The sequence below is a fragment of the Sulfitobacter sp. SH22 genome (assembly GCF_965641905.1).
Taxonomy (GTDB): Bacteria; Pseudomonadota; Alphaproteobacteria; order Rhodobacterales; family Rhodobacteraceae; genus Sulfitobacter.
Window position 1 is genome coordinate 1,144,154 of the sequence record NZ_OZ282573.1, and the last position, 112,322, is coordinate 1,256,475.

At 58.1% G+C, this 112,322-nt stretch carries 116 protein-coding genes, 1 tRNA gene and 3 pseudogenes (2 of these 120 running past the window's edge); 50 read left to right on the forward strand and 70 right to left on the reverse strand.

Going from position 1 to position 112,322, the window contains the following annotated elements:
• Positions 1-379 carry the 5' end (the start) of a 3-hydroxybutyrate dehydrogenase gene (locus ACSQ13_RS07590; protein ID WP_295509088.1) on the reverse strand. 407 nt of this gene lie to the left of the window's left edge, so 379 of the gene's 786 nt are visible here — the first part of the coding sequence; its start codon is at positions 377-379; its stop codon lies off the left edge, out of view.
• Between the two features lie 418 nt (positions 380-797).
• Here ACSQ13_RS07590 and ACSQ13_RS07595 point away from each other — a divergent pair, with 418 nt between their 5' ends.
• On the forward strand, positions 798-2,516 hold the full coding sequence (locus ACSQ13_RS07595) for an extracellular solute-binding protein (RefSeq protein WP_295509091.1): 1,719 nt from the start codon (positions 798-800) through the stop codon (positions 2,514-2,516).
• 98 nt (positions 2,517-2,614) lie between these two features.
• Here ACSQ13_RS07595 and ACSQ13_RS07600 read toward each other — a convergent pair whose 3' ends face one another.
• Positions 2,615-3,238 carry a helix-turn-helix domain-containing protein gene (locus ACSQ13_RS07600; protein ID WP_176249182.1) on the reverse strand — a complete coding sequence of 208 codons (624 nt, stop codon included), beginning with the start codon at positions 3,236-3,238 and terminating at the stop codon, positions 2,615-2,617.
• 64 nt (positions 3,239-3,302) lie between these two features.
• Here ACSQ13_RS07600 and ACSQ13_RS07605 point away from each other — a divergent pair, with 64 nt between their 5' ends.
• The 4 genes from ACSQ13_RS07605 (at position 3,303) to ACSQ13_RS07620 (ending at position 7,374) form a co-directional block, all read left to right on the forward strand.
• Complete coding sequence (locus ACSQ13_RS07605) at positions 3,303-4,820, forward strand: class I adenylate-forming enzyme family protein (protein WP_176249183.1); 1,518 nt, start codon at positions 3,303-3,305, stop codon at positions 4,818-4,820.
• Positions 4,813-5,454 (forward strand): DsbA family oxidoreductase, encoded by a 642-nt coding sequence (locus ACSQ13_RS07610; RefSeq protein WP_176249184.1) that lies wholly within the window; start codon positions 4,813-4,815, stop codon positions 5,452-5,454. The genes ACSQ13_RS07605 and ACSQ13_RS07610 overlap by 8 nt, the downstream gene beginning before the upstream one ends.
• Before the next feature lie 114 nt (positions 5,455-5,568).
• Positions 5,569-6,042: an adenylyltransferase/cytidyltransferase family protein gene (locus ACSQ13_RS07615; RefSeq protein WP_295509097.1), complete on the forward strand. Its 474-nt coding sequence runs from the start codon at positions 5,569-5,571 to the stop codon at positions 6,040-6,042.
• A gap of 90 nt (positions 6,043-6,132) precedes the next feature.
• The gene (locus ACSQ13_RS07620) at positions 6,133-7,374 is read left to right on the forward strand and encodes an MFS transporter (RefSeq protein WP_176249186.1); all 1,242 of its coding nucleotides are present in this window, start codon (positions 6,133-6,135) and stop codon (positions 7,372-7,374) included.
• Between the two features lie 65 nt (positions 7,375-7,439).
• Here the strand turns inward: ACSQ13_RS07620 and ACSQ13_RS07625 are convergent, their stop codons facing one another.
• Both ACSQ13_RS07625 and ACSQ13_RS07630 read right to left on the reverse strand, forming a co-directional pair.
• On the reverse strand, positions 7,440-7,673 hold the full coding sequence (locus ACSQ13_RS07625) for a hypothetical protein (protein ID WP_176249187.1): 234 nt from the start codon (positions 7,671-7,673) through the stop codon (positions 7,440-7,442).
• Complete coding sequence (locus ACSQ13_RS07630; RefSeq protein ID WP_176249188.1) at positions 7,670-8,992, reverse strand: DEAD/DEAH box helicase; 1,323 nt, start codon at positions 8,990-8,992, stop codon at positions 7,670-7,672. Before ACSQ13_RS07630 ends, ACSQ13_RS07625 begins: the two co-directional genes overlap by 4 nt.
• Before the next feature lie 380 nt (positions 8,993-9,372).
• Here ACSQ13_RS07630 and ACSQ13_RS07635 point away from each other — a divergent pair, with 380 nt between their 5' ends.
• The 3 genes from ACSQ13_RS07635 to eno all read left to right on the forward strand — a co-directional run bounded on the left by ACSQ13_RS07635 (position 9,373) and on the right by eno (position 12,477).
• Positions 9,373-10,188 (forward strand): hypothetical protein, encoded by an 816-nt coding sequence (locus tag ACSQ13_RS07635; protein ID WP_176249189.1) that lies wholly within the window; start codon positions 9,373-9,375, stop codon positions 10,186-10,188.
• A 72-nt stretch (positions 10,189-10,260) separates the two neighbouring features.
• Entirely contained in the window at positions 10,261-11,130 is an 870-nt protein-coding gene (locus ACSQ13_RS07640; protein ID WP_295509103.1) for a DMT family transporter, read from the forward strand.
• 69 nt (positions 11,131-11,199) lie between these two features.
• Positions 11,200-12,477: a phosphopyruvate hydratase gene (gene eno / locus ACSQ13_RS07645; protein WP_176249191.1), complete on the forward strand. Its 1,278-nt coding sequence runs from the start codon at positions 11,200-11,202 to the stop codon at positions 12,475-12,477.
• Positions 12,478-12,594: 117 nt separating this feature from the next.
• Here the strand turns inward: eno and ACSQ13_RS07650 are convergent, their stop codons facing one another.
• Positions 12,595-13,722: an anhydro-N-acetylmuramic acid kinase gene (locus ACSQ13_RS07650; protein ID WP_295509106.1), complete on the reverse strand. Its 1,128-nt coding sequence runs from the start codon at positions 13,720-13,722 to the stop codon at positions 12,595-12,597.
• Positions 13,723-13,787: 65 nt separating this feature from the next.
• Here ACSQ13_RS07650 and tyrS point away from each other — a divergent pair, with 65 nt between their 5' ends.
• Positions 13,788-15,071 carry a tyrosine--tRNA ligase gene (tyrS, locus tag ACSQ13_RS07655; protein WP_176249193.1) on the forward strand — a complete coding sequence of 428 codons (1,284 nt, stop codon included), beginning with the start codon at positions 13,788-13,790 and terminating at the stop codon, positions 15,069-15,071.
• Between the two features lie 38 nt (positions 15,072-15,109).
• Here tyrS and ACSQ13_RS07660 read toward each other — a convergent pair whose 3' ends face one another.
• From ACSQ13_RS07660 to ACSQ13_RS07675, 4 genes are all read right to left on the reverse strand, one after another.
• Positions 15,110-16,921 carry an ABC-F family ATP-binding cassette domain-containing protein gene (locus ACSQ13_RS07660; protein WP_176249194.1) on the reverse strand — a complete coding sequence of 604 codons (1,812 nt, stop codon included), beginning with the start codon at positions 16,919-16,921 and terminating at the stop codon, positions 15,110-15,112.
• A gap of 73 nt (positions 16,922-16,994) precedes the next feature.
• Positions 16,995-18,124 (reverse strand): IS3 family transposase gene (locus ACSQ13_RS07665; RefSeq protein WP_295513100.1). Its coding sequence is split into 2 segments (ribosomal slippage): positions 16,995-17,878 and positions 17,878-18,124, totalling 1,131 coding nucleotides; the frame shifts between segments, so codons are not numbered across the junction.
• 12 nt (positions 18,125-18,136) lie between these two features.
• Positions 18,137-18,853 (reverse strand): GNAT family N-acetyltransferase, encoded by a 717-nt coding sequence (locus ACSQ13_RS07670; protein WP_295512318.1) that lies wholly within the window; start codon positions 18,851-18,853, stop codon positions 18,137-18,139.
• Positions 18,854-18,888: 35 nt separating this feature from the next.
• The gene (locus ACSQ13_RS07675) at positions 18,889-19,353 is read right to left on the reverse strand and encodes an outer membrane protein assembly factor BamE (RefSeq protein ID WP_176249195.1); all 465 of its coding nucleotides are present in this window, start codon (positions 19,351-19,353) and stop codon (positions 18,889-18,891) included.
• 90 nt (positions 19,354-19,443) lie between these two features.
• Here ACSQ13_RS07675 and ACSQ13_RS07680 point away from each other — a divergent pair, with 90 nt between their 5' ends.
• From ACSQ13_RS07680 to ACSQ13_RS07715, 8 genes are all read left to right on the forward strand, one after another.
• Positions 19,444-19,995 (forward strand): YceD family protein, encoded by a 552-nt coding sequence (locus tag ACSQ13_RS07680; protein ID WP_295512315.1) that lies wholly within the window; start codon positions 19,444-19,446, stop codon positions 19,993-19,995.
• A 198-nt stretch (positions 19,996-20,193) separates the two neighbouring features.
• Positions 20,194-20,400 (forward strand): 50S ribosomal protein L32, encoded by a 207-nt coding sequence (rpmF, locus tag ACSQ13_RS07685; protein ID WP_176249197.1) that lies wholly within the window; start codon positions 20,194-20,196, stop codon positions 20,398-20,400.
• Positions 20,401-20,442: 42 nt separating this feature from the next.
• A complete protein-coding gene (gene plsX, locus ACSQ13_RS07690) occupies positions 20,443-21,519 on the forward strand; it encodes a phosphate acyltransferase PlsX (RefSeq protein WP_295512313.1) in 1,077 nt (358 codons plus the stop codon).
• A complete protein-coding gene (locus tag ACSQ13_RS07695; protein WP_176249199.1) occupies positions 21,516-22,487 on the forward strand; it encodes a beta-ketoacyl-ACP synthase III in 972 nt (323 codons plus the stop codon). The genes plsX and ACSQ13_RS07695 overlap by 4 nt, the downstream gene beginning before the upstream one ends.
• A gap of 98 nt (positions 22,488-22,585) precedes the next feature.
• Positions 22,586-22,888, forward strand: coding sequence for an integration host factor subunit alpha (ihfA, locus tag ACSQ13_RS07700; protein WP_219578341.1), 303 nt, complete (start codon positions 22,586-22,588; stop codon positions 22,886-22,888).
• 4 nt (positions 22,889-22,892) lie between these two features.
• The gene (locus tag ACSQ13_RS07705; RefSeq protein WP_295512311.1) at positions 22,893-23,786 is read left to right on the forward strand and encodes a MerR family transcriptional regulator; all 894 of its coding nucleotides are present in this window, start codon (positions 22,893-22,895) and stop codon (positions 23,784-23,786) included.
• Between the two features lie 68 nt (positions 23,787-23,854).
• A tRNA-Pro gene (locus ACSQ13_RS07710) sits at positions 23,855-23,931 on the forward strand.
• A 64-nt stretch (positions 23,932-23,995) separates the two neighbouring features.
• The gene (locus ACSQ13_RS07715; protein WP_295512309.1) at positions 23,996-25,075 is read left to right on the forward strand and encodes a 2'-deoxycytidine 5'-triphosphate deaminase; all 1,080 of its coding nucleotides are present in this window, start codon (positions 23,996-23,998) and stop codon (positions 25,073-25,075) included.
• Between the two features lie 71 nt (positions 25,076-25,146).
• Here ACSQ13_RS07715 and ACSQ13_RS07720 read toward each other — a convergent pair whose 3' ends face one another.
• From ACSQ13_RS07720 to ACSQ13_RS07750, 7 genes are all read right to left on the reverse strand, one after another.
• Positions 25,147-25,377: a hypothetical protein gene (locus tag ACSQ13_RS07720; RefSeq protein WP_176249203.1), complete on the reverse strand. Its 231-nt coding sequence runs from the start codon at positions 25,375-25,377 to the stop codon at positions 25,147-25,149.
• Between the two features lie 84 nt (positions 25,378-25,461).
• Positions 25,462-26,049, reverse strand: coding sequence for an SMC-Scp complex subunit ScpB (gene scpB / locus ACSQ13_RS07725; protein WP_373029642.1), 588 nt, complete (start codon positions 26,047-26,049; stop codon positions 25,462-25,464).
• Positions 26,050-26,110: 61 nt separating this feature from the next.
• The gene (locus tag ACSQ13_RS07730) at positions 26,111-26,905 is read right to left on the reverse strand and encodes a segregation and condensation protein A (protein WP_176249205.1); all 795 of its coding nucleotides are present in this window, start codon (positions 26,903-26,905) and stop codon (positions 26,111-26,113) included.
• Positions 26,898-27,902 carry a beta-N-acetylhexosaminidase gene (gene nagZ / locus ACSQ13_RS07735; protein ID WP_176249206.1) on the reverse strand — a complete coding sequence of 335 codons (1,005 nt, stop codon included), beginning with the start codon at positions 27,900-27,902 and terminating at the stop codon, positions 26,898-26,900. The genes ACSQ13_RS07730 and nagZ overlap by 8 nt, the downstream gene beginning before the upstream one ends.
• Positions 27,902-28,885 (reverse strand): SPOR domain-containing protein, encoded by a 984-nt coding sequence (locus ACSQ13_RS07740; RefSeq protein WP_295512306.1) that lies wholly within the window; start codon positions 28,883-28,885, stop codon positions 27,902-27,904. The genes nagZ and ACSQ13_RS07740 overlap by 1 nt, the downstream gene beginning before the upstream one ends.
• A 76-nt stretch (positions 28,886-28,961) precedes the next feature.
• Positions 28,962-30,704: an arginine--tRNA ligase gene (gene argS / locus ACSQ13_RS07745; RefSeq protein WP_295512304.1), complete on the reverse strand. Its 1,743-nt coding sequence runs from the start codon at positions 30,702-30,704 to the stop codon at positions 28,962-28,964.
• A 63-nt stretch (positions 30,705-30,767) separates the two neighbouring features.
• Complete coding sequence (locus ACSQ13_RS07750) at positions 30,768-31,907, reverse strand: deoxyguanosinetriphosphate triphosphohydrolase (protein WP_295512302.1); 1,140 nt, start codon at positions 31,905-31,907, stop codon at positions 30,768-30,770.
• Positions 31,908-31,991: 84 nt separating this feature from the next.
• Here ACSQ13_RS07750 and ACSQ13_RS07755 point away from each other — a divergent pair, with 84 nt between their 5' ends.
• Positions 31,992-32,315 carry a HesB/IscA family protein gene (locus ACSQ13_RS07755; protein WP_176249209.1) on the forward strand — a complete coding sequence of 108 codons (324 nt, stop codon included), beginning with the start codon at positions 31,992-31,994 and terminating at the stop codon, positions 32,313-32,315.
• 53 nt (positions 32,316-32,368) lie between these two features.
• Here the strand turns inward: ACSQ13_RS07755 and ACSQ13_RS07760 are convergent, their stop codons facing one another.
• Together ACSQ13_RS07760 and ACSQ13_RS07765 are read right to left on the reverse strand one after the other, a co-directional pair.
• On the reverse strand, positions 32,369-33,445 hold the full coding sequence (locus ACSQ13_RS07760; RefSeq protein WP_176249210.1) for a DUF6902 family protein: 1,077 nt from the start codon (positions 33,443-33,445) through the stop codon (positions 32,369-32,371).
• A gap of 59 nt (positions 33,446-33,504) precedes the next feature.
• A complete protein-coding gene (locus tag ACSQ13_RS07765; RefSeq protein WP_176249211.1) occupies positions 33,505-33,732 on the reverse strand; it encodes a DUF6749 family protein in 228 nt (75 codons plus the stop codon).
• 366 nt (positions 33,733-34,098) lie between these two features.
• Here ACSQ13_RS07765 and xth point away from each other — a divergent pair, with 366 nt between their 5' ends.
• Positions 34,099-34,908, forward strand: coding sequence for an exodeoxyribonuclease III (xth, locus tag ACSQ13_RS07770; protein ID WP_295512300.1), 810 nt, complete (start codon positions 34,099-34,101; stop codon positions 34,906-34,908).
• 130 nt (positions 34,909-35,038) lie between these two features.
• On the forward strand, positions 35,039-35,209 hold the full coding sequence (locus ACSQ13_RS07775; protein WP_176249213.1) for a hypothetical protein: 171 nt from the start codon (positions 35,039-35,041) through the stop codon (positions 35,207-35,209).
• Between the two features lie 50 nt (positions 35,210-35,259).
• Here ACSQ13_RS07775 and ACSQ13_RS07780 read toward each other — a convergent pair whose 3' ends face one another.
• Complete coding sequence (locus ACSQ13_RS07780; RefSeq protein WP_176249214.1) at positions 35,260-35,844, reverse strand: HNH endonuclease; 585 nt, start codon at positions 35,842-35,844, stop codon at positions 35,260-35,262.
• 184 nt (positions 35,845-36,028) lie between these two features.
• Between ACSQ13_RS07780 and ACSQ13_RS07785 the strand changes: the two genes are divergently transcribed.
• Positions 36,029-36,154, forward strand: a complete 126-nt coding sequence (locus tag ACSQ13_RS07785; RefSeq protein WP_367268369.1) for a DUF6434 domain-containing protein — start codon at positions 36,029-36,031, stop codon at positions 36,152-36,154.
• Here ACSQ13_RS07785 and ACSQ13_RS07790 read toward each other — a convergent pair.
• Genes ACSQ13_RS07790 through ACSQ13_RS07800 form a run of 3 tightly spaced genes read right to left on the reverse strand, consistent with a single transcriptional unit; the run spans position 36,151 to position 38,227 of the window.
• Positions 36,151-36,816: an alpha/beta hydrolase gene (locus ACSQ13_RS07790; RefSeq protein ID WP_295512298.1), complete on the reverse strand. Its 666-nt coding sequence runs from the start codon at positions 36,814-36,816 to the stop codon at positions 36,151-36,153. The genes ACSQ13_RS07785 and ACSQ13_RS07790 overlap by 4 nt on opposite strands.
• Positions 36,813-37,445, reverse strand: coding sequence for a DNA-3-methyladenine glycosylase family protein (locus tag ACSQ13_RS07795; RefSeq protein WP_295512296.1), 633 nt, complete (start codon positions 37,443-37,445; stop codon positions 36,813-36,815). Before ACSQ13_RS07795 ends, ACSQ13_RS07790 begins: the two co-directional genes overlap by 4 nt.
• Entirely contained in the window at positions 37,442-38,227 is a 786-nt protein-coding gene (locus tag ACSQ13_RS07800; RefSeq protein ID WP_295512294.1) for a precorrin-6A/cobalt-precorrin-6A reductase, read from the reverse strand. Before ACSQ13_RS07800 ends, ACSQ13_RS07795 begins: the two co-directional genes overlap by 4 nt.
• Positions 38,228-38,254: 27 nt before the next feature.
• Here ACSQ13_RS07800 and ACSQ13_RS07805 point away from each other — a divergent pair, with 27 nt between their 5' ends.
• Entirely contained in the window at positions 38,255-39,478 is a 1,224-nt protein-coding gene (locus ACSQ13_RS07805) for an MFS transporter (protein WP_176249217.1), read from the forward strand.
• A gap of 2 nt (positions 39,479-39,480) precedes the next feature.
• Here ACSQ13_RS07805 and ACSQ13_RS07810 read toward each other — a convergent pair whose 3' ends face one another.
• The 4 genes from ACSQ13_RS07810 to cysS form a co-directional block, all read right to left on the reverse strand.
• Positions 39,481-40,248, reverse strand: a complete 768-nt coding sequence (locus tag ACSQ13_RS07810) for a squalene/phytoene synthase family protein (RefSeq protein ID WP_295512291.1) — start codon at positions 40,246-40,248, stop codon at positions 39,481-39,483.
• Entirely contained in the window at positions 40,238-41,224 is a 987-nt protein-coding gene (locus ACSQ13_RS07815; protein ID WP_217902977.1) for an alpha/beta hydrolase, read from the reverse strand. Before ACSQ13_RS07815 ends, ACSQ13_RS07810 begins: the two co-directional genes overlap by 11 nt.
• An 18-nt stretch (positions 41,225-41,242) precedes the next feature.
• Positions 41,243-42,859: a citramalate synthase gene (gene cimA / locus ACSQ13_RS07820; RefSeq protein ID WP_295512288.1), complete on the reverse strand. Its 1,617-nt coding sequence runs from the start codon at positions 42,857-42,859 to the stop codon at positions 41,243-41,245.
• A 106-nt stretch (positions 42,860-42,965) separates the two neighbouring features.
• Positions 42,966-44,417: a cysteine--tRNA ligase gene (gene cysS, locus ACSQ13_RS07825; protein ID WP_295512286.1), complete on the reverse strand. Its 1,452-nt coding sequence runs from the start codon at positions 44,415-44,417 to the stop codon at positions 42,966-42,968.
• Between the two features lie 229 nt (positions 44,418-44,646).
• Between cysS and ACSQ13_RS07830 the strand changes: the two genes are divergently transcribed.
• Entirely contained in the window at positions 44,647-45,819 is a 1,173-nt protein-coding gene (locus ACSQ13_RS07830; protein ID WP_295512285.1) for a pyridoxal phosphate-dependent aminotransferase, read from the forward strand.
• A gap of 137 nt (positions 45,820-45,956) precedes the next feature.
• Here the strand turns inward: ACSQ13_RS07830 and ACSQ13_RS07835 are convergent, their stop codons facing one another.
• Complete coding sequence (locus ACSQ13_RS07835; protein ID WP_176249222.1) at positions 45,957-46,553, reverse strand: outer membrane protein; 597 nt, start codon at positions 46,551-46,553, stop codon at positions 45,957-45,959.
• 411 nt (positions 46,554-46,964) lie between these two features.
• On the opposite strand from ACSQ13_RS07835, the gene ACSQ13_RS07840 reads away from it, so the two are divergent.
• From ACSQ13_RS07840 to ACSQ13_RS07850, 3 genes are all read left to right on the forward strand, one after another.
• Entirely contained in the window at positions 46,965-48,503 is a 1,539-nt protein-coding gene (locus ACSQ13_RS07840; protein WP_295512282.1) for a trimethylamine methyltransferase family protein, read from the forward strand.
• A gap of 98 nt (positions 48,504-48,601) precedes the next feature.
• Positions 48,602-49,963 carry a phospholipase D-like domain-containing protein gene (locus ACSQ13_RS07845; protein ID WP_295512280.1) on the forward strand — a complete coding sequence of 454 codons (1,362 nt, stop codon included), beginning with the start codon at positions 48,602-48,604 and terminating at the stop codon, positions 49,961-49,963.
• On the forward strand, positions 49,960-50,700 hold the full coding sequence (locus ACSQ13_RS07850) for an endonuclease/exonuclease/phosphatase family protein (RefSeq protein ID WP_295512278.1): 741 nt from the start codon (positions 49,960-49,962) through the stop codon (positions 50,698-50,700). Before ACSQ13_RS07845 ends, ACSQ13_RS07850 begins: the two co-directional genes overlap by 4 nt.
• On the opposite strand, the pseudogene ACSQ13_RS07855 reads toward ACSQ13_RS07850, so the two are convergent.
• The 8 genes and pseudogenes from ACSQ13_RS07855 to ACSQ13_RS07890 form a co-directional block, all read right to left on the reverse strand.
• Positions 50,692-51,183 (reverse strand): annotated as a pseudogene (locus tag ACSQ13_RS07855) (amidohydrolase family protein); the annotation flags it as partial. The gene ACSQ13_RS07850 and the pseudogene ACSQ13_RS07855 sit on opposite strands and share 9 nt — an antisense overlap.
• A gap of 11 nt (positions 51,184-51,194) precedes the next feature.
• Positions 51,195-52,004 (reverse strand): annotated as a pseudogene (locus tag ACSQ13_RS07860) (ATP-binding cassette domain-containing protein).
• 3 nt (positions 52,005-52,007) lie between these two features.
• Positions 52,008-52,280, reverse strand: a pseudogene (locus ACSQ13_RS07865) (BMP family ABC transporter substrate-binding protein); the annotation flags it as partial.
• A 171-nt stretch (positions 52,281-52,451) separates the two neighbouring features.
• Positions 52,452-53,252: a 2-oxo-hept-4-ene-1,7-dioate hydratase gene (gene hpaH / locus ACSQ13_RS07870; protein WP_295512274.1), complete on the reverse strand. Its 801-nt coding sequence runs from the start codon at positions 53,250-53,252 to the stop codon at positions 52,452-52,454.
• Positions 53,249-54,103, reverse strand: a complete 855-nt coding sequence (locus tag ACSQ13_RS07875) for a fumarylacetoacetate hydrolase family protein (protein WP_295512273.1) — start codon at positions 54,101-54,103, stop codon at positions 53,249-53,251. The genes hpaH and ACSQ13_RS07875 overlap by 4 nt, the downstream gene beginning before the upstream one ends.
• Before the next feature lie 12 nt (positions 54,104-54,115).
• The gene (gene hpaD / locus ACSQ13_RS07880) at positions 54,116-55,096 is read right to left on the reverse strand and encodes a 3,4-dihydroxyphenylacetate 2,3-dioxygenase (protein ID WP_176249228.1); all 981 of its coding nucleotides are present in this window, start codon (positions 55,094-55,096) and stop codon (positions 54,116-54,118) included.
• Positions 55,097-55,111: 15 nt separating this feature from the next.
• Entirely contained in the window at positions 55,112-56,617 is a 1,506-nt protein-coding gene (gene hpaE, locus ACSQ13_RS07885) for a 5-carboxymethyl-2-hydroxymuconate semialdehyde dehydrogenase (protein WP_295512271.1), read from the reverse strand.
• Positions 56,614-57,006 (reverse strand): 5-carboxymethyl-2-hydroxymuconate Delta-isomerase, encoded by a 393-nt coding sequence (locus ACSQ13_RS07890; protein ID WP_295512269.1) that lies wholly within the window; start codon positions 57,004-57,006, stop codon positions 56,614-56,616. The genes hpaE and ACSQ13_RS07890 overlap by 4 nt, the downstream gene beginning before the upstream one ends.
• Positions 57,007-57,097: 91 nt before the next feature.
• Between ACSQ13_RS07890 and hpaR the strand changes: the two genes are divergently transcribed.
• Both hpaR and ACSQ13_RS07900 read left to right on the forward strand, forming a co-directional pair.
• The gene (gene hpaR, locus ACSQ13_RS07895; protein WP_295512267.1) at positions 57,098-57,580 is read left to right on the forward strand and encodes a homoprotocatechuate degradation operon regulator HpaR; all 483 of its coding nucleotides are present in this window, start codon (positions 57,098-57,100) and stop codon (positions 57,578-57,580) included.
• Positions 57,577-59,196, forward strand: coding sequence for a thiamine pyrophosphate-dependent enzyme (locus ACSQ13_RS07900; protein ID WP_295512266.1), 1,620 nt, complete (start codon positions 57,577-57,579; stop codon positions 59,194-59,196). Before hpaR ends, ACSQ13_RS07900 begins: the two co-directional genes overlap by 4 nt.
• Before the next feature lie 42 nt (positions 59,197-59,238).
• Here the strand turns inward: ACSQ13_RS07900 and ACSQ13_RS07905 are convergent, their stop codons facing one another.
• From ACSQ13_RS07905 to ACSQ13_RS07990, 18 genes are all read right to left on the reverse strand, one after another.
• Entirely contained in the window at positions 59,239-60,708 is a 1,470-nt protein-coding gene (locus ACSQ13_RS07905) for a mannitol dehydrogenase family protein (protein ID WP_176249232.1), read from the reverse strand.
• A 39-nt stretch (positions 60,709-60,747) separates the two neighbouring features.
• A complete protein-coding gene (locus ACSQ13_RS07910) occupies positions 60,748-61,521 on the reverse strand; it encodes an L-iditol 2-dehydrogenase (protein WP_295512264.1) in 774 nt (257 codons plus the stop codon).
• Complete coding sequence (locus tag ACSQ13_RS07915) at positions 61,518-62,522, reverse strand: ABC transporter ATP-binding protein (RefSeq protein WP_295512263.1); 1,005 nt, start codon at positions 62,520-62,522, stop codon at positions 61,518-61,520. The genes ACSQ13_RS07910 and ACSQ13_RS07915 overlap by 4 nt, the downstream gene beginning before the upstream one ends.
• 13 nt (positions 62,523-62,535) lie before the next feature.
• The gene (locus tag ACSQ13_RS07920) at positions 62,536-63,366 is read right to left on the reverse strand and encodes a carbohydrate ABC transporter permease (RefSeq protein ID WP_176249235.1); all 831 of its coding nucleotides are present in this window, start codon (positions 63,364-63,366) and stop codon (positions 62,536-62,538) included.
• A 12-nt stretch (positions 63,367-63,378) separates the two neighbouring features.
• Positions 63,379-64,245 (reverse strand): carbohydrate ABC transporter permease, encoded by an 867-nt coding sequence (locus ACSQ13_RS07925; protein WP_176249236.1) that lies wholly within the window; start codon positions 64,243-64,245, stop codon positions 63,379-63,381.
• Between the two features lie 144 nt (positions 64,246-64,389).
• On the reverse strand, positions 64,390-65,703 hold the full coding sequence (locus ACSQ13_RS07930) for an ABC transporter substrate-binding protein (protein WP_295512261.1): 1,314 nt from the start codon (positions 65,701-65,703) through the stop codon (positions 64,390-64,392).
• Positions 65,704-65,812: 109 nt separating this feature from the next.
• Entirely contained in the window at positions 65,813-66,850 is a 1,038-nt protein-coding gene (locus ACSQ13_RS07935; protein ID WP_295512259.1) for a LacI family DNA-binding transcriptional regulator, read from the reverse strand.
• A 984-nt stretch (positions 66,851-67,834) separates the two neighbouring features.
• Positions 67,835-69,523: a methyl-accepting chemotaxis protein gene (locus ACSQ13_RS07940; protein WP_176249238.1), complete on the reverse strand. Its 1,689-nt coding sequence runs from the start codon at positions 69,521-69,523 to the stop codon at positions 67,835-67,837.
• 518 nt (positions 69,524-70,041) lie between these two features.
• Positions 70,042-70,338 carry a hypothetical protein gene (locus ACSQ13_RS07945; protein ID WP_176249239.1) on the reverse strand — a complete coding sequence of 99 codons (297 nt, stop codon included), beginning with the start codon at positions 70,336-70,338 and terminating at the stop codon, positions 70,042-70,044.
• A gap of 68 nt (positions 70,339-70,406) precedes the next feature.
• Positions 70,407-70,793: a response regulator gene (locus ACSQ13_RS07950; RefSeq protein WP_176249240.1), complete on the reverse strand. Its 387-nt coding sequence runs from the start codon at positions 70,791-70,793 to the stop codon at positions 70,407-70,409.
• Entirely contained in the window at positions 70,780-71,691 is a 912-nt protein-coding gene (locus ACSQ13_RS07955) for a CheR family methyltransferase (protein WP_176249241.1), read from the reverse strand. Before ACSQ13_RS07955 ends, ACSQ13_RS07950 begins: the two co-directional genes overlap by 14 nt.
• Positions 71,688-72,161 carry a chemotaxis protein CheW gene (locus ACSQ13_RS07960; protein ID WP_176249242.1) on the reverse strand — a complete coding sequence of 158 codons (474 nt, stop codon included), beginning with the start codon at positions 72,159-72,161 and terminating at the stop codon, positions 71,688-71,690. Before ACSQ13_RS07960 ends, ACSQ13_RS07955 begins: the two co-directional genes overlap by 4 nt.
• Positions 72,158-74,278 carry a chemotaxis protein CheA gene (locus ACSQ13_RS07965; protein WP_295512256.1) on the reverse strand — a complete coding sequence of 707 codons (2,121 nt, stop codon included), beginning with the start codon at positions 74,276-74,278 and terminating at the stop codon, positions 72,158-72,160. The genes ACSQ13_RS07960 and ACSQ13_RS07965 overlap by 4 nt, the downstream gene beginning before the upstream one ends.
• 3 nt (positions 74,279-74,281) lie before the next feature.
• On the reverse strand, positions 74,282-74,650 hold the full coding sequence (locus tag ACSQ13_RS07970; protein ID WP_176249244.1) for a response regulator: 369 nt from the start codon (positions 74,648-74,650) through the stop codon (positions 74,282-74,284).
• Entirely contained in the window at positions 74,647-74,925 is a 279-nt protein-coding gene (locus ACSQ13_RS07975) for a hypothetical protein (RefSeq protein ID WP_295512254.1), read from the reverse strand. Before ACSQ13_RS07975 ends, ACSQ13_RS07970 begins: the two co-directional genes overlap by 4 nt.
• 1 nt (position 74,926) lies before the next feature.
• Positions 74,927-75,484: a chemotaxis protein CheD gene (locus ACSQ13_RS07980; RefSeq protein WP_176249246.1), complete on the reverse strand. Its 558-nt coding sequence runs from the start codon at positions 75,482-75,484 to the stop codon at positions 74,927-74,929.
• A 45-nt stretch (positions 75,485-75,529) separates the two neighbouring features.
• Complete coding sequence (locus tag ACSQ13_RS07985) at positions 75,530-78,058, reverse strand: methyl-accepting chemotaxis protein (RefSeq protein ID WP_295512252.1); 2,529 nt, start codon at positions 78,056-78,058, stop codon at positions 75,530-75,532.
• 22 nt (positions 78,059-78,080) lie between these two features.
• Positions 78,081-78,659: a hypothetical protein gene (locus ACSQ13_RS07990; protein WP_176249248.1), complete on the reverse strand. Its 579-nt coding sequence runs from the start codon at positions 78,657-78,659 to the stop codon at positions 78,081-78,083.
• A 273-nt stretch (positions 78,660-78,932) separates the two neighbouring features.
• Between ACSQ13_RS07990 and ACSQ13_RS07995 the strand changes: the two genes are divergently transcribed.
• From ACSQ13_RS07995 to ACSQ13_RS08005, 3 genes are all read left to right on the forward strand, one after another.
• A complete protein-coding gene (locus tag ACSQ13_RS07995; protein WP_176249249.1) occupies positions 78,933-80,816 on the forward strand; it encodes a heavy metal translocating P-type ATPase in 1,884 nt (627 codons plus the stop codon).
• Between the two features lie 86 nt (positions 80,817-80,902).
• Positions 80,903-81,901 (forward strand): permease, encoded by a 999-nt coding sequence (locus ACSQ13_RS08000; protein WP_176249250.1) that lies wholly within the window; start codon positions 80,903-80,905, stop codon positions 81,899-81,901.
• 13 nt (positions 81,902-81,914) lie between these two features.
• Positions 81,915-82,160, forward strand: a complete 246-nt coding sequence (locus ACSQ13_RS08005) for a thioredoxin family protein (RefSeq protein ID WP_176249251.1) — start codon at positions 81,915-81,917, stop codon at positions 82,158-82,160.
• Positions 82,161-82,229: 69 nt separating this feature from the next.
• Here ACSQ13_RS08005 and ACSQ13_RS08010 read toward each other — a convergent pair whose 3' ends face one another.
• The 4 genes from ACSQ13_RS08010 to ACSQ13_RS08025 form a co-directional block, all read right to left on the reverse strand.
• Complete coding sequence (locus ACSQ13_RS08010; protein ID WP_295512248.1) at positions 82,230-83,546, reverse strand: (Fe-S)-binding protein; 1,317 nt, start codon at positions 83,544-83,546, stop codon at positions 82,230-82,232.
• A 10-nt stretch (positions 83,547-83,556) separates the two neighbouring features.
• Positions 83,557-84,207 carry a hypothetical protein gene (locus ACSQ13_RS08015; protein WP_295512246.1) on the reverse strand — a complete coding sequence of 217 codons (651 nt, stop codon included), beginning with the start codon at positions 84,205-84,207 and terminating at the stop codon, positions 83,557-83,559.
• Positions 84,194-85,180, reverse strand: a complete 987-nt coding sequence (locus ACSQ13_RS08020; RefSeq protein ID WP_295512245.1) for a formate dehydrogenase subunit gamma — start codon at positions 85,178-85,180, stop codon at positions 84,194-84,196. The genes ACSQ13_RS08015 and ACSQ13_RS08020 overlap by 14 nt, the downstream gene beginning before the upstream one ends.
• Before the next feature lie 139 nt (positions 85,181-85,319).
• Positions 85,320-85,523, reverse strand: coding sequence for a hypothetical protein (locus tag ACSQ13_RS08025; protein WP_295512243.1), 204 nt, complete (start codon positions 85,521-85,523; stop codon positions 85,320-85,322).
• A gap of 7 nt (positions 85,524-85,530) precedes the next feature.
• On the opposite strand from ACSQ13_RS08025, the gene ACSQ13_RS08030 reads away from it, so the two are divergent.
• Positions 85,531-85,767, forward strand: a complete 237-nt coding sequence (locus ACSQ13_RS08030) for a hypothetical protein (protein ID WP_176249255.1) — start codon at positions 85,531-85,533, stop codon at positions 85,765-85,767.
• A gap of 35 nt (positions 85,768-85,802) precedes the next feature.
• On the opposite strand, the gene panC is transcribed toward ACSQ13_RS08030, so the two are convergent.
• On the reverse strand, positions 85,803-86,648 hold the full coding sequence (panC, locus tag ACSQ13_RS08035; RefSeq protein WP_176249256.1) for a pantoate--beta-alanine ligase: 846 nt from the start codon (positions 86,646-86,648) through the stop codon (positions 85,803-85,805).
• Entirely contained in the window at positions 86,645-87,472 is an 828-nt protein-coding gene (gene panB / locus ACSQ13_RS08040) for a 3-methyl-2-oxobutanoate hydroxymethyltransferase (protein WP_176249257.1), read from the reverse strand. The genes panC and panB overlap by 4 nt, the downstream gene beginning before the upstream one ends.
• A 255-nt stretch (positions 87,473-87,727) precedes the next feature.
• Here panB and ACSQ13_RS08045 point away from each other — a divergent pair, with 255 nt between their 5' ends.
• Complete coding sequence (locus ACSQ13_RS08045; RefSeq protein ID WP_295512240.1) at positions 87,728-88,078, forward strand: hypothetical protein; 351 nt, start codon at positions 87,728-87,730, stop codon at positions 88,076-88,078.
• A gap of 46 nt (positions 88,079-88,124) precedes the next feature.
• Here ACSQ13_RS08045 and ACSQ13_RS08050 read toward each other — a convergent pair whose 3' ends face one another.
• On the reverse strand, positions 88,125-88,814 hold the full coding sequence (locus ACSQ13_RS08050) for a TetR family transcriptional regulator (protein WP_176249259.1): 690 nt from the start codon (positions 88,812-88,814) through the stop codon (positions 88,125-88,127).
• Between the two features lie 162 nt (positions 88,815-88,976).
• On the opposite strand from ACSQ13_RS08050, the gene ACSQ13_RS08055 reads away from it, so the two are divergent.
• From ACSQ13_RS08055 to ACSQ13_RS08070, 4 genes are all read left to right on the forward strand, one after another.
• A complete protein-coding gene (locus ACSQ13_RS08055; protein WP_176249260.1) occupies positions 88,977-89,975 on the forward strand; it encodes a Bug family tripartite tricarboxylate transporter substrate binding protein in 999 nt (332 codons plus the stop codon).
• Positions 89,976-90,112: 137 nt separating this feature from the next.
• Positions 90,113-90,688, forward strand: a complete 576-nt coding sequence (locus ACSQ13_RS08060; protein ID WP_295512238.1) for a tripartite tricarboxylate transporter TctB family protein — start codon at positions 90,113-90,115, stop codon at positions 90,686-90,688.
• Positions 90,688-92,193 (forward strand): tripartite tricarboxylate transporter permease, encoded by a 1,506-nt coding sequence (locus ACSQ13_RS08065; RefSeq protein ID WP_295512236.1) that lies wholly within the window; start codon positions 90,688-90,690, stop codon positions 92,191-92,193. The genes ACSQ13_RS08060 and ACSQ13_RS08065 overlap by 1 nt, the downstream gene beginning before the upstream one ends.
• A 172-nt stretch (positions 92,194-92,365) precedes the next feature.
• Positions 92,366-93,439: an SMP-30/gluconolactonase/LRE family protein gene (locus tag ACSQ13_RS08070; RefSeq protein WP_295512234.1), complete on the forward strand. Its 1,074-nt coding sequence runs from the start codon at positions 92,366-92,368 to the stop codon at positions 93,437-93,439.
• Between the two features lie 61 nt (positions 93,440-93,500).
• Here ACSQ13_RS08070 and ACSQ13_RS08075 read toward each other — a convergent pair whose 3' ends face one another.
• Complete coding sequence (locus tag ACSQ13_RS08075; RefSeq protein WP_176249264.1) at positions 93,501-93,929, reverse strand: RrF2 family transcriptional regulator; 429 nt, start codon at positions 93,927-93,929, stop codon at positions 93,501-93,503.
• A gap of 81 nt (positions 93,930-94,010) precedes the next feature.
• On the opposite strand from ACSQ13_RS08075, the gene ACSQ13_RS08080 reads away from it, so the two are divergent.
• Both ACSQ13_RS08080 and ACSQ13_RS08085 read left to right on the forward strand, forming a co-directional pair.
• The gene (locus ACSQ13_RS08080) at positions 94,011-94,166 is read left to right on the forward strand and encodes a hypothetical protein (RefSeq protein WP_176249265.1); all 156 of its coding nucleotides are present in this window, start codon (positions 94,011-94,013) and stop codon (positions 94,164-94,166) included.
• Positions 94,163-94,570, forward strand: coding sequence for a group III truncated hemoglobin (locus tag ACSQ13_RS08085; RefSeq protein ID WP_295512233.1), 408 nt, complete (start codon positions 94,163-94,165; stop codon positions 94,568-94,570). The genes ACSQ13_RS08080 and ACSQ13_RS08085 overlap by 4 nt, the downstream gene beginning before the upstream one ends.
• 22 nt (positions 94,571-94,592) lie before the next feature.
• Here the strand turns inward: ACSQ13_RS08085 and ACSQ13_RS08090 are convergent, their stop codons facing one another.
• Genes ACSQ13_RS08090 through ACSQ13_RS08100 form a run of 3 tightly spaced genes read right to left on the reverse strand, consistent with a single transcriptional unit; the run spans position 94,593 to position 97,056 of the window.
• Entirely contained in the window at positions 94,593-95,330 is a 738-nt protein-coding gene (locus ACSQ13_RS08090; RefSeq protein WP_176249267.1) for a formylglycine-generating enzyme family protein, read from the reverse strand.
• 20 nt (positions 95,331-95,350) lie between these two features.
• Positions 95,351-96,568: a copper-containing nitrite reductase gene (gene nirK, locus ACSQ13_RS08095; protein ID WP_295512230.1), complete on the reverse strand. Its 1,218-nt coding sequence runs from the start codon at positions 96,566-96,568 to the stop codon at positions 95,351-95,353.
• 56 nt (positions 96,569-96,624) lie between these two features.
• Entirely contained in the window at positions 96,625-97,056 is a 432-nt protein-coding gene (locus tag ACSQ13_RS08100; RefSeq protein ID WP_176249269.1) for a pseudoazurin, read from the reverse strand.
• Between the two features lie 167 nt (positions 97,057-97,223).
• Here ACSQ13_RS08100 and ACSQ13_RS08105 point away from each other — a divergent pair, with 167 nt between their 5' ends.
• Entirely contained in the window at positions 97,224-97,913 is a 690-nt protein-coding gene (locus ACSQ13_RS08105; protein WP_176249270.1) for a Crp/Fnr family transcriptional regulator, read from the forward strand.
• On the opposite strand, the gene ACSQ13_RS08110 is transcribed toward ACSQ13_RS08105, so the two are convergent.
• A complete protein-coding gene (locus ACSQ13_RS08110) occupies positions 97,914-98,123 on the reverse strand; it encodes a DUF1858 domain-containing protein (protein ID WP_176249271.1) in 210 nt (69 codons plus the stop codon).
• Between the two features lie 128 nt (positions 98,124-98,251).
• Between ACSQ13_RS08110 and ACSQ13_RS08115 the strand changes: the two genes are divergently transcribed.
• The 9 genes from ACSQ13_RS08115 (at position 98,252) to ACSQ13_RS08155 (ending at position 105,481) form a co-directional block, all read left to right on the forward strand.
• A complete protein-coding gene (locus ACSQ13_RS08115; protein ID WP_176249272.1) occupies positions 98,252-98,704 on the forward strand; it encodes a c-type cytochrome in 453 nt (150 codons plus the stop codon).
• A gap of 14 nt (positions 98,705-98,718) precedes the next feature.
• Positions 98,719-100,068, forward strand: a complete 1,350-nt coding sequence (locus tag ACSQ13_RS08120) for a cbb3-type cytochrome c oxidase subunit I (RefSeq protein ID WP_176249273.1) — start codon at positions 98,719-98,721, stop codon at positions 100,066-100,068.
• A gap of 3 nt (positions 100,069-100,071) precedes the next feature.
• A complete protein-coding gene (locus tag ACSQ13_RS08125) occupies positions 100,072-100,869 on the forward strand; it encodes a CbbQ/NirQ/NorQ/GpvN family protein (protein ID WP_176249274.1) in 798 nt (265 codons plus the stop codon).
• 5 nt (positions 100,870-100,874) lie between these two features.
• Positions 100,875-102,773 carry a nitric oxide reductase activation protein NorD gene (locus tag ACSQ13_RS08130; protein WP_176249275.1) on the forward strand — a complete coding sequence of 633 codons (1,899 nt, stop codon included), beginning with the start codon at positions 100,875-100,877 and terminating at the stop codon, positions 102,771-102,773.
• A gap of 1 nt (position 102,774) precedes the next feature.
• Positions 102,775-102,951, forward strand: a complete 177-nt coding sequence (locus tag ACSQ13_RS08135; protein ID WP_176249276.1) for a hypothetical protein — start codon at positions 102,775-102,777, stop codon at positions 102,949-102,951.
• Between the two features lie 62 nt (positions 102,952-103,013).
• Positions 103,014-103,175: an NnrT protein gene (locus ACSQ13_RS08140; protein WP_176249724.1), complete on the forward strand. Its 162-nt coding sequence runs from the start codon at positions 103,014-103,016 to the stop codon at positions 103,173-103,175.
• Positions 103,172-103,429: a DUF6522 family protein gene (locus tag ACSQ13_RS08145; RefSeq protein ID WP_176249277.1), complete on the forward strand. Its 258-nt coding sequence runs from the start codon at positions 103,172-103,174 to the stop codon at positions 103,427-103,429. The genes ACSQ13_RS08140 and ACSQ13_RS08145 overlap by 4 nt, the downstream gene beginning before the upstream one ends.
• Before the next feature lie 122 nt (positions 103,430-103,551).
• Complete coding sequence (locus ACSQ13_RS08150) at positions 103,552-104,709, forward strand: saccharopine dehydrogenase family protein (RefSeq protein WP_295512224.1); 1,158 nt, start codon at positions 103,552-103,554, stop codon at positions 104,707-104,709.
• A gap of 142 nt (positions 104,710-104,851) precedes the next feature.
• A complete protein-coding gene (locus ACSQ13_RS08155) occupies positions 104,852-105,481 on the forward strand; it encodes a class I SAM-dependent methyltransferase (RefSeq protein ID WP_295512222.1) in 630 nt (209 codons plus the stop codon).
• A 43-nt stretch (positions 105,482-105,524) separates the two neighbouring features.
• Here the strand turns inward: ACSQ13_RS08155 and ACSQ13_RS08160 are convergent, their stop codons facing one another.
• The 3 genes from ACSQ13_RS08160 to ACSQ13_RS08170 all read right to left on the reverse strand — a co-directional run bounded on the left by ACSQ13_RS08160 (position 105,525) and on the right by ACSQ13_RS08170 (position 110,568).
• Positions 105,525-106,253 carry an MgtC/SapB family protein gene (locus tag ACSQ13_RS08160; RefSeq protein ID WP_295512219.1) on the reverse strand — a complete coding sequence of 243 codons (729 nt, stop codon included), beginning with the start codon at positions 106,251-106,253 and terminating at the stop codon, positions 105,525-105,527.
• A 108-nt stretch (positions 106,254-106,361) separates the two neighbouring features.
• Positions 106,362-109,589 carry an efflux RND transporter permease subunit gene (locus tag ACSQ13_RS08165; RefSeq protein WP_295512217.1) on the reverse strand — a complete coding sequence of 1,076 codons (3,228 nt, stop codon included), beginning with the start codon at positions 109,587-109,589 and terminating at the stop codon, positions 106,362-106,364.
• A complete protein-coding gene (locus ACSQ13_RS08170) occupies positions 109,582-110,568 on the reverse strand; it encodes an efflux RND transporter periplasmic adaptor subunit (protein WP_295512216.1) in 987 nt (328 codons plus the stop codon). The genes ACSQ13_RS08165 and ACSQ13_RS08170 overlap by 8 nt, the downstream gene beginning before the upstream one ends.
• Positions 110,569-110,751: 183 nt before the next feature.
• Here ACSQ13_RS08170 and ACSQ13_RS08175 point away from each other — a divergent pair, with 183 nt between their 5' ends.
• Entirely contained in the window at positions 110,752-111,090 is a 339-nt protein-coding gene (locus tag ACSQ13_RS08175; RefSeq protein WP_176249282.1) for a hypothetical protein, read from the forward strand.
• Positions 111,091-111,230: 140 nt separating this feature from the next.
• Here the strand turns inward: ACSQ13_RS08175 and ACSQ13_RS08180 are convergent, their stop codons facing one another.
• Both ACSQ13_RS08180 and ACSQ13_RS08185 read right to left on the reverse strand, forming a co-directional pair.
• Positions 111,231-111,746 carry a hypothetical protein gene (locus ACSQ13_RS08180; RefSeq protein ID WP_176249283.1) on the reverse strand — a complete coding sequence of 172 codons (516 nt, stop codon included), beginning with the start codon at positions 111,744-111,746 and terminating at the stop codon, positions 111,231-111,233.
• 8 nt (positions 111,747-111,754) lie between these two features.
• Positions 111,755-112,322, reverse strand: partial view of a response regulator transcription factor gene (locus ACSQ13_RS08185; RefSeq protein ID WP_255200127.1) — the 3' portion only. The gene runs 152 nt beyond the window's last position; 568 of the gene's 720 nt are visible here — the last part of the coding sequence; its start codon lies off the right edge, out of view; it ends in the stop codon at positions 111,755-111,757.

Genomic DNA, 112,322 nt, shown 5'->3' on the forward strand with positions numbered 1-112,322 from the left:
GCGCCATCGCGGTGGTATGAAATGCCGAGCTGAGGTTGATCGCGATGATTGCGTCCCATTTATCCACCGGAAAATCGGGGATCGGGGCCACGTGCTGGATGCCTGCGTTGTTTATCAGAATATCGCAATGCCCCGCATCCATGACAAACTGTCGGCATTCCTCCCCTTTGGACATATCCGCCTTGATATAGCGCGCTTTGGTGCCGGTTTCCTTGGAGATCGCTTCGGCGATGGCGTGGTCTTCGTCGCGGTCGGTGAACGAGTTCAGCACGACATCGGCACCGGCGCGCGCCAGGGCCCAGGCGATCCCAAGGCCAATGCCCGAATTCGAGCCCGTAATAAGAGCGGTTTTTTGCGAAAGGTCGATGGTATAGGCCATGGTGTTCTCCTGCGGTTTCTGCGACTGCATCATGGAATGCGGCCGGTCCGATTGAAATGGCTAAATTCTGCTGACAGCTGCGATCTGGCCGAAATTGATGAGAATAAAACCAAACCCCCACGGGCAAAAAAAAACGTCCGCACGAAGCGGACGTTAAGTTATTGAGGCAGGTTTCATACAGGCAAGAAACCTATCGAGCAGTAAGGTCTTTATACGCAAACCTTCGCCGTAATCCAAGCTTAAAGTTTGATAAGCCCCCTCAGCGCGGCTAAGAGTTGGCCTAATAAAACAAGGGTAGAGCAGGATTGTTTCGAAAATGACCTCATATTTTTTCCAAACCTGTCGGGCAGTTGCGGCTGTTTCCTCACTGATTCTGTCTGGCCTTGCAGTAACTGCCGCGCCGATGCACGGGATATCTATGTATGGGGACCCCGCCTTGCCACCGGATTTTGTGTCTCTGCCTTATTCGAACCCAGATGCGCCAAAGGGCGGCAAAATTGTTCTGGGCAACACCGGCGGCTTTGACAGCCTTAACCCTTTCGTGCGCAAAGGCACCGCGCCGTGGCAGTTGCCTTTTTTCACCCACGAGACGTTAATGGGCCGATCCTGGGACGAACCTTTCACGCTTTACGGTCTTTTGGCCGAATCGATTGAGGTCGCCGAGGACCGGTCCTGGGTGGAATTCACGCTAAGACCGGAGGCGCGGTTTGCCGACGGCAGCCCCGTCACCGCCCAGGACGTGATCTTCAGCTACGATCTGCTGGGATCCGAAGGGCATCCGCGCTATCACGGGCTGCGCGCGCAGATCGACAGCATCTCCCAGACCGGCCCCCGCAGCGTCCGGATGGCGTTCAACACCGAGAACCGCGAATTGGCGCTGTTGGCGGGCATGCGTCCGATCCTGAGCAAGGCGCAATGGGAAGGTCGCGATTTTGCCAATGCGCCTTTGGCCGATATTCCTGTGGGCTCCGGTCCCTATACCGTAACCGATTATCAGGCCGGGCGTCAGGTGACCCTGACGCGCAATCCCGAGTATTGGGGCAAAGACGTGCCATTCCGGCGCGGCACCCACAACATCGACCAGATCAAGCTTGATTTCTATGGTGATGCCAATGTGCTGTTCGAGGCGTTCAAGGCGGGCGAAATCTCGGCGATACGGGAATTCAACGCCGAAAGCTGGGACACCCAGTATGATTTTCCGGCGATCCAGCGCGGCGACGTGGTGAAGTCTGTCTTCACCCATGAAAAACCGTCCGGCATGACCGGTTTCGTGATGAACACCCGCCGCGCGCCCTTTGACGATATCCGCGTGCGCGAGGCGATGATTGCCGCGTTCAACTTTGAATATATAAGCGAGACCCTGACCGGCGGGGCGCAACCCCGGATCACCTCGTATTTTTCGAACTCGCCCTTGGCGATGACCCATGGCCCCGCCGAGGGCCGCGTGGCCGAATTATTGGCCCCCTTCAAAGACAGCCTGCCAGAGGGCGCGCTGGACGGGTATGCCCTGCCCGCTTCAGACGGATCGGCACGCAACCGGTCGGGCATTCGCACCGCGATGAAAGCCCTGCAAGACGCCGGATACACCGCGCAGGATGGCACAATGCGCGATGCAAACGGCAAGGCGCTGCGCTTTGACATTCTGCTGTCCAAGGGCAGTACCGAAAACATGGCAATTGCCGAGCTTTATATCCAGGCGCTCAAGCGGTTGGGGATCGCGGCCGCTGTCGAGGCGGTTGATGACGCGCAATTCGTGTCGCGCAATGCCGAGTTCGATTTTGATATGGCGATCTTCCGGCGGGCGCTTTCGTTAAGCCCGGGCAACGAGCAGCGCTATTATTGGGGATCAGAGGCAGCAGTCCAGCCGGGCAGTCGCAATATGATGGGCGCGAAATCCCCCGCCATTGATGCCATGATTGATAGGATGGTCAGCGCCACCACAGCGCAGGATTTCATCGCCGCAACCCGCGCGCTGGACCGTGTGTTGACCGCAGGGCGCTATGTGGTGCCGTTCTGGCAGTTCACCCAAGACCGCATCGCCCATGTTGCGCAGATGAAATACCCCGACCACGTGCCGCTATACGGGGATGGGCCGAATTACATGCCCGAGGTCTGGTGGATTGAGACAGAGCGTTAAGGGCGGCGTTAAGGGGCATATAGCGCGGGTCGGTGACCGGTGGCTGAACGGCCCTTCGGGGAGAGTTTATTTGGCAAAATGAAGCCGAGCGGGGCGGGTTACGTTAGGGAGGTGACCCAGAGGATTGTTGCGTCTTCATCGCTGGTGGAGACGACATTATGGCCCATCGCAGCGTCATAATAGGCGCTGTCGCCGCGGCGCATTTCCACGGGTTCGTAGAATTCGGTGTAAAGCCGGATCACGCCGGTCAGCACATAGAGGAATTCTTCGCCATCGTGGCGCACCCAGCCGTCGAATTCTTCCATTTTGCGGGCACGGATGCGGGCGCGGTAGGGCAGCATCTGTTTCTTGCGCAAGGTATCGGCCAACAGGTCATGTTCGTAGGTGGTGGTGGCCTTGCTGGTGCCTTCGCCGGATTTGGTAACAGCCATGCGCCCGTTGATCTGGCCGGCAGAGGGCGGCGTAAATAATTGCGGCACCGAGATTTCCAGCCCCACAGCAAGTTTTTTCAGCGCGTCATAGGTGGGCGACATCTGCCCGTTTTCGATTTTGCTGAGGGTTGAACGCGCCAGCCCCGCCTGATTGGCGGCTTGTTCCAGCGTCCAGTTGCGGGCTTTGCGCAGCTCGCGCACCCGCGCGCCCAGATCAACGGGCGGGGCGGTTTCGGCTTTGCCGCTTTCGCGGGCAATCTGGATAAGGGATTTCGGGGCCTGGTCGGTCATAGCTTGCGTATATAGCCCGTCCATCCCGCTTGCAACGGGCCGGAACCCGCGCTAGCGAAGGGGCATGTTATCACTCTCTCCCTCTGACGGATTTGCGCCCTGCCCCGCACCGTTCAATATGGCCGCGCATGTGCTGGCAAAAGCGGCCACGCTTGGCGATAAAATCGCGCTATCGGTCATTGCGCCGGATGGTGCCGAAACCTGGACCTATGCTGCATTGGAAGCGGCCGTGCGCGGGACCGCGACCGGTCTTTTGGCGCTTGGGCTGGTGCCCGGTGACATCGTTTTGATGCGGTTGGGCAATACGGTCGATTTTCCGCTGGCCTATCTGGGTGCTCTTGGTGCCGGATTGGTGCCTGTGCCCACTGCTGCGGCGCTGACCGAACCCGAAGTCAGCGCGATTGTCGAAACCTTGCAGCCCAAAGCGATCTTGAACGATCCGGCTGTAGCCTGTCCGGATGTCGCGGGTGTGGTCACTGTCGATGCGCTGCGTGCCATGCGCAGCCTGCCGCCCGCCGATTGGCACATGGGCGATCCCGAACGGCTGGGCTATATCATCTATACTTCTGGCACATCGGGCAAGCCAAGCGCTGTCATGCATGCGCACCGTGCCATTTGGGCGCGGCAAATGATGTTTGACGGCTGGTATGACCTGCACGAAGACGACCGTGTCATGCATGCGGGGGCGTTCAACTGGACCTATACATTGGGCACCGGATTGATGGACCCCTGGACGATGGGGGCCACGGCCTTGATCCCTGCCGCGGGCACTGCTGCCGCTGATCTGCCAGCGCTGATGCGCCAGGCCGGTGCCAGTATTTTCGCAGCTGCCCCGGGGGTTTACCGGCAAATCCTCAAGCAACATGACACCATCGACATTCCTGGTCTGCGCCATGGTTTGAGCGCGGGGGAAAAGCTGCCTCAGGCCGTGCGCAGCGCGTGGCAAACCGCCAGTGGTACCCCGATCTTCGAGGCCTATGGCATGTCCGAATGTTCGACGTTCCTATCCGGCTCTCCGGCGCGTCCTGCATCGGGCGGGTCGCTGGGATACCCGCAGGCCGGCCGGCGCGTGGCCCTTATCGGACCGGACGGGCCTGTGCCCTATGGCACCGAAGGGACGATTGCGGTCTATAAAACCGATCCCGGGCTGATGCTGGGCTATCTTGGCGCGCCCGAACAAACGGCGGAAAAATTTCAGGACGGCTGGTTTATGACCGGTGATCAAGGGGTGATGGCCGAGGATGGCCAGATCACCTATCTGGGGCGCAATGACGATATGATGAACGCGGGCGGCTTTCGCGTATCGCCCATCGAAGTGGAGCAAAAGCTGGTCAGCTATCCCGGCATCACCGCCGTGGGTGTCACCGAAGTCACCGTGCGTGCCGATGTAAGCGTGATCGCTGCGTTTTATACCGCCGATGCCCCGCTGGACGAGGCCGCACTGGCGCTTTATGCACAAGAAAACCTGGCGCGCTACAAACAGCCGCGCCTTTATGTTCATCTGCCAGAGCTGCCCATGGGTGCCAACGGCAAATTGCTGCGACGCGCCCTGCGCGCGGGGTATGAGGCGCAAAATGACTGACACAATCAAGCTCGACATCATGTCCGATCCGATTTGCCCGTGGTGCTATATCGGCAAGGCCCATCTGGACCGCGCTTTGGCGTCAGAACCGGACCATCCTTTTTTGATTGAATGGCATCCGTTTCAACTGAACCCGGACATGCCAAAGGGCGGCATGGACCGCCGCGAATACCTCGAAGGTAAATTCGGGGGCAAGGAAGCCGCAGTCAAAGCCTATGCGCCCGTGGTTGAACATGCCCAAAAAGCCGGTTTGACGATCAATTTTGAAGCGATGAAACGCACGCCAAACACGCTGGATGCGCACCGGCTGATCCATTGGGCCGGGATCGAGGGACGTCAGACGGCTGCCGTGTCATCCCTGTTCAAGGCCTATTTCGTGGATGCGCGCGACATTGGCGATGCCGAAGTGCTGGCCGATATCGCAGACGGGATCGGGCTGGATGCATCGGTGATCAGCCGCCTGCTGGCCACGGATGCTGACGTGCAAAACATCCGCGACCGCGATGCGCACAGCCGCAAGATGGGGATCACCTCTGTTCCGACCTTTATCGTGGGCGGCAAACATGCGGTCCCCGGTGCCCAGCCACCCGAGCTGTGGAAACAGGTGCTGGCCGATCTGCGCAAGGCCGGTTAAGGCTGCCAAGACTGCCGCGACCTTGCAAAAACACTTTGCCTTTGCAGATCAGCCAGCCTAGAATCACCGCTATAAACGGGGCGAAGACCCCAGTTGAATAAATGAGCGGGCAGCATGTTAGAACAATCAGTACCCCCCTTCCGGGTGCGTAACCGGGCGCAGGCTGCGCCCTCTCTTACCATCAATCCCGTCGAAAGGATCAGATCGCGCAGCGTGCTGACCTATGGCTGTTTCGACGGGTTTCGTGCGCACCACGCGCGTCTTCTGGCCGATCTGTCCAGCCTTGGGACCGAATTGATCGTCGGCTGCGCGACAGACGCCTTTTGCGTGCAACTGGGCCGGGATTCGGCGATATCCTTTGACCAGCGCCGTGCTGTGCTGGAAAGCTGTCGCTATGTATCGCGGGTGATCGCGCTGGACAGCTGGGACCAACGCCGCACCGACATCGTGAATTACAACATTTCGGTGCTGGCATTGCGCCGCGGCGCACCGGCGCATGTGGATGATCTGCACGACATCGTGCAAGTTGTGCGCCTGCCATCAGAAATTTCCCCAGACCGGTCAGAGCACGTCTTGAAATCGGCTTGAACCTTAGAGGCATTGTACTGTCCCCCGGCACTCGCTAAGGGAGAACGGCTTGGCGCAATATCGCCGCCGGGCGTTTAGGGAGCGGTGCAGATGCCTTCAGACAGACCTGACTTTGCGATGGGCCGTTCAGAATTCGTGGCCCTGATTGCGATGCTTTTTGCCACGATCGCGTTTTCAACCGATGCGATGTTGGCCGCCCTGCCCCAAATCACTGCGGATCTGGCCCCCATGACGCCGGAACGGGTGCCCCTGATCCTGACGGCATTTATCTTTGGCCTTGGACTTGGAACATTTTTCACAGGGCCCCTGTCGGATGCCTATGGCCGTAAAAACGTCGTCTATGGCGGGGCCGCGCTTTATATTGCGGGCACGGTTTTGGCTTGGGCCAGTCAGTCGCTCGAACTGATGCTCGCCGCGCGGGTTTTGCAGGGTTTGGGTGCCGCCGGGCCGCGCATCGTGTCCCTTGCGATTATTCGCGATCTGTTTTCTGGCCGCGAGATGGCGCGGATCATGTCTTTTGTTATGATGGTTTTTGTTCTGGTGCCGGCCTTTGCCCCGTCGATGGGCGCGGTTATTGTCAGTTTTTCCAACTGGCGCGGTATTTTCGTTAGCTTTATCGTCTTCTCGATCGTCTCGTTGATCTGGGTCGGGATGCGGCTGCCTGAAACGCTGGCTGTAGAAGACCGCAGGCCGCTCAGACTGGGGCTGCTTTGGTCGGCCGTGAAAGAGATTTTCAGCAATCCCGTGGTGCGCCTGTCGATCACCGTTCAGACGCTGGCGATGTCGATCATGTTTGCCACATTGATGCTGGTTCAGCCGGTTTTCGACCAGGTCTATGACCGCGCGGGCAGCTTTCCGCTTTGGTTCGGGCTGATCGCACTGATCTCCGGCGCATCCAGCCTGATGAACGCGCTTTTGGTGGTGCGTCTGGGGATGCAGCGGATCGTGACATTGACCCTTGGGGCGCAGATCGTCCTGTCTGCGGCCATGTTGTTTTTCGGATTGGGTAACTTGCCCGAACCTTTCGGTTTTGGCTTTTTCCTGATCTGGGAAATCTCGTTGTTTCTTCAGGCCGGACTGGTCTTGGGCAATTTGAGCGCGCTGGCGATGGAACCGATGGGCCATATCGCGGGCATTGCCGCGTCTGTCATCGGGGCCGTGTCCACGGTGCTGGCTGCGCTCATCGCTTCGCCCATCGGATTGCGGTTCGAGGGCAATCTCGATCTGCTGACCACATCGGTTCTGGCTCTGGCGGCAACGGGGTTCTTGCTGATGCTACGGTTGGGCCGTGTTGTGAACAAGCAGTCTGTGGTCCGCAAAACATCAACGTAGACCTGCGCGGCAAACCGGGCTGGTTTCGCCCTTCGGGCGAGGATTTAAGTCCATTTGGAATGCGGTCAGCGGCGGCTTTTAAGCTTGAAGGCAAAGGCCAAAACCACGGCTGCAATGCTGAAGGGCAGCATCCAGAACAGGATCGTGTCGCCTTTGAACAGCTGGCTTGATGTCATCGTGCAGGGCGGCACATCACAGGTTCCGGCCCTTGCCATAATGTAGACGGGTGGCACTGCAACAAGCAGCGCCACCACGGAATAAAGGACGCCAAGCGTCAGTTTGCGAAGTTTCGGGGTCACGCTGCGCGCTGGCCGCCGGGTTTGCCGGCACCGCCGCCGGGCTTGCGCCGACGCCGGGCCGCGCCTGCGGGTTTACCCTCGCCGCCGCCACCAGCACCGCCACCGGGACGACCGCCGCCACCGCCACCAGGGCGTCCACCGCGACCGCGGCCACGGCCGCCTTTCGGCGCGGCGGGTTCATCAATCGCTTCCCACGGACGACCCGATGCCACGGGAATCGAGATTTTCATCGTCTTCTGGATGTCCTTCAATTCGCCCATTTCGTCTGGGGCGCAAAAGGCAATCGCAGCACCGTCCTTGCCTGCGCGGGCCGTACGGCCGATGCGGTGGACATAGTTGTCGGGCACGTTGGGCAATTCGTAGTTATAGACATGTTTCACGTCAGGAATATCCAAACCGCGCGCGGCCACATCGGTAGCCACAAGCACGGTGATCTCGCCTTTTTTGAAGGATTCAATCGCGCGGTCGCGCTGGCCCTGGCTTTTGTTACCGTGGATCGAGGCGGCTTTGAAACCGGCCTTGACCAGATCCTTCATCAGCTTTTCACAGCCGTGTTTCGTGCGCCCGAAGACCAAGGCGCGTTCTTCGGTGTGTTTGGCCAGCAATTCGATCAGCAGGGCCTTTTTCTCGGCTTTGGCGATAAAATGCACCTCTTGGGTCACTTTATCCGCCGCTTTGCCGGGAGGAGACACTTCGATGCGGATCGGGCTGATCAGATAGCTGTTGGCAATTTCGTTCATCAGCTTGGGCATGGTGGCCGAGAACAGCATGGTCTGGCGTTCTTTGGGCAACACGGACGCGATTTTGCGCAAATCGTGGATAAAGCCCATGTCGAGCATCTGGTCCGCTTCGTCGAGAACCAGAAACGTGGTTTTGTGCAGCAGCACGGCGCGACGGTCCATCAGGTCAAGCAAACGGCCCGGCGTGGCGACCAACAGGTCAACGCCGCGTTCCATGCGTTTGATCTGCGGGTTGATCGACTGACCGCCCACGACCATCATCGTTTTCAACTGTGTGCCTTCGCAGAAACCTTTGAGGTTTTCCATGATCTGGTTGGCCAGTTCACGGGTCGGGGCCAGCACAAGGCCGCGCACGGTACGCGGTTCGGGGCGGGCTTCCATTTCCAGCATTTGCGCAACCAGCGGCACACCAAAGGCTGCGGTTTTGCCGGTGCCGGTCTGGGCAAGGCCCATCACGTCGCGGCCGTTCATTGCATGGGGAATCGCCTGGCGCTGGATCGGGGTCGGGTCTGTCATGCCCATGTTGGTCAAGGCTTTGACCAAACGGCGCGGCAGGCCCATCATTTCAAAATCGCTCATATTCTGTCGTCTTTCCGAGGGCCGCGGCACAAGCGCCGGACCCGTCTAAATCACGCGGCACCCCGTACAGGGGACATACCGCGAGGGACGCAAAGCAGATCGCAGGGGCCAGCCTAATGCCGATACCCTGTCTGTTGCGTTTGGCCCCACGCGTGATTTTGGGAACATCGGCGGCCTTATCTCTCGGCACTGACATGACCCGCATGGGCCAAAGGCTGAACTGCTCACGCGGCAGAAGGCTTCGCTTGAGTGTCACATGGGGGCTGCGGCGGGGGAAGTCAACGCTTGTCTGTCTGCGCTGCTAAATAACGAACCGGTTAACTTGAGTTCTCGGCGGTGATCGCCTAGCAATTTGTAACGTATTTGAAAGGTTTCTCGATATGTCTTTGCTTGGCCGCCTGATTTATAAAACCCGCAAGTTCTATGACGATGATTTCGACTGGAATACCTATACGGCGGATAGCTATGCCAGGCGCGTCAAGAACGATATAGAATCCGAATTTGTCGCGATTGCGCAGGACGGCCAGTTGAGCTTTGACGCGGCAACTGGGGGTGTTACTATCCAAAATGGTGCCTTGCATCCGAACGCTCTGTTGATCCTCGAGATGATCGGCCAGTTGCAACCAAAGTCGGTGCACGAGGTCGGATGTGGCGGCGGGGACCATGTGGCAAACGGCAAGACGCTTTACCCGGCGATCCGTTTCACCGGCGGGGATCGGGGCCAAACCCAGCTTGATATGGCGGTGCAACGCCACCCCGAACTTGCGGACTGCGTCGGCTTGCAAGACCTGACCATGCCCTTTTCGCACCATTGGCCACGCGCTGAACTGGTCTATTCGCAAGCGGTGCTGATGCATATCCACACCGCCGTGAGCCATTTCGTGGCCCTGGCCAATATGGTCAACAGCGCGGACCGCTTTGTCTTGCTGGTCGAAAATGTCCAATGCCACAACTTTGTTGCGGATATCAACGCGCTGCGGGAGGGCGGGCATTTCAACTGGCCAGAAATGAACATGTACCTTGTCACCGGATCAACCGGCACACGCGGGATCTTGTTGTCGAAAGAAAAGCAGGATTTCCCCCTTTTGACATCGGATGCGCAGCTTCGAGAGGGTGCGAAATATTCGAAACGCCGCGTTGTGCGGGCGGACGAAGACAGCGCAAGGGCGATTTTTGGCCCCGCAAAGGCCGGCTAGCCGGACGATCGGGGTATCGACAATCGCCAGCCGCTCTGAAATGGCTGCCCGGTAATCATAAGGGCCTGATATATGGACAATCTGCGCGGTGCGATTATCATGGTATTTTCCATGCTGGGCTTTGCCATTGAGGACATGTTCATCAAACTGATGGGCAATGAAATACCCATTGGCCAAATTCTGTTCATCCTGGGCCTGGGCGGCGCAATCTGCTTTGGCCTGGTGATGCGGGTCAAGGCGCAACCGCTGTTCGAACGCACGATGCTGTCCAAACCAATTCTTCTGCGTGCCTTGGGCGAAATCATCGGCACTTTGGGTTTTGTATCCGCAATCGTGCTGACCCCGATTTCATCGGCTTCGGCGATTTTGCAGGCGACACCGCTGGTGGTCACCCTGGGGGCGGCCCTTTTTCTGGGCGATCCGGTCGGCTGGCGACGGTGGAGCGCAATTCTGGTGGGCCTGTTCGGCGTCATCCTGATCATCCGCCCCGGGATGGAAAGCTTTCAGGCGCTGTCCTTGCTGGCGTTGATCGGCGTTTTCGGCCTGTCCCTGCGCGATCTGGCAACCCGCCGCGTGCCCCAAAGCACATCAAGCTTTCAACTGTCGTTTCTTGCGTTTCTGGCGCTGATCCCGGCCAGCCTGATCTATATGCTGGGCACCGGCACCTTCTTTGTGCCGATGACGGCGCTGCAATGGGCCTATATGGGGTCGGCGCTGGCGATTGGCATGGTGGCCTATTACGGTATTGTCGCGGCCATGCGGGTGGGCGAAATCAGCTTTGTCACCCCGTTTCGTTATGCGCGCCTGTTGTTTGCGATGGTCGTGGGGATCACCATTTTCGGCGAACGCCCCGACATGCTAACCTATGTTGGCGCAACCATCATTGTCGCCTCGGGCATCTATACCGTATGGCGTGAACGCAAAGTCAAAGACCTGCCCTAACCACTTCCCATCCGGCCCGCTTCGGGCTAATACACCGCGCAAATACCCATCCCAAAAGGATCTGCCCTCATGAGCACCATCATCGACATTCACGCCCGCGAAATTCTGGACAGCCGGGGCAACCCCACCGTCGAGGTTGATGTAACTCTCGAAGACGGCACCATGGGCCGTGCGGCCGTGCCATCGGGTGCCTCCACTGGGGCCTACGAGGCGATGGAGCGCCGCGATGGCGACAAGGCGCGCTATATGGGCAAGGGCGTGTTGCAGGCCTGCGAAGCCGTCAACGGTGAAATCGCTGATGCGCTGGTTGGCATCGACGCCACCGAACAGGTCGAAATCGACAGCATCATGATCGAACTGGACGGCACTGATAACAAAGAACGTTTGGGGGCCAACGCGATTTTGGGTGTGTCTCTGGCCGCCGCCAAAGCCGCCGCAGATTTCTGTTCGCAACCACTGTTTCGCTATGTTGGCGGCACGTCGGCACGGGTCCTGCCCGTCCCGATGATGAACATCATCAACGGCGGCGAACATGCTGATAACCCTATCGATATTCAGGAATTCATGATCATGCCAGTGGCCGCTGACAACATCCGCGATGCCGTGCGCATGGGTGCCGAAGTGTTCCACACCCTGAAAAAAGAGCTTTCCGCCGCGGGCCTGTCCACCGGTATCGGCGATGAAGGCGGCTTCGCACCCAACATCAACTCCACCCGCGATGCCCTTGATTTCATTCTGAAATCTATTGAAAAAGCAGGCTACAAACCCGGCGAGGAAATCTACCTCGCACTGGATTGCGCGGCGACAGAATACTATAAGAACGGCAGCTATGTCCTTGCTGGTGAAGGAAAAACACTATCCAGCGCCGAGAACGTCGATTATCTGGCCGCCCTTTGCGCCGACTACCCGATCATCTCGATTGAAGACGGCATGTCAGAGGATGACTGGGATGGCTGGAAACTGCTGACCGACCGTTTGGGCGACAAGATCCAGTTGGTGGGCGACGATTTGTTCGTCACCAACCCTGCCCGTCTGGCCGAAGGGATCAAGCGCGGATCGGCCAATTCGATGCTGGTCAAGGTCAACCAGATCGGTACCCTGACGGAAACGCTGCAAGCCGTCGATATGGCGCATCGCGCGGGCTTTACCAACGTGATGTCCCACCGTTCCGGCGAAACCGAAGATGCGACAATTGCCGATCTGGCAGTTGCGACAAACTGTGGCCAGATCAAAACAGGGTCTTTGGCGCGGTCGGACCGGTTGGCGAAATACAACCAGCTGATCCGCATCGAAGAAGCACTCGGCCTCACCGCCGAATATGCAGGCCGGTCGATCCTCAAGGGGTAATTTCCTTGGGCGAACTGCCCTTCTGCCAAAACAAAAAAGCGCGCAATCATTTGCGCGCTTTTTCATTTTTCGGGGTAAGTATCTGATTTAGAACCGGTTACGGCGCAGTACTGCCGCTCACTCACCGGATGTCGGATAGCTGACCGTGCCGCCGCCTACCGCTGCACTGACGCCCGTGGTGCTGCGACAAGACGTGGGCAGCCCGCGTGCCACACGCACGGCAAGATAGCCGAATGCCTGCGCTTCCAGCATGTCACCATCCAGCCCGATGTCTTCGATGGGGGCGACGGGGCAATCCAGACTTACCGCCAGCATCTCCATCAACACCGGGTTATGCCGCCCGCCCCCTGTGACCAGAACACGGTCCGGCAAGCGCGGGCAATGCGCCATCGCCTCGGCCACGCCAGCGGCGCACATGGCGGTCAGGGTGGCCGCCGCATCAGCATCCGACAACTCGCCCACCAGCGCCACCATTTCAGCAAAATCATTACGGTCCAATGACTTGGGCGGCATTCTTGTGAAATACGGCTCTGCCAGAAACAGCTCAAGCGCGCCGGTTTCCACCGTGCCTGTTGACGCGATCCTGCCGCCCTTGTCATAGGCTAGCCCCAACCGCGATTGCATCAGATCGTTGATCGGCGCATTTGCCGGCCCTGTATCAAACGCCAGCAAAGCGCCATCCGCATGGGGCTGTGCGATGGCGGGATCGACCCAGGTCAGGTTCCCCACACCGCCCAGGTTCAAAAACGCCACCGGGCCGGTCAGCCCCGCAAAGCGTGCGCAGGCGTGGTGAAAGAACGGGGCCAAAGGCGCACCCTCGCCACCCAGTTCCACATCAGCGCTGCGAAAATCCCACACCACGGGCGTGGCAAGGGCATCGGCCAGCGCGCCCCCGTCGCCCACCTGCAAGGTGCCCTGCTGGCGCGGCGCATGGGCCAAAGTCTGCCCGTGAAAGCCGATAACATCCACTTGGGTGAAATCGCGCAGCACCGCCAGATGCGCCGCCTCGATCACCTGTGCCGCGGCCTGAACCTCGGGTCCGGACCATTTTCCGAAACCCGCCGCGATCACCTTGCGTTCATCGCTTGAGTATTCGCGATAGCCTGACGCACCAAACCCCATGATATCATGGCCATCCGTGTCAATCACCGCCACATCGACCCCGTCCAAAGACGTGCCGCTCATCGCGCCGGCGGCCCGCAATACGCCTGTTTTCGCGATCCGATTTCCATGGGCCTTATTCATGGCCTTTTCCTTTGTCTGCTCAGCACATATAGAGTGCACCACCACCCAAGCTGAGGGCAAGCGCCATGACATACCATCCCAAATCCGAATTTATCCGCATCATGATGGAGCGCGGCTTTCTGGCCGACTGCACGGATTATCAAGGCCTTGACGAGGCGCTGCTCAAGGGGGCGCAACCCGGCTATATCGGATTTGACGCGACTGCCAAGTCCCTGCATGTCGGATCGCTGATCCAGATCATGATGTTGCGCTGGCTGCAAAAGACCGGCGGCAAACCGATCACCCTGATGGGCGGCGGCACAACCAAGGTGGGCGACCCGTCGTTTCGCGCCGATGAACGCCCCCTGCTGACCCCTGAACAGATCGACGATAACATCGCCGGCATTAAAAAAGTGTTCAGCGCCTACCTGACCTATGAAGAGGGGCCGATGCCCTCAAGTAGCGAAGCGGTAGGGCCGGAAAATGTTGCCTTGATGATCAACAATGCTGAATGGCTGGACGGGTTGAACTACCTCGATTTTCTGCGCGACATCGGGCGGCATTTTTCGATCAACCGGATGCTGTCCTTTGAAAGCGTTAAATCACGCCTTGACCGCGAACAGTCGCTGTCCTTCCTCGAATTCAACTACATGATCCTGCAAGCCTATGATTTCATGGAACTTCACCGCCGCTATGGCTGTATCCTGCAAATGGGCGGATCGGACCAGTGGGGCAACATCGTTAATGGTATCGACCTGACACGCCGGGTGATTGATGGCGAAGTCTACGGCCTGACATCGCCGCTGCTGACCACATCCGACGGCAAGAAGATGGGCAAATCGCAATCGGGTGCCATCTGGCTGAACCCCGACATGCTGTCGCCCTACGAGTTCTGGCAATTCTGGCGCAACACCACCGATGCTGACGTGGGCCGTTTCCTCAAGCTTTATACCGAACTGCCGGTGGAGGAATGCGACCGTCTGGGTGCCCTTGAGGGGGCCGAGATCAACGAGGCCAAGATCCGCCTTGCCAACGAAGTCACAACCCTGCTGCACGGGGCCGAGGCTGCCAAAGCCGCCGAAGCAACCGCGCGCGAAGTGTTCGAAAAAGGCGGCATCGGGGATGATCTGCCGACCCTGACACTGACAGCCGCTGACATTGGCGACGGCATGTCGATCGTGCAGTTGATCGTGAAATCCGGTCTGGCAGCGTCCGGCAAAGAGGCAAAGCGCCTGATCTCGGAAAACGGGGCGCGGATCAATGACGAACCGCTGACCGATGCAGGCATGATGATCGACGCTGCGGCACTGGCATCGCCACTCAAGCTGAGCGCGGGCAAGAAACGCCACGCTCTGGTCCAACTGGGCTAAGCAAAAAGGGGGGCGGTTTACCCTGCCCCCCCCCCGCTTTAATCTTCGGCTTTTTCCTCAAGCACCAGCCATTCGGCCTCGGCATCTTGCAGCTTCTCGTTCCGCTCGATCAGCGCATCCGTGGCTTTCTGGAACTTCACCGGATTGTCGGTATAAAGCGCCGGATCACTCATCAGCTCTTCCAGCTTGGCAATCTCGGCCTCAAGCCGTGCAATCTCGGCAGGCAATGCCTCAAGACGGTGCTTTTCGGTAAAGCTAAGGCCCTTTTGCGCGGCGGCTTTCGGCTTTTCACCCTTTGCCCCCGGCTTGGCCTTGGCAACAACGCTTTGGTCAAAGTCATCCTGCTGGCGCTGTTCCAGATAGTCGGTCCAACCGCCCGCATAGACCGTGGCCTTGCCGTCACCTTCCATCGCAATAGTGGTCGCGGCAACGCGGTCAAGGAAGTCGCGGTCGTGGCTGACCAGCAGCACAGTTCCGTCATAGGTCGACAGCAATTCCTGCATCAAATCAAGGGTTTCGACGTCCAGATCGTTGGTCGGTTCATCAAGCACCAGCATGTTGCTGGACCGCGCCATGATCTTGGCCAGCAGCAACCGCGCCTTTTCCCCACCCGACAGCGACCGCACAGGCGCACGCGCCTGCGCTTCGTCGAACAGGAACTCTTTCAGATAGCCGACCACATGTTTCGGCTGGCCGCGCACCAAAATCTGGTCCGCCTTGCCCGATACGCGCATCTCGGGGTCGCCGGTCAGGCTGTCCCACAGCGACATGTCGCCATCCAGCTGCGCGCGCGCCTGGTCAAACAACGCGATCTCAAGGTTGGTGCCCAGCTTGATCGTCCCTGAATCAGGCTGTTCCTTGCCGATCAGCATGTTCAAAAGCGTGGTCTTGCCCACGCCGTTCGGCCCCACCAGCGCAATCCGGTCGCCGCGCTGGATCGTGATATCAAAGGGGCGCAGAATCGTTTTATCGCCAAAGGCTTTGGTGATGCCCACAGCCTCGACCACCTTGCGGCCCGACTTGGGTCCGGCCTCAAGCGCCATGGCGGCCGTGCCCTGCCGGTTGATCTGGCTGGCGCGCTCGGCCCGCAGGTCTTGCAAGGCGCGCACGCGGCCCTGGTTGCGCTTGCGCCGCGCGGAAATGCCCTCGACAGCCCAGCGTGCCTCCGCCTTGATCTTGCGGTTCAGCTTGTGGCGCTGCATGTCCTCTTCTTCCCACATCTGGTCGCGCCAGGCCTCGAACCCGCCAAAGCCGATTTCCTGCCGACGCACCACACCGCGGTCGATCCACAGGGTCGCACGGGTCAATTCACGCAAGAACGCCCTATCGTGAGAAATAATAACAAAAGCGGCGCGGGTGGTTTTCAACTCGTCTTCCAACCAGCGGATCGCCTCGATGTCCAGATGGTTGGTCGGCTCGTCCAGCAACATCAGCTCGGGCTCCGACGCCATCAACCGCGCCAAAGCCGCGCGACGACGCTCGCCGCCACTGGCGGTGCTGACAGGGCGCGCAGGGTCGAACTTCAACCCCTCGCCCGCGCGTTCAACCTTGTACATCTCTGACGGATCAAGCCCGTGGGACGCGAAATCGCCCAAGGTCTCGAACCCCGTCAAATCCGGGTCCTGCTCCATATATCCAACCGACACGCCGGGGCCTACGACGACCTCGCCGCTGTCCGGTTCAACAATGCCAGCCATGACTTTCATCAAGGTGGATTTACCCGAGCCGTTTCGCCCGACCAAAGCCAGCCGGTCGCCCGGTTGAACGACCAAAGACATATTTTCGAATACGGGATCGCCGCCGAAAGTCAGCGTAATCTCGTTCACTTGTAATAAGGGTGCGCGTGCCATGAACGCCAGCTAGCGTCACGCCGCGCCAGCGTCAATGGTCTTGTCACGGTTACGTTCCGGTCTCTCAACTCATTTATGCGGCCTTTCGTTCGAATGCCAAGGGGCTTTTCCCGCCGAGCGATGAGTGACGTCGGCGTGGATTATAGAAGCCATTGATATACTGGAATATCGCGCCTTCTGCCTGGCGGCGTGTGTCCCAACGATTGCGCCAGATCAGCTCTGCCTTGATGGATTTGAAGAATGTCTCAACCATCGCATTGTCGTAACAATTGCCCTTGCCGCTCATCGAGACCTTGAAGCCGTGCTTTGACAGGCGGCGCTGATACTCGTTGGAACAGTATTGCGACCCGCGATCCGTATGGTGAATGCAGCCTTCGGGCGGTTGCCGTAGCGCCACAGCCATGTCCAACGCCCGGATCGCCAAATCCCGTTTCATGCGGTTGCTGACAGCCCAGCCGATGACGCGGCGAGAGTAGAGGTCGAGGATGACAGCCAGATATAGCCAGCCTTCGCTGGTCCAGATGTAACTTATATCACCGGCCCATTTCTGGTTCGGGCCATCCGCAGTGAAGTCCTGATCCAGCAGGTTGGGCGCGATGTTGAACGTGTGATCGCTATCTGTTGTGACCTTATATTTTTGGGTCCTGACGACCTTGATGCCGTTCTCGCGCATCAAACGGCCCACACGCCCGTGGCCGACGCTCAGCCCCAGTTCTTGCAGTTCTTCAGTCATCCGTGGGCGTCCGTAGCTTTGCAGGCTAAGCCGATGCTGCTCACGGATGTGGGCGAGAAGTACCATATCATCTCGCTGCCGTTGGCTCATTGGGCGTATCCGCCACGCACGAAACCCACGAGACGTGACCTGCATGATACGGCAGAGAAATTCTACGGGCCAAGCTTCCTTCCAGGCGTCGATGAAGGCGAACCTCACCGGCTTTCGCCTGCAAAGAAGATTGCCGCCTTTTTTAGCACTTCCCTCTCCTCGCGCAGTAGCCGGACTTCTTTGCGAAGGCGGATGTTTTCCTTCTCAACATCCTCATGCGGCCCAGACATCAGATCGTCGTGCTGATGTTGCTGAACCCACTTGTTCAGCGTGGAGACGCCAACCCCTAAATCCGATGAAAGCTGCGGGCGCGTTAAGCCGCTGGTCGTCGCCATTCGCACAGCATCACGCCGAAACTCGTCTGTGTATCGCTTTGCCATTCCTTATCTCCTTCATAGCAAACATTGCTCGAAAGAGACCGGAACTAAAACGGGGCAAGACCAGGTAAACACATGCAGGGTATTCATCTGCCGGTCCACGACCGCGTGGTCACTGACCCAGCCCCCCATCAACAGATAGGTGCGCAGCAAGGGCGGCATCTGGAGTGTGGCGGATTTTCTATCGGAATCCGCCGGTGCAAGATCCGCGAACCGCAAAACCTCGCGGGCCACTTCGCGCGGGTGCCATGCGGGCGGAGCCAGATGGCGTTCGGCCAGCACCCCGAACGCATCCAGAAACCCGCTCGGATCGGTGCCTTTGAAGGACGTGCAGCCAAACAGCAACCTGATCCCCACCGCATCGACAAAGCGGGTCATGGCGGCCCAGGCGATGCGCACCACATCGGGGTCCGACACATCGGGATGCACGCAAAAACGGCCCAGCTCCATCATCTTGCCGTCAAACAGCGCCAAGCGATCCAGCCCGTAAAACTGTGCGGCATAGCTGTCCTTGATCGCCCGCCCTTCGAATACACCGATACGAAAGCAGCAGGCAAGCCGCCCGGTGTCGCGGTCGCGCACCAGAATATGGCGTTGGTCTGCATCAAAGGAATCGGCATCAAGCGCCGCGTTCAGGCCAAAGGCCCGCGCCCTAAGCGCTTGGGCGACTTCAATATCCTGCGGTAGCCTTGCGGTGGAAACCTCGTAACGCCCCCGGCTCATGGCGAGCATGTCCACATGGGCACCCCCGCCCAAGGTTTTATGCCTTAGCCTGCAATACCGGCGGGGTTGAACCGGCCGATGTTACCCAAAAGCTGGCGGATAAAGGATTTGTCGCTGACCGGCGAACTGGTCACACGGCGGTCAAGTGTGATGACATTGCCCCGCTCCAGACCAAAACGTTCAACATTCTGCACCACCCCGTTGGAGCTGAAGCTGATGGCAACGACTTCGCGCTCGATCACCTTGGGCTCCAGAAAGCCGATCGCCTTGCGGCGCGAGCGTACATAGTAATAGCCCGAATTCTTGAGCAGCCCGGCCGAGGCAGGCACACCCACTGTTGCAGCAACAGTCTCGCGGGTGTCCTTGCCCACGGTAATCTGGTCAAGGTCTTCCTGAAGCGGGATATAGCCATGGTTTTGGTACTGCGGCGTGCAGGCCCCAAGCGTAAGACCAACGCTTACCAGAGCGGCGGTCATCAGTGTCTTTGTGACATGGCGGTTGATACGCATTCTTGCTGCCCTCTTGCCCTTGGGGATCATGGCTTTTATCTCGCATACACCAAGCATGCCCTATGGTTCAAGAAACGAAAGCAAAACATCATGTCTCGCACGCCCCCAACATCTACTGCATTGCGCGTTGCAGATCTGCCCCAAAACGCTGATACCCCTTTTTCCTTGCGCCCTGACGCCGACAGACTGCGCCAGATCGCGGATGAGCTGGGCCTGACAACTTTGCGAAAATTATCCTTCGAGGGAAAGCTGACAGCCCTTGGGAAAACCGATTGGCGTCTCGAAGGCCGTCTTGGGGCGACTGTTGTGCAGCCTTGCGTTGTGACTCTTGAGCCCGTGATGACCCGTATTGACGCCAATATCACGCGGTTGTTCGTCAAAGACTATATAGAGCCCGAAGAACCAGAGGCCGAAATGCCCGAGGATGACGCCAGCGAACGGCTGGGCACCTGGATCGACCCCGCGGTGGTGATGATCGAGGCATTGGCGCTTGAGGTCCCCGAATACCCCCGTGCGGCCGGCGCAGAGCTGGGACAGGCCGTCTATACCGAACCTGGTGCCGCGCCGATGACCGACGAAGATGCGCGGCCCTTTGCAGGCTTGGCGCAGCTGCGCGAAAAACTCGAAGACCCGAAAGACTGAATTGACCGGCGATTGGGGGTAAAACGGGGTTGCATCGGCGAGGTTTCGCAGTATTTTGCGCCCTTCACCCCAATTAAGGTTGGACATCGGATAGGCTTCGGCCTAAACGCACGTCACGCCCAAACCGGGAGTTGATCTGAAACACGGTCGTCTTTGGCTACATGCCGCTGAACGACCCCGAAGGCAAAGGCACCAGATATGGCTGTCCAACAGAATAAAGTATCCAAGTCGCGTCGCAATAACCGTCGTGCACACGATTCGCTGACCGCTGCGAACCCAAACGAATGCAACAACTGTGGTGAACTGAAGCGTCCACACCACATTTGTGCGGCCTGTGGTCACTACGATGACAATCAAGTCATCGCTCAAAACGAAGAGATCGACCTAGACGAAGACGCGGCGTAAGCTGTTATCTTCAACCGCGGTTTAAAAAAGGCTTCGCACCAGATGACGGTTTCGTCCGATCAGCCTATAGCGAACGCTCAGCGTACCCTCATTTCAGTTGATGCGATGGGGGGCGATCAGGGCCCGGCAATTGTTGTTGCCGGGTGCTCTGAGTCTGCGGCTAAGAATCCGAACATCAGCTTTGTGCTGCATGGCCCTGCTGAAACGCTGGAACCTCTGGTTGCCAAGCGCCCCGAACTTGCGGGCCGTTGTACGGTGCGTGATGCCGTTGGCGTTGTGACCATGGATGACAAGCCCAGCAATGTCGTGCGCAATGGCAAAGACACCTCCATGTGGTCTGCCATCGAATCTGTCCGCACCGGCGAGGCATCCGTCGCCGTCAGTTGCGGAAACACCGGCGCATTGATGGCGATATCAATGATCCGGCTGAAAAAATTGCCCGGCGTGAACCGCCCTGCGATTGCCGTGCTTTACCCTTCTACCGGTCCGCAAGGTTTTAATGTCTTGCTGGATGTCGGCGCGGATGTCCGTGCGGATGCCGATGACCTGTTGCGCTTTGCCTTGATGGGCAAATCCTACGCCCGAAACGGCATGGACATCCAACGCCCGCGCATCGGGCTTTTGAATGTCGGCACCGAAGAACACAAAGGCCGCACCGAATTGAAAGAAGCCTTCGAGCTGATTCGTGATGCCGCTGACGCTGCCGAATTCGATTTCGTGGGTTTCGTCGAAGGCGGCGATATCTCGGGCGATGTGGCTGACGTGATCGTGACCGACGGGTTTACCGGCAATATCGCAATCAAGACCGGCGAAGGTACTGCCACATTGATCAGCAAAGGCCTGCGCGAAGCCTTTAAACATTCGATTTGGTCACGCATGGCCGCAGTGCTGGCCTATGGCTCGCTGCGTCGTGTCAGCAAACGTTTTGACCCCCGCCGCGTCAACGGTGGTGTGTTTCTGGGGCTGAACGGCACTGTCGTAAAATCCCATGGCGCTGCCGATGCAACAGGCGTATCCTCGGCAATCAAGCTGGCCGCACGTTTGGCGGACAGTGAATTTACCAACCGGCTTGCGGCACGCGTAGCGACCGCCCCACCGGTGAAAGAGACCGAAGAATGACCATACGATCTGTTGTAATTGGTTCGGGGCATTATCTGCCCAAACGTATTGTCGAAAACGCCGAGTTCGAGGGCAAGATTGACACCGATGACGAATGGATCAGGTCGCGCTCCGGCATCGAGCGGCGGCATTTCGTTAGCGAAGGTGAAACCACCTCGACCATGGCCACCGCTGCTGCGCGCATCGCGCTGGAAGAAGCGGGTAAAACCCCCGCCGACGTTGATGCGATCATTCTGGCGACCTCAACCGCCGATCTGACCTTCCCCTCTGCCGCCACGATGGTGCAGGCGCAACTGGGCATGGAAAACGGCTTTGCCTTTGATGTGCAGGCCGTTTGCGCCGGGTTCATCTTTGCGCTGTCCAACGCCAATGCGCTGATTGTATCCGGTCAGGCCAAACGCGTGCTGGTCATCGGCTCCGAGACGTTCTCCAAGATCATGGACTGGACCGACCGCAGCACCAGCGTATTGTTCGGTGACGGTGCCGGCGCGTTGCTGCTTGAGGCCCAGGAAGGCACAGGCACCCCTGCCGACCGTGGCATCCTGTCGACGGATCTGAATTCGGACGGGCGCTATCGCGACCTGCTGTATGTCGATGGTGGAATCAGCACAGGCACAACCGGTTACCTTCGGATGCAGGGGAATCAGGTGTTTCGCCATGCGGTTGAAAAGCTGGCCGCCACGGCGACCACCGCGATGGAACGCGCAGGCGTCACCGCCGAAGATGTCGACTGGATCGTGCCGCATCAGGCAAATATCCGTATAATTCAAGGCACTGCAAAGAAATTGAACCTCCCGATGGAGCAAGTCGTCGTGACCGTACAAGACCACGGCAACACCTCGGCGGCGTCAATTCCGCTGGCGCTGTCGGTCGGCAAACAGCGCGGCCAGATCAAGCAAGGCGACCTTGTCGTGACCGAAGCAATCGGCGGCGGGCTGGCTTGGGGCGCAGTCGTCCTGCGCTGGTAATCCGGCTTTTTGCCGCGCAAACAGGGCCTTACGACCCATAGTTGTTGACAGTTCAAAACATCCCTGCCTATGCTCATCGAAAATACATGGGGGATAGAATGGCCGACAAAACGTTGACCCGGATGGATCTAAGCGAAGCTGTCTTTCGCGAAGTAGGTCTGTCCCGGAATGAAAGCGCGCAGCTGGTAGAGGCCGTTCTTGAACATATGTCCGACGCCTTGGTTCAAGGCGAGCAGGTCAAAATCTCGTCCTTCGGGACGTTCTCGGTCCGCGACAAATCTGCCCGCGTCGGCCGCAATCCAAAAACAGGCGAGGAAGTTCCGATCAATCCCCGCCGCGTTCTGACATTTCGCCCGTCCCATTTGATGAAGGACCGGGTCGCAGACGGAAACAAGCGTTGATCTGATGTCCAAGTCTCCGGACGCATTCCGTACGATCTCAGAAGTCGCAGATTGGTTGGGCATTCAGGCCCATGTCCTGCGGTTTTGGGAAAGCAAATTCACCCAGGTTAAGCCCATAAAACGGGCCGGTGGGCGGCGGTATTACCGTCCCGCCGACATGCTGCTGCTTGGCGGCATCAAACGGATGTTGCACGACGACGGGCTGACCATCAAAGGCGTCCAGAAAGTCTTGCGCGAAGAAGGCATGAACTATGTCGCCGCAATGTCCGCGCCGCTGGACGAACTGACACAAGCCGAATTTGCCGAGGCCCCGACCAACGCCACCATCGACGCGGTGGCCTCCCCGCCGGACCCCGAAAGCTCCGAAAGAATCGAAAACGTCGTGCTGCCCTTTGATGCCGCGCGTGCCGCTGAAACGGAACAGCCCGAAGCACTGCAAACCGCGCCCGAGGATCACGAACCCGCAGAAATCGGCGTCGAAGATGCGACGCAAGAAGATGGGGCGCAAGAAGATGGGGCGCAACCTGCTGAAAACAAACAGGTTGATCCGGAAACCCAACCAATTCTGGACGCCGCTACCGATATTGCGCCGCAATCCGGCGATGCCAAACCCGCCGCGGCTGATACCCGACCCGAAGATACATCCCCGTCCAGGCAAACCGCCACTCCGACACAAGACGCGCCGCAAGACGCGCCCAAGCCCAAGCCGCGTATCATCGACGTCTCGATCGACTTTGCCGAGGAAGACATCCCCGCCAAAGCCGGCGCGGTTTCTTCGGCACGCAACCTTCGAAAACTAAGCCCTGATGCCGCTGCCGACATAGCCCCCCTGCTCTCGCGGCTTTCAAAATTGCGCGCAGCTATGGGCTCGGGGCGCAGTCTTGTGGCAAAAGACTGAAACGACATGCGCTTTGCGGCAATTCCCCCTTGCGCACCCGCGATTATCAGGTATTTACGCCGTCATGTCGGGCTATGGCGCAGCCTGGTAGCGCGTCCGTCTGGGGGACGGAAGGTCGCAGGTTCGAGTCCTGCTAGCCCGACCAACCGACATAAAACAAACGCCCGCGCCTTTCACGGTGCGGGTGTTTGCATTTGAAAGGTCCAGCTATGGGCGGTGTGATTCCAAACCAGCAAATCCGCGACATGATCGACGCAGGCCAGATCACCGGCAGCCTGCCTGTGGATCCGGCGCAGATTCAACCCGCCAGCCTTGATATGCGCCTGGGGACAGTGGCCTACCGCGTACGGGCCTCGTTCCTTGCCGGTCATGGTGCCAAAGTCGCCGACCGTCTGGCCGAATTTGAAATGCATCGGGTTGACCTGACAAACGGGGCCGTACTGGAGAAGGGCTGCGTTTACGTTGTGCCCCTGATGGAAGAACTCTCCCTGCCCGATGATGTCTCCGCTGTCGCCAATGCCAAAAGCTCGACCGGCCGGCTTGACCTGCTGACCCGCACCATCACCGATGGCGGCACCGAATTCGACCGCGTGAACCCCGGCTACACCGGACCGCTTTATGCCGAAATCTGCCCGCGCTCCTTCTCGGTGCTTGTGCGCCCCGGCATGCGCCTGAACCAGATCCGCTTCTCAACCGGCGATGCCACACTGAACGACGCCGCCCTGCGCCAGCTCCACGCCGATACTCCCCTGGTGGACGGTGAGGCCGTGATCGACGATGGCTTGGGCTTCTCCGTCGATCTGCGCCTGCCAAACACCACCTTGGTCGGCTACCGCGCCAAACCGCACACCGGGGTGATCGATCTGGACAAGATCGGCCATTACGCCCCCGCCGACTATTGGGAAGAAGTACACAGCGACAACGGTCAGATCATCCTCGACCCCGGCGCGTTCTATATTCTTGTCAGCCGCGAGGCCGTGACGATTCCCCCCGAATATGCCGCCGAAATGGCCCCCTATCTGGCGATGGTGGGTGAGTTCCGTGTGCATTATGCGGGGTTCTTCGATCCGGGCTTTGGCCACGACCAGTCCGGCGGTGCCGGATCACGCGGCGTGCTCGAAGTCCGCTGCCACGAGGCCCCCTTCGTGCTGGAACACGGTCAGGTCGTCGGACGTCTGGTCTATGAAAAAATGGCGATCATCCCGACGCAACTTTACGGGTCCGGCATCGCCTCGAACTACCAGGGTCAGGGCCTCAAGCTCAGCAAACACTTTGCAGTGCCCCGCTAAGCCCCTTCTCTGGCTCTGAAATATCCCGGGGGACGCCCCTTGGGGCGGGGGGCAGCGCCCCCTACCTTCACCTAGAAACGGCCCAAACGGCGCATGGTCTTGAGCATCTGGCGTGATTGCTTGCCCTGCGCGCGCGCGGCATGTTCGCGGCGGGCGTCTTCCTCGGGCGACACATCAGGCTGAACAGCCGAACCGCGTTTCCCTTTGCCGATCTTGGAGGCCTGATCAAAGCCAAAGTTCACACCCCGGTTGATCAATTGCCCCATGACGCGGCGCAGTATCATATTCACAATCTGGTTCATGTTTCGACCTCGTTATTTCGCGCAACTCTGTCTCTTGCCTAGAACATAGCGATCACTAAGGCAATTTTCAGGCCACTTGCCGATTTAATCCTCGAAAAGCTCGCTCTGGCCGTCCACCTCGTCGCCCTCGTCTTCTTCGCCCGTCATCAGCGGAAGACCACCAAAGGCAGGGCGGCTCTCCAGCAATCCGGCAGACCGCAGCTCTTTCAACCCGGGCAGATCGCGCGGGCTTTCCAACCCGAAATGCGCCAGGAAACCTTGGGTGACCACAAATGTGACGGGCCGCCCCGGTGTCATTTTGCGCCGGCCAAAGCGGATCCAGTCCAGTTCTAACAGTTGATCCAACGTGCCCCGCGACACGGACACGCCCCGAATTTCCTCGATCTCGGCGCGGGTGGCGGGCTGGTGATAGGCGATGATCGCCAGGGTCTCGATTGCGGCACGCGACAGTTTGCGCACCTCGACCGTTTCTTTTTGCATCAGATACCCCAGATCGGCGGCGGTGCGCATGGCATAGGCATCGCCGATCCTGGCCACCTGCACGCCGCGCCCCTCATAGCGTTTGCGCAGATGCACCATCGCTTCGGCGGCATCGCAGCCATGGGGCAGACGGGTTTCGATCTCGCGCAATGTTATCGGCTCCGCGACGGCAAAAAGGATCGCTTCCAACATGCGTTCCTGTTCGGCCACAGGCGGGGCTTCGAACAGGCTTTCTTCTTTCTCTTCAATCGCTTCACTCACGACGTTTTTCCCTTTTACGCAGCTCGATCGGGGCAAAAATCTCTGACTGGCGGATCTCCAGATGACCCTCTTTGACCAGTTCAAGCGAGGCCGCAAAAGTCGAGGCCGTGGCCGAACGGCGCATCACCGGGTCATCGCCCCAACCCTCCGGCAAATAGCTGGTCAGATCGCCCCAGTCCCCCGCAAATCCGATCAACCCGCGCATCCGCTCCAGCGCCTGTTCCATGGTGAACACTTTTTCGCGGTCCATCACAAAGGGGCGGAAATCATCGCGGGTTCGGATACGGGCATAGCCTTGCATCAGGTCCAGCAAGGTCGCGCTATAGGTGACGCGGCGCGTGCGCTTGACCTCGTGGGTCTGGCCGCGGGCAAAGAAATCGCGCCCCAGCTGGTCGCGCGCCATCAGCCGTGCGGCGGCATCGCGCATCGCCTGCAAGCGTTCCAGCTGGAATGCCAGATGGGCGGCCAGTTCTTCGCCCGAGGGGCCTTCTTCGGTCGGGTCAGGCGGCAAGAGCAGACGCGATTTCAGAAACGCCAGCCACGCCGCCATCACCAGATAATCCGCCGCCAGTTCCAGCCGCAGCGCCTTGGCCTTTTCCACAAACAGCAGATATTGCCGCGCCAGTTGCAGAACCGATATTTTGCGTAAATCGACCTTTTGGGTGCGGCTGAGGGTCAGCAAAAGGTCCAATGGCCCCTCGAACCCGTCCACATCCACGATCAGCGCTTCAGCGGCCAGCCTTTCGGCGACCGTTGTCTGGTCTTCCTCAAAAAGGTTTTCAGCCATGCCATTCCCCGCCCAAAAGCGCGTCAAGCTTCGCAGTCAGGGCGGAAATGTCAATCTCGTCTGGTGTTTTGCGCATGGCAAGCGCGCGTTCGGCGCGGATTTGTGCGGCATCCGTCATTTCGCCCGCCGCATCTGCGACCATCCTGCGGTCCTCAAGCGAGGCATTGCAGTACAAGATCACATCGCATCCCGCCGCTAAGGCATCGCGGCTGATCTGGTCAACACTGCCCGCAAGCGCCTTCATCGAAATGTCATCGGTCATGATCAGGTTATCAAATCCGATCTCGTCCCGGATCAACTGCATCATCACCGGTGACAATGTCGCAGGGCGCGGATCAATCGCATCATATACCAGATGCGCGGTCATCCCCATCGGCAGGTCGTTCAGCGCCTTGAAGGGGGCGAAATCGCACTCCGATAGCTCAGCCCGGGCAGCGCCGACCAAGGGCAGGTCAAAATGGCTGTCCATCGTCGCGCGCCCGTGACCGGGCATGTGTTTGACCACAGGCAACACCCCGCCCGCCAACATCCCGTCAGCCGCCGCGCGGCCCAATATGGCCACCTGCGTCGGATCGGTCCCATAGCAGCGGTTGCGCAAGAATTCATGGGTTTGCGGGCCTGCAACATCGACCATGGGGGCGCAGTTGCTGTCGATCCCCACGGCAAATAACTCCTGAGCAATCAGACGAAAGCGCAGGTACATCGCTTGGGGCGCATTGGCACCGGCGGCCTGCACGAAATCAAGCGGGGCTGTCCAGTCGCGCCAGACCGGACCCCGCAAACGCTGCACACGCCCGCCTTCCTGATCGACGGTAATCACCGCATTATGCCCCGCCGCTTCGCGCATTTCGGCGCATAGCGCACGCACCTGATCGGGGGTGTCGATATTGCGGGCGAACAGGATAAACCCAAAGGGTTTCACCGCACGGAACAACGCCTTTTCCTGCGCGGTCAAACGCAGGCCGGTCGCATCCAGTATCGTCGCACCAAAGCGCATTAGCGGGTCACGACAGGGATACAATCCGCGTTCTCGGCAACCAGTGCGGAGCAAAAGCGGCGCGCGTCGGCAATGTCTTCGAACCCATGCGCGCGCAAACGGTAAAACGTGCGCCCGCCACTGCTGGCTTCCTGAACGATGCGCGATTTTCCTTCCAGATAGGCCCCGAAACGACCGTTCAGCTTGTCCCACTGGCTGCGCGCGATCTCGGGCGAGTCAAAGGCACCAAGCTGCACCAGCCGCGTGCCCGCAGGCAGGCTGTCGGCGGCCAGTTCTTTGACAGAGGATGGTGCGCCGCTGTCATAGGCCGCTGGTGTCACCACGGCCCGCACGGCAGGCCGCGTTTTCGGGCGCAACGATGCTTTCACCCCAGGTTCGGCGACCATCGCCACAGCAACCGCATTCGACACAGCCATGTCCAAGACTGACGTGTCGATCGACATACTGGCATTGATCGGCTCTAGCGGGGCATCATCCAGCGGCTCCATGCCGTCGGTCAACTGGGCAACCAGATCGTCGACATTACCGCTTTTCAGGGCGGCGCTCACATCGGGGGTCGGGTTTTTCGGGGCTGGAACCTGTGGCGCAGTTGCAACCATCGACGCCAGAACGGGTTGGTCTTCATCGGCCAGATCAAGCGCTCTGGGGGCCAGAATGACTTGATCGGCCAGCTGATCCGCCGTCCCTTCCGAGGCAACGGCATTCACCGACAGCCCCTGGTTTTGCGCCAGTTGGCCACCGGGGTTCTTTGGGCGCACACGCATGTCGCCCTGGGCCGCACGCACGACCGGAATACCCGTGACATCGCGTACCAGCAGCTTGTAGCCCCAGACACCGATCCCGACAATCAGCGCCACGGACATCGCGGCACCTGCCACATTTGTCAGCTTTGCCAACGGGTTACCCTGCGCAGGACGCACGGCATAGATATCGGACTCTGCGTGGTATCCCCCACCACGGGGGGAAGACGTGTAATCTGCCATTTCTGCCTCACTGCCCGCCACTCGTTTAATCGGCGCGGGTCTGTAGTTTGAATTTGCCTGTCCAGCGGGCGTGCGATTAACGCATCTCTTCCGCCGGGGTCACACCAAGAATACCAAGACCTGACGCAATTACAATCGCCGCGGCCTTTGCCAGCGCGATTTTTGCCTGAGACACAGCCGCGTCCTCCTGCAAGAACCGCAAGGACGGGTCATCATTGCCCCGGTTCCAAAGCCCGTGGAAATCGCCTGCCAGCTCGTAGAGATAGAAGGCGATCCGGTGCGGTTCATTGCTGCGGGCTGCTGTTTCAACCAGACGCGGCCATTCGGCCAGCTTGCCTGCCAGCTTTAGTTCTGCCTCGTGATCCAGCAGGGACAAATCCGCAGCTTGCATGGTCGCCATATCCGTGGCGATGCCGGCCTCGGCGGCCTTGCGCAGAACCGAATTCACCCGCGCATGGGCGTATTGCACATAAAACACAGGGTTTTCGCGGGATTGCTCAAGTACCTTGGCAAAGTCGAAATCCAACATCGCGTCGTTCTTGCGGGTCAGCATCACAAAACGGGTCACATCAGGGCCAACCTGATCCACCACATCGCGCAGGGTCACAAAGGTCCCTGCCCGCTTGGACATCTTGAATTCCTTGCCGTCCTTGAACAGCTTTACCAACTGCGTCAGCTTGATATCCAGCGGCACAGTGCCACCAGATAGCGCCGATACCGCCGCCTTCATCCGTTTGACATAGCCGCCGTGGTCGGCCCCGAACACATCAATCAACATGTCAAAGCCGCGCTGCACCTTGTCATAGTGATAGGCGATATCGGGCGCGAAATAGGTCCAGCCCCCGTCGGATTTCATCACAGGGCGGTCCACGTCATCACCATGCTCGGTCGATTTGAACAAGGTCTGCTCGCGGGCTTCCCAATCTTCGGGCAGCTTGCCTTTTGGCGGCTCAAGCACGCCTTCATAGATCAGACCCTTTGATTTCAGGTCTTCAATCGCCGCCTCAATCAGGCCGGTGCCGTAAAGCGATTTTTCGGAAAAGAACACATCCATCTTGACGCCCAAAGACGCCAGATCGGCGCGGATCAGCTCCATCATTGCTTCGGTGGCAAAGTTGCGCACGTCTTCCAGCCAGACATCTTCGTCCTTGCCGATATAGGCATCGCCCACCTTGGCTTTCAGCGCCTCGCCGACCTCGATCAGATAGTCGCCGGGATAGGTGCCTTCGGGCCAATCGACAGAAAGATCATGCGCCTCAAGATAGCGGTTGTAGACAGACCGCGCCAAAACATCGACCTGCGCCCCGCCGTCGTTGATGTAATATTCACGCGTGACGTCAAAGCCCGCGAAATCCAGCAAGGATGCCAAAGCATCGCCAAAAACCGCGCCACGGGTGTGGCCCACATGCAGCGGCCCGGTCGGGTTGGCGGACACGTATTCAACGTTCACCCGCTTGCCCTTGCCCAATTCACCGCGACCAAAATCAACGCCCTCGGCCAGTACAGCCCCCACAACACCCTGCCAGACAGACGGGGCAAGACGCAGGTTCAAGAACCCCGGCCCTGCGACCTCGGCTGATGTGATCCGCGGGTCTTCAGCCAGCTTTTCCGCCAGTTTATCGGCAATCTCGCGGGGTTTCATGCCTGCCGGTTTGGCCAGTACCATCGCCGCGTTGGTGGCCATATCGCCGTGGGCCGCATCGCGGGGCGGCTCCACCGTGATGGCGTCAAAGCTCAGGCCGGCGGGCAAGAACCCGTCAGCAACAAGTGCATCAAGTGTGGACAGCACATGGGTGCGGATATCGGCAAATAGGTTCATTTGGGGCTTTCCTTCGTCTTAGGCCCGTGTATCACCTGAAAAACCGCCAAACATCAAGGGCGCTTAGCCTTTGATCAGCCGTTCATGTTCCTGAAGCGCAAAGCGGTCGGTCATCCCCGAGATATAATCGCTGACAATCCGCGCAAGGGCTGTGTCGTTCTCAGCCTCTTCGACATCCTTGCGCCATTGCTTGGGCAGCTCTTCGGGATGGGCGCAGAAATGCGGGAACAAGTCATTGACCACCTGCGTCACCTGCTTGCGCATGATCACGACAGACGGCGCACGGTACATCCGGTCGAACAAAAACGCGCGGATCACCTTGAGGTCCTGAAACACAGGGTCCGAAAACCGGATCAACGTCCGGCCCGCCATACGAATATCGGTTGCGGATTGCGGCTGCATTTCGTCCAGACGGATCCGCGCAAAGTTTATCACGTCCTCGACCAGCACACCAAAGAAACGGCGCAGCGCTTCGTGACGGCGGCGGTAATAGTTCAGGCCGGGGTACAAACGGTCCACCTCGGCAAAGTTGCGGTCAAGAATGGGCAGCTTGGCCAGCTCGTCGGTCGAAAACAGCTCGGCGCGCAGCCCGTCGTGCAGATCATGGTGGTTATAGGCCACATCATCGGCAATCGCGGCCACCTGTGCCTCGGCGCTGGCATAGGTGCCCAGCTCCAGATCATGCTGGCGGCCATAAACCTCCAATGCCCAAGGCAGCGGGCCCGTGACCGGACCGTTATGCTTGGCCAGTCCCTCCAGAGTCTCCCAGGTCAGGTTCAACCCGTCGAATTCCGCGTAATGCCGCTCCAGATGCGTCACGATGCGGATCGCCTGCGCATTGTGATCAAACCCGCCATAGGGCAGCATCAACGCCTGCAACGCGTCCTCTCCGGTGTGACCAAAGGGCGGATGGCCCAGATCATGGGCCAATGCCACCGCCTCGGTCAGCTCCGCGTTCAAGCCCAATGCCCCCGAAATCGTGCGCGCCACTTGGGCCACCTCGATCGAATGGGTCAGCCGCGTGCGGTAATAATCGCCCTCGTGTTCAATGAACACCTGCGTCTTGTGCTTGAGCCGGCGAAAGGCGCTGGCGTGAATAATCCGGTCACGATCCCGCTGAAAGCAAGACCGGAAGGTGCTTTCCTCCTCCGGCATCAACCGTCCCCGGGTCGCTGCCGGATCAGAGGCAAAAGAAGCGCGCATGATCAGTGGTCCTTGTGGCCTGTCCTATGGCTTTCTATATTGTAACCAACGACAGATGGAAACCGATCACACCGGAGCCCGAAAATGAACCTGCCCCCCAAAGTTACATCCCGTGCTTTTGACCGCCTTGCCGAAATCGGTGCGGCGGCTGATGGCAAGGCCCTGCGCGTCGCCGTCGAAGGCGGCGGATGTTCAGGCTTTCAATATGAAATCATCCTGGACGCCCCCAAAGACGATGACATGATCCTCGAAGGGGCCGGCCAAAAGGTCGTCGTCGACAGCATCTCCCTGCCGTTTCTGGCAAATGCGACAATCGACTTCTCCGAAGAACTCATCGGCGCGCGTTTCGTGATCGAAAATCCGAACGCCACCAGCGCCTGCGGCTGCGGCACCTCCTTTTCGATGTAACACCCCGCCTCGGGGTTTCATTTTGCCAAATAAACTCCCGCCGGAGGCTGGCCTCATGCCAATGAGGCCATTTCTGCCGTTGCAGCCCGGGCAAACCCCTCAAAAAAGGCGTCAAACATCGGGCTGGAGCGTTCAGCCGCAACAATCACCTGTTGCGCGTCCCCGCCAAGATCCGAAAAAACCCGGCCCCGCATCCGCGACCAATCCGGCACCCTGTCAGAGCCGAGATCGAACAGGGTTTCAGACAAGCGGCGCAATGCCCCTTGCCCGCTCAAAGCCCCCTGAACGGCCACCTGCCCCGTCGGCACAGGGCTGGCAAATGCGCGTGAACCGGTCATGTGCGCCAACCATCCGGTGACCAGATAACCGTGATAGGCGTCATTCGCAGCGCCCTGCCCGCCATTTACCAACCTGCAGGAATGATGGGCGTCCTGAACCAAACCCTCCCAGATCGGACTTGGCGTGAGGCCTGAAAACCGCAGCGCGGCGCAGATTTCAGCCAGCAAATCAATATCTTGATCCAGAAAAGCAAGCAGCCCGGCATATTCAAGGCTAACAGCCGCCTTGTCGCTCAACTGCGGATCAACATGCCCGTAATCGCTGAGGTAGAAAACAATATGGGCCAGTTCATAGGCCGCTTTCTTGTTGGGCAAGGCAAAGGTGTCCGACCGGTCTATGAAACGGTGCAAGCGGTCCGGCAAATAGCCATCGCAAGGGTCGGGCCTGACGCCACGCCGCGCCAAAAGCCGCGCGGCTTCGCCCCTTTGCAGATCCGACAATTCCGCCTCTGGCGCGCCCTGCGTTGCAACCCAACTGCACAAGGCTTCGCCCTGATTGCTGCCCGCGCCCAGATCCTCAAGGTCCAGACAGATTGACAGGAAAAAGCGGTAGTACTGCGGAAAAAATTCTAGCTGTGTGCGGATCGCTTCGTAAAACGGTGCATAGGGTGCCAGAGCCTCTGCCCCGACCTGCGCCCGCATGCTGACCAGAATGCCCAGCCATTCGGCATTTTCCTTCAGCCAGAACACATCCCCCCGCGCCCGGCGCTGGTTGGCGACCATTGAGGTCAGGCTGCCAAAACCGGCGGGATTGACGCCGTTGCGCGGCATGAAAGAAAGAACATTCGACATAGACGGCCCCCGAAGATGCCCTGCGCCACATCGGGCACAGGGCCGTTACAAAACGAAGATCAGCAGCTGGTGGTAAACAGCTCCACCAGATGCCCCGATGACATAGCGGTCCCCGCAGGGGTGCAGCTGGTGGTAAACAGGTCGGTCCCCCCGCCTGTCGCCATATCGGTAGGTCCGGCGCTGGCCCCTGTCGTAAACAGGTCAGTTCCCCCACCCCCATGAAGCGAGGTCCGGTCCGATGGTGCGGCGGTGAAAAGTGTTTCTTCAACATAGGCAAATGCAGTCATGTAAGGTCCTCTTCGAAATTAGATTTTCAACCAATTGCGAGCGAATGCTCCAATTGCCCAATAATTAATCTCAAAAGTAGTTACTCGTGCGTTAACTGCCATTTTAGCGCGAATTTCGGCGGGTTCCGTGTATCAAATCCGTTTCGGACCATCGGGAAAATTCTATTAAAAACAACGGCACACAGCGGAACGCTCGAAGCTATCTCAACCGGCATCCTGACGTTTCCGGAATTTTTAAAATCCGCGCCCCTCCGCAATTCTGCCCCGAATCAGGGGCAATTCCAGCGCTATTTTAACGGACCGCGCTCTTGCCCCACTGCACAGGATACGCGATAGCTGGAGCCTATCTTTGCCAGGGGGCCAGCCATGAAAATTGCAACGTTCAACATCAACGGGATCAAGGCACGGATCGACGCGCTGCCCCAATGGCTGGACGAGGCGCAGCCCGATGTTGCGATCCTGCAAGAGATCAAATCCGTCGATGAAAATTTCCCCCGCGAGATATTCGAAGAGCGCGGATATAATGTTGAAACCCACGGGCAAAAATCGTTCAACGGGGTGGCGATCCTGTCAAAACTGCCGCTCGAAGACGTGACACGCGGCCTGCCCGGCGATGAAGCCGACGATCAGGCGCGCTATATCGAGGCCTCGGTCATGGGGGACAAACAGGCCATCCGCATTTGCGGCCTGTATCTGCCCAATGGCAATCCGGTCGAGCTCGACAGCGCAGGCCAGCCCGTAGAGGGCGGGAAATACGCCTATAAACTGGCGTGGATGCAGCGCCTGCACGACCGCGCCAGCGCCCTGCTGGCCGAAGAAACGCCGTTTCTGATGACTGGCGATTTCAACATCATCCCCCAGGCCGAAGACGCCGCGACCCCCGATGCCTGGCGCGAGGATGCGTTGTTTCGGCTTGAATCGCGCACGGCCTGGCGGCGTTTGTTGGTCCTTGGCCTGACCGATGCATTCCGTGCGCGCACCCAAGGGCCCGGCCATTACAGCTTTTGGGATTATCAGGCCGGGGCATGGAACCGCAACAACGGCATCCGCATCGACCATTTTCTGCTCAGCCCCGCTGTGGCGGATTGTTTGCGCGACTGCCAGATCGACAAGGACGTGCGCGGCCGTGAAAAGCCGTCCGACCACGTGCCTGTTTGGGTTGATCTGGATATCTAGCCACAGCTTCCCCCTGAAAGCTGCGGGTTCGGAGGTTGAGCCGCCAACGCGCGGCGCAGGGTTTGTTCATGGTGGTCAGGCCGACGAAATCCAATAAACTTTGTTCTTCCAAACGCAGCAAGGAACCCCCATGCCAGACGACGTCCATCCTCAAATTCAGGCTGTCCTTGATACCATGGCAGCGCTTGACCTGCCGAAACTGCAAGACGGCTCCGTAGCAGACGCGCGCGCCCTGATGGAAAGCATGGCCGCCGCGGGGCGCGAACGCCTGCCGCCCATGACCGCGTCGCTGCGTTTCTAAGATCGCAATTCACCTGATCCGACTGCGATAATCGACCCCACACATCGCAATCAGGCCTGAAGCTCGGCATCCCAATACAGAAAATCCATCCAGCTTTCGTGCAAGTGGTTTGGCGGGAATTTGCGGCCCATGTTGCGGAGTTCCTCGGCAGCGGGTTGGCGCGGCGGTTTGCGCAGGTGGAACCCGGTCTGGTGCAGCGCTTTGGACCCTTTGCGCAGGTTGCACGGGCTGCACGCCGCAACCACATTTTGCCAGCTTGTCACCCCGCCCGACGCCCGTGGCACCACATGGTCGAATGTCAGATCGCCCCGTGCGCCGCAGTATTGACAACAAAATTCGTCCCTCAGAAATAAATTAAAGCGCGTGAAGGCCACGCGCTTTTGAGGTTTCACATAATCTTTGAGGACGACAACCGAAGGGATCCGTATCTCCATCGAGGGGCTGTGCACGTAGTCGTCGTATTCGGCAACGATATCGACCCTGTCCAGCCATTTCGCCTTGATCGCATCCTGCCAGGGCCACAGCGACAACGGATAGTAGGACAATGGCCTGTAATCCGCATTCAGCACCAGGGCCGGTTTATCTTTCAGCCCTGCGGGGCTGCGCGTGAATTCTGTTCTAAAGTCGCCGTCCATGTAACTGTAAACCCTTTGCCGTTCCGCGTCCGGTCCGGCGGGAACAGCCCCGCCGATGGTTAAAACTATATCTCGTGTTTTGCGCCTGACAAGTCGCAAAGGAGCACAAGATGTCGCAGACAGGGTATGATGGTTAAGTAACGGGCATGTGAAAGTTTCGCCAAGCGGGTAAACCCGGCGTTTCATGCGCAGCCAATGCGGCGATGCGTTCAGGTTCGACCGCCCGTTTATGGCCGGGATCGGGAACGCTGCGCCGAAAAAAATGGGCGACATGCCCGACGAAGGGCCACGCCGCCGATCAAAGACCTAAAGCCCCAGTTTGTCGCGCATGAACGCAAGCGATACGCTTAACCCGTCAGGCGCGATGCCGTGGGCGGTGCCCTTCATGATATGGGCAAACACATCCGTCCAGCCTGCGTCTTGCAAGGCTTGCGCCGCTTCGGGCAGGGATTGTGGCGGCACAACATCGTCGGAATCGCCATGCACCAACAAGACCGGCGGGCGCACCAATGCGTCGTCTTTCAGGCTTTCGGGGCTCAGCAAACGACCCGAAAACGCGACAATGCCAGCCACTGCTTCTTCGCGGCGCGGGGCAACATGCAGCGCCATCATCGTGCCCTGGCTAAAGCCGAACAACACCACCTGTTCGGGCAGCAAATCTTCGTCCACCATCAGCGCATCCAGGAATGAATTGAGGTCTTGCACCGCCTGCATCATGCCGCGCTCGGATTCTTCCTCGGAGGAATTATCAATCCACGGGATCGGAAACCACTGAAACCCCATCGGCGCACCGGCGCAGGCCTCGGGCGCGTCGGGGGCCACGAACAGCGTGTCGGGCAGATGTTCGCCCAACGGATCGGCCAGCCCCAAAAGGTCAGCGCCATTGGCCCCGTAGCCGTGCAGGAAGACCACGGCTGACCGCGTTTCCCCCGATACCGGCTCGCGGCGCTCTGCGTTTAAGACGCGTGTCATGTGATCCCTTCCCTTTGTTTTACAACGCGGTAGTACGAAAACAGCGCGCGGGCTGCAACCGACCTCCACGGTGACCAGTCTTCGGCCATCAGCGCCAGCGCTTTGGGCTTTGGCCGCTCTGGCAGATCAAAAAGCACTTTTGCGGCCTCTTGCAAGGCCAGATCGCCCTCGGCGAACACATCGGCGCGGCCAAGCGAGAACATGGCATAGATTTGCGCCGTCCAACTGCCCACACCGGGGATTGCGGTCAGCGTTTTGATCACCTGCGCATCGGGGGCATCGCGCAGGGCGGCATAATCCACGCCCGCCTGTGCCAGCGCCAAAGCATAGCGGATTTTCTGGCGGCTCAGGCCCGCATCGCGCAACCCGTCTTCGCCCGCCGCAACTATCGCCGCCTCGTGGGTCAGGCCCTGCGCATCCATCTTGGCGCGCATGGCATTTGCCGACGCGACCGACACCTGCTGGCTGATGATCGCCCCGATCAACGCGTCAAACCCGTCGGCACGCAGCCGCAGGGGCAAAGGGCCGGTCGCCTGCAAAGCATCGGCAAAGCGCGGATGGGTCGCGGCCAGCCACGCCGCCCCCTCGGCCACATCCCCATCGCAGGTGATAATGCGCCCGACGGTCATAGCGCGGCCAGCCAATCCACCGCTTCGGCGGTTGATCCCAAGATGCGCACATCGCGTGGCGGGGCCGGCCTGTCGATCACGATGGTCCGTAACCCCATCTGACGCGCGGCATCCAGCTTGGGGCGGCTCGGGGCACCGCCGACGTTGCGGCAAATCATTGTGTCGATGTTCAACTGCTCGAACAGCGCGACCTCTTGTGCCACGGTAAAGGGCGGCGTGCCCAACACCGGTTCCACAAAATCGGGCAAGACACTGCGGGCGTTCGGGCCGTTCTGGCGCAGGAACAGACGCGCGCCGGCAAAGGGGGCGAATTGGGCCACGGTGCCCCTGCCCGTTGCCGCAAAAACCCGCGCGCCCGGCAATATCAATGCGCCGGCTTCGGCAACCGATGCGGCCCGCAGGCCCGGCGGATCAACGGGCCAGACCGGCCGCAACACCCGCCCATAGGCAAGCCCCAGTTCCGCGGCAGCGGCGGCGGCGCGGTCCGACACATCGGCATCAAAACCGTGACCGGCATCACAAATGGCGGTGATCCGCTGCTGCTTCAGAAATAATTTCATCGCCTCAACCGACGCAGGGCACCAGATTTTCCAAGGCACGGGCAAAGGCCCGAAACTGCGTTCGGGGGCCCGCAGGAACGCCTGCATTCTTTGCGATGTTTGCGCTATCTGTGCGGCAATGCCATGCGCCTCGGCGCTGCCCGCGATCAACAAAATATGAGTGCTCTGATCCATCGTGCAATCGTCGCTCAGGCCGCGACCAGACACAAGGGGCTTGCCCATGGCAAAAGCTAAGTTTACGCCGTTGCCATGACAATGATTGATGACACCCGCGCCAAGCGCAATGTGGCCGTTCTGGTCACCGCGCAGGCTTTCCTTGGCAGCCAGATGCCGATGTATTTCGTGATCGGCGGATTGGCGGGGCAACAGCTGTCGCCCAACGTCTGCCTTGCGACCTTGCCGATCTCGATGATCGTCTTCGGGTCGATGACCACGGCACCGTGGCTGTCCAGCGTGATGCAGAAATTCGGGCGGCGCACCGGGTTCATCATTGGCGCTTTTGGCGGCATGGCGGGGGCAGCGACCTGTGCCTATGCCCTGACGGTCCAAAGCTTTGCGATGTTCCTGCTGGGCAGCTACCTGATGGGCATCTACATGTCTTCCCAGGGTTTTTTCCGCTTTGCCGCGACCGACACCGCGTCGGATGAATTTCGCCCCAAGGCGATTTCCTATGTCATGGCGGGCGGGCTTTTGTCGGCCGTGCTGGGGCCGCAACTGGTGGGTCTGCTGACCGATTCCAGCCCTGATGCGACCGTGATGCGGTTTTTCCCCGTTTATGTGGCCGCAATCGCATTGAACGCGGTTGGCATGCTTTTGTTTGCGTTCCTGCAAATCCCCAAGCCACCTCTGCCATCGGTTGACGCCCCCAAGGGGCGGTCCCGGATGGAGCTGCTCAAGACGCCGCGCATTGCGGTCGCAGTGATCTGCGGCATGGTCTCTTATGCGTTGATGAACCTTGTCATGACATCGACGCCGCTGGCGGTTGTCGGCTGTGGCTATAACATCGTGGATGCGTCCCATGTGGTCACTGGCCATGTTCTGGCAATGTACGCGCCGTCTTTCTTTACCGGCCATCTGATCGCGCGCTTTGGCGTCGAAAAGATCCTTGGACTTGGCATCGCAATTCTGGCGGTCGCAGGCATGGTCGCCCTGCAAGGGGTCGTGCTGGGCAATTTCTATGTCGCCCTGATCCTGTTGGGGATCGGCTGGAACTTTGGCTTTATCGGGGCCACATCCATGCTGGCAGGCGCGCATGAACCGCACGAGCGGGGCCGGATGCAAGGCCTGAACGATCTGCTGGTGTTCGGCGGCGTGACCTTTGCATCGCTGGCCAGTGGCGGGTTGATGAACTGTTCAGGCGGCAGCGCCATCGAAGGCTGGGCCGCAGTGAATATCGCGATGATCCCGTTTCTGGTTTTGGCAGGCGGCGCGTTGATCTGGCTCGTGCTGCGTCAGAAATCGGCACAAGCCTAAGCTTACCACCGCCCGCTAAGTGCGCGCCACGACAGCGGAAAATCATCAAGCGCGGGCAAGCTGCCATCCCCCACCCGCGACGGTTCGCGGATCGCGGCCTCAAGCACAGCAGCACTTGCCCCGATGCTGAACAGCGCAGGCCGCGCTGCTGCCGACACCTTGCCGCGCTGGCTTCGGGCGTTTTGCAGCCGCCCAAGCGCCTTGTGCGCCAGGCCCGCCACCCCCGCATCAGTGCCATCCAGCAAAGGCACGCGGCCCTGTTCCACCAGTTGCGGAATGGCGTGAAACCACGCCGCCACCCCCGCGCCATAGCCGGCGTCACGCACCACGGTTTCATCCGCCGCACCCAGCCCCGAGGCCGCAACCCACATCAGGCTGCCCGCGGTCTGGTCGATATAGGCGTCAAAATGCGCGGCATCCTCGAAGGCATCGCGGTAAATATCCCAACGGCGCGCCCCCACCAGCGTATCAAGGCACCGCGCCTGATCTGCGGTCAGGACTGACGCCAAAGGCGTCGCGACCTCGTGGCGGCGCACAGGGCCGCCCTGGCCGATCTCTTCGCAGACATCGCGCCACCATTGCAGGCGCATTTCGGCAATCATCGCCTCCTGCGTGACCCAAGGTGCACGGGCCACTTCGATGTTGAAAGCATATAGCGGGAACAAGACGCGCCGCGCTTTGACAGGGGCCGCCATGGTCGCGCGAAACCGCAACGGGTCCGCGCGCTCAACAATGGCGGCGCAGGCGGTCAGATCATCATCAAATTGCATCAAGAAAACCCCCGATTGCCTGAACCGTTTCGGGGGCGTCAACGATCCCCAAATGCCCTTTGCCCGGCACAATCACATAGGTGCCTTTGTCGCTCACTGCGGCCATCGTTTCCTCGTATTTATCTGCGTAAAACGCTTCATCATCGGCTCCGGCGATCACCACGAACGGCGGCAGCCCCGCCACATCAGCCAGATAGTCATCCCGTGGTGCAAATCCGGTGTTCAGCCGGTAACTATAACCCGTGGTCGCCGTATCGCCCAAAGGCCCGTCCAGCACCAGATCGGGCATCGCAAACCGGATCACGGTCTTGTCGTTAAACGTCGAAATGCCAACGGCGTTCAGGATCGACAGGCCGATCATCCGGCGCTGATGCACAGTCGCCCATCCGCCCGCATTTTTCCGCGTGGTCGGCGCGTTATGCTTTAGAAACGGGGCGATCAGCACCGCCCCATCCAGCAACTGGCCATAATCGCTGCCCGCAAACCGCACGACCAACCCGCCCCCCGAGGAATGCCCGCCCAAAACGATCTTTTGGCCCGGTTCATGCAGCGCGGTGATCAGATCAACCAGATCATCCTCAAGCTGGTTGACGTAATCAATATCCCCCCGCCGCCCCGGTGCAGCGCCATGGCCTCGCAAATCAGGGACCAGAACAGTGGCCTTCTTGCTCAGCTGTTGGGCGATCTGCACAAATTGCAATCCGTGCCACCCCGACCCGTGCACCAAGACCAACATCGGCGCCCCCAAAGGCCCGTCAAAACGCCGGTAGGCCAGCGCGTAGCCATCGCGCATCGTGGCATTCTGAAGCGGCGGTGCCACGGTGCCCCCTGCGGTATTCGCCAGATAGTCTGCGAAATCCAACCCGCCCGTTGCCGCGACTGGCGCGGCTGGCGTGGCCGGATCACTCACAACAAGAACAACAGCGACAGCCAGCGTGATCACCACGCTCAGCACAATGGCCAGGAGGGTTTTCAACAGCATCCCTTTGGTCCCTTATGCCTTCAGGTCTCGGATCAGTTTCCACCGGATCGCGTCCAGCAACGCCTCGAAGGACGCATCCACGATGTTGGCCGATACCCCTACGGTTGACCAACGCCGCCCCTGCCCGTCTTCGCTGTCGATGATCACGCGGGTCACCGCTTCGGTGCCGCCTTGGGTAATGCGCACCTTGTAATCGACCAGATGCATATCCTCCAGCAGGGCCGAATACTGCCCCAAATCCTTGACGATCGCCTTGGAAAGCGCGTTCACCGGGCCACGGTCGCAGCCTTCCTCATCCATGCTTTCACTTACCGAAAGCCGCTTTTCACCGTCGACTTTGACGACGACAACGGCCTCCGACAGGCTGACCATCTGGTCGTATTTATTCTTGCGCCGCTCAACCGTAACGCGATAGCGCTTGACCTCGAACAGATCGGGCATCTGCCCCAGGGCCTGCCGCGCCAACAGCTCGAAACTGGCCTGCGCGGTATCATAGCTATAGCCATCGGCCTCGCGTGCCTTGACCTGATCGAGGATCAGCCCCAACGCCGGATCGCCCTTGGCAATCGTCAGGCCTGCGCTTTCCAAACGGCGGCGCAGATTGGATTGACCCGCCTGATTGGACATCGGAATGATCCGCGCATTGCCCACCCGTTCGGGCGGAATATGCTCGTAAGTCGACGGGTCTTTCAGAATCGCGCTCGCATGCAGCCCCGCCTTGTGGGCAAAGGCCGAAGACCCCACAAACGCCGCCTGTTTCATCGGCACACGGTTCAGGATTTCATCAAGACTGCGGCTGATCTGGGTCAACCCCTCAAGCGCCTCCAGACTGATCCCGGTCTCAAACGTGCTGGCATAGGGCTCTTTCAGCAGCAAGATCGGGATCAACGTGGTCAGATTTGCATTACCGCAGCGTTCGCCCAGCCCGTTCAACGTGCCCTGTATCTGCCGCGCACCGGCATCCACCGCCGCCAGCGAACAGGCGACCGCGTTTTCGGTGTCATTATGGGTATGAATGCCCAGATGGCTGCCCGGAATGCCCGCCGCAATCACCTCAGCCGTGATCCGCCCCACCTCGGCGGGCATGGTGCCGCCATTGGTGTCACACAGCACAATCCAGCGCGCGCCAGCGTCATAGGCGGCCTTGATCGCCGTCAGCGCATAGGCGCGATTGGCGCGGTACCCGTCAAAGAAATGCTCCGCATCAAACAGCGCCTCGCGCCCCTGCGCCACCAGATAGGAAATTGATTTCGCAATGTTTTCTGTATTTTCATCCAGCTCGATGCCAAGCGCGGCAGTCACGTGGAAATCATGGGTCTTGCCCACCAGACAAACGGTCTCGGTACCCGCGTTCATCACAGCGGCCAACACGTCATCATTCTCGGCCGAAAACCCCGCCCGTTTGGTCATGCCAAAGGCCGTCATCCGGGCACGGGTGCGCGGCGCATCCTCGAAAAACGCGGAATCCGTAGGGTTCGCCCCCGGCCATCCGCCCTCAATATAATCCACCCCCAGCCCGTCCAAAGCATTCGCGATGGTGATTTTCTCGGCGGTCGAAAACTGCACCCCTTGGGTCTGCTGCCCGTCCCGAAGCGTGGTGTCATAAAGATAAAGGCGTTCTCTCGTCACTTCCGCACCCCCACCTTCATTTTGCCAAATAAACTCCGGGGAGCGTGAGGGGCTGGCCCCTCACTCCCGCCGCAACAAACTGCGCCACCATTCGCAAATGCGCGCATCATTTGAGGGCCTCTAGTTTGGCAAGCCTGAATTCAGTATCCGGCCGCAAATAAACACCGTCTTTGCTCATTTGAACACTTAGGCCAATGTCTTCCAACTGACGTTTCATAGCATCCACTAAAGAAAAGTCCTTTGTTTCCATTGCCACTTTTCTTAGCGCTGATAGACGATCACCAACGTCTGACAATCTTCTCTTAATTTCTTGCCGCTCTGCGAGCTCAGAAGCCAAGGCGTCCCACGAGTAAAAACCCAGAAACACGAGATTTGCGGCCAATTGATCAGCGTCAGCAGAGCCGTTTCCCTTTGAGAGAATTTCAAGCGCGGCATGCGTATTCAAATCATCCGACAGGGCATCAATCATTGCGTCGGTAGGCTGTATTTTTTTTGCCTTTTCCAAGTCCCCATAGTCAGCAATAAGCTCAAGAAAACCATGTAGCTTGTATTCTGCTCCAACGGCCTTTTCGACGGTCCAGTCCATCGGCTTGCGGTAATGCGTGCTTAGCATCACGAACCGGATCACCTCGCCCGGCACGCCCTGATCCAGCAAGTCACGCACGGTAAAGAAGTTGCCAAGCGACTTGGACATCTTCTTGCCCTCGACCTGCAACATCTCATTGTGCAGCCAGTAATTGGCCATAAAATCCGTACCATTAGCGCAGCAGCTTTGGGCAATTTCGTTCTCATGATGAGGGAACTGTAGGTCCAAACCACCGCCATGAATATCGAAAGTGTCACCGAGCAAGGCCTTTGCCATAGCCGAGCATTCGATATGCCATCCCGGCCGACCGAAGCCCCAAGGACTGTCCCAACCGGGTTCGTCACCGTTCGACGGCTTCCATAAGACAAAGTCCATGGGGTTTTCTTTTCCTTCACCTACCTCGGCCCTGCTCCCTGCGATCATCTCATCCAAAGACCGACCGGATAGAGCTCCATAGTCCTTGTCCTCCTCAACTTTGAAAAAGCTGTGTTCCGGAGCTTTATCGGCATTGAAATAGACAGCTCTGGAGTTGTGCCCAAAGCTAATAGGCTTGGAATATGCATAACCCTTTTTGATCAACGTCTGAATCATCGCAATCATCTGCGGGATATAGGCCGTCGCGCGCGGCATCTCGTTGGGTTCAAGCGCCCCCACAGCCGCCATATCGTCCAGAAACCACTGGGTCGTCTCTGCGGTGATCTCTCCGATCGACCGACCGCTTTGCGCCGCACGTGCGTTGATCTTGTCATCCACGTCGGTAAAATTTCGCACATAGGTCACATGATCCGGCCCGTAGACATGGCGCAGCAACCGGTACAGCACGTCGAACACGATCACTGGCCGCGCGTTGCCCAGATGGGCGCGGTCATACACCGTGGGCCCGCAGACATACATCCGCACGTTTTCAGGGTCGATGGGAACGAAATCCTCGCGTTTGCGGGTTTTCGTGTTGTGCAGCTTGATCGTCGTCATATGGCGCGTCCTTACGCAAGTATGGCGCGGGCATGGCACATTTGTTTTGAAAAGAAAACGCTATGAACAGGCCCGCCGGAAAGTCTCAGCAGGGAATACAGCAAATAATGAGTGTGTTCATCGTCATGGCACCTGCCTAGCGCGGGGCAGCCCTATGGGTCAAGCTTGATTGACAAAGCCCGCCACCTCTGCGCCCCTGCGGCCCAAACAGATCAATCGGAGATAACGAATGCAGCTTTCCTCACGCATCACAGGTCTTTTGGGCGGCGGATCAGATGGCTGGGGCGTGTTCCTGCGCGCCCGCCAGATGATCTCTGACGGCACCCCCGTCACCGAACTGACCATCGGAGAGCATGACATCCGCACCGCAGCACCGATTTTGCAGGAAATGCACCGGGCGGCCCTTGCCGGGCACACGGGCTATGCCTCGGTTCCCGGCACCACCGCCTTGCGCGATACCGTCGCCCGGCGCGTGCAGGACCGCACCGGCGTGCCCACGACCCGCGATAACGTGGTAATCACCCCCGGCGGCCAGGCCGCCCTGTTCGCCGCCCATGCCGCCGCCACCAACCCCGGTGACACGGCGCTGTTCATTGATCCCTATTATGCGACCTATCCCGGCACGATCCGCGGTGTCAGTGCCGTGCCAAAAGCAGTCCCCGCCCATGCCGATGACGCCTTCCAGCCCCGTGCCGATGTAATCGCTGCCGCCGCACCGGGGGCAAAGTCGCTGCTGGTCAATTCGCCCAACAACCCCACCGGCGTGGTCTATTCCCGCTCCACCCTCGACGGCATTGCGCGTGCCTGCATGGATCACGACCTGTGGCTGATCTCTGACGAAGTCTACGACACGCAAGTCTGGAAAGGCACACATCTGTCGCCCCGCGCCCTGCCCGATATGGCCGACCGCACGCTTGTTGTCGGCTCCATGTCGAAAAGCCACGCCATGACCGGGTCGCGCTGCGGCTGGATCGTGGGGCCGGCGGATGCCATCGAACATCTGACCAATCTTGCCACCCATACCACCTACGGCGTGCCGGGCTTTATCCAGGATGCCGCCCAATTCGCCCTGAACCAAGGCCCCGCTTTCGAAACAGAAATCGCCGCCCCCTTCCAGCGCCGCCGTCTGCTGGCCCAGGATATCATCGCGCGCCAGAATGCCGTGTCCTTGGTGCCCGCCGATGGGGCCATGTATCTGATGCTGGACATCCGTAGCACCGGCATGTCCGGCGAAGACTTCGCCTATGCGCTGCTCGAGGCCCATCATATCGCGGTGATGCCGGGGGAAAGCTTCGGTCAGGCAGCCGCGGGCCATATCAGGGTTGCGATGACCATCGAAGACACCGCTTTTGCGCAGGCCCTGAAAACCCTGTGCGATTTCGCCGACAGCCGCATCAAATAGCAACCGCACCCCCGAAACGTATCAGAGGCCGGGGATTGCTCCCTGGCCCCTGTTCTCTGGCTCTTAAATATCCCCGCCGGAGGCACCTTTTCAGGCACCCCCAAGGGTCACACCGCCAGTTTTCTCACTTGGTCGCCTTAAAAGCGGTAGGAACCGCGCAGGGTAAAGGTTGTCACGTCCAGATCGTCACCGACAACACCACCGATATCCTTGAAACGGTGCTCCAGCAGCTCCGCACCAACGGTGTAGCGTTCCGAGACCTTATAGCTCATGCCGATACCATAGAACGCGCCATCTTCGTCGCCGCCCGACGTGTCAGCCAAGGCATAGCCACCGGTCGCATAGACCAATGTGTTACCAAAGTCGTAACCGCCCTTGATCTTGGCACGTGCAACGGAATCAATTGTTGCTGCACCACCGTTCAGGTCGATGTTGGTTTGGTCATAATCAAGCTCGCCGCCCAAGACGAACTGACCGAAATCATAGTCATAGCCAGCGTGGAAGCCATAAAGGCCGTTGTCGCCATCCAGCACGCCCGGGCCATCTGCATCGCCATAGCCGAGCTGCAAACCAGCGTAAAAACCGGTCCAATCGCCGCCAGTGTTGATGACTGGAACGGGTTCCATCATCACAGGTTCGATCACGGGTTCGCTCAGGCTGCCGGCAAAGACGGAGCCTGCGAAAGCAGATGATGCGACAAGAGCGGCTGAAGCAATTTTCATTGTACGTTTCATAATAGATAACTCCTTAGGATATCATGTCCGAGCGGGGCGATCCCGCCTCGATGACATAACTCGCAAAGTAGGCATCGGTTTCAATCACCACTTGTCATAGATCAATCGGGGGGCGGTTTGTTGCTGTTTTGCCTTGCCCGTCGGCGGAGGGCCGCCACCCATTGCCCTTGTTCACAAGGAGTTCACTTGGTCGCAAACAGAATTTACGTCGCAAACAAGACAGCGTCGGCGACTTTATTTTCGCAGCATCGGAACAATCTTGGGAGCAGGTTCATGAAAACAGACCACTGCATCGCGACGCGTGTCAGCCGCACCATCGGTGCGGATCGCGGGCGTGCGGCACGGGGGGCACCCTTGGGCCACTAGCTTGGCCTTTCGCACCCTGACAGTCACCAATACTGGATTCCCTTCATGACCGTACAAACACCTCACCGCACTGGTGGCCGCGCCGCACGCCGTGCCGCACGCGCCGCCCCCCTTGCCGATCATCTGCGCCCGGTTCGGGCTGGCATGTCGGGCGGCACCTATAATCCGCTGTCCCCCGCCGCGATGGACCGTATCCATCTGGCCGTTCTGGACGCGCTGGAACAGATCGGCCTTGCCGACGCGCCCCCCTCGGGAATTGCCCATATGACCGGTGCCGGTGCCATTCTGGGCGACGACGGCCGGCTGCGCTTTCCCCGTGCGCTGATCGAAGACACGATCGCATCGGCCAACCGCTCTGTCACCTTGCATGGCCGTGATCCAAAGCACGATCTGGAACTGTCGGGCACCAAGGTCCATTACGGCACCGCCGGGGCCGCTGTGCATCTGGTCGAAGTGGACGGGCGCACCTACCGCGAATGTGGCGTGCAAGACCTGCATGATGCCGCGCGCATTGCCGACCAGCTCGACAATCTGCATTTCGTGCAGCGCCCGATGGTGTGCCGCGACATCCCCGACAACCTCGAGATGGATTTGAATTCGATCTATGCCTGCTGTGCGGGTACCACCAAACATGTGGGGGTTTCCTTTACCGAACCGTCTTTTGTGCCGCACGGGCTGGAACTGCTGCACATGATCGCGGGAGGCGAAGACAAATGGCGCGCACGGCCTTTCGTGTCGAATTCGAACTGCTTTGTCGTGCCCCCGATGAAATTTGCCACCGAAAGCTGTCTGGTGATGGAGGCGTTGATCGACGGCGGCATGCCGATCCTGCTGCTGTCGGCCGGTCAGGCCGGTGCCACCGCCCCTGCCCCCATTGCCGGTGCGATCGTTCAGGCGGTTGCGGAATGTCTGGCAGGGCTGGTCTATGTCAACGCGATCAAGCCGGGGCATCCCGCGATCTTTGGCACATGGCCCTTTGTCAGCGACCTGCGCACCGGTGCCATGTCGGGCGGGTCCGGCGAACAGGCGCTGCTGACGGCGGGTTGTGCACAGATGCACCGTTACTATGACCTGCCCGGCGGCGCTGCGGCGGGCATTGCCGATGCCAAGCTGCCCGATATGCAAGCGGGGTGGGAACAGGCGATGTCGAATGTGATGGCGGGCATGTCCGGCCTGAACATGGTCTACGAGGCCGCAGGCATGCACGCCTCCTTGCTGGGGTTCTGTCTGGAATCGCTGATTTTGGGGGATGATCTGATCGGTCAGGCCCTGCGCTGCGTGCGCGGCATCGAAGTCACCGAGGACAGTGTCAGCCTTGAGGTGATCCGCGCCACCTGTATCGGCGGCCCGGGGCATTATCTGGGCTCCGACCAGACCCTGAGCCTGATGCAGACCGAATATATCTATCCCGCACTGGCCGACCGCACATCGCCCAAGGAATGGGCCGAACTGGGCAAACCCGATCTGCTGGCCAAGGCGACAGCCCGCAAGGAAGAAATCCTGGCCCAGCGTGCAAATGCGCGGTTTGATCCTGCAACCGACCGGATGATCCGCGAAAGGTTCAATATCCACCTGCCCCAATAACATGCAACTCCCCCCGTGACTTCGCGGGGGGCTCTGTTAAGTCTTGAAGCGGGGCGCGACATCGCCCCTTACCGCAAGAAGACATGCAGGGACCCTCTATGTTCGGCTTTATCACCACCCATATCGAGGTCGTGGGCGTCATTCTTTTGACGTTGCTGGTTGCGTTCATTCTGCTGCAACAGCGGCGCAGCCCCCAATCCACTGCCGCGTGGATCCTGTTTCTGGTGTTATTACCCTATGTGGCCGTGCCGGTGTTTTTGGGCCTTGGGTTTCGCAAACAAAACAAGAAGTACAACCCGATCCGGTTTTCCGACAAGGAACACCACCGCACGCCGGTACACGCGCTGGATCACACCTTTCAGGCCTTCAACATGCCCCCCGCCGTCGAGGCCCAAAGCTTCAGGCTGCTCGACAGCCCGCAGGCCACATTTCATGCGCTGATGGAGATGATCGAAACCGCCGAACGCAGCATTGATTGCCTGTTCTATATCGTCACCGACGACGACACCGGCAGGCGCTTTGTCCAGGCGCTGACCGCCAAGGCCAGGGCCGGCGTCAAAGTGCGGCTGCTCATGGACCGGATCGGCACCATGCGCGGCCCCCACAAGGCGATGAAAGCGCTGAGAGAGGCAGGTGCCGACGTGCTGTTCTTTTCGCCGTTTCTGCAATTGCCCAGTTCGGGCCACCTGAACCTGCGCAATCACCGCAAGATCATCATCGCCGACAATGCCCGCGTTTTCTCGGGGGGGATGAACATCGGGGCCAACTACATGTCGGACGCGCCCACCGATGCAAGCTGGGTCGATCTGGCTTATCTGCTCGAAGGGTTGGCCGTACAGGGGTTTTGCGATGTCTTCAGATCCGATTGGGAGGTCGCAAGCGGTAACGATATCAAGCTGACCAGCCCCGCCCCGAAATCTGCGGGCCTTGCCACGGTACAACTGATCCCCTCGGGCCCCGATATTGCCGAAGACCCCCTGCATGACGGGCTGATCCGCGCCCTGCATCTGGCACATTCGCGCATCTGGATCGCGACACCGTATTTCGTGCCGACCGAACCCTTGTCCAATGCCCTGCGCATCGCGGCCCTGCGCGGTGTCGATGTCAGGATCATGGTGCCGCAGAAATCGTTGCAGCCGATCGCCGATTTCGCCCGCGGTGCCTATCTGCGCGACGCTGAAACAGCCGGTGCCGTGATCCACTATTTCACCCCTGCGATGATGCACGCCAAGGCGATGGTGATTGATGACGCCGCCGCCATGGGCACGGCCAATTTCGACGTGCGCAGCATGTTGCTGAACTTTGAGGCGATGTTGTTTCTTTATGATGCGGGCAGCGTGGCGGATTTGTCTGACTGGTTCACCGCCGGTTTTGCGCAGTGCCACACAAACACGCCGCACCCGACCTTGCCGCGCCGGCTGTCCGAGGCCATATTCCGCATCGGAGCCCCGATGTTATGACCGCACCAGATACCACCACCGCCCCCACGCTGCGCATCGCCAGCTATAATATGCGCAAGGCCAAGGGCACGGACCGCCAACGCGACCCTGACCGGATCATGCGGATCATCCGCGATCTGGATGCCGAAATCGTTGTGCTGCAAGAGGCCGACATGCGCCTTGGTGAACGCCCCTCGGCCCTGCCGATGGATATGCTGACCGCCGAAACCGGCCTGATCGCGGTGCCCGTGCCCAGCAAGGTCAGCATGGGCTGGCATGGCAACGCGATTTTGTTGACCCCGCGCGCCGAAGTTCACGACGTCCAGCATATCAACCTGCCCGGTGCCGAACCGCGCGGCGCGATGGTGGTGGATACCGATATCGGCGGCATCGCATTGCGCGTCATTGCCACCCATCTGGGCCTGATGCGCCGGTCGCGCCGGGCGCAGCTGTCAGCGCTGATCGCCCATCTGGACGCGCGGTCGCGCCGCCCGACGCTGATTGCCGGTGATATGAACGAATGGTCCCAGACTGTCGGGCTTGGCCGGCTGGCACACCACTTTAACATCCACGCACCGGGCAAGAGCTTTCATGCGCGCATGCCCATGGCCGCCCTTGACCGGATTGCGATGGATGACGATCTGCGGCTGGTCGGCGGCGGCGTGGTTGAAACACCGGATGCCAAGCGCGCGTCGGATCATCTGCCGATTTGGCTCGATTTCATGCCGCTAATGGGTTTCGGCCGCGATTTACTGTGACGTCTTATGCCGCCGCCCCACGCGGTCAGGCCGCCCCGGCAGGTTAAGCACCGTGTCAGACCGTGGCCCCCGCGCGATCACCCTGCCCTTGGCGATCACACATAACCGGTTGGCCCGCAGGCGCAGCGCCTCTATCGGGTCACCGGCATCCAGCACCACCAGTGATGCCTTGGCCCCGACCTCCGATCCGTAATTCTGCAAGCCCATGGTGCGCGCATTGCCCGTGGTCACCATGTCAAAGCATTTGCGCAACGCGTCCGGGCTGGTCATCTGCGCCACCTGCAACCCCATCAACGCCACGTCCAGCATGTCGCCCGTTCCCAGCGAATACCACAGGTCCGGCACGCAATCCTGCCCCCAGCCGACATTGATCCCCATCGCCAGCATTTCCTTGAACCGCGTCAGGCCGCGCCGCTTGGGGAATGTATCATGGCGCCCCTGCAAGACGATGTTGATCAGCGGGTTCGGGATCACGTTGAGGCCCGGGATGCCCGCTAATTCGGATTACTTACATTATCATTTGACAGCAGTGCCTTACATGGTGAAGGCAATGTGATATCGGGGGGCTTTGCCACCGTGCCCATCATCAGCGCCGGCAATGGGTTGTTATCCGTGTCAGCGGTACGGGTCTGGGCGACCAACTTGCTATAGCGCAGCGCCGTAACACGGTCGGATATCTCTATAACCTCATGTAATTTATGGGAAATAAAGGGTATCGACAAACCGTTTGCGGTTGCCAATCGAAGGGTTGCGAAGAGGTCATCTGCTTCTTGCGGGGGCAGATGTGCGGTGGGTTCGTCAAGGATCAGGATTTTCACATACCGGTACAACGCCTTAAAGATTTCCACCCGCTGGCGTTCGCCGACCGACAGGCCGCCCACCCGCGCCGAAGGTTCAACCATAAGTTTAAATATGCCTTACAATTATTTGTTTTTGAACGGTATTCAAACCTTCTTAAAGTGAAAATAATTCAGCGATTGGACGCCAGGCGCGATGTTCTCCAACACCGTCAGATTATCCGCCAAGGTGAAATGCTGATGCACCATGGCAACGCCCGCATCGCGCGCGGCACGCGCATTGCCCGGCGGCAGGGTCTGGCCGAACACCTGCACCGACACTCTGCTGGCGGTATCGCCCCCGAACACGATATTCATCAACGTCGTCATGCCTGCGCCGTTTTCCCCCAACAGCGCCACGACCCCGGCCCGATGCAAAGCCAAGCTGACCGCGTCATTCGCGACCAGCCTGCCAAAGCGTTTGGTGATGGCGTCAAAGCGCAGAACGACCTCTGAGGTTGCCATCATGGGTTACGGCGACGTGGGTTCGCAATCGTCGATCTCGACGGTGAAATCACCTGACATGATCTCGGCCTCGCGCTTTTTGACCAGTTCAAGCGCGGCTTCGGGGGCCTTACCCTCAAACGTGCCCAAGGGGGCCAGAACGGTGCCGCCCTCTTTGGTGAACGCATAGATCCCGAAATCCGCCGCCATGCACATGCCTTGCTGCACTTCGGCAATCGTCTTGTCCAAGGTCGGCGCAAAGTTCCAGATCGCCGGGGCAACGACGGTTTCAGGCCATTCCCGGCTTCGGCATATTCACACACGACGCGGGCATAGTCGGTGTTGCTGACGTTCTCCGAATAGACATGGTCGATATCGCCCGCGCGCATTGGCCGCCATCGCTGCCTTGTGAATGCGGCTGACCCAAATGCCAGCGACCTAGATCGGTTCGGCAGCCAGCGCGGCAACGGGTCAGGCAAAGGTCAACTGCACGCGGCCGAATGCCCCGAAATCCGCGTCGAATACGCTGCCGGGTTCTGCCTCGATCGGGCGGATGAACGACCCTGACAGAACGGTTTCGCCAGCCGACAGACCCATGCCATAGACGGCAAGCCGTTGGACCAGCCAGACAATCCCCATCACCGGATCATTCAGCACGCCTGCGCCCAATCCGGTTTCTTCGACCACCCCGTTGCGTTTGACCACGGCCCCGACCCAACGCAAATCTTGCGCGTCGATCCTGTGCCGCTCAGCCCCCAAAACGATGCCCGCATTGGCCGCATTATCTGCGACCGTGTCATAGATCACCCGCGGTTTGCCGGTCGCCGGATCAGTACGCAACACACGGGTGTCGAGGATTTCGAGCGCGGGGGTCACATGGTCGGTCGCTGCAATAACGGCATCGCGCGTGACATCCGCGCCGGCCAGATCGGTTTTCATGACAAAGGCAATCTCGGCCTCGATCCGGGGTTGGATGAACCGCCCCTTGGGCACCGTGTCGCCGGTCTGGAACACCATGTCATCCAGCAGAACGCCGCTGTCAGGTGTGGTGATGTTGAGCGCCTGTTGCATGGCGCGGCTGGTCAGGCCGATCTTCCAACCAATGACACGCGCCCCCGCCGCCCGTTTGCGCGCGACCAGGGCGGCCTGCACGGCATAGGCATCGTCCAGCGTGATGGCGGGATAGGCAAGGCTCAGCAGCCCGCATTGCTGGCCGCTGAGTTCGGCCTGAAACAACATGTCGGCGGCGGCGGTGATCTGATCGGGGGTCATTCGTCGGTTACTCCGTTGCGCAAGATGCCGATGCCTTGGGCTTCGACCTCGACCACGTCACCGGGCACCAGCCAGACCGGCGGATCAAACCGCGCACCCGCACCCGTGGGCGTGCCCGTGATGATGATGTCGCCCGCCACCAAAGTCGTGAAGGTCGAGATATAGGCGATCTGGCGCGCGACGGGAAACAGCATCCGCCCGGTGCGGTCCTTTTGGCGGAGCGCGCCGTTGACCCGCGTCTCGAGCGCGACATCGACGATCTGGTCAGGAGTCGTAAAGGGCACCAACCAAGGGCCCATGGCCCCTGATCCGTCCCAATTCTTGCCCTGGGTCACGTTGAATTTCGCGTGACGCACCCAATCCCTTAATGTACCTTCATTACAAAGGGTTATTGCAGATATGTGATCCAGTGCATGAGCTTGGTCAATCCGTCTGCCACCTTTGCCGATAACGACAGCAATTTCGCCCTCGTAATCCAGCTGATGTGTCTCTGGTGGGCGGGTTAGAGGCGATTCATGCCCGACAAAGGAGCGCGGAAACCGGATGAACAGCGACATGTTGGGCGGTGCGTCTTGCCCGTCTTTATATTCGGCGTTGCGGTCGGGGAAATTGACGCCCACGCAGATGATCTTTTCGGGATTTGGCACGGGAATATCCCAGCGGAACGTGCCATTGGCGTGGCTGACGGCCCTGCCCTGTGCGGCGGCTTCAAGCGATGAAAAACCATCGTTTTCAATTACATCGCGCAATGTCTTCCACTGCGGAAAATCGCCCGACAGCGCGATCATGCCGCCGTCTGACAGAGCGCCGTAATATTGGGTGCCATCAACGGTGAATGTGGCAAATTTCATGGTGTACTTCCTTTAGGGTGCGATGATCGGTTGCGCCTTCAGATCGCTTTCAGCGACAGTGACCCCGTCGAAAAGCGACCCCAGTTCAAACCAGCTGCGCGGCGCAGCGGCCCCCCACAAGGTCTGGCGCTGCGGGTCTTTGAGATCCCATTTGATCGGTTCCATATCGGGGTCGATCGTCTGGTAATCCGAGCAGTAAATCTCGGTGCGGTGGCCATCCTGATCGCGGATATACAAGAAGAACGCGTTGGAAATCCCGTGCCGTCCGGGCCCGCGTTCGATGTTGGTCACATAGCCGGTCGTGCTCATCAGATCGAGCAGGTCGATGATGTTAAGCGGCGTCGGCACCCAGAACGCAAGGTGATGCAGGCGCGGGCCGGTGCCGTTGGTGAAGGCCACGTCATGCACGCCGCCCTTGCGCTGCATCCATGCGGCCCAGGTGCGGTCGGTTTCCTCGTCTGCGGTGTATTCGGTAACGCGAAAACCCATGTCGCCATAGAATTGCACCGACGCATCGACGTTGGGGCTGAACATGTTGAAGTGGTCGATGCGCAGCGGTTTCACGCCTTGGTACAGCTTGTACTTCTGATGGATCGACGGCAGCCGGTCCATCTTGGCATAAAACTCCAACGGGATACCCATCGGATCACGGGTGGACAGCACCCGGCCCATAAACGGGCGCTCGATCCATGCGGTGGGCAGATCGCGGGATCTGAACCATGCCTCGGCGCGGTCCAAGTCCTCTTCGCTCCAGACCTTAAAGCCCAGAACCCCCACCGATCCGGCTTCGGCTTTTTTCAGGATCACGCAGTGGTGGCCGCGTTCCTCCATGGCGCGCAGATAGATATGGGTCGCGTCCTCGTGGGTGACTTGCAGACCCAGGGTATCGACGTAAAACGCGCGGCTCCATGCCAGATCGGTCACGCGCAGTTCGACATGGCTGAGGCGGACGATGTTGAAGGGCGGGTTCAGGTTGGCGGCGGGAATTGGCATAGCGCTGTCCTTTGTTTACGCGCCCAGACGGGCAATTTTATGCTGGCCAAGGGCAAAGGCGGTGTTTTTCTGCTCCATATAGAAATCAAACGACCATTGCCCGCCATCACGGCCGATCCCGCTGGCCTTGGTGCCGCCAAAGGGTGTCGGCAGGTGGCGCACGTTGTCGGAATTCACCCAGATCATCCCCGCATCCAGCGCGTCCGAGAACCGCAAGGCGCGGGTGACATCATTGGTCCAGACATATCCCGTCAGCCCGTAATCGACATCATTGGCGATGCGCAACGCCTCGTCTTCGTCCTTGAACCGGATCGAGGTCAGGACCGGGCCAAAGATTTCCTCCTGCGAAATCCGCATTTTCGGGGTCGCGTGGGTAAACAGGGTCGGCTTGACGAACCAACCCTTCCCGTCAGGTGCCGTGCCGCCTGCGGCCACAGTCGCGCCATCCGTGCGGGCGATGTCAAAATAGCGGCACACCTTGTCGTAATGCACCTTGTGGATCAGTGGGCCGACTTCGGTGGCAGGGTCCAGCGGATGACCGACGCGAATGGTGTTGACCCGCTCGACCAGTCGCGCCTCGAATGCGTCGGCAATCGTGTCTTGCACCAACAAGCGGCTTGACGATGTGCAGCGTTCCCCGTTCAGCGAATAGATCATGAAGATCGTCGCATCCAAGGCGCGTTCGAAATCGGCATCATCGAATACCACAACCGGGTTTTTGCCGCCCAGTTCGAAATGGCAGCGCTTCAGGGTATCGGCCCCCTGTTTCATGATCATCGATCCGGTTTTGCTCTCTCCGACAAAGGCAATTGCCTTGATATCGGGGTGTTCGGTCAACGCGCGTCCTGCGTCTTCGCCCATGCCGTTGACCAGGTTCCAGACACCGGCGGGCAGACCCGCCTCGTGGGCGATCTCGGCCAGAATACGGGCGGTCAGCGGGCTGAATTCGGCGGGTTTATGCACGATGGTGCAGCCCGCGGCCAAGGCGGGCGCGATCTTCCAGGTGGACAGCATAAACGGCGTATTCCACGGCGTGATCACCCCCACGGGGCCGATGGGGCTGCGGCTGGTGATGTTCATGTGGCTGTTGGTGGGCAGCGATTGCCCGTCGCGTGCCGTCGGGGCCATGTCGGCGTAATAGCGAAAGTTTTCAGCCCCGCGCAGGGCGGCCTTGGACATGAAGCGGAACGCCTGACCGGTGTCCCAGCATTCGTACAGCGCGATTTCTTCGGCGCGCGCCACGATCCCGTCGGCGATCTTGTGCAATATCTTTTTGCGGGCGGCCCCGTCCAGTGCGGCCCATGCCGGAAACGCGGCTTTGGCGGCTTTGGCGGCGCGGTCGATATCCTCTGCCGTGCCTTTGGCGACAGTACATATCAAGGTTTCATCCACCGGCGAACAGGTTTCAAAGCTTTGCTGACCGGCGATATCCTGACCGTCGATCAGGTTCAAAATCCCCTTGTCGCGAAACCGCGCCAGATGGGCGTCAAGCTTGGCAAGATGCGTGGCAAGATCGGTCATTGTAATTCCTTTGACAGGTATTGGCGGATTGAACTGGATTTGAAGCTCAGCGCAGGGTCGATCTCGCGCATCTCCATCGACAGCATGAATGAAGAGCTTGCCATCACGGGGGCGCAGAACGCTTCCATCGCTTGAAAGATCGCTTTCGCGGCGGCCTGCTTGGCAGAATCCGCGCGCCCTGCCGCCAGCCGCACCGACAGATCCAGAAACGCGTGATCGGGGTTGCCATCGGCCATCACCACATGGGTGCAGGCGGTGGCGCGGACCCGAATGCCCGCCACAGGAAAAACGCCCGTCTTGGCTGCGGCATCGGCGACCACCTGACACAGCGCGGCAACGTCCAGACGCGCCGCAAGGTTGGGTGAATAATCAATGTGAAGATGTGGCATGAACCCTCCCCGGAGCCGCATGGATTTAGTTGACAAGTTAAGTATATTAATTAACATGTCAATCAAATTTAGCTAACCCGAAAGCCCCACCTTGACCAACGATCGCTCAAAACTGACGCAAACCGCACGATCCTTGCCGATTGCGCTGCTGCGCGCCCGCGAAACCGTGATGGGTCCTTACCGCGAAATGCTGAGCGAGACCGGCATCAGCGAACAGAAATGGCGGGTCTTGCGGGTGGTATCTGAATCCGGCCCGATGGAACAGACCGCCATCGCCAGCGCCGCCTGCCTGATGTTGCCCAGCCTGACCCGCATCCTGAGCGCGATGGAGAAAGACGGCCTGCTGACCCGCCACCCGGGCACCAAGGACAGGCGCAAATCCATCGTCACGATCAGCACAAAGGGGCAAAACCTGATCAACGATCATGCCGCCCGCTCTGCTGAAATCACACAGCAGCTTCATGCCCGTTTTGGTAGCGTACGCATATCTCAACTGCTGGACTTGCTTGAAGATCTGAAAGACGCTGATCTGACAGCGACACCTGATATCACCACAAAAGGACATACCCCATGAACAAGACAACCGCCGATATGATGGTCGATGCGCTCGTCGCAAATGGTGTCGATACGGTTTTTGGCATTCCGGGGGCGCATTCTTACGAGCTGTCCGATGCGCTTGCCCGGCGCGGCAATGACGTGCGTTTCATTCATACACGCCACGAACAAGGTGCCGGATATATGGCCTATGGCTATGCGAAATCCACTGGCAAGCCGGGGGTGTTTACGGTCGTGCCCGGCCCCGGTGTTCTGAATGCGGGGGCGGCGTTGTGCACGGCTTACGGCGGCAATGCCCCTGTGATGTGTCTGACCGGCAATATCATGTCGCACCTGATTGGTCAGGGGCGCGGGCAGTTGCATGAATTGCCCGACCAGCTAGCCACCTTGCGCGGGCTGACCAAATGGTCCGACCGCATCGATCACCCCTCGCAAACCGCCGATACAATGGCGCAGGCCTTTACCCAGATGCTGTCGGGCCGCCAGCGCCCTGTCGCGGTCGAAGTCCCGTGGGATGTGTTCGGGCAAAAACTGCCCGCGCCTGACCAATGCGCCGCCCCGATCCGGCAGGTCGTGATGGACCCTGATGCCATCGCCGCAGCCGCTAGGATGATTGCACAGGCCGAAAACCCGCTGATCATGGTGGGGGGCGGTGCGCTGGATGCAGCGGACCAAGTGCTTGCTTTGGCGGATAAAATTCAGGCTCCGGTCACGGCCCATCGCAGTGGCAAGGGAATCGTCGCTGAGGATCACCCGCTGTCGATGAACCTGATCGCATCCTATGATTATTTCCAGAAATGCGATTTGCTGATCGGGATCGGCAGCCGGCTTGAGCTGCAATTCATGCGCTGGCAATGGCGGCCCGAAGGGTTGAAGGTGCTGCGCATCGACATCGACCCGACCGAGATGGTGCGCCTGAAACCCGATCTGGGCGTCGTGGCCGATGCCGCCGACGCGACCGCTGCCCTTGTGGCGGCACTGGACGGGCATAGCGCGCCTGACCGCGCGGCTGAATTCGCCGACTACACCACCCGCGCCCACGAAGCCGCGCAAACGGTGCAACCGCAAATGAGCTATCTCGACGCGATCCGCCGCGCCCTGCCCCGTGACGGTTTCTTTGTCGAGGAAGTCAGCCAGATGGGCTTTACCGCACGGTTCGGGTTTCCCGTCTACAAGCCCCGCCAATATGTGACCTGCGCCTATCAGGACAATCTGGGTTTTGGGTATAACACCGCCCTTGGGGTCAAGATCGCCAACCCTGACAAGGCGGTTGTGTCGGTCAATGGCGATGGCGGGTTCATGTTCGGGATGCAGGAAATGGCCACCGCCGTGCAACAAGGCATCGCGGTCGTCGCGGTCGTCTTCAACAACAACGCCTATGGCAATGTGCGCCGCGACCAGATGAATGTGTTTAACGGGCGCGTGCTGGGCTCTGAACTGCACAACCCCGATTTTGTGGCGATGGCCCACAGCTTTGGCATGCGGGCCGAACGCGCCGAGACACCCCAAGCGCTTGAGACGGCGATTACCGAGGCGCTCAAGGCCAATGTACCTGCCTTGATCGAAGTACCCGTCGAGACCGGATCAGAGACGTCGCCGTGGTCGTTCCTGCACCCCGCGCCCCACGCAAGCTGATCCTAACAAAAAGGCCGCCTGATTGAACGGGCGGCCTTTCTTTCAGCTGTCGATATAGTGCTGCATCGCGGCGGTTGCGCCGTCTGACCAGATCATCCTGAGCCAATGATCAAAAGCAGCGGAAAAGGCCGCATTGCAGCCCAGATCGCCGTAAAGCCGGCTTTGGTCCAGCCACGCCTGCGGATTGGTTTTTGCCGCCTGTGCTGCGGCTTTCAGGTCCGCCCAATAGGGGTCATTCGGGGCGATTTCGGTCCCGTCCTCGCGGGTGCCTGCGCACATACGCGCCCACAAGGCTTCGACCAGCGCCAGGCCTTCGATTGCAGTGCCAGCGGCCAGCGCATCACGGATGATGGGCAGGACGAAACCGGGGTGGCGCGAACTGCCGTCAAAGGCCACGCGGCGCACCGTGTCGCGGATTTCAGGGTTGGAAAAACGCCCGTCGATCAGATCGATATAGGCCAGCGCGGTCATCCCCGGCACGGCATCCACATGTGGCGCGCTTTCAACGGTGCTGACCTTGAGCAGGAAGGCACGGATGGTCGGATGCGCCATGCAGCCCGAAATGGTTTCGATGTTCAAAATCTCGCCCGGATTGGCGATGATCTGATGGCCCGCATTCAACAAACGCAGTTTCATCGCCTCGAAGGCGTGGACATCATCGGTAAAGGTGGCACCTGCACGGTCCCAGTCGGGGCGGCCTGCGCAGAACGTGTCTTCGATCACCCATTGGCGGAAATTTTCATGGGTGACAGGCGCGCTATCAATCACGCCAAATTCGCGGGCAAGGGCCAGTTCGGCAGGCCCCGTCGCGGGCACGATGCAATCGACCATCGCATTCGGGAAAGTGCATTGCGCGTCGATCCAAGCCGCGAGATCAGGGTCGGACAGTTGCGCCAAGCCCACCACGGTCTGACGCAGGATCGCGCCGTTGCCTTGCAGGTTGTCGCAGGATTGGCAGGTAAAGGGCCCATGGCCCGCCGCGCGGCGCAGCTTCAACGCTGCGATCATCGCCCCGAATGCGGTCTTGGGTGTGGCAGGCTGCGCCGCATCATGAACCATATCGGGATGGGCGGCATCAAACCCGCCTGCCCCGTTCTGGTAATACCCGCCTTCGGTCACGGTCAGCGACACAATGCGGATTGCAGGGTCGGCCATTTGCGCGATCAGCGCGGCATTGTCATCCTCGACCGGAACGAAACCGATCATTGATCCGGTGATTTCCGCCGATTTCCCCTTGGGGTCCAGTTCGATCAGGGTCGACAGGTAATCCTGCGCCTTCAGGCGTTCGCGCTGCGCGGTATCGGCGGCACGCACACCCGCGCCGATAATGGCCCAGTCATGGGCAAGCCCCATGTCCATCAAACGGTGCAGATACCATGCCTGATGGCCGCGGTGAAAGTTGCCAAGGCCGATGTGCACGATCCCCGGAGACAGGTCTGCGCGCTTGTAGGACGGCACGCGAATGTCTGAAGGAAGGTCTTTGAGGGTCTTAAGAGTCAACGGCTGGGCCATCAATTTCTCCGGTTCGGGGGGATAGGATGACGGACGCGCCTAGCTCATCCATTGACCGCCGTCGACGTTATACGTCTGCGACACGATGTAGTCAGATTCAGCCGAGGCAAGGAAGATCGCCATGCCCGTCAAATCCGCAGGAACAGCAAAGCGCCCGGCAGGCACCCCTGCTGCGACTTCGGCCTTTTTCTGACCGGGTTTCTTGTTTTCCAGCTTGGCAAACATCGCATCGACATGATCCCAATGCGCGCCGTCCACCACACCGGGGGCGATGGCGTTGACGTTGATGCCGTGGCGGATCAGATCAAGGCCCGCCGATTGCGTCATCGAAATCACCGCCGCCTTCGTCGAACAATAGACCAGCACAACCGCCTCTCCGCGACGGCCCGCTTGGGACGCCATATTGATGATCTTGCCGCCGTGGCCCTGCCGGATCATCTGCTTTGCTGCCGCCTGCATGGTGAACAACGTGCCCGCCACGTTCACGGCATAAAGCTTGTCATAGCTGGCGCGGGTGATGTCGACGGTCTCAGAGGCGTCGAACAAAGCCGCGTTGTTGATCAGGATGTCGAGCTTGCCCGCGTGATCCACGACCGATGCAATGGCCGCATCAATGCTGGCCTGATCGCTGACATCAATCTGAACCGCATAGGCCGCATCGCCCAGGCCGGCGGCCGCTGCCTGTGCTGCTTCAAGGTTGATATCCGCAATCGCCACTGTCGCCCCTTCAGCGATATAGGCCTCGGCAAAGCCCAGACCGATGCCACGGGCAGCGCCCGTAATCAGGGCCGATTTTCCCTCAAGCCGTTTCATGCGATCCGCAGCCCTTTTTTATCAAAGCGGTGAATCTTGTCTGCCTGCGGTGTCAGGTGGATCGTGTCGCCATAGCGCAACCCGACCTCGCCCGTGGCCCGCACGGTCATGGGTTCGTCCATTTCGGCCAGATGCACATGGAAGAACGTGTCAGAGCCAAGGTGTTCGGCCACGCCGACCTTGCCCACAAAGGTGCCGCCGCTTTCGACGATTTCCATGTGTTCAGGGCGGATACCAATATGCATCGCATCATGTCTGGCAGCAGTTTCCCCGCCGATGATGTTCATCTTGGGGCTGCCGATAAAGCCCGCAACAAACAGGTTGCGCGGCGTGTGATACAATTCGAGCGGCGTGCCGACCTGTTCGATATGGCCCGCGCGCAGCACCACGATCTTGTCTGCCATTGTCATGGCTTCGACCTGATCGTGGGTCACGTAGATCATTGTTGTTTCGAGCTTTTTATGCAGCTCGGAAATTTCCAGACGCATCCCCACGCGCAGGGCCGCATCAAGGTTGGACAAAGGTTCGTCAAACAGGAAGGCCGAAGGTTCGCGCACAATCGCACGGCCGATCGCCACGCGCTGGCGCTGCCCGCCCGACAGTTGCCCCGGACGGCGGTCCAGATAATCAGTCAGGTTCAACGCCTTGGCTGCGGTTTCGATGCGGCGGTTCTGTTCCTCGACCGGCATATTCGCCATTTTCAGCGGGAACGCGATGTTCTTGCGCACCGACATATGCGGATACAGGGCGTAGGATTGGAAAACCATCGCCAGCCCGCGCTTGGCCGGTGGCAGGTTTGTGGCTGGCTGACCGTCAATGCGGATTTCGCCGCCCGTGACATCCTCAAGCCCCGCAATCAGACGCAGCAAGGTGGATTTACCGCAACCCGACGGGCCGACGAAAACCACGAACTCACCGTCTTCGATGGTCAGGTCCAGCGGTGGAATAACCTCCACTTCGCCGAATTTCTTTTGCACTTTCTCGAGCGTGATGCGTCCCATGAGAAATCCTTCCTTATTTGACGGCGCCGAAGGTCAGGCCCCGGACGAGTTGTTTCTGGCTGAACCAGCCCATGATCAGGATCGGCGCGATGGCCATAATCGAAGCCGCACTGAGCTTGGCGTAGAACAAGCCTTCGGGTGCCGAAAAGCTGGCGATGAACTTGGTCAAGGGTGCTGCGTCAACGGTGGTCAGCAGGATGGTCCAGAATGCTTCGTTCCAGGCCAGAATGACATTCAGCAGAATGGTCGATGCGATCCCCGGCAACGCCATTGGCGTCAGCACATACAGGATTTCGTTTTTCAGGCTCGCCCCGTCCATCCGCGACGCTTCGAGGATCTCACCGGGAATTTCGCGGAAATAGGTGTACAGCATCCAGACAATGATCGGCAGGTTGATCAACATCAGCACGACGACCAGCAACAGACGGCTGTCCATCACGCCAAAGTATTTCGCAATCAGCACAAGCGGATACAAAACCCCGACGGCGGGCAACATCTTGGTCGACAACATCCACAACAAGACATCCTTGGTCCGATCGCCCGGCACAAAGGCCATCGCCCAAGCCGCCGGAACCGCGATCACGATCCCCAAAAGCGTCGATCCAACTGCGATGATGATCGAGTTCATCAAGGCCAGCGGATAATTCGACCGTTCCAGCACGTCGTGATAGTTCTGAACCGTCCAGTCAAAGAAGAACCAGACCGGCGGGTCGGAAATCGCGGTGCTTTCCGCCTTGAAGCTGGTCAGGAATGTCCACAGGATCGGAAAAAAGATCAGTAGACCGAAACCCCATGCCAGGGCTGTCCACATCAGTTTTTTGCGGGGAGATATTGCGCGTGCCATGATCTGTACCCTTCAGTTATCGATGTTTTTGCCGACAATGCGCATCAGGAAGATGGCAATGATATTGGCAAGGATGACGGCAACGATCCCGCCCGCTGAGCCCAGACCGATGTTCTGGCTTTCAAGGACGCGCTGGTAGACCAGATAGGTCAATGTGCGTGTGCCAAAGGCCCCGTTGGTGGTCACGAAAATCTCGGCGAAGATCGACAGCAAAAAGATTGTCTGGATCAGGATCACCACGGTAATGGCGCGCGAAAGATGCGGCAGGATGATGTACCAGAACCGCGCCAGCGGCGGTGCGCCATCAATTTCGGCGGCCTCAAGCTGTTCGCTGGACAGCGATTGCACCGCCGTCAGCATGATCAATGTCGCAAAGGGCAGCCATTGCCATGCCACGATAATCACGATCGACAGCAACGGGGATTGGCTCAGGAAATCATAGGGTTGCATACCAAAGAACTTGTAGAAGTATGAAAACAGCCCGTTATCCACATTGAAGAACATGTTCTTCCAGACCAGCGCCGACACGGTGGGCATGACGAAAAACGGTGCGATCACCAGAATGCGGACAATGCCCTGACCGAACATCGGCTGATCCAGCAGCAGCGCCAGAAGAATACCGCCCGTGATCGTGATGGCCAGAATGCCGCCCACCATCCAAAGGGTCGTCCCGACCGATGACAGGAACGATGAGGACGACACAAACCGGACGTAGTTATCAAACCCGATCCACGCATCGAACACACCGCGCATCGGGCGATAATCTGCAAAGGAAAAATACAGCGTCATGCACAAGGGGATCAGCATCCACACCAACAGCAGAAAAACGGCTGGGGCGATCATGATGCGCGCGGCTGATTTGGAATGTTCTGTCGCCATGTCAGGCTCCTTCCGACAAGATAAGCAGGACCTTACGAAGACCGCGTACGCGACCTGCGAAAACACCTAGCATACAACTGTGGGGTGGTTCAGGGAAATCCGGGGCAGGTACGCCCTGCCCCGGACTGGAAGATAAGCGTCGGCTTAGTAGCCCGCTGCTTCCATTTCTTCGGTGGTCAGCGCTTGCGCTTTTGCAAGGGCTTCTTCGGCTGTCTGGTTGCCGGCAAGTGCATCCGAGAACTGCTGACCGACCTGGTTGGCAATGCCCGCAAATTCAGGGATCGCAACAAACTGGACACCTGTGTAAGGCACTGGCTTTACAGTTGGGTTTGTCGGGTCTGCGGACAGAATGCTATCAAGCGTCATTTGTGCAAATGGTGCAGCAGCAAGGTAGTCGGCGTTTTCGTACAAGGATGTACGTGTGCCCGGAGGTACGTTTGCCCAACCTTCGTTACCCGCAACAAGTTCTGCATAGGCCGGGCCGGTTGCCCAAGAGATAAAGGTTTTCGCGGCGTCCTGCTTTTCAGAAGAAGACGGGATCGCCAAGGACCATGCCCACAGCCAGTTGCCGCGCTTGCCCAGACCGTTGTCAGGTGCCAATGCAAAACCGACTTTGTCTGCGACAGTTGAATCTGCGCCTGTCACAAAGGATGCCGCAACGGTTGCGTCGATCCACATGCCACATTTTCCTTGCTGGAACAGTGTCAGGTTTTCGTTGAAACCGTTGTTGGCGGCACCAGCTGGACCGGATTCATTCATCATACCCAGATAGAAGTTCAGGGTATCGGCCCATTCAGGGCTGTCGAACTGTGCGTTCCATTCTTCGTCGAACCAACGTGCGCCAAAGGAGTTGGACATCGCTGTCAGGAAGGCACCGTTTTCGCCCCAGCCTGCTTTGCCGCGCGCACAGATGCCGTTGATGTCGCTTTCACGGTCGGTCATTGCGGCTGCGGCTTCACGGATGAATGTCCATGTTGGCGCGTCCGGCATTTCAAGCCCGGCTTTTTCCATCAGGTCTGTGCGATACATAACCATCGAGGATTCACCATAGAACGGCGATGCGTACAGTTCGCCGTCAACAGTCAGACCGCCAGCGATCGCAGGCAACAGGTCGTCCTTGTTGAAATCATCGGCCATGCCTTCGTTCAAGGACACCAGCCAGCCGTTGTTGGCCCAGATTGGCACTTCGTATGTGCCGATTGTCATAACATCATAGGCACCGCCACCGGTGGAGATGTCTGTTGTCAGGTTTTGACGCAGAACGTTTTCTTCCAGCGTGACCCATTCGACTGTGATGTCGGGGTGCTTCGCGTTGAAGTCCTCGGTCAGACCCTGCATGCGGATCATGTCACCGTTATTGACAGTTGCGATTGTGATTGTCGTACCATCCGCGGCTGCGATGCCAGCAGACAGACCGAAGCCGACCGCAGAGGTCAGCAAGAGTTGCTTCATGTTCATGGTTGTCCTCCCAAAGACTTTTACACGTGTCAACACTAGGTCCAAGATCGCACAACCGTCAACTTAATATTTCAAATATTAACGCCGCAACGCAGCAAACGGAAAGAATTCAGGCGGATTCCCGGATCTTCAGCACGCCATCCATAAGCTGAACCGTCTGATTGTCTTGAGAATTTTCCGCGCGCAACTTTTCGATCAGCCGATCGATGGCCGCCTGCCCTATCGCCTCAACATTCTGGGCCACGGTCGTCAGTGTCGGGATCAGGAAGGGGCAAAGCGGGTAATCATCATGCCCCGCGATTCGCAAACCGCCCTGACGCAGCGTCCCCGGCTCAAGCCCGTGATGCGCCGCGGCCCGTAGCGCCCCGATTGCCACACGGTCATTCGCGCACAGGATCGATGAATTGATAAACTCACCCTTCGAAAAATACGCATTCAGGACCGCCAACCCATGCGCCTCGAAATACCCGCCCGCATCAACCTCCTCGGTGCCGATAATGACGGGCTCATGCCCCAGCTCCTCCATCTTGGCGATATATGCCGCCTCACGCTCAAGGGCGTTAAAGTTCACACGCGGCATCGCCAGAAACACCGGCGGACCACCGACACGGTTCAGGTATTCTGTAATTATTCCAGTGCTTTGAACATGGTCGGTCCCAACAAAATCCACCTGGGACAAGCGGGCAGGACGTGAATCCATCAGCACAAAAGGCAGCCTTGAATTCAGCCTTTCATAGACCTTCAGGTCACTGTGATTGCCCAGTGGGGCAACGACCGCCCCATCCACATTCATAGACAGAAACGTCTCGGCAGCGCGGGCTTCGATATCGGGGTCCGCATGCGAACATTGCGTGATAACGGTATAGCCTGCCCGCATGGCAGCACGCTCAATCGCCTCAAGCAGACGTGTAAAAAAAAGGTCATTCAGATAGGGGATAATCACGCCGATCATCCCGGTCGACTTCCGATTCATCCGCGTGGCAAAGAAGTTCGGCGTGTAATCCACCTGCTCCAACCCGCTGCGAATACGCTCGACCGAGGACTTGCTGACCTTTGAAGGATCCTGAAAATAACGTGACAAAGTCGGTCGCGACACACCGATCGCGGCTGACAGCTCCTCCATCGTATGGATCTCAGGCTTTGACATGTGTAAAATTTCCTTCACTACCATTGCTGAAATGAACAGTAAGGTAAAAAAATGGAAATGTCGCCACGGAGATTTTCACATGCGGTAAAATACCCGACAAAATATTGCCATTTCCCAAGCAGATGTCATTCAGAACCACGTCCAAAGCATCGCGCAGCGCCCAAGACCCAGGACCCAGGACCCAGGACCCAGGACCCAGACATGATCCCGAGCCGCGTCATAGCAAGCTGTGAGTTTCTGGACATCGGCTTGTGTTTGTCGACAACACCGCCATCAGGGTCGTGACAAACGCCCGGGGGCTGCAATACTCGATCTGGGCTACAAGTTTCTAAGTCAAACTGCTTCGCAGCATTTGTTCGGCGACCACACTGATATGGTGTCTTTGGCATGGAAGATCGAAATCAAGCAGCGCGCCCCGGTTCAATTCACTCATCCGGGGCTTCTGGTCTCGCTTTCAAATCGATTAATAACCTGCGCTCCGCCCAACCTTGGTGCCCCCGCCTCCTTGCCTTTCGCCTTTCGCGGGCCGCAAGATCCATTTTGTAAAGAAACTACTCGGATTGCGCGGCCCACCGCTTCGCCGTCCATGGACACCCGCCGTTATCCCCAAGGGGATCTCCCGCTACCGGTTACAGAGCACCATCGCCCCTTCAAAATCTCATGGATTTAAAATTGCTGCCGACCATTTTCGCTGATGCCGCTCTACACCCCTTAATAATCCGGGTTACAACCCGCGCGTCAGAAAACGCCACTGAGGAAACCGGTCCCAACCAAAGGCTTCGCGTTGAATGACCAGCACGGATATTCAACGCCGTCCACTTTCATTGCTTAATTGATGCAATATTAAACCGAGCGTTGACCCCCGCCTGGAAATCCGAAAGCTGGCAGGAAGGCCCGCCAACACCTGCAAGGAAGAAAGGCCATCCAGACCAGCCGCACGGGTATGATAGAGCTGCCCGCCCCTAGTCGCGTAGGTTTCGATGTCTATGCCGTTTTTCGGGCCATCGAATTTGCGCCGGTCGTTTGAAACCGCTCGGTCAATTCACGCAGCGTACTGGCGTTCTGGGCCAGGCTAAGACAGGCGGCGTTGGTTTGCTCAAACCGTGCGGCGTTACGCTGCGTAGCGGATCCCAAATCACCTACAGAAGCGTTTACAGATGATATCTCTACACTTTGCCTTTGCGTGCTTTCCGCGATTTTTTCCATTTTCGAAGTTATCGCCAGAACGCCGGCAACAACCTTTTCCAGGGCAGAAACGCTATCCGCGATCTTATTTGATCCATTCGCCACCTGCTCCTCTGATCGGGTGATGATTGTCCGGATGTCTGTCGCACTTTCCGCCGACCGCTGCGCAAGAGCTCTCACTTCTGATGCGACAACCGCAAATCCTCTTCCGGCATCACCTGCCCGTGCAGCTTCAACACCAGCATTCAGCGCCAAAAGGTTTGTCTGAAAGGAAATCGCGTCAATAACCTCAACAATTTTGGCAATTTCTTCAGCTTCCGTCTTGATCGACTGCATCGCAACAGAAGCATCTGACACAATTTCACCGCTTCGTTTTGCACTGGTTTGCGCAGTTTGCGAAGACCCGTTTACCTCGTCAACATTCGCCGCATTTTCTTTAACTATCCGAGTAAGCGCATCCAACGCATTGGAAGTCTTCCCAAGGGTCATGGCCTGTTGTTCAGTTTGGAGCGCTAAATCATTGGTGGAAATCGAAATCTCATGAATTTCTGCATCCATTTGCAACGATCGGCTGGCAACTTCGGACACCATTTCTTCCAACGCTTGTACCGCAGCGTTGAAGCCATTCCTCAATTCATCATACTCTTCCGGAAGCGATCCCGAGATGCGCGCAGTCAAATCACCCGATTGCAAACGCCCCAAAGCAACACGCAGGGCATCAACCACAGAGGCCTGCTCCTCAGACTTTGCGCGATCACGCTCCATATGATCGTTCTGTAATTTGAGCGTCTCGGCCTCACTCGCTTGCCGCGTCGTTTCGGCATTTTCAAGTTGAACGATGGTGGCTTCAGCGCGCTCTTGCGCTGACTGCGCCTCCTGTTTGGCTGTCTCGGCTTGTTTCTGCGCTGTTTGAGCAAGCGTGCGTGCCGTATCTGAAATTGCCAAACTCTCAGAAAGTTCATCAGCTTTCAAACTCATTTCCACTTCAAGGCCCTTCAACTGAAGCACAGTAATCACCAACGCCGCCGTCTCAAGCACAACTATGACAGCATGAAACGAGGTGCGCTCGATATTCTCCCAAACCCCGCCAGAGGGGTAAATCAAAGAGGGCATCAGTACAGAGAGCGACGCGTGATGGATTGCGATAACCCCAGCGGCCACAATGAGCGATGGAACACTCCGCAAAACAACCAACGATGCGAGCAATGCAAAATACAGCATGTGACTGTCAATCTGCCAAGGATGACCTTGAAAAGCCCCGTTTAACGCAATTGCCTGGCCAGTAAGTGCAATCGCCGCCCCAACTGGTACCAGCAATGGCTTGCTGAGTGCCATCGATGCTCCCAATATCAAAAAGCTGATTGAGACTGCGCTCGCCCAAACGATGTTACTGCCAATAGCAAATGCAGCAAGGACAACGCACGGGAAAAGCAATATTGCTCCTCCAAAGATCAGTTTAGCAGATGTTGAAAGTGAACTTATTGTCACAACGGTTAACTCCTTGAAGGCAGAGACTTTGGATTGACTGAAAATCCGCAAATTCCCGCTAACACACTAGCGGGAAGCATTCGGTATCCAGCAGATTTGAGGTTGGCATGCCCACTTGGCGGCAACATAACCATAGTTGAAAATCGCGAACTTCGCGGACCCAGCTCACGGCCACGAACAGAGGAAACTGATTGAAACAACGGCCTAATAGGTTCGAGAGAGATGACTAGGTAAATACCATTTTTATCCAAATTGCCCACGGTTGGTCCAATTGCTGCCAAAGGCCCAACCCCCAGGGAAAATAGAATTGTTACGAAAGACCAAGACAAATTTCCAAACATCGCAAGTCCAAAATTACACGATAAGTAGTTATATGCAGAATATAAAAAATGAAACCTTAAGACGTGAAACCAATATAACACCAATTTCAGTTAAACAGGGCAATTTGGACCGCGATATATGAAGATCAACTGCTAGCACATTGGGGTGAAACCATAAACGTAATAGCGGCGGACAGACTAGCAACTCGTCGCGTCTTGAAAGAATGTTACATCCTCTTCTTCAGTAGGTTTACCGAAAACCGCACCAGATAAATTCCTTCTTGTTTGCCCCAGATGGAGAAGATCTAGACAATCGGATATATTGACTTTCACTTCAAGGCTCTCGCTCTCACACAGACCTTTTAAAAATCTTTGAATGTCTTCTGCGGTTTGAATAAGCAAGTCCACATTCTGTAGTGAAATCACATCGTCTTTTCCAATATTACCATCAGTCTTTGATATTTTCATAAATGCGATTTCGACTTCGCGCGCCATTGTCTCTATCCTAAAGATTTCGCCTTCCAGGTTCTTTACAATCTCACCCAAGTTAAGAAGCACCCTTGTCATAAACGCCCTGTGACGGTTTCGAGGCACGCCCTCATCTTTGCAGTGTCAAATGGTTTCGGTAGAAAGTTATTCAGACCCCACTTTTGAGCTTCCGCTAGGATTTCTTTAGTCATCGAACCACTTACCAATATAAATCCGATTCTTGATGTCAATTTTTGAGCCCTTAAATTTGCAAGCAATTGCAATCCAGTCATTCCAGGCATATGCTGATCTGATATCACCAGGTGGAACCCTTCCCGAGTAGCCTTGTCGAAGGCAATATCCCCAGAGTTACATACATCAACATTTGCAATTCCAATTTCATCCAGTGCATTACAAATTAGACCCCTGCTCACACTGGTATCATCCGCAACCAAAATTTTTACTGAATCACGTAATAACATTAAGACTCTCCATGTGCTCAATATTCTGACTTCTCAGCGCTTGAGGGCGGCGGAAGGACGTCGGTCCAAATAGCTCCAGCCTATCCATCAACTCAGGGCCGATGCGTTCCGAATGCCCAATGAACAAAGCGCCATCTGGGTCCAAAACAGCTTCCAAACCTGTCCAAATTTTCGACTGCGTTTCTGGCGGCATATAGATTGCAACATTTCTGCAAAAAATTACTTGGAATGGGCCAGAAACTGGCCAAGGCTCGATAAAATTAAGATACCTAAATGTTGTAAGTGCCTTTAATTTTTCCTGAACGCACAGGTTATCACTGTCCTGTTCTGGCTCAAAAATATCTTCGACATAGCGCTGCGGGACACTGGAAATAGATGCTCTTGAATAAACGCCAGCCTCTGCATGTTTCAACGTTTGAGTGTCAACATCCGTCGCCAAAATACGTATATCAAAATTGTGGGCGTCGGGGAAATTATTCAACAGAACCGCTGCGATACTATATGCTTCCTCACCACTCGAACAAGCTGCGGACCATAACCTCACGCGTGCTCCATTTTTGGCTTGTTTAATAAGTGAAGGAAGTATCTCATTTTCAAATATTTCGAAATGCCTAAGTTCGCGAAAGAACCGTGTCGTATTTGTCGTCAGCGCATTGATCATCAGGGACATCTCATGCCCCCCCGGATCATCTATTATATGCTGAATATAGCTATCAAAACTTGATAGTCCCAGTCGCCGCACATGTAAAGAAAGCCTTGAAGTTATCAAGCTCCCAGCACTCTCATCTAAGAGAACCCCAATTTTTTCTCCTAGCAGGGTCCTGATTTTATCAATAGCACTTACTGACAAGGTCAACTCTTGTCGTTTTTCCAGACTTGATCCGCTCATCATAGTCATACGCTTTCCTGTGCGGTCGTCATTGATGCTGCGAGGGACGCTATATCAAGTACGCGAAGCGTTTTATTATCCGAGATATATATCCCTTTTACGAACTGATTTTCCTTTTTCCCGCCCATTTGGGGCATAGGCTGGATGTCAGTTTGGGAAAGCTCAATGATGTCGGATACAGCCGTTACCAAGAAACCGACAATTTTCTTTTCGATTAATGTAATTATTATCACATCTCTCTCTTTGGATTCGCAAACACCCAAGCCCAAGCGTGCCGATAAGTCTACAATTGGAACGACCGCGCCGCGTAAGTTCATAACACCCAGCACGTCTTTGGGAGCGTGGGGTAACATGGTGACATTTGTCCATCCGCGTATCTCCCGAACCAGTATGATATCCATACAAAAGTCCTGCGAACCAATAGAAAATGTAATTAATTCAAATTTTTCTGAATTACTGCTATCGTCTTCAATTTTCATGCGATTGCCTCAATGGATTGAATAGACCTTGATTGATCCACGGAAACCTGGTGGGTTATTTCATCTAGATCAACAATAAGAGCGATTTGCCCGTCACCAAGGATTGTTGCTGCCGCAACAAAAGGAACATGCCCATAATTAGACTCTAGACTTTTAATGACGACTTGCCTTTGGTCTCGAATCTTATCAACCGCGAGCGCGAAATGCTCACCTTTATCGTCTTCTACTATAACCAAAATTCCGTCATTGGTGTGATTCTTTATTGGCGCACAGCCAAATACTGCCCCTAATTCAATAATTGGCACCATCTTTTCGCGCACGGCGATCATCCGTGCTGCTGGGCCGATCTGATGAATTTGTGATGTATCAGGCCGAATAGTCTCAACGATTGCGGAAATGGGCACCACCATAGTCTCATCAGCGACATCGACAACCATTCCGTCCAGAACCGCCAGAGTAAGCGGTAGACTGATTGAGATGGTCGTCCCCGATCCCGGATGCGAAATGATCGCAACCCTCCCACCAAGGCGGCGGATTTCACTGTTTACGACATCCATCCCGACACCACGGCCTGAAAGGTTCGTGACAGACGCTGCAGTCGAAAAGCCCGGTAAGAACAGCAATCTATCAATGTCAGAATCAGAGAGCTGTGCAGCTTGCGGGACCAGGCCCTTTTCAATTGCCGACGAGAGAACCTTTTCTCTTTGAACGCCACCGCCATCGTCGATAACTTCAATCACAACGCGCCCCGACCGGTGGGCTGCAGAAAGCGTGACAGTTCCAATCCTGTCCTTCCCTGCTTGCGATCGTAGTGCGGCATCCTCCAAGCCATGGTCCACAGCATTCCTGAGGATATGAGTAAGGGGATCGACCAAACGTTCAATCACGGTTCGGTCGACCTCTGTATCCTCACCCTCAGTCGCAAATCGAACTTCCTTTCCAGCGATTTGGGCCGTCTCTCGCACTATCCTGGCCATACGCTGAAATAGTGGCTTCACAGATTGGGCGCGGATGGCCATAACGCCTTCTTGAATGGTTCTCGTAAGGGACTTGAAGTCTTCAAGCGTCGTCGAAAGTTGCCGCCCTCCAATACCATCTTGTTCTGTAATCGACTGCGTCATGACGGATTGGGTTATGACCAGCTCTCCGACTAAATTGATCAACTCGTCAACCAAATCCAGATCAACACGAACAGTCGCTTTCGGCGCAGCACTTATTGCACTTCTAATTGCAGATGGCTCCGCAGAATGAACCTCCCCGGCTGGGTCAGGAGCAGCGTTTGGTTTTTCCATAGTAGGAGTGCTAGCAGGATGCTTTGAAACGCTTTCTATCGGTGCGGAAACGGTTATATCGGCAACTTTGCTCGAAATTTCAATCTTTGCATATGGTTCCGAAAACTCGAATATCTCAAGAATTTCACTCTCAGATTGATTGGTCGAGAGAGCCAGGTGCCACTCTATAGCTGGCTCAGCTTGATCCCATTTGAAATCACGATCAAATTTACACTGGACTTCCAAGACGCCCAAGGTTGAAAGTTCCCGAAAGATTTGCACCGGTTCATGCCCATTAGCATAGAGATCCAGTGTTGGTTTGAAGTATATCTCGAAAACACTTCCGTTGACATCTTCAACTGGCGGGAATTGCATCTCACCGCTTAATGCGAGCGGAGTAAATGCGGCGATACAGTCATCCTCTTCAGAAACACCCGCTCCAAATTTCATTGACCCCGATAGTGCTGATAGGTCTTTTATCTTTGATTCTAACTCTGCGGCTATAGGCTCCACATTCTCAGCACCAAGCGAAACCAGATCTGTCAAATAGTCTGCAGACGTGAAGAAAGTATTTATAATTTTTTGGTTTAGAGTTAGTTTACCGCTGCGTAGCTCGTCCAAAATCGACTCATACGCGTGGGCAAATTGCGTGATTGCATCTAATGAAAATGATGCAGCACCCCCTTTTACTGAATGAACCGCACGAAACATTCTATTAATTATTTCTGGATCAAGATTGGAAAAGTCCTCAGAGCCTTCAAGGGCGGTCAATCCATCAGTCAGATCTTCTAATTGCTCCTCACACTCCTGAAAGAACACCTGGCGAAGCTCAATAAGTGATGCCATTCCTCAGACCCTCGCAACGCGTCGTATTGCTGAAATAAGTGTCGTGTCATTGAATGGTTTTACAATCCAGCCTGTTGCGCCAATATTTCGGGCGCGATCCTTAAGTTCCGGGCTGCTTTCTGTACTTAGCACCAAAATGGGGACAGATGTTCCGCACACTCCGTTCCGGACGGCTTCAATCAATCCAAAGCCATCCATAACCGGCATGTTAATATCTGTAATTATTACATCAGGCTTGTTTTCAATTACCTTATCTACACCGTCAGCGCCATCTTCTGCAGTTGTCACTAGAAATCCGGCCTCTTCCAATGTCAGGCGCAAGAGATCACGCATTGTGCGGGAGTCATCAACTGCTAAAATACTCAAGCTCATGTTTTTTTTCCCTTTTCAAGAAGCTCCTGGGTCATCCCGAGCATTCTAAGATCATCTTCGAGACTTGAGGACACCTCGATCTGAAATTCGCATCCGGAATCCTCGCAAAACAACTTAAACCTTAGGAGAATTTCCGCAGGAAAAGCCCCAATAGAAACAACCCTCCGAGCATCAATAGTGATATCAGAGCCCTCGCTTTCAGATAGTAGTTTTGCGAATTCTACAGCCATTCCTGATTGTATTTTATCTGGAAGATCTATGGTTCTTTTATTCACATTATTCACCAAAAAACATAATTTCTTCTTTAGTTTCTAGCGGAGTGGAAGATATATTAGCTTCGGCTTCGCAATCATAAATTAGCCGTTGACTAACCTGCCCGGTGGAAGGGTTGAATCGTATTGCTCGGGCATGCTCACCGCCCAAGCTGCACGCAATGATCGGAAAACCTTCCATATCTAGAAATTTTGTTGCAAATTCACAATTCTTTATCCCAATATGCCCCATTATTCCGGACATGGTGGCTCCGCCAAAGACTTTCGCTTGCAACTGTGATTTTCTCGCGCCAAGCTTTAATAGACCATTAATTAATACTTCCATTGCATATGCCCCGTATCTTTCCGAATTTGTGTCGCGATCTGATCCTGTTGCGAGCAGAAAATGGTTCATTCCGCCTACTTTTAAAACAGGATCATATAGACAGGTCGCCACACAAGAGCCCAATAATGTCTTCACAATTACATTAGGGGAATTACTTACGTGAAACTCCCCCTGTGCGACAATAATTTCGTCTGACTTTACATCTCGCATTGGAGAGTCTGGCAAACTTAGCGACACTGAACGTTTCCTCCCCATGGCCCAAACGGCGTGATGAATATGAATTTAAAAGTCGGTCCATGTACCTGACACAGAGTTCACAAGTTGATTTGATATTGGCGTATTTGGCCTTTTTTCACTTTCTTTCGGCTTTTCGATCTTCACGACCTTGGCACTTTTAGTGCCATAGGCGACGGATTTTTCAGCCAATTGAAAGTGGTTTAGGGTCTCGACCAAGGCAACTGCTTCTCTTTTTAGAGCTTCGCTTGCAGCGGTCGTTTCTTCTAATCTTGCTGCATTTTGCTGCGTAGACTGATCAAGTTTTGTAACGGAACTATTGATCTCTTCCAGGTTCAGCGATTGTTGCTGGGCGGAAGTCGCTATTTCTGAAACTTGCATCGATATATCATGAACTGAATTTGCGATCTCTTGAAGAGAACTGCCTGTTTCACCAACGAGATCCACACCAATTTTCACTTGAGCAACTGACTTCGCAATAAGTCCGTTTATTTCAGTCGCCGCTTCGGAAGATCGCTGTGCAAGGGCTCTCACTTCAGATGCAACAACGGCGAAACCTCTACCTGCTTCACCAGCCCTCGCGGCCTCGACCCCTGCGTTCAATGCCAATAGGTTTGTTTGAAATGCGATATCATCGATTACCTTGATTATGGATGCTACTTTTTTGGAGGACGTTGAGATTTCATCCATTGCGGTCACAGTCTTCAAGACAACTACACCGCTTTTTTCGGCATTGTTTTGCGCCTCTGAAACGATTGCATTGGCTTTTTGAGCACCTTCTGCGGTTCCTCGAACAGCGGCTGTCAATTCGTCCAGCGCGGCAGCGGCCTGTTCCAAGGTAGCTGCCGTCCCCTCAGATCGACGCGAAAGGACCTCAGTTGTGCCGCTAATATCTTGGGATTCATTTCGGATTGTTTCAGCGCGATCGGCAATTCCCCTTAACGCCTGGCACATTTGACCGATTGCGCTGTTATAGTCCTGCCTCAGTTCCTCGTAACGGTCGGCAAATGGTTCAGACAGGTCGACATGCAGGTGGCCATCGCGCAGACGTTTGAATGCAACACGCAGGGCATTGACGACTTTCGCCCGCTCCTCGTTCAGCTCCGCACGTTCCCACTGGGCTTTTTCGGCGGCATGTTCGACTTCGGTGATATCGCGACCAAGCAAGATCAGACGGTAGGGCTTCTGGTCGGTCCCAATGACCGACGTAATGCTGCCTTCAACAATAACGTCACACCCATAGGCACCCTGAAAACGCATTTTCCCAACGAAGGAACGGTCTTTTTTGAGTGTCTCATTCAGTTCTTCGAGGTCGCTCGAGATCAGGGAGGTCAATGTAGTGACGCCTGTCGGCTCAGTCCTTTTGATCGTAGCACTGAAAATTTCATTGGCGTCGAGCAGATTGCCATCCGGTGAAAACTCGGCGCGCAGTTGCGTTGTGTTCAGTTCGTTAATGAGTGCCGTATTTTTCCAGACATTCGTTACGTCCTGCCATTCTAGAACAAATCCGATTTTCTGATTGTCACTACCGTGTATCGCTTTGATTTTCATCGATATACGGACATCGTCCATAGAGATTATGGTCTCAAACGCCTCGCCATTTGAACCAATGTGATCCATCTTTTCCGCAGGGTTCGAGCCAAAGAAATCTAGCGGCTTTCCGACCAGATTTCTTGCGTCAAAATGTGGGAAACAGTTTTGAAATTGCTCGTTCCGGATTTTGCACATGTCTTCGAATGCCGGGTTGACCGCAAAGATCACGCCATTTTGGTCCGCGAGCACCAAAGCCGCCGAAGAACTATTGAAAGCCTCACGCTTAAAGCTTGCATCGCGGGCACCTGCGGCAGCGGCTTCCAGCTCTGCGCGAAGATGGTCGACCGCCTTTCCCGTTATACCGAATTCATCGGACCGCGAGGCACTGGCAACTTCTGTTGTAAACTCGCCAAGCCGTAACGCTTCCACTGTTTTGGTGAGCTCCGACATCGGTTTTAGTATTATGCCATGGAATGCTAGGATTGTTGCGCCAACCGCCAGAAACCCGGCAACGGCAGCGGCAATCAATGACTTTATCTGTGTGGCTTCCAGAAAATCGGCAAGGGGCCCCAACGACCAGCGCATTGCAAATGCGCCGACATTTCGCGCTTTTCCATACATGAGCGGAAATGCGAGTACCTTTTCGTTTGGTAAGTTTATGTGACTGTCCGCCCCAAGAGCACTGCGTGCGAAGTTGGCCAATGTTTCATCAGGGTTGGGGCCGTGCTTTGCAATGATTGCCCCTTCGGCCCCCACAACGACAAAGCTGATATAAGAGGTTTCAACCCCTTCTTCGAATTGACCCAATAGCCCATCAATATCCCCATATTTTTCGAATGCGACAGGGGCAGGCAACGCGCTGGCAAGCAATTTTCCCTGGCCTTCGGCTTGTTTGGCCAAGGATTCACTTGCCAGATGCCCAAGCGAACTGTTCTGCAACATCAGCAGTGGCAGGACCACGACCGAGATCGATAGAACCACAGCAAAGGCAAACTTTGTTGCGACTGACCTGAAAATGCTCACGCGCTTTGGCATCGACGACATCTGGTTCTCCAAATCTGGGGGATTAATTAAATGCTGCGGCATCGACGCCGAAAGTAACCGCCCCGACAGGGAACCTGGTGGCCGGGTCAACGAGCGTCAAAGAAATCTGTTGCTGATAAATATTTGCAGATTCATCAAATTCGATTTCACCTTCGTGAACGGCCCCGGGCCCTTTCGGGAAGGTTTCGGAAAACTTTTCCTCATCCCCTTGCCAGTAATCCGACGTGATGTTGCTGACGGCCGCATTCAGACCAGTGGCATCCATAACAATGATTTCAGTGATGCGACCGCCCGATTCATCAACCATCATGCGCAGGTAATCCGACGCCGCGGAATTGGCGATCGCGTTGATCAAACTTGGGTCTTTCGTGCCGATTTCAGAACGCCAGACCTCGTCTTTAGCCAGAATTTCTGACTCCTTCAGGTTCATGTTGAGGTGGTTGCTGAGCGCGAGCGCACCCCAAATCAAACTTTCATTCGCAAGGATTTCGAGCTTGACTTGAACATATGCGACGGCATTTTCCTCTGCCGCGTTGGCGGCAAAGGCCGGCATACCCGCACATCCCAAGGCAAGAGCTAACGCGTACGTCACATTATTCATTTTGTAAGATCCCTATTGAAACTGCCAATCCGATTGCTGGCCAGCCCCTTTAATAGGAAAAGTGTTTGCAAGCTCTTAATCCCAGCCGGAAGTTCCGGCGGATTTTAATCGAACCCCCCATCTATTACCCGATCCCGCAGCACCTGCCCGAAACTGCCGAGCAATGACCAGTCTATCTGGAGCACCAAAATAGCGGCACAGTGGTGGCAAGAGTTGTGGCGATTTCGCATTTGGAATAATGCCTGATAGGATGATAAAAAGGACATGAAACCGATGCGCCTAAAGTTTGAAGATCGGCGCAAGACCATGCTCTTGGGACTGGCCACAGCGGGCCTGTTTTCGGGGCTGGCATTCTATCTGGCACAGATGGGAGATGTTGCGGACGCGCTGTGGTTCGCGGGGGTGCTTCCGGTCCTGCTGGCGCTTGTTATCGACATATTCCGCAGCCTGTCGCGCGGCGAGGTCGGCCTTGATGTTGTCGCGGCGCTGTCGATGACGGCTGCGTTGGTGTTCGGGGAAACACTGGCGGCAGCGGTGGTCGCGGTCATGTATGCCGGCGGCACATTTCTGGAAAGCTTTGCCGAAGGCCGCGCCCGCCGCGAGATGCATAACCTGTTGTCACGCGTGCCGCGCACCGCCATGCTGCACCGCAACGGTGGCCTCGAGGACGTCCCCCTTGACGAGATCAGGCCCAATGACCTGTTGTTGATACGCCAGGGCGACATCGTGCCGGTGGATGGAACGCTTGCCTCAGGTACCGCGTTTCTCGACACTTCGGCCCTGACCGGTGAATCCCTGCCGGCAAAACTATCCCGCGGCGCAGAGATCATGAGCGGGGCGACCAACGCCGGAGAGCCCTTTGATCTGGTCGCGATCCGCAGCGCAGAACACAGCACCTATGCCGGCATCGTCCGTCTGGTCGAAGAGGCGCAGCGGTCCAAGGCACCGATGGCGCGGCTGGCAGACCGCTGGTCGCTCGGGTTTCTGGCGGTGACCGTGACAATCGCCTTTGCGGCATGGTGGTTCACAGGTGACCCTATTCGCGCCGTCGCGGTGTTGGTCGTTGCAACGCCCTGCCCGCTCATTCTGGCCGTGCCCGTTGCTTTGGTCGCCGGGCTGTCGCGCGCAGCGCATTTCGGCATCCTGATCAAAGGCGCAGGCCCGCTCGAGACGATGGCGCGCATCCAAACGCTGATCGTGGACAAAACCGGTACGCTGACCGATGGCCGCCCGCAGATCGTATCAATCAACTGCTGCCCGGGGTTCGAGGAAAACGACGTTCTTCGGCTTGCTGCATCGCTTGATCAGGCTTCCAAACACCCCGTCGCACAGGCCGTCGTGCTGGCCGCAAGGGAACGCGGCATTGATTTGCCCGTGCCCTCCGACATGATCGAAGCGGCTGGCGAAGGCGTGATTGGCACGGTCGAGGGCCGAAGGGTCATCGTTGGCGGTGATGATTTTGTCGCGACCCGGATCGGGCAGCGCGCAGGCAATCATTCGGCACTTGTTGCGGGGTCCGTTCTTGTGGCCGTGTCGGTTGACGGGCAGTTGGCGGGCCATCTGGTGATGGCCGATCCGCTGAGAAAAGAAACGGCTGCCATGCTCGCAGCGCTGCGCCGTCAGGGTGTTGCGCGGATTGTGCTGGCCACAGGCGACCGGAACGCAGTGGCGCAGACCATCACCAAGGGGCTTGGCCTTGACCGCATTCAGGCGAATTTGACCCCGGATCAAAAGGTGGCGCTGGTGCTGGCCGAGCGTGCAAATGGCATGGTCATGATGGTCGGGGACGGCGTCAATGACGCACCCGCACTTGCGGCGGCAAACGTAGGCGTGGCGATGGGGGCCCGCGGGGCTGCCGCCTCGGCAGAGGCAGCCGATGTCGTGTTGCTGGTGGACCGCATTGACCGGCTTGGCCCCGGCATTCAGATCGCAAAGGCCGCGCGCACGATCGCCCTGCAAAGCGTGGTCGTTGGCATCAGCCTCTCGGTTGCGGGTATGATCGCGGCGTCTTTTGGGTATCTGTCGCCCGTGCAGGGGGCCTTGCTGCAAGAGGTGATCGACCTGGCCGTAATTTTGAACGCGCTGCGGGCTTTGCGCATCTCACCAAGCGACCTATCGCCCCAAGACACCGCTTCGGACATCGACGCCATAGCGTAATAAAGGTGATGCTGATCAACGGATTATGATCCAGATCAATAAGTTTGACGCCCGCATGTGCAAAGACCCCAGTGAGGGAATTATGCATGAACGTCTTTGGCTGGATAAATGACCAACTGCTTCGGATGCAATGGCTGGCCGATCTGGTCTCGGCGGCCGTGTCGGCCACCGGGCTTGATCCGGCATCGCGCATCGGCGGGTCGGTCCATTTCTTTGTCTATGACGTCATCAAGATTTTCATCCTGCTTTCGGTCCTGATCTTCTCGATCTCACTGGTCCAAAGCTATTTCCCACCCGAACGCACGCGCCGCATTCTAGGGGGGCGTTCTGGGATCGGGGCCAATATCCTTGCCGCACTGCTTGGCACCATCACGCCGTTTTGCTCGTGCTCGTCGATCCCGCTGTTCATCGGCTTTACGGCGGCGGGGCTGCCCTTGGCAATTACGTTTTCATTCCTGATCTCGTCACCGCTGGTGGATCTGGCCTCGGTGATCCTGCTGGCGTCGATCTTCAACTGGTCCGTCGCACTGGTCTATGTGTTCGTGGGGCTTGTGGTTGCGGTGGTCGGCGGCACGTTGATCGGACGCGCAGGCATGGAGGATCAGGTGGCCGAATTTGTGCGCACCGCACCCGTGCACGATATGAGCGAAACCATGACCTGGCCAAAGCGCCTGAACTACGCCCGCGACCAGCTGTCAGAGATCATCCACCGGGTCTGGCTTTATGTGCTGATCGGCGTGGGCATCGGTGCCGCCATCCATAACTGGGTGCCTGAATCCGTGATCAGCGGCCTTTTGGGTCAGGATAAATGGTGGTCGGTTCCCGTTGCCACAATCATCGGTGTGCCCATGTACGCCGACATCTTCGGGACGCTGCCCATCGCAGAAGCCCTGATCGGCAAAGGCGTCGGCCTTGGCACGGTGCTTGCCTTCATGATGGCCGTAACCGCGCTGTCGCTCCCGTCGATCATCATGCTCAAGCGGGTGGTAAAGCTGCCGCTATTGGCGCTGTTCCTTGTGGTCGTCACGGGCGGCATTCTGGGCATCGGCGTTCTTTTTAACGCAATAACACATTGGTTCATCTGAAAGGAACATTGTCATGATCATCAAAATACTCGGCTCGGGCTGCAAAAAGTGTCTGGCACTTGAGGAAAATGTAAAAGCCGCCGTCGCAAAGGCGGGGCGTGATGCAGAAATCTCCAAGGTGACAGATATGGCCGAGATCGCCAGCTATGGCGTGATGTCCACGCCGGCCCTTGTTGTCGACGACAAGCTTGTTTCCGCAGGCAAGGTCCTGAGCGCGGATGACATCGGTGTCTGGCTGTGGAGCGGTTCACTGCCGTAAAACCCGTAGGCTAAGACAAGCTCTCTCGGGGCCAAATGCAGCATGCGGTTTTTTCGTAACGCGGCCCCGTCAATCCGTGATCATATTGGCAGCGACCAGTTCAAGCAGGCTTTCCACCTCTTTGTCCCAATCGGTTTCCTTGCGACTGCGGTCAAATTGCAAACGGCATTGCCCGCAACTGGTGACAAAATGCGCGGCACCGGTGGCCTCGACTTCCTTGCGCTTGATCTCGAAGGCTTGCAGACTCAGCGGTGCGGCACGGGTATTGGCCAGAACGCCGCCCCCTCCGCCGCAGCAAAAGGACGTCTCTTGGGTATTCTCAAGCTCGCGTAACTCCATCCCCAAGGTTTTCAAAACGACGCGCGGGGCCCAGCCCAGCCCCCCGCGGCGGATTTGCTGGCAAGGGTCGTGGAACGTAGCGCTTTCGCCCACGGGGCGCAGGCGGATGTCGCCCGCCTGGATGCGTTCCGCCAAAAGCTCGAGCGTGTGCATGATCCGGATATCGTCGATCGGCGCACCATACCAACGGGCGGCTTCCCATCGCAACGCACCCCAGGCATGACCACATTCAGGCAGCAGGATCGTCGCGGCCCCGATCTCGCGGGCCTTGTCGATCAGCCGGCAGGTCAGTTCCCCCTGAAGCTGCGTATCACCGGATAAATACCCGAAATTCGTGGCCTCGAACGCGACCGAAGACAAGGTCCAGTCGATGCCGAGACTGTCCAGAATGCGTGCAAGCCCGACGACCGACTGATGATGCTCGTCAAGATCGCCCGGTGCCAGTGTCAGCAGCAAATCGGCTTTGGGTTTGTCCAGCGGCAAGCGGATCGAGAACTCCGCCTCAATGGCTTGGATCGCTTCGACAAAATCCGCAGGCGCACCAAAGGGGCTGTGTTTGGTTTTCGCATTCCCCGCGATCTGCGCCAGACGGTCGGGCAGCAGCCCCGCCTGAAACATCCCGTGGCGCGCTTCCTTGACCAGTTCGGCAATGTCGATGCCCATCGGGCAAACCATCGTGCAGCGCCCGCATAATGTGCAGGAATCAAAGATCAGTTCTTCCCATTCCCGCAACTCGGCAATGCTGACGGTCGGTGCGATGCCAAATGCCCGTTTGATCCAGCTGAACGGCCCCTGCAGTTGGCCGTAAGCTTTCTCGAAGGGTTTGATCTTGTGGATGGGGGTATATTTCGCTTCCCCCGTTGCCAGATGGAAATGACAGGCCTCGGCACAAAGCCCACACCGCACGCAGGCGTTCAAATAGCTTGACGCCCGTGGCCCGAATTCCGACAGGAACCCCTCCATCGCGCTTGCCACGCGAACGGCATCGGGCACGTCGCCTTGCTGGTCAAAGGACTTCGGCGGCAGTGGCTTGGTATGGGCTGTCATTGCAGGTCTCCTACATGCGGGTGCCGCGACGGCCCGCCAAAGCACCGGTAAAGCCGCGCGACAAAGGCCAGGTGAATGTGTGCATCAGGCTGCTAAACGGGAAATAGATCAGCCAAGCCTCGACAAAGCCCAGATGGATGCCCCGCAACGTGACGCTTTGTTCGCCCAACGCCATGCATCCGGTCAGCATCACCAGAAACGTCAGCCCCGTCGTGATGTGATCGTCGGGCCGTGAGATCAGCCGCACAACCGGATCGACAAACCGCCGCACCCAAAGCGCCAGCAATCCGGTAAAGGCAAATTGCGCTGCAATGATAAAGCCCCATCTGGGCAGCGCAGGCCAGTCAAACCCCAGTATATGGTCGCGCAAAAACGCCACATGCGGGGCCGCGAAAAACAGCAGCGCAAACAGGCCGATATGAAAGGCATAGCCCGCGATGGTTACAAACCAGACCCTGCCCTGCCCCAAAAACGCCCGTCTGGGCAGGAAATGGCCAAAAATCGCCCGAACCGCACCGCCACGAGGTGAACCGACAGGCCGCGCCTGGGTTGGCGACCGCCCCGCCGTGAGGATCACAAAGATACGCCACAGACCGAACACCACAAAGATGCACACCGATAGGGTCCATAACGAACCCTCCAAAAGCTCAATCACGCCCATCTGCGGCCCCCCCTTTCGTCGCTTTCATGTCGTCCAGCCAAAGATCGTGATGCGTGCGGGCCCAGTTTTCATCGACATCGCCACTGATCATACCGTCGATCGCGCCTTCGGTGCCGATGGTACCCAGATAGATGTGCCCGATGCCAAACCCGACAAAGACCAAGGCCGCAATTGCATGCAACAGCTCGGCCCGGTGCAACAGGTCGTGTGTGCCCAGAACATCTGGAAAACTCAGAACAAGGCCCGAGACCGATAAGGCGATACCGGCAATCGTCGCCGTCCAGAACCACGCCTTTTCGCCAGCGTTGTACCGGCCCGAACTGGCATGACCGCCAAACATACCGCCACCCCGAACAACCCACTTGAGGTCGCTGAACGACGGGCTGTTACCCCGCAGAAACGTGATGAACAGCGCGACCAGCGAGACGATGAAAATCGGCCCGAACAGGTTGTGGGCCTGCATGGAGGCGGTCGCGATGATGCTGAATGCGGTTTTTCCGACAATCGGGATCAAAAAGGCGCGGCCGAACAGCAGCAGCAGCCCGGTAAAACCCAGCAAAAGAAACACCACCGCCATGACCCAATGCACGACACGCTGCGCCAGCGAAAACCGCGCGACCATCCGCCCTGACCGGCCACCGTCGATGCGCAGCCGTCCACGGGCCACGAAAAACACCATGATCGCCGCCAGGACCGTTGCAATACCGATACTGCCAAACCGGACCAGCGGCCCCGCGGGGCGGCGCAACTGCGACCACCAGACCCCATCGGCATTGATCAAGACACCATCCGTGACCTCGCTGCTGCCGGGAAGCCCGCCCCCACCTTGCCTGATCGCACGCCAGATATCACTGTCGCTTTGGTCTCCCAGCGTATTTTCAGGGCCGGACTGCGATGGAAACGGCGGTGCCGTCCCTTGGGCCGCCCCGTGTTCGACAGCGACGACCAGAAACATCATTGTAACAAGCAGCATCAATGACGCTTTTCTAACCAGCCCTGCGAAGGCGACACACATCAGGAAAACCCCGACATGACTGCATCAGTCAGGCCAAGCGCACAGCCGTTATTTCCTGAAGCCGTCAACATTGCGTTCAAACCTCACTGCGTCATCATCACTCTTTGAACACTAGCGATCGGGCCTGTGGGCGGCTTTGACGCAGATCAACTTCCAACGCAGGCCCTACCCCCGCGCTCACCGGCGCAGCGCGGCTTTGGCCGACCAGCCGTTTGTTCACGCTGTTGCACAGGGTCAGGCGGTCAAACTTGTCATTGCGTGCCGGTGCTGGCAGGGTAAATGCGCAAGACCACGGAGCCATGTCGCCAATGATCAGGAAACTTGCTGTTCTCTTACTTCTAGGCGCATCCGCGCTCTTTTCCTATCTGTACTACGACAGCTATTTCAGGTGGAAAGATTGCTTTAACGAACTGGGCCGCTGTTTTGACGCTGCAAGCGGCATTGTCCGGTTGGAACAGTCGGGCGAGGTCTGGCTGCTTTTGGCGGCGCTGTCGTTCGGGGGTGCCCTCTATCATTCATGGCGCTTGGTGCGCAGAACGCCCTAAGGCCGGACCCGTCCGTTGCGAGATATCAGCGCTTGCTACCCGACCGCGATGTTGTCGATCAACCGCACACCGGCCAGCCAGACCGCGGCCAACAGCCGTGCGGGGCGGTCCGGTTTGGTCAGCAGTTCCAAATCGTCAGCGGCGCGCAAATCCATATATTCGACCTCTCCGAAACCGGCCCGTTCCAGCCGCGCAAAAGCCTTTTCCTTCAAAGCTTCAAGATCGCCCCCCGCCAGCAGCCCCTCGGCGACGTCTTCCATCGCCAGATGCAGTTCGGGGGCGCGTGTCCGTGCGCGGTCAGACAGCAGCAAATTACGCGAAGACATCGCCAGCCCGTCTTCCTCGCGGATGGTCGGGCATCCGATCACCTCGATCGGCAGATCCAGATCCCGCGCAAGCCGTGTCACCACCTGCAATTGCTGGTAATCCTTTTCACCGAAAAACGCTTTGTCTGCCTGGGTTTGCGTGAACAGCTTGGTGACGACCGTTGCCATGCCATCGAAATGCCCCACCCGATGCGCCCCGCACAGCCCCTTGGTCAGCCCCGCCACCGACACTGTCGTGGCAAAGCCGTCGGGGTACATCTGGTCGCCGTCCGGCACATAAAGCACATCCACCTTGAACGACTTCAACTTGCGCGCGTCTTCCTCTTCGGTACGCGGATAGTTCGCGTAATCGGTGGGGTTGTCGAATTGCTTGGGGTTGATGAACAGCGTGACAATCACCCGGTCACATTGCTGGCTGGCCGCCCGAACAAGGCTCAGATGGCCTGCATGCAAAGCGCCCATCGTCGGCACAACGCCCACGGTTTCACCGGCAGATTTCCAACCGCCAACAATGCCGCGCAATTCGGCCAGGGTGCGAATGATTGTGGGGCTCATTTCTTTGGGCTTTCATCCGAGAATACATGCTCCGGTCCGGGAAAGACCCGCGTCTGGACCTCGTCCGCATAGGCTTGCACGGCCAGTTTGGCCCCCTCGCCCAAGGTGGCATAGCGTTTCACAAATTTCGCCTTGAAGGCCGTGAAAAGCCCCAGCATGTCGTCCACAACCAAAATCTGCCCGTCGCATTTTGCCGATGCACCGATCCCGATGGTCGGAATGGCCACATCGCGCGTGATCTGGTCCGCCAGCGTTTCAGGCACTTTCTCAAGGACGACGGCAAAGGCACCTGCGGCGGCCACGGCTTTCGCATCGGCCAGCATCTGGGCACCCGCATCGCCGCGCCCCTGCACCTTGTAGCCGCCCAACGTGTGAATGGATTGCGGGGTCAGCCCGATATGCGCCATCACCGGAATGCCGCGCCTGGTCAGAAAGGCGATTGTTTCGGCCATAACCTCGCCGCCTTCCAGCTTGACGGCACCCGCGCCGGTTTCGCGCATCAACCGCGCGGCGCTGGCAAATGCCTGCTGGGGGGATTGCTCGTAGCTGCCAAAGGGCATGTCGATCACCAGCATGGATTGCTTCAACCCACGCCGGACCGCCTGCCCGTGCAAGATCATCATGTCCATGGTCACTTCCAATGTGGACGTCAAACCATGCAGGACCATCCCCACTGAATCGCCCACCAGAACAAAGTCGCAAATCCCGTCCATCAGTTCCGCCATCGGCGTTGTATAGGCGGTCAGGCTGACCAAAGGCGTCCCGCCTTTTCGCGCCAGAATATCCGTCGGCATCGGAGCAGTCTTTTGGGCAGTGGCACTCATTTTGGCGGTCCTCACCGGGATTGATTGCAGTCAGGCTCTAATATTGGGTCAATTGTTGTCGAACAACCCTCGACCCTGCAAATTTCGCAATAACGCTGCGAAGGATAACCCTGCAGCGCCTTTTTCCGTGCCCTTTTTGACCCCCGGGCTGGTGCCCCTGGCGGGCCTATCTGTCGCCCGTTGCATTTGTGGTTTATGTTTGGCGCAACTATAGCCTTGCCGATATTCATACGCCCCGCGAAAGGCATCGCAGATATGATTTCACACCTGAGGGCACATCTGTGCGCCATCGCCAAAGACGGGTTTCCTGTTACGTATCAGGCCCTTGCCAGCGCCCTTGGTCTGGTGCCGCCAAATACGATCCACCAGATTACCGTCGCACTTGAAACCTTGATCCTTGAGGATGCCGCCGCCGACCGACCGCTGATCGCCGCCCTTGTGATCAGCAAGGCCCGTGGCGGATTGCCCGCGCCCGGATTTTTCGACTGCGCACAGCGCGTCGGGCGCTTTCAGGGCGACCCGTCCGGCCCCGAAGCCCCGGCATTTCATGCAACCGAGTTTCAAAAAGCGGTCGAATTCTGGCGCGCAGCCGAGGCAACCGGTTGATCCTGCGTGTTTTCTTTAGATGCGGGTGGTTTGAATTGCGTCGCCGCTACCCTGCCGTCGGGTCGCCGGGCTGATACCCGATAACCACCGCCCCCAACACCATATCCACAACGCGGCTGCGCAACCTTTTTTGGCCGTTTTCTGAATAAAGACTGTTGCCAAACGAAAACGCGAAAGTCTCCATGTTGGAGACGTTGTAAAAACTTGCCGAGCTGGTCATCCAGTGCAGTTCAAGCGGGTCGGCATCCTTGCGCAAGACACCGCTGGCTTTGCCCCGATCACAGATGTCGGTCAGTTTGTCGATGATAGCCTTGTTCAGCTTAGGAATGATCTCGGACCGCTTCACATACTCTGCGTTATGGATGTTTTCGATCATCACAAGGCGGATGAACTGCGGGTTGTTCACATGTGAATCAAAGGTCGCTTCGGTCAGCCGGCGCAGGGCCGCAACAGGGTCAAGCCCTTCAACATCCAATGTTTTCTCGGTGTCGCGCAAGGAGGAATAGACCCGTTCCAGAACATGCTGGTAAAGACCTTCCTTGTCCCCGAAATAATAGTAGATCATGCGCTTTGAGGTCGCCGTCTTCTGCGCGATTTCGTTGATATTCGCCCCCGAAAGCCCCCGTGCGGCAAATTCCTCTGTGGCGATTGTGAGGATGTTTTCTTTGACGGCGGCGGGGTCTTTCTTCCAGGTGGTTTTCCGCTTCGGATCCGCCTTTACCGTTTCTTTATCCATTTCAATTGCCCTCGAAATCTTGTGACCCTGAGAGTGGAGTAGCACAGAATTAACTCGGTGGTACATTTTATTTGACAAATTAACCTGAAGGTACATAAGTGAAGCTGTAATCGGCGGTGCGGGGAGCGAATCGTCGAGAAAAAACACCAAGGGAGGATAGAAATGTCTCGTAAACTGATTGGCGCACTCGTCGCCTTCGGACTGAGCGCGTCCGTTGCGACGGCTCAAGAATACCCAACAAAAGAAATCCAGGGAATCATCCAATGGGGTGCAGGCGGGTCGACCGACACCGTGATGCGGTCCGTGACACCACATGCCGAAGCAGCACTTGGTGGGACAGTTGTCATGCAGAACATGACCGGCGCTGTCGGTGCGATCGCGTTGAACTATGTCGCAGATTCCAAAGCAGACGGCTACACGCTGCTGATGGGGGCTGAAAACCCGATGCTCTACAAGATCATGGGCCTTGGCGACAAAGATTACAGCGAATTCACCCCGATCAATATTCTGGCACGCGGCACGCCAATTCTGGTGGCCAATAACGACGCGCCTTTTGATGATTACGCGGGCATGATGGCGTACATCCGCGCACATCCAGGTGAGCTCAAGATGGGTGCCACAGGACCGGGCGGCTTGCCGTCGGTGATCACGGCCATGATGAACACGGTCGAAGGTGAAATGGACGTGATTTCCGTACCTTATGATGGTGACGGCCCTGCCCTTACCGCCCTGCAAGGGGGTGCGATTGATGTGATGCCTGCGGTTTTGGGCGCTTCGATCGAAAGCATCCGTGCCGGCGCAATGAAGCCGATCGCGATTTTCGATGTCGCACAGAATGCAAAGCTGCCTGACGTGCCGCTGGTGACGTCGGCCAATGAAGGCTACAGCAAATATCTGCCCTGGGGTCCGTTTTTTGGCGTCTTCACGCCCAAAAGCACACCTGATGATGTTGTTGCAAAGCTCAGCGCAGCCTATGCCGAAGGTGCCGCACATCCTGATTTCGTAAAGCTGATGGACGACCGTGGCTTTACCATGATGGGCATCAGCGGGGCCGAGGCGAACGACTTTCTGTCGAAATGGCAGCAAGGCACCGCATGGCTGCTGCAGGACGCAGGTCTGGCCAAAGCATCCCCAGAAGAGTTCGGCATCGCCCGTCCCTAAGGCGTGATCCCGACAAAACCGGATGGCTGGCCTTCGGGCCTGCCACAAACCTGGCACCGCCCGCGCCTTTAAATGCCGGGCGGCGCTAGGCGTTCGGGTGGGAGAAGACCGGACAAAATCTCAGGGAGGAGAGGATCATGGATCCAGAATTTAGAGGTGACATAGATCACCACGACGGAACATCCGACGCAACGCCGGGCGGATACCGTGAAAAGCGCCGGCCCGGGGAATTGGCCTTTGCCCTGTTCCTGACGCTGGCCAGCTTGTTCTTGCTGTACAGCGCCTACGGGATTTCCGGGTTCGGAGCCCTGTCAGCGCCGGGCGCTATTCCAATGGCGACAACGCTGGTGATGGCCGTTTCGGCCGGTATCGTGGCCTTGCGCACGGCCCGCTTGCAGCGCGTCACCACCGAGACACTCTCAAAAGATATCCTGCCCGTAACGGTGATCGTGTTTATCGGTTTCCTGATTGTGTTTGGTCTGGCTTTGCAGCCCTTGGGTTTCGTCCTCACCGCTGCCCTGTTTCTGATCGTCGCGATCAAGGTGCTTGCGAAACGGGGCTGGGGCTACACGCTGGCGGTCTCGCTGGGGTCGCTGGTCGTGATCTGGATCGTCTTTCGCGTGGTTTTCACCGTGCTCTTGCCCGCTGGCATTCTGCCCGAGGCTGAATTTATCCAGTTTTTCCGAACCCTTATCTCAAAAGGTGCCTTCTGATGGAAACGTTTCTCGCCATTCTCACGGTTTTCACGCAACCTGAACTGCTTGCCCTTGTCGGCATAGGCACTTTTGCGGGCATCTATATTGGTGCCATCCCCGGCCTTTCGGTCACCATGGCCGTATCCATCCTGATTTCCTTTACCTTTTCATGGGACGTTTACCCCGCGATTTCGCTGATGGTCGGCATTTACATGGGCGGCGTCTATGGCGGGTCGCGCACTGCGATCTTGCTGAACATCCCCGGCGCACCATCGGCCATTGCAACGGCGATGGACGGCTATCCCATGGCGCAACGCGGCGAAGCGGGGCAAGCCATTGGCGTGACCACGGTCATGTCATTCTTTGGCGGTCTGATTGGCATCTTAGTCTTGGCCCTTGCCGCCCCGTTCGTGTCCGAATTTGCCCTGACGTTCCAGCCGCGCGACTATATGCTGCTGGCGGTTTTGGGCATTCTTCTGGTCGGCTCGCTGTCCAGCGGCTCCATGGTGAAAGGCATCTTTGCCGGTGCGCTTGGCATCGCCATCGGTGCCGTCGGGCGCGACCCGCTGACCTTCACCGAGCGGTTCACCTTTGATTTCCAGATCATGGAAGGCGGGATTTCATTCATCGCCGTTATGATCGGCATGTTCGGTGTGTCCGAGGCGCTGATACAGTTGCAAAACGTCGGCATGAAGGCCGTGCGCCAGAAGATCGACAAGATCGTCCCGTCTTTCAGCACCATCAAGACCTATCTGCCGCTGTCGCTGCAAACCTCGACCATCGGGGTCATTATCGGCGCTTTACCCGGAACCGGCGGCGATATCGCCGCGCTGATGGCCTATGACCATGCAAAACGGGTCACCAAGAACCCCAAGATACCTTTCGGCAAGGGCGCGATGGAAGGGCTGGTGGCCCCCGAAACAGCCAATAACGCAGCTGTCGGTGGCGCATTCATCCCGATGATGACGCTTGGTATTCCCGGCGATGCGATGACTGCGATCATGATCGGTGCCCTGTTCATCCACGGTTTGAACCCCGGCCCGATGCTGATGATTGATCAGCCCGATATGTTCTGGTTTATTATCGGCGCATTGTTCACCGCGAACATCTTTATGCTGATCTTTGGCCTGACAGGTATCAAGATCTTCACCAAGATCGTCGAGATGCCGCGCTCCGTTATTATTCCGCTGATCCTGCTGTTGTCGATTGTCGGGGCCTATGCGGTTAACAACTCCATCACCGATGTTTACTGGATGCTTGGCTTTGGCGTCTTCGGGTATTTCATGCGCCATTACGGCTACCCTCTTGGTCCGGTGATTCTTGGCGTGATCCTGTCGCGTCTGCTGGATGACAACTGGCGCCGGGCAATCATCTCTGAGCGCGAGGATCTGGGCCGGTTTTTCCACGGCGTATTCACCAGCCCGCTGTCTTGTGTGCTGTTTGTCGCGGTGATCCTGATTTTCGTCAGCCAGACACCGCTTTGGACGGCAATCAATAAACGCGTCTTCGCAAAGACATCCTGAGCCCAGCGTCCGGACCGTCGTTTCCAGTCTCACACCGCGCAAAGTTTTCGGCCTGATGGCCGGTAACACCGGTTCGGCCTGCCTGCTCTTGGCAATGCGGCGCTTGATCTGCGCGGGCATATCGGCAACCTTGTGATCAACGCAGCGCTGTCGCACACAAGGAGACATGGACGTGAGAAACATCCTTTGGTTTTTTGGACTGGTGATCGTCGGTTTGCTGGCCTACCTCGCCTTGTGGCCAGTAGCCGTGCGTCCCGCCGCTTGGGAGGCGCCTGAAAATGCGGGATATACCGGCGATTTTGCCGCCAATGACCGCCTGACTGCGCTTGATCTGATCGGGCTGGACGGGCGCACCGGCCCTGAAGACGCCGATATCGGGCCAGATGGCCTGATCTATGTCGCCACCCATGACGGAGAGATCTTGCGCATCGAAAACGACGGTGCGGTCACATCCTTCGCCCAGACGAACGGCCGCCCCCTCGGGATCGAATTTGCCGCGGATGGCACGCTCTATGTGGCCGATGCCTATCGCGGATTGCTGGCCGTTGACCGCGCGGGTCAGGTCAGCTTGCTGACCAACCAAGCCGAGGATGGCCGCCCGGTCCTGTATGCCGACGACCTTGATATCGCCGCAGACGGGGCCGTCTATTTTTCAGATGCCTCGACCCGGTTCGGTGCCGAAGCAAATGGCGGCACGTTGGCGGCGTCGGTCCTCGATCTTGTTGAACACTCTGCCAATGGGCGTATCCTGAAATTCGACCCTGCCACTGGCAAGACGACGGTTTTCGCAGACGGATTGAATTTCGCCAATGGTGTCGCTGTGGACGAGGCAAGCAAAGCCGTGTTTGTGGTCGAAACAGGTGCCTATCGCGTCTGGCGCTTTCCCATAAATGGCGGCCCCGGACAGGTGGTTTTGGACAACCTGCCGGGCTTTCCAGACAACATCAATAACGCGCCGGATGGCACATTCTGGGTGGGCCTTGTCAGTCCGCGCAATGCCATCATGGACAAGCTGTCGGGCAATCCCCCCCTGCGGCGCGTCATCATGCGCCTGCCCGATGCGATGAAACCCGCGCCGACGCGCTATGGCTTTATCCTGCGCATGGATGCCGAGGGCCGCGTGATCGAAACGCTTCAGGATCCGGCAGGAAATTACGCGCTAACGACCGGGGCCGTCACCCTGCCAGACGGGCGTATTGCAGTGACATCCCTGACCGAACCGCGTTTGGGTGTGCTGGGCAATTGACGCATTTGGCGGGATGCCCTGCCCGTCATTCCACCCTTTAACCGTCCAGCTATCGCAGCGTTCACACCTCAAGCAGTGCGGCAAGCGCGCTGCGCGGCTGCACCACATCGGCCAGTGTATAGCTGTCAAGCGTGGCAAAGAACGCCTCTTGCGCCTGGGCAAGCGGGCCGCGCAATCCGCAGGCTGGCAGGATTAGGCAGGATTTATTGGTTCCGAAACATTCAACCACCGGATCATTACGCTTCATCGCCCGCACCACAGCACCAATGCTGATCAGATCGGCGCTGCGCCCAAGGGTCAGCCCGCCATTGCGCCCCCGTTCGGAGATCGCGAATCCTTCGGCAACCAGCTGCGTTGCGACCTTGGACAGGTGATGTTCGGACAAGTCGTACAGCAAGGCGATCTGTGATGTCGGCACCCGCGCAGGTGCCCGGACGGCCAATGTGATCAATATCCGCAAGGCGAAGTCGGTGAATTTGTCCAGTTGCATGGCGCTATATTTAGCATTTGAACTGCGCAATTAAAAGCGGTAGATAATACGCATCAGAAATACTGATTAAAGGGACACCCCATGACACTTTCCGAAGCTTTCCTGTGGCCTGGTACCAAAGTCTGCGAAAAACTGGGCGTCGATCCGGAGGGCGAGGCAGGATTGCTGCGCTGGATGGTCAACACCCTTGTCTATCTGGTGCTCAGCCTGATTTTTGTCTGGATTTTCGTGGTTTGACCATCCCGCCACGCATTCCGGTCACTGTGGACCAAATCCAGACAGTCGTGGCGCAATTCTATGCCCGCGTCCGCGCCCATCCCGTGCTTGGGCCGGTCTTTGCCGCCCATGTGACCGACTGGCCCCCGCACGAGACAAAGATCACGCTGTTCTGGCGCAACGCGCTTTTGCTGGAGCGGTGTTACAACGGCAACCCGATGCAGGTTCACGCCGCTGCGGGCAACGTCAAAAGCGACCACTTTGCGATCTGGCTTGCGCTGTTCGATGCGGTGCTTGAACAAGAACTCCCCCAGCCCCTTGCCCAGGCATGGTCGACACTGGCCCATCGCATCGGACGCGGGCTCAGCTACGGTCTTCCTTCGTCTTGTGGGAAACAATCGGTGCCTGATCTAGGCGCGTTTTAGGTCAGGCGTTGCGCGTTGCCCGCTAGCCCACGTCCGACACCAGCCGCATCCCCAAATGTGCAGGGGGTGCGCCAACCGCGCAGCCGCCTCTGGCAGGGTCACGGACAAGGTATGACATGACGGCTTCGTGTTCTCCTCCCATGACATAGGCGGGGCAGCGTGATGGGTCGGTCTTGCCGCCCTGCCCGCTGGCACCGGCATAGCAGTCTTGGGTCCATTCCCATACATTGCCATCCATATCCTCAATGCCCGCCGCTGTCGTGCTAAACGCACCGCTGGGACGCAAGGCGCGGCCGGTTGTATCGGCTTTCGTCAAATAGGCCGAAGCCCAGGTCAGGGACGGGTCGGTAAAGATCGGGTCGGGCTTTCGGGGCATCACGTCTTCGGCAAGCTCGGTCCATTCGGTGGCGGTGGGCAAGCGCCACACCGTGTCACTGCTGGCATTTATCCAGCGTAAATATTCCATCGCATCAGGATAGCTCAGGCCCGTTGCGGGGTAATCTGCGGCGGACGTCTTGCGTTTCATATCCAAGGTACAGTGCCCTGCCTCATGGCACGCCTGCCACTGCTCCACGGTGACTTCGCGGGTTTGCACGCGCAAGGTCTGCCCGCTGCGCAAGACCACTTTTGCGCTGAGACGATCAGGGGCAAATGCGGGATCGGGGCCGCGCATTACCTGCACGGCCCCGATCGCCAAAGCGACCAAGGCAACACCCCCGAGCAGGATCAACAGGCTCTTTTTGGACAGTGCATTGGTCATTTTTTTATCCCTCAAAGGGTTCAGGTCGCGAATTCATGCGGTGCTACCACCTGCTCCATCAGCGAATTGTCCCACTCGCCCTCGACCACGAAATGCGCGGTTGCGCCCAGCAAAGCGGCCTCGATCAGGTTGTGGTTCACATAGGCGTAAACGCCGGGCTGCTCAAAGGTGTACATCGCCGCCATCGCAGTACCGCCCCGCACGAACCAGGTCTCAAGACCGGTCAAAGGCGCATCGCTGAACGAAGTTTCCCAGACATAGTTGCCATGCCCGCCGATCAGGTGCGGACGGCTGTCGCGGTTGGCCTGATTATGGATCATCAACACGGTTTCACCGACGTTGAACTTCATCGCATTTTCGCCGGTGATCGCGCCCACAGCCCCGTTAAAGACACAGTGGGTCGGGGTCAGGGTCCGCATCGCTTCGATGCTGTCGGAATAGTCGTCGCCCGCAGCTTCATAGGTCATATATTCGCCATCCGCGTCTTTGGGCAGATAGTAATCCTGTTCACCGATATAGGCGATCTTGTCATAGGTCAGCAGGTTGCCATCACCGTCTTTCAGACCGTCACGCGGCAGCACCATGACCGCGCCGTTCATGCCGTGGGTCACGTGATACGGGATCATCGCGCCACCGGGGGCACAGTGATAGGTAAAGCAGCCCGGCTTGGTCGCCTTCCAGCGCAGCACGGTTTCTTCGCCGGGGAACACGTGGGTCAAACCACCGCCGCCCAAGGCACCGGTCGAGGCGTGAAAGTCGATGTTATGCTCCATCACGCTGTCGGCAGGGTTGCGCAATGTCAGCTCGACCATGTCGCCCTCATGGACGATGATCAGCGGGCCGGGGACCGAACCGTTGTAGGTCAGCGCCCAGACCGACGCGCCTGTATCCTCGTCCACGACCATCAGACGTTCGGTGGTTTCGAGGGTGACTTCGACGATTTTGGGCCTACCGGTCGCGACCTGTTCATGGACAGGCGCATAGGGGGGGGCGACCAGCTCTTGCTTGACGCGGGTATAGCCCGACAGGTCCGCAGGTTTTGCAGTGCTGTCAGCGGTTTGCTGCGCTGCTGCCTTGTACAGTTTTGCCGAAGTCGCGTTGGCGATATCAAGCTTTGGCGCGCGGGTACGCGCCATTGCGCCGGCCCCGGTCAGCGCCGCAGCACCCGCAAGGACAGAGCCGCGCAAAACGTTGCGACGGTTGGTTTTCATAAGGCCTGGGTTGATAAACTTTTTCATGACATGAGTTCCTTTCATTAGGATCGCAGGGCCATTCCGGTCCCGCAGTTGGGATTTCAGAGACCGCCGAGGGCCTCCTCAAATTTCTGTTTGGCTTTCTTGGGCAAGCGCCCTTCCAGAAAGCTGTCGGGGGCGGCGGCGTCATCACCAACGGCGATGACCATCACCATGCCCATGGCGTAATGCGGCTTACACTTTACGCCGTAAAAGCCCGGCTCGGTCAGGGTCACTTCGATCTCTTCGTTGATCTTGCCCACAAAGCTGGCAGCGCCTTCGGGCATCATGTCGTCGATACTTTCGGCATTGTGACCCTTGTCGGTGGCCAGAAACTTGACCGTGTCGCCAGCAGCGATGCGCAGGGCGGCGGGCTCGAATATCATCCGGCCCCCGTCACCCTTGTTCAGCATCTTGACCTCAAAGGTCTCGGCCGAGGCCATACCGCCAAGGGCGACGATGATGGCGGCGGTTGTCAGTGCTTTGCGAAACATTTCATTTCCTCTCAAATGGTTCAGTGTTGGCACCAGCGTAGCGGCCCCGCAGGGCGCGAACGTTGCGCAAGATCAAACTTCTGATCGGACGGGGGAAATTTCTTGAATGCTGGCAATTCAAGCCGGTTGCCTTTAAACACAAAGCATCGCGGTATCGGGACATCAATGTGCACAGATTAGACGAAAGCCTGCTATCGCCGCTGCCGCCGTTTTCCATGCTGGACCGGCCGCAGATCAGATCCATTCTGGACCGCGCCACCAGCCGCCGCTTTGACGCGGGCGCTGCGGTGTTCGACGAAGGCGCACCGGCGCGCAGTTTCTATCTGTTGCTGGACGGGACAATCCGCGTGGTCAAAACCACACCGGACGGCGAACAGGTCACGGCCTTGCACATCCCCGCGGGGCAGTTGTTTGGCATTGCCCCCGCCTTCAGGCGCGACGCCTACCCCGCCACCGCCATTGCCGCGTCGGAACTGTTGACGCTGTGCTGGCCGGTATCGCTGTGGGAACCGTTTGTGGCGGATTATCCGGGATTTGGCACTGAAACCTACAAAACGATCGGTGACCGCGTTGCCGAGATGAACAACCGCATCATCGAAATGTCGACACAGCACGTCGAACAGCGCGTCGCACGTGCGCTGTTGCGGCTGGTGAACCAGTCGGGCAAGCAAACCGCAGAAGGCATCGAAATCAGCTTTCCCATCACGCGGCAGGATGTGTCAGAGATGACAGGCACCACCTTGCACACCGTCAGCCGGCTGTTGAGCGCATGGGAAAAAGACGGTCTGGTCAGCAGCAAACGCAAAAAGATCGTCGTATGCGACCCGCACCGCCTTGTGGCGTTGGGCGGCGCATAGCTACAGACCAACCGCAGCGTGCAATTCTGCACGAAAGGCCAGTTCATCCAGATCATAGGCAATGCAGGCGTCTATGACCGTGTGAAACGAACTGACCATACAGCCGATGCACAGCATCTTGTAGCGCAGGAAAACTCCGATGGTCTGTGGCCAAAGCGACATCAACTTGTCCAGCGACAGATCAGGATCGTCTAAGCTTTGCTGTTTCATAGCGCTTGCCCCTCCTCTCCTATTGCCAGCCTAACCTCTTTAATCATTCCAAACGTTGTCCCAGCGCAAACTTCGGGTGCAACAGGGCTGCTATCGCTTTTCCGACATAACAATTGGAGGGCTAAGGGATGGCCGAAATCCTGACGAAAACCCGCGCGCGCAATATTTTCTACGCAGGATCACTGTTCTTTGTGGTCATCTTTGTCGTGCTTACTGTGAACTCTCATCGGTATGTGGTGAACACATCAACCGCAGGCATGCCCCTGACCGAAGAGGTCGTTCTGGGCAAACATGTCTGGGAGCGGCATTCCTGCATCAACTGTCACACGTTGCACGGCGAAGGCGCGTATTTCGCGCCCGAGGTTGGCAACGTCATGACCCGTTGGGGCGTGCAGGACGACCCCGAAGCGGCGTTCGAGACCTTGCAAAGTTGGATGAATTCCCAACCCAGCGGCGTCGAAGGCCGCCGCCAGATGCCAAACTTCAACCTCACTGACGAAGAAATCCGCGCCTTGGCGGAGTTTTTGCGGTGGGCCGATCAAACCGACACGCAGGGCTGGCCGCCCAATGACGCGGGTTGAGGAGGGAAATACTCATGAAATATGAAACACAAAAAGTCGCCTACGCCTATTTCGTATGCGCAATGGCACTGTTTGCCATTCAGGTCCTTGGCGGGCTGCTTGCAGGGTGGATTTACGTCTCTCCCAACTTCCTGTCGGAACTGCTGCCCTTCAACATCATCCGCATGATCCACACCAATGCGCTGATCGTCTGGCTGCTGTTGGGCTTTTTCGGTGCCGCCTATTTTCTGGTCCCCGAAGAATCCGAGCGCGAGATCTATTCGGTCAAGCTGGCCTACCTGCAACTGGCGATCCTTGTCGTCGGCACGTTGGGGGCCGTTGGCAGCTATCTTGTCGGCATCCACGGGGGTCGCGAATTTCTGGAGCAACCTCTATGGGTGAAATTCGGCATTCTCGTTGCCGCGTTGATCTTTTTGTTCAACATCTCGATGACCGTGCTTGCGGGCAAGAAAACCGCGATCACCAACGTGCTGTTGATGGGGCTGTGGCTGCTGTCGCTGCTGTGGATCTTCGCCTTTATCAACCCTGACAACCTGTCACTGGATAAAATGTACTGGTGGTTCGTGGTTCACCTGTGGGTCGAAGCCACCTGGGAACTGGTCATGGCCGCAATCCTTGCCTTTTTGCTGCTCAAGCTGACAGGTGTGGACCGCGAAGTCGTGGAAAAATGGCTCTATGTCATCGTCGCCACCGCGCTGTTTTCCGGCATCCTTGGTACCGGTCACCACTTCTACTGGATCGGCTTGCCCGGATACTGGCAGTGGATCGGGTCCATCTTCTCGACGTTCGAGGTGATCCCGTTCTTCCTGATGATGTCCTTTGCCTTTGTGATGGTCTGGAAAGGTCGCCGCAACCACCCCAACAAGGCCGCCCTTTTGTGGTCGCTCGGGTCCAGCACGGTCGCCTTCTTTGGCGCGGGTGTCTGGGGGTTCTTGCACACGCTGCACGGGGTGAACTTCTATTCCCACGGCACGCAGATCACCGCCGCACACGGGCACCTGTCGTTCTATGGCGCTTATGTGGCTCTAAACCTCGCGATCTTTACCTATGCGATGCCGATCCTGCGCCAGCGCCAGCCCTATAATCAGGTGCTCAACATGGCGAGCTTCTGGCTGATGACCGGCGGGATGGCGTTCATGACCTTTGTGCTGACCTTTGCAGGCACCATTCAAACCCACATGCAGCGGGTGATCGGTGACTATTTCATGGAGGTACAGGACAGCCTGTCGATCTTCTATATGATGCGCTTTGGGGCGGGTATTGCTGTGGTGCTGGGTGCGCTGCTGTTCGTCTACTCCCAGCTTGTGATCCGCAACCGCGAGATCATCGAGCCGGGTCCGGCCCAACCGGTCGCAGGGGAATAGGTCATGAATGACATGACCCCCCCTGCACCTGTGCTAAACTACCACCAGACCGGACAGGAATGTACCCTGTTCGAGATGGCCCAAGCCAACCGTTTGCCCCTTCTTTTGAAGGGGCCGACGGGCTGCGGCAAAACGCGTTTTATCGAACACATGGCCGCCAAAACCGGTCGCAAACTCTATACCGTCGCCTGCCATGACGATCTGTCAGCAGCCGATCTGATCGGCCGCTATCTGCTTAAAGGCGGCGAGACGGAATGGGTCGATGGCCCCCTCACCCGTGCCGTGCGCGAAGGCGCGATTTGTTACCTTGATGAAGTGGTCGAGGCCCGCAAGGATGTGACCGTGGTGCTGCATCCGCTGACCGACAACCGCCGTACCCTGATGATTGACCGCACGGGAGAAGAGCTTCAGGCACCACCCGGCTTTATGCTGGTCGCATCCTATAACCCCGGCTATCAGAATGTCCTGAAACGCTTGAAACCCTCGACCCGCCAGCGGTTCCTGTCGATCAGCTTTGATTTCCCGCAAGCCGATATCGAAACCAAAGTCGTCGCGCAGGAAAGCGGAATCAGCCTTGAGCGTGCCGCAGGGCTTGTCCGGTTGGGCGGCGCGATCCGGCGGCTGTCCGGCATGGACCTGGAGGAAGGTGTCTCTACCCGCCTGTTGATCTATGCCGCGACGCTGATCAACGCCGGCATGCCCTTTGACCAAGCGATCGAGGCCGCGATTATCGAACCGCTCAGCGATGATGCGGATATCCAACAGGCGCTGCGCGATCTTGTCGCCGTGACGTTCGGATAACGACAATGGACCTGCACCCTCTTGATCTGATGGAGCCCGAGGAAACGGTCGGCAAGCTGTGGCATGACATGGCCGAAGGGATCGGCGCTGATCAGTGCTATCCCGACGCCGCTGTCGCCCTTGCGCAGGTCCGCCCCAGTCTGGCCGTGCTGTTTCGGGCCTTGGGCGGTGCGGCGGGGGTTGAACTATCTCAGGCCCCTGCGCAACTGGTCCAGCATCGTCGTACCCTGCGCCGCCGCATTGCCGTGGAACGCGATAAAACCCACAGTGCCAGCTATGACGGCAACGGCCTGCGCCTGCCCCCCGTGATGGACTGTTTCCCCGATCCGGCGCTGAACCGCGCGGCCTATTTCTGGCTGACCGCCCTTGCCGCCTGCGCCGATCTGGATGCCATGCCCCTGCCCGACGCTCACGGCGACCCGCACGATTTTGATGTGGCACAGATTGCCGCCAATGCGCAGGCCGGTGACCGTGCCTATGCGCGGTGTGCGGGGCTTCGGGCCGCGCATGGCGAAATGGCGGCGTTTATCCTTGCAGCGCGCAGGGCGCAGACCCAGCCCAAGGCTGAGGCCGCGATGGAAACTGCCATCCGCGACCAGCTGCACGGCACCTTCACTGTGCCCGCAGCCCCCGACGCCCGTCCGCGCAATTACACCCCCTTTCAACCCGTCCCGATCTGGCTGCGCTTTACCGCCCCCACCACAGGCGATGCCGCGACCGAGGCGACCGAGACGGACGCCCCGCCGCCCACCGCCACCCTGACCAAACGCAAGCTGGGTCTGCGCAAGGACCGAGGCGAGGCGAACCGCAAGGACAGCTTTATCCTGCACCGGTTTGAATCGATCCTGTCATGGGTTGAATCGATGAACCTGAACCGCTCCGTCGATGATGACGACGACGAGAACGCGCAAAAAGCGGCGGATGATCAGGACGAAATCACCCTGTCCAAGGTGGATAAACGCGCCGCCACCCGCCTGCGCCTGCATCTGGACCTGTCGCCAGCCGATGCCGATCACGAGGCGCTGGCAGGGGAATTCACCTATCCCGAATGGAACCACCAAGCCCGCAGCTATATGCAAGACCACTGCCGCGTGCTCGAGGCGCCACCTATGGACACAGGTGAACCCTTTGCGCCTGACCCGCAGCGCATCCGCGAGGTACGGCGTCAGTTTGCGGCGTTGCATCCGCGGCGTATCTTGCGCCCGCGCCAGATTGACGGGCCGGAACTGGATCTTGATGCGCTGATCGCCAGCCGCGCCGAAATTGCCGCCACAGGTCAGGGTAGCGACCGCATCTGGCAGGCCTCGCGGCAGGTTGAACGTGATCTGGCCGTTGCCTTTCTGATCGACACCTCGCGATCCACCGAAGCCGCAGTGGGCGATACATCCGTAATCGGGGTGGCACGCGAAACGCTGGCGGCACTGGCGGGCGGCATTGATGCAGCAGGCGACCGGTTTGGCATCTGGGGGTTTTCATCGCTGAAACGCGACCGCGTGTTCGTGACCCGCTGCAAGGGTTTTGACACGCCGATGTCACCCGAGGTGATCCGCAACATCGGCGCGTTGCGGCCCAGCCATTACACCCGCCTTGGAACCGCCATCCGCCATGTCAGCGCGCATCTGGCCAAGGAAACTGCCGCGCGCAAACTGCTGATCGTGCTGACCGACGGCAAGCCTAACGATCTGGACCATTACGAAGGCCAGCACGGCATCGAAGACAGCCACATGGCCGTGCGCGAAGCGCGCCGCGCGGGGCAAAGCCTGCACGGGGTCATCATCGACGAAGACGGGCAGGACTGGTTCGCGCGCATCTTCGGGCGCGGCGGGTTTTCATTGCTGCCCAACCCTGCACGGCTGACCCGTGCCCTGCCCGATATTTACCGACATCTTACCCAGGAGACATGACATGAAACATCTCGCCCTTTTTTGCGCAGCGGCCCTGCCCTTGCCCGCCCTCGCCAGCAGCTTTGACCGCCCCGTCCCGCAGGCCCAATCTGCCACGGCCGAATACTGGTTTGCTGCCGCATCCGTCGCGCTGATCGTGGCGCTTGTTGTGGTGGCGCGAATGGTGGCGCGGCGGTGACAGACAACGGCTGGTCCACACGCGCCATTGCCTTGGTGCTGTACCCGTTCGGGGCAGGCGCGATGGCGGTCAACGTGTTTTTCGCCTCGCTGATCGGAAGCTGGGTTGGCTTGCCTGTGTTATCGCTTTTATGGTCCATCGGGATTGGCGCAGTGATCGGCGTGCCGGCAACGATTGCCTTTGCACGCCACATCCGCCGCCTCATGGACAAGGCACAGACGTGAACATCGACCTGAGCAACCCGAACCCCACCATTGATGCCGCTGATCTGGCCAAGCTGTTGGACATCCCCGCACCGCAGGTGATCACCCTGATGCGCGAAGGGGCGATCACCAGCCGGTTCGAGACTGGGGTCGACGCAGATGCAGGCACCCACCGTTTGACCTTCTGGTATGGAGACATGCGCGTGCGGTTTACCTGCGATGACAGCGGCGCGGTTCTCAAGACCTCTCGCAACACGGCCAAGCGCAGCCTTTGACGCACGGCCCGTCCTAACTGAGCAGACCCGACGTAGCGTTTCAAAATTCAACGATGGCAATCGCCGCCTGCTTCGCCCCATAGTTTGCGCGATTATACGCAACCAATAGGGGGGACGGCATTATGGCCGAATTCGATATCATCATTTACGGTGCCACAGGTTTTACAGGCCGGCTTGTCGCGGAATATATCCAAGCCACATATCCCGACCGCCCTTGGGCCATGGCCGGACGCAGCGCCGCGAAACTTGCCGCTGTGCGCGACGAAATGGGCCTGCCTGCCGATACCCCCCTGATCGAGGCTGATGCCTCCGACCCTGCCTCGCTTGACGCGATGGTTGCCCGCGCCCGTGTGATCATCACCACCGTCGGGCCGTATCTGCTGTATGGCGAACCGCTGGTTGCGGCCTGCGCGAAATCCGGCACCGATTACGTTGATCTGTCGGGCGAGCCGCCCTTCATGTGGGACATGATCGAGAAATACAACGACACCGCCAAGGCAAGCGGCGCACGGATTGTGCATTCCTGCGGCTTTGACAGCATCCCCTTCGACATGGGTGTCTATTTCCTGCAACAAGAGGCGATCAAACGCTTCGGCGCGCCGATCAAAGACGTAAAAGGCCGTGTGCGCGGCATGAAGGGCACTTTCTCGGGCGGGACCGCCGCCTCTGGCAAGGAAACCATGAAACTGGCGATGGGCGATCCCGAGACCATGAAACGGCTCGTATCCTCCTTTGCGCTGACCGAAGGGTTCGAGGGGCCAAAGCAACCCTATGGCAACAAAACCTATGAGGATGCGGATTTCGGCATGTGGGTCGCCCCTTTTGTGATGGCATCGATCAACACCAAGAACGTGCATCGCTCAAACTTGTTGATGGGCCACCCCTACGGCACCGATTTCACCTATGAGGAAATGATGTTCACCGGCAAAGGCGAAAAAGGCGAAGCCATCGCCAACGGCATCGCCAAGTCCAATCCGATGGGCGACAATGACATCAAACCGGGCGAAGGCCCCTCGAAAGAGGAACGCGACAACGGCAGCTATGACCTGATGTTCACCGGCACCTCGGCGGACGGGCAGCGTTTGACCGTGGGCGTCAAAGGCGACCGCGACCCCGGCTACGGATCAACGTCGAAAATGCTGACCGAAGCGGCGATCTGCCTGATTGAGGAAGCCGCCGACGCCCCCGGCGGTGTCCTGACAGCGGCCCCGGTCTTTGGCGCGGCGATCATCGACCGATTGACAGCAAATGCCGGCCTGACATTCGAGGTCGAAGGGTAAAACCCCTGCCCCGCAGCGCCCCTATGCGGGCGCTGCGGGTTGCATTGCGCTAGCTATTGAAGTCCCGCTCGGTATAGGAAAACAGATACAGACTGGGTAATAGGGGCATCGGAGCCCTTATGGCGATGAAAGCGAGCGGCGTTTGAAAAAAGTTCCCGCAGAATTGCGCGTAGATTTTGTGAACGGTCCGGTTGCGCACCGGCTGCGGTTTGGTGGCGGACGCGGGCAGGACATTGCAAAAGCAATGGGATTGCGCGGCGGCAAAACGCCACTGATTGTCGATGCCACAGCCGGATTGGGGCGGGATTCCTTTCTTTTGGCCTCACTTGGTGCGCAGGTCTTTATGATCGAACGGTCCGAAAAAATGCATGATCTGCTGGATCAGGGCATGAAACGCGCCGCCCAGGAAGGTGGCGCACTAGCCGAAATTATCGGCCGCATGACCCTGCTAAAGGGCGATGCCAAGGATCTGATCCCTGAATTGGCGGGCGAGGCAATATTGATTGATCCGATGCACCCCCCACGGAAAAGCTCAGCGCTGGTAAAGCAGGAATTGCGTCAGGTCCGCGCGATCGTAGGCAGTGATGACGACGCCGCTGATCTGCTGCGTGTCGCACTGGAACATGCGCTCAACCGTGTGGTGCTGAAGTGGCCCGCCAAAGCGGACCCGATTGCAGAGATCAAACCCTGCACCCATCAAATCTGTGGAAAATCAACGCGCTATGATGTTTTCATGACAGCGACGGCATCACCGCAGAACCAACCTGACTAAGCGGTCGTCGGGCTTTGGTCCAAGCTCAGGTCGGCCCCCTGCGTTATTTAAAGCCGATCTCCCCCGCCTCTGCGACGCACCAGCCCGCCCTAAGCAGGCCGGGCGACAGTGACAGTTTGGAAATGGTCCGCTCTACCTTTGCAGAAGCGTCTTCCGCGCCCGTGACCTGAACAACGATTTCGACGATTTTAATATCCGTGCGGCTGACGATCTGGCAAATTTCCAACGCCTCATCGCCCAAACAGCCAATGATCGCGGCCCGCACCTGTTTCTCATCCTCAACCCTGCATTCAAAGGTCAGATCGAAATGCGATCCCGCCCCTGAGTTTTGATCGGACAGTGTTTTCAGCTTTCGCACAATCGGGCGCAGACCTAGATTCGAGAAAACGATCAACAAAGTCAAAGCGATGGCATAAAGCACATGCCCCGTCCCCGAGATCAATCCAACCGCCGCAGCGCACCATAAAGTCGCCGCTGTGTTTATCCCTTGGATGTTGAACCCGTCGCGGAAAATGATGCCCGCCCCCAGAAAACCGATCCCCGAAACGACCTGCGCAGCCACGCGTGTCGGGTTGATATCCGTTGGGAAAAGTGCTGCAAAAGTAACGAAACCGGCGGCCCCCAGCGACACAAGCGCATTGGTCCGCAGCCCCGCCATTCTGCCGCGAAACTGCCGTTCGGACCCGATGACAGCCCCCAACACCAATGCAAAGCCCATGTTCACAGTCGCAAGAAGCAACGGCATATCGAGGTCTGAAAAAATATGGTTCAACGCTCGGGTCTCCTTGGCTGGTCCCCAACCATAGCATCTAATCGCGCGTTATCAGCCCTTTCAGCACCGCATTGCGCCCCGTTCACGACATTTGGCGGCCCCCGAGGTCTAGGTTTTGAACAACCGATAGATCGCGGGGATCACCAGCACCGTCAGTGCCGTCGAAGACAACAACCCGAACAGCAGCGAAATCGCCAAACCCTGAAAGATCGGATCGACAAGGATCACGGTCGCTCCGATCATTGCCGCAATTGCGGTCAGCAAGATCGGTTTGAACCGCGTCGCACCTGCTTCGATCAGAATCTCGGTGGTGACCTTTTGTTCGGGGTCCGCGTGCCGGATAAAATCCACCAAAAGGATCGAATTGCGCACGATGATCCCCGCAAGCGCGATGAAACCGATCATCGAGGTCGCTGAAAACGGTGCCTGAAACAGCCAATGCCCGCCAATGATGCCAAGAAAGGTCAGTGGCACCGGCGTCAGGATGACCAAAGGCAGGCGGAACGACCCGAACTGTGCCACGACCAGCACATAGATGCCCAAGAGCGCCACAGCGAAAGCCGCCCCCATGTCGCGGAAGGTCACCCAGGTTACCTCCCATTCACCGTCCCACAGCAAAACCGGCTTGTTCGTGCTTTCGGGTTGGCCGTTCAGCCGGATTTCGGGTTTTTCCAGATCGGTCCAGTCCATGCCGTCAAGCTGGTCGACCACAGCAAGCATCCCGTAAAGCGGCGCTTCGAAGGCACCGGCCAGTTCTCCGGTGACCATGATCGCATCATAGCCGTTATGCCGGAAAACCGGAAAGGACGCGGGTTCTTGGGTCAGGCGGATCACATCGCCCAATTCGACCACACCGCGCCCGCCGGGGATGGCATTGGCCGGCACCGGAGTGGAAAGCGCGCGTTCATCCATCACCTGATCGGCCCTTGCGCGGGCAACGACTATGGGGATCGGGCGGCGGCCTTCGCCACGGTGCGAATAGCCCACGGTCGTCGAACTGTTCAGCAAGCGCAGCGTATCAAGCGCGTCGCGTTCCTGAACCTTGTAGAAATCCATGTCGCTGACCGATAGTTCCGCCCGCAAACGACGGGCCTGAACGCCGACACTGTCATCCACATCAACCACATAGGGGACCGCCTCGAACGCCGTGCGGACCTTGGCCGCGACAGCGCGACGGGTCGGTGCATCGGGGCCATAGATTTCGGCCAGAAGCGTTGAAATCACGGGGGGTCCGGGGGGCGGTTCAACCACCTTGAGCACCGTGCCATCGGGCACTGCAATCGCCTGCAACCTGTCGCGAAGCTCCAGTGCGATGGCGTGGCTTGGGCGGTCGCGGTGATCCTTTGCCGCGAGGTTCAATTGCACCTCGCCCATCTCGGGGTTCTGACGCAGATAGTAATGGCGCACCAACCCGTTGAAATTAAAGGGCGCAGCGGTGCCCGAATAGGTCTGGGCCGACACGACTTCGGGTAAATCCATCCCGATGCGCGCCGCGGCCTGCACGATGGCATCCGTGGCCTCGACCGAAGACCCTTCGGGCAGATCGACGACAATGGCCAGTTCGGATTTATTGTCGAAAGGCAGCAGTTTCACCGTGACATCACGGGTATAAAGCGTCGCCAGCGACCCGAAAGACAGCACCACAACGACCAGCAAAAACACGGCACTGCGGCCCTTGCTGCGCAACAGCGGGCGCGCGACTGCGGCGTAAACCCGACCCAATCGCCCCCCCGGATGCGCCCCGCCTTCGGCATGATGGCCCGCATCCGCCTTGCCAGCGATCTTGAGCATCAACCAAGGCGTGATCACCACAGCCACAAAGAAGGAAAAGATCATCGCAGCCGAGGCATTCGCCGGAATCGGGCTCATGTAGGGGCCCATCAGCCCGGACACGAACAACATCGGCAGCAGCGCCACAACCACCGTCAGCGTGGCGACGATTGTGGGGTTGCCCACTTCGGCAACGGCGGCAACCGCCGTCTCGAGCCGGCTTTTCCCGTTGTGTTTCATGGCCCAGTGACGCGCGATATTTTCAATCACGACGATGGCGTCATCCACCAAAATACCAATCGAAAAGATCAACGCGAACAGCGAAACCCGGTTCAGCGTATAGCCCATGATCCACGAGGCAAATAACGTCAGCAGGATCGTGACCGGAATGACAATTGCCACGACCAGCGCCTCGCGCCAGCCGATGGCCAGCAGCACCAGCGCCACGATCGACACTGTCGCAAGGCCAAGGTGGTACAGCAGCTCGTTTGCTTTCTCATCCGCCGTTTCGCCGTAGTCGCGCGTGACCTCGACCTCAAGGCTGTCGGGGATGATCCCGCCTTCCATCGCGTGAACGCGGTGCAATATCTCTTCTGCGACGATCACGGCATTGGCCCCGGCACGTTTTGCCACCGCCAAGGTCACCGCAGGACGGCGCGACACCGCGCCCCCGTCTTCTCCGGCGCGCCCCAGACTGGCCACGTGAAATTCGTCAAGGTCGGATACGAACGCCACATCGGCAACATCGCGGACATAGACCGTGCGCCCGTCGCGGGTGGTCAGTTCAAGATTTCCGATCTCTTCGGGTGTCGAAAGGGTTTTGCCGATCACCAGACCGATCTGTTCGCCCTGATCGCGCAGCTGCCCGGCGGGGGTGGCACTGTTGGCCCCCTCGACCTTGGCCACCAGCTGCTGCAAGGTGACACCATGGATGGCAAGCCGCTCGGGGTCCGGCGCGATGCGCAGCGCTTCTTGGGTGGCTCCGACCAGATAGGTCAGCCCGACATTGTCGATCTTGGCCAGTTCGACTTCGACTTCGCGGGCCACACGGGTGAGATCGCCCGCCGTAATGCCGTCGGCATCCTGAGCCGGTGCAAAAGTCAGCGTAACGATGGCCACATCATTGATACCCCGCCCCACGACCAGCGGTTCGGATATGCCCACCGGGATGCGATCAAGGTTGGCCATGATCTTGTCCCGAACCCGCAGGATCGCGGTATCCGCCGAGACACCAACAAGAAACCGCGCTGTCACCATCACGCGGTCGTCACGCGTGTCGGAATAGACATGCTCGACCTCGTCCAGCCCCTTGACGATATTCTCAAGCGGTTGGGTGATCAGCTTGACGGCATCTTCGGCTTTCAACCCGTCGGCCCGAACGTGGATATCGACCAAAGGCACGGAAATCTGCGGTTCTTCCTCGCGGGGGAGACTGACCAGCGCGATCAGACCCATTGCAAGGGCCGCCATCATGATAAGCGGTGTCAGCGGCGAGGCGATAAACGCCCGCGTCAACTGCCCGACAAGCCCGACCCGGCCGCCGTTTTCAGGGGTGTTATTATTCATGAGACACCACAACCCGATCTCCCGCAGCCAGACCGCTCAGGATTTCGCGCCAGATCGCGCCGTCAACTTGCACAGTGCCACCCGGCACCACGGTGCGCCGCTGCGCGCCCGCCCCGTCGGTTTCTACCGATACAAAATCCAGCCCGCCATGACGGCTTAGCGCGGCTTCGGGCACAAGGATCGCCATGCGCGTGCCCACGGCAAGCCGCACCGGCAACCGGCGTCCGACAAAGCGCCCGTCCAGCCCTTCGACCTCCACATCGGCCTGAACACGGCCGCCTTCGATCTGGGGGTACAGCTTGGCAAGCCGCCCCTTGCGCCCCGCGCCGTCACCCGCCGATGCAGTGCCAAGCTCGATCTCGTCGCCTTCGGACAATGTCGTGGCATGACGTTCGGGTACCGACAGACGCAGGAATATCCCCCCACCGCCAACAACTGCAGCCGTATCGCCCGGCGTCACGACAGACCCCAGCGACAGCGGCACCGACAGGACAACCCCTGCCCCAGGTGCCAGTATTTCGCCCTCGGCGATGCGCTGCTGGATAACCAGCCGCTCCGACCCGAGGCTGCGGACCTGACCCTCAAGAACGTCAACGGTTGTCTGCAATTGGTCAAGCCGCTGCTTGGTGATAACCCCGCGTTCAATCAGTTGAAGACCGCGTTCAAGATCGGCGCGCGCGGTTGTGATCTGCGCGTTCAGCGATGCAAGCTGCGCGTCGATGGACCCCAGTTGAAAGGCGAATTTGTCATCCTCGACCATCGCGACCCGCTGCCCGGCGACCACCAGATCGCCTTCGGTCACATCAAGTGCGGTCACCGTGCCACCGATGCGGGCGCGCGCGGGCACCCGGTCACGGGTTTCTATCTGGCCGTAAACAGCCTTCCATTCCGCGATGGGACTGGGTTCTAGCACCAATGTTTCGGCACCTGCCGGGCCGAGCAAAAGGAGCGTGGCAATGATCGATCCAAATAGTCGCATATTTCCCGCCATTTCCGTTCAATTCGTTTCAAGGGTCAGTCTGACACCCCGCAATACCGGCTTGCGGGGCAGCCTGCCTTGATTTCGATCAAGCGCGGCGTCGTCGCGGCAAAGCTGAATTGCGGTATATCAATTTTCCGTCGCCGTAACGGCGTAGCGTGCTTTTAATTACAGGAGATCGCTATGAAAATTCTAAACCTAACCTTGGCCGGACTGCTTTTGACCGCAGTCGCCGGCTGCGAGACGTACGTATATCCGCGCCACCATCATGATATGATCGTGCTCAGCACAGATGTTGAACCGCATGTTCACCTTGTGACACCCCTAAGCGCCACCAGCTATTCGGTACAATATGTGCCCGGCATGGTATCCGAGGCCGCGATCATCGCCAGCTTCGCGCCGCGCTGCACCGAGCTGGGTCTGATCGCGGTCAGAGGCCCCGGCCCGACACGCCGACAGATGGTCCGCCGTGGTCGCCGCGCACCGCTTACGGTAAATGTGTTCACAGTTGTGTGCCGTTGATCAACTTGCCGATGACCGGCATGACACTGACGGAAAGCACCTTTTGCAGGGTGCTTTCCAACAAAGCGAAGACCCCCGCGTGTGTTTGGCGAAGCGCACCCTGTCGAAGTTGTGCTGCCAAAGTGGTTAAGCCCAACGGATCAGGTCGCGGTTCTGGGATAGTCGTGTTTATTCAAGAACGCCCAAATCTCGCGGTTCAGATCCCCCAGATCGTCGATTGCCTTGTAAATGCCGTCTCGCGTGCCTTGGTCCAACTGCTCAACCTGCCCCATCTTGATCGCGTCTTTCCGATCTGCGATCCGCATCAGGATCGTATGCGTGGCCGCCGATTGTGAATCGAACGCATAGATACAATGGTTGTAGCGGTTGCGGATGTGGCCGATTTTTTGCATGCGCGTGGTCAAGGCAATAACCTGTTTGCGCTCCTCGCTTTGGACACGGCCCAGCTTTGACAGGCGTTGCACCAGATCAATCCGCGCCCGTGATGTATTCAGGGTCATGAAAATAACCGTCGCCGTTTCCAGATCGACCTTTGCCAATCCGGCGATGAAATGGATCAACAGGCTTTCGGTGTTTGTCCAGGCATAGTTGAGCCGCCCCACCAGCAATAGGAACTTGTCAAAACTTGTCAGGTCCGGCTCTTGCGATCTTGCCATCTGCTTGCCTATTCAACCCTGAAATTTCCGGTTGCGGCAACATAGGCAATCGCGGCCTCTGTTCTGTTTGTGACACCCATTTTGCCGATGATATGGTGGATGTGCAGCTTGACCGTGCTTTCCGACAGTTGCAGATGATGGGCGATGACCTTGTTTGGCTCGCCTTTTGACAAATAGCCCAAGACATCTTTTTCGCGGGCCGTCAGCGATCTGATCTGGTCCCACATATTGGCCTTGATTTCGAGTCCGGCAGGGAAGCTTCCCGACAAGAGATAGTCCATGACTTCCCCGCAAATGTGCCGTTCGCCCGAAACCAGCAAACGGAAGATATTTATCGCTGAATCAATACGCGTGCGAAGCGGCAGAAAACTCAATTTCGCCATCAACGCCGTATCTCCAATCGCGTCGATAAAATTCTTGATGTCTTTTATATCATGAAACGCCAAAGCCAGGTCGAAATTGGGGAACTGTTTTGACAATTCAAAAAGAGTTTCCATCTCTGCCTCCACAGACCGAGGCGAGAAAATTAACGTCACTCTGCAATAGGGGCTTGTATTCAATCGGTCTTTCACCGCT

Bases quoted from the DNA above. Each gene is read 5' to 3' on its own strand.
- ACSQ13_RS07595 (WP_295509091.1), top strand. From the start codon at position 798: ATGTATGGGGACCCCGCCTTGCCACCGGATTTTGTGTCTCTGCCTTAT.
- ACSQ13_RS07600 (WP_176249182.1), bottom strand. From the start codon at position 3,238: ATGACCGACCAGGCCCCGAAATCCCTTATCCAGATTGCCCGCGAAAGC.
- ACSQ13_RS07605 (WP_176249183.1), top strand. From the start codon at position 3,303: ATGTTATCACTCTCTCCCTCTGACGGATTTGCGCCCTGCCCCGCACCG.
- ACSQ13_RS07610 (WP_176249184.1), top strand. From the start codon at position 4,813: ATGACTGACACAATCAAGCTCGACATCATGTCCGATCCGATTTGCCCG.
- ACSQ13_RS07615 (WP_295509097.1), top strand. From the start codon at position 5,569: ATGTTAGAACAATCAGTACCCCCCTTCCGGGTGCGTAACCGGGCGCAG.
- ACSQ13_RS07620 (WP_176249186.1), top strand. From the start codon at position 6,133: ATGCCTTCAGACAGACCTGACTTTGCGATGGGCCGTTCAGAATTCGTG.
- ACSQ13_RS07630 (WP_176249188.1), bottom strand. From the start codon at position 8,992: ATGAGCGATTTTGAAATGATGGGCCTGCCGCGCCGTTTGGTCAAAGCC.
- ACSQ13_RS07635 (WP_176249189.1), top strand. From the start codon at position 9,373: ATGTCTTTGCTTGGCCGCCTGATTTATAAAACCCGCAAGTTCTATGAC.
- ACSQ13_RS07640 (WP_295509103.1), top strand. From the start codon at position 10,261: ATGGACAATCTGCGCGGTGCGATTATCATGGTATTTTCCATGCTGGGC.
- eno (WP_176249191.1), top strand. From the start codon at position 11,200: ATGAGCACCATCATCGACATTCACGCCCGCGAAATTCTGGACAGCCGG.
- ACSQ13_RS07650 (WP_295509106.1), bottom strand. From the start codon at position 13,722: ATGAATAAGGCCCATGGAAATCGGATCGCGAAAACAGGCGTATTGCGG.
- tyrS (WP_176249193.1), top strand. From the start codon at position 13,788: ATGACATACCATCCCAAATCCGAATTTATCCGCATCATGATGGAGCGC.
- ACSQ13_RS07660 (WP_176249194.1), bottom strand. From the start codon at position 16,921: ATGGCACGCGCACCCTTATTACAAGTGAACGAGATTACGCTGACTTTC.
- ACSQ13_RS07670 (WP_295512318.1), bottom strand. From the start codon at position 18,853: ATGCTCGCCATGAGCCGGGGGCGTTACGAGGTTTCCACCGCAAGGCTA.
- ACSQ13_RS07675 (WP_176249195.1), bottom strand. From the start codon at position 19,353: ATGCGTATCAACCGCCATGTCACAAAGACACTGATGACCGCCGCTCTG.
- ACSQ13_RS07680 (WP_295512315.1), top strand. From the start codon at position 19,444: ATGTCTCGCACGCCCCCAACATCTACTGCATTGCGCGTTGCAGATCTG.
- rpmF (WP_176249197.1), top strand. From the start codon at position 20,194: ATGGCTGTCCAACAGAATAAAGTATCCAAGTCGCGTCGCAATAACCGT.
- plsX (WP_295512313.1), top strand. From the start codon at position 20,443: ATGACGGTTTCGTCCGATCAGCCTATAGCGAACGCTCAGCGTACCCTC.
- ACSQ13_RS07695 (WP_176249199.1), top strand. From the start codon at position 21,516: ATGACCATACGATCTGTTGTAATTGGTTCGGGGCATTATCTGCCCAAA.
- ihfA (WP_219578341.1), top strand. From the start codon at position 22,586: ATGGCCGACAAAACGTTGACCCGGATGGATCTAAGCGAAGCTGTCTTT.
- ACSQ13_RS07705 (WP_295512311.1), top strand. From the start codon at position 22,893: ATGTCCAAGTCTCCGGACGCATTCCGTACGATCTCAGAAGTCGCAGAT.
- ACSQ13_RS07715 (WP_295512309.1), top strand. From the start codon at position 23,996: ATGGGCGGTGTGATTCCAAACCAGCAAATCCGCGACATGATCGACGCA.
- ACSQ13_RS07720 (WP_176249203.1), bottom strand. From the start codon at position 25,377: ATGAACCAGATTGTGAATATGATACTGCGCCGCGTCATGGGGCAATTG.
- scpB (WP_373029642.1), bottom strand. From the start codon at position 26,049: ATGTTGGAAGCGATCCTTTTTGCCGTCGCGGAGCCGATAACATTGCGC.
- ACSQ13_RS07730 (WP_176249205.1), bottom strand. From the start codon at position 26,905: ATGGCTGAAAACCTTTTTGAGGAAGACCAGACAACGGTCGCCGAAAGG.
- nagZ (WP_176249206.1), bottom strand. From the start codon at position 27,902: ATGCGCTTTGGTGCGACGATACTGGATGCGACCGGCCTGCGTTTGACC.
- ACSQ13_RS07740 (WP_295512306.1), bottom strand. From the start codon at position 28,885: ATGGCAGATTACACGTCTTCCCCCCGTGGTGGGGGATACCACGCAGAG.
- argS (WP_295512304.1), bottom strand. From the start codon at position 30,704: ATGAACCTATTTGCCGATATCCGCACCCATGTGCTGTCCACACTTGAT.
- ACSQ13_RS07750 (WP_295512302.1), bottom strand. From the start codon at position 31,907: ATGCGCGCTTCTTTTGCCTCTGATCCGGCAGCGACCCGGGGACGGTTG.
- ACSQ13_RS07755 (WP_176249209.1), top strand. From the start codon at position 31,992: ATGAACCTGCCCCCCAAAGTTACATCCCGTGCTTTTGACCGCCTTGCC.
- ACSQ13_RS07760 (WP_176249210.1), bottom strand. From the start codon at position 33,445: ATGTCGAATGTTCTTTCTTTCATGCCGCGCAACGGCGTCAATCCCGCC.
- ACSQ13_RS07765 (WP_176249211.1), bottom strand. From the start codon at position 33,732: ATGACTGCATTTGCCTATGTTGAAGAAACACTTTTCACCGCCGCACCA.
- xth (WP_295512300.1), top strand. From the start codon at position 34,099: ATGAAAATTGCAACGTTCAACATCAACGGGATCAAGGCACGGATCGAC.
- ACSQ13_RS07775 (WP_176249213.1), top strand. From the start codon at position 35,039: ATGCCAGACGACGTCCATCCTCAAATTCAGGCTGTCCTTGATACCATG.
- ACSQ13_RS07780 (WP_176249214.1), bottom strand. From the start codon at position 35,844: ATGGACGGCGACTTTAGAACAGAATTCACGCGCAGCCCCGCAGGGCTG.
- ACSQ13_RS07785 (WP_367268369.1), top strand. From the start codon at position 36,029: ATGCGCAGCCAATGCGGCGATGCGTTCAGGTTCGACCGCCCGTTTATG.
- ACSQ13_RS07790 (WP_295512298.1), bottom strand. From the start codon at position 36,816: ATGACACGCGTCTTAAACGCAGAGCGCCGCGAGCCGGTATCGGGGGAA.
- ACSQ13_RS07795 (WP_295512296.1), bottom strand. From the start codon at position 37,445: ATGACCGTCGGGCGCATTATCACCTGCGATGGGGATGTGGCCGAGGGG.
- ACSQ13_RS07800 (WP_295512294.1), bottom strand. From the start codon at position 38,227: ATGGGCAAGCCCCTTGTGTCTGGTCGCGGCCTGAGCGACGATTGCACG.
- ACSQ13_RS07805 (WP_176249217.1), top strand. From the start codon at position 38,255: ATGACAATGATTGATGACACCCGCGCCAAGCGCAATGTGGCCGTTCTG.
- ACSQ13_RS07810 (WP_295512291.1), bottom strand. From the start codon at position 40,248: ATGCAATTTGATGATGATCTGACCGCCTGCGCCGCCATTGTTGAGCGC.
- cysS (WP_295512286.1), bottom strand. From the start codon at position 44,417: ATGACGACGATCAAGCTGCACAACACGAAAACCCGCAAACGCGAGGAT.
- ACSQ13_RS07830 (WP_295512285.1), top strand. From the start codon at position 44,647: ATGCAGCTTTCCTCACGCATCACAGGTCTTTTGGGCGGCGGATCAGAT.
- ACSQ13_RS07835 (WP_176249222.1), bottom strand. From the start codon at position 46,553: ATGAAACGTACAATGAAAATTGCTTCAGCCGCTCTTGTCGCATCATCT.
- ACSQ13_RS07840 (WP_295512282.1), top strand. From the start codon at position 46,965: ATGACCGTACAAACACCTCACCGCACTGGTGGCCGCGCCGCACGCCGT.
- ACSQ13_RS07845 (WP_295512280.1), top strand. From the start codon at position 48,602: ATGTTCGGCTTTATCACCACCCATATCGAGGTCGTGGGCGTCATTCTT.
- ACSQ13_RS07850 (WP_295512278.1), top strand. From the start codon at position 49,960: ATGACCGCACCAGATACCACCACCGCCCCCACGCTGCGCATCGCCAGC.
- hpaH (WP_295512274.1), bottom strand. From the start codon at position 53,252: ATGACCCCCGATCAGATCACCGCCGCCGCCGACATGTTGTTTCAGGCC.
- ACSQ13_RS07875 (WP_295512273.1), bottom strand. From the start codon at position 54,103: ATGAAATTTGCCACATTCACCGTTGATGGCACCCAATATTACGGCGCT.
- hpaD (WP_176249228.1), bottom strand. From the start codon at position 55,096: ATGCCAATTCCCGCCGCCAACCTGAACCCGCCCTTCAACATCGTCCGC.
- hpaE (WP_295512271.1), bottom strand. From the start codon at position 56,617: ATGACCGATCTTGCCACGCATCTTGCCAAGCTTGACGCCCATCTGGCG.
- ACSQ13_RS07890 (WP_295512269.1), bottom strand. From the start codon at position 57,006: ATGCCACATCTTCACATTGATTATTCACCCAACCTTGCGGCGCGTCTG.
- ACSQ13_RS07900 (WP_295512266.1), top strand. From the start codon at position 57,577: ATGAACAAGACAACCGCCGATATGATGGTCGATGCGCTCGTCGCAAAT.
- ACSQ13_RS07905 (WP_176249232.1), bottom strand. From the start codon at position 60,708: ATGGCCCAGCCGTTGACTCTTAAGACCCTCAAAGACCTTCCTTCAGAC.
- ACSQ13_RS07910 (WP_295512264.1), bottom strand. From the start codon at position 61,521: ATGAAACGGCTTGAGGGAAAATCGGCCCTGATTACGGGCGCTGCCCGT.
- ACSQ13_RS07915 (WP_295512263.1), bottom strand. From the start codon at position 62,522: ATGGGACGCATCACGCTCGAGAAAGTGCAAAAGAAATTCGGCGAAGTG.
- ACSQ13_RS07920 (WP_176249235.1), bottom strand. From the start codon at position 63,366: ATGGCACGCGCAATATCTCCCCGCAAAAAACTGATGTGGACAGCCCTG.
- ACSQ13_RS07925 (WP_176249236.1), bottom strand. From the start codon at position 64,245: ATGGCGACAGAACATTCCAAATCAGCCGCGCGCATCATGATCGCCCCA.
- ACSQ13_RS07930 (WP_295512261.1), bottom strand. From the start codon at position 65,703: ATGAACATGAAGCAACTCTTGCTGACCTCTGCGGTCGGCTTCGGTCTG.
- ACSQ13_RS07935 (WP_295512259.1), bottom strand. From the start codon at position 66,850: ATGTCAAAGCCTGAGATCCATACGATGGAGGAGCTGTCAGCCGCGATC.
- ACSQ13_RS07945 (WP_176249239.1), bottom strand. From the start codon at position 70,338: ATGGCGCGCGAAGTCGAAATCGCATTTATGAAAATATCAAAGACTGAT.
- ACSQ13_RS07950 (WP_176249240.1), bottom strand. From the start codon at position 70,793: ATGTTATTACGTGATTCAGTAAAAATTTTGGTTGCGGATGATACCAGT.
- ACSQ13_RS07955 (WP_176249241.1), bottom strand. From the start codon at position 71,691: ATGACTATGATGAGCGGATCAAGTCTGGAAAAACGACAAGAGTTGACC.
- ACSQ13_RS07960 (WP_176249242.1), bottom strand. From the start codon at position 72,161: ATGAAAATTGAAGACGATAGCAGTAATTCAGAAAAATTTGAATTAATT.
- ACSQ13_RS07965 (WP_295512256.1), bottom strand. From the start codon at position 74,278: ATGGCATCACTTATTGAGCTTCGCCAGGTGTTCTTTCAGGAGTGTGAG.
- ACSQ13_RS07970 (WP_176249244.1), bottom strand. From the start codon at position 74,650: ATGAGCTTGAGTATTTTAGCAGTTGATGACTCCCGCACAATGCGTGAT.
- ACSQ13_RS07985 (WP_295512252.1), bottom strand. From the start codon at position 78,058: ATGTCGTCGATGCCAAAGCGCGTGAGCATTTTCAGGTCAGTCGCAACA.
- ACSQ13_RS07990 (WP_176249248.1), bottom strand. From the start codon at position 78,659: ATGAATAATGTGACGTACGCGTTAGCTCTTGCCTTGGGATGTGCGGGT.
- ACSQ13_RS07995 (WP_176249249.1), top strand. From the start codon at position 78,933: ATGCGCCTAAAGTTTGAAGATCGGCGCAAGACCATGCTCTTGGGACTG.
- ACSQ13_RS08000 (WP_176249250.1), top strand. From the start codon at position 80,903: ATGAACGTCTTTGGCTGGATAAATGACCAACTGCTTCGGATGCAATGG.
- ACSQ13_RS08005 (WP_176249251.1), top strand. From the start codon at position 81,915: ATGATCATCAAAATACTCGGCTCGGGCTGCAAAAAGTGTCTGGCACTT.
- ACSQ13_RS08010 (WP_295512248.1), bottom strand. From the start codon at position 83,546: ATGACAGCCCATACCAAGCCACTGCCGCCGAAGTCCTTTGACCAGCAA.
- ACSQ13_RS08015 (WP_295512246.1), bottom strand. From the start codon at position 84,207: ATGGGCGTGATTGAGCTTTTGGAGGGTTCGTTATGGACCCTATCGGTG.
- ACSQ13_RS08020 (WP_295512245.1), bottom strand. From the start codon at position 85,180: ATGCTGCTTGTTACAATGATGTTTCTGGTCGTCGCTGTCGAACACGGG.
- ACSQ13_RS08025 (WP_295512243.1), bottom strand. From the start codon at position 85,523: ATGGCTCCGTGGTCTTGCGCATTTACCCTGCCAGCACCGGCACGCAAT.
- ACSQ13_RS08030 (WP_176249255.1), top strand. From the start codon at position 85,531: ATGATCAGGAAACTTGCTGTTCTCTTACTTCTAGGCGCATCCGCGCTC.
- panC (WP_176249256.1), bottom strand. From the start codon at position 86,648: ATGAGCCCCACAATCATTCGCACCCTGGCCGAATTGCGCGGCATTGTT.
- panB (WP_176249257.1), bottom strand. From the start codon at position 87,472: ATGAGTGCCACTGCCCAAAAGACTGCTCCGATGCCGACGGATATTCTG.
- ACSQ13_RS08045 (WP_295512240.1), top strand. From the start codon at position 87,728: ATGATTTCACACCTGAGGGCACATCTGTGCGCCATCGCCAAAGACGGG.
- ACSQ13_RS08050 (WP_176249259.1), bottom strand. From the start codon at position 88,814: ATGGATAAAGAAACGGTAAAGGCGGATCCGAAGCGGAAAACCACCTGG.
- ACSQ13_RS08055 (WP_176249260.1), top strand. From the start codon at position 88,977: ATGTCTCGTAAACTGATTGGCGCACTCGTCGCCTTCGGACTGAGCGCG.
- ACSQ13_RS08060 (WP_295512238.1), top strand. From the start codon at position 90,113: ATGGATCCAGAATTTAGAGGTGACATAGATCACCACGACGGAACATCC.
- ACSQ13_RS08065 (WP_295512236.1), top strand. From the start codon at position 90,688: ATGGAAACGTTTCTCGCCATTCTCACGGTTTTCACGCAACCTGAACTG.
- ACSQ13_RS08075 (WP_176249264.1), bottom strand. From the start codon at position 93,929: ATGCAACTGGACAAATTCACCGACTTCGCCTTGCGGATATTGATCACA.
- ACSQ13_RS08080 (WP_176249265.1), top strand. From the start codon at position 94,011: ATGACACTTTCCGAAGCTTTCCTGTGGCCTGGTACCAAAGTCTGCGAA.
- ACSQ13_RS08090 (WP_176249267.1), bottom strand. From the start codon at position 95,330: ATGACCAATGCACTGTCCAAAAAGAGCCTGTTGATCCTGCTCGGGGGT.
- nirK (WP_295512230.1), bottom strand. From the start codon at position 96,568: ATGAAAAAGTTTATCAACCCAGGCCTTATGAAAACCAACCGTCGCAAC.
- ACSQ13_RS08100 (WP_176249269.1), bottom strand. From the start codon at position 97,056: ATGTTTCGCAAAGCACTGACAACCGCCGCCATCATCGTCGCCCTTGGC.
- ACSQ13_RS08110 (WP_176249271.1), bottom strand. From the start codon at position 98,123: ATGAAACAGCAAAGCTTAGACGATCCTGATCTGTCGCTGGACAAGTTG.
- ACSQ13_RS08115 (WP_176249272.1), top strand. From the start codon at position 98,252: ATGGCCGAAATCCTGACGAAAACCCGCGCGCGCAATATTTTCTACGCA.
- ACSQ13_RS08120 (WP_176249273.1), top strand. From the start codon at position 98,719: ATGAAATATGAAACACAAAAAGTCGCCTACGCCTATTTCGTATGCGCA.
- ACSQ13_RS08125 (WP_176249274.1), top strand. From the start codon at position 100,072: ATGAATGACATGACCCCCCCTGCACCTGTGCTAAACTACCACCAGACC.
- ACSQ13_RS08130 (WP_176249275.1), top strand. From the start codon at position 100,875: ATGGACCTGCACCCTCTTGATCTGATGGAGCCCGAGGAAACGGTCGGC.
- ACSQ13_RS08135 (WP_176249276.1), top strand. From the start codon at position 102,775: ATGAAACATCTCGCCCTTTTTTGCGCAGCGGCCCTGCCCTTGCCCGCC.
- ACSQ13_RS08140 (WP_176249724.1), top strand. From the start codon at position 103,014: ATGGCGGTCAACGTGTTTTTCGCCTCGCTGATCGGAAGCTGGGTTGGC.
- ACSQ13_RS08150 (WP_295512224.1), top strand. From the start codon at position 103,552: ATGGCCGAATTCGATATCATCATTTACGGTGCCACAGGTTTTACAGGC.
- ACSQ13_RS08165 (WP_295512217.1), bottom strand. From the start codon at position 109,589: ATGAATAATAACACCCCTGAAAACGGCGGCCGGGTCGGGCTTGTCGGG.
- ACSQ13_RS08170 (WP_295512216.1), bottom strand. From the start codon at position 110,568: ATGCGACTATTTGGATCGATCATTGCCACGCTCCTTTTGCTCGGCCCG.
- ACSQ13_RS08175 (WP_176249282.1), top strand. From the start codon at position 110,752: ATGAAAATTCTAAACCTAACCTTGGCCGGACTGCTTTTGACCGCAGTC.
- ACSQ13_RS08180 (WP_176249283.1), bottom strand. From the start codon at position 111,746: ATGGCAAGATCGCAAGAGCCGGACCTGACAAGTTTTGACAAGTTCCTA.